This window comes from Desulfofundulus sp. JL263-se, assembly GCF_056316025.1.
Window position 1 is genome coordinate 746024 of sequence record NZ_CM149993.1, and the last position, 115343, is coordinate 861366.

Annotated in this window: 111 protein-coding genes, 1 pseudogene and 1 riboswitch (2 of these 113 running past the window's edge); of the genes and pseudogenes, 94 read left to right on the forward strand and 18 right to left on the reverse strand. The window is 49.0% G+C overall.

Annotated features, from left to right (window positions below):
• Positions 1-826, reverse strand: partial view of an ATP-dependent DNA ligase gene (locus tag ACX4JR_RS03840; protein ID WP_476059730.1) — the 5' portion only. The gene continues 101 nt to the left of window position 1, outside the view; only the first 826 of its 927 coding nucleotides appear in the window; the start codon lies at positions 824-826; the stop codon falls past the left edge of the window.
• A 122-nt stretch (positions 827-948) separates the two neighbouring features.
• On the opposite strand from ACX4JR_RS03840, the gene ACX4JR_RS03845 reads away from it, so the two are divergent.
• Positions 949-1218 carry a hypothetical protein gene (locus ACX4JR_RS03845; RefSeq protein WP_476059731.1) on the forward strand — a complete coding sequence of 90 codons (270 nt, stop codon included), beginning with the start codon at positions 949-951 and terminating at the stop codon, positions 1216-1218.
• 741 nt (positions 1219-1959) lie between these two features.
• Here ACX4JR_RS03845 and ACX4JR_RS03850 read toward each other — a convergent pair.
• Positions 1960-2481 (reverse strand): hypothetical protein, encoded by a 522-nt coding sequence (locus tag ACX4JR_RS03850; protein ID WP_476059732.1) that lies wholly within the window; start codon positions 2479-2481, stop codon positions 1960-1962.
• Between the two features lie 355 nt (positions 2482-2836).
• On the opposite strand from ACX4JR_RS03850, the gene ACX4JR_RS03855 reads away from it, so the two are divergent.
• From ACX4JR_RS03855 to ACX4JR_RS03940, 18 genes are all read left to right on the forward strand, one after another.
• Positions 2837-3385: a tyrosine-type recombinase/integrase gene (locus tag ACX4JR_RS03855; protein ID WP_476059733.1), complete on the forward strand. Its 549-nt coding sequence runs from the start codon at positions 2837-2839 to the stop codon at positions 3383-3385.
• A 388-nt stretch (positions 3386-3773) separates the two neighbouring features.
• On the forward strand, positions 3774-4217 hold the full coding sequence (locus ACX4JR_RS03860; protein WP_476059734.1) for a pilin: 444 nt from the start codon (positions 3774-3776) through the stop codon (positions 4215-4217).
• 19 nt (positions 4218-4236) lie between these two features.
• Positions 4237-4617 carry a hypothetical protein gene (locus ACX4JR_RS03865; RefSeq protein WP_476059735.1) on the forward strand — a complete coding sequence of 127 codons (381 nt, stop codon included), beginning with the start codon at positions 4237-4239 and terminating at the stop codon, positions 4615-4617.
• A 1-nt stretch (position 4618) separates the two neighbouring features.
• Entirely contained in the window at positions 4619-4933 is a 315-nt protein-coding gene (locus ACX4JR_RS03870; protein WP_476059736.1) for a PrgI family mobile element protein, read from the forward strand.
• A 93-nt stretch (positions 4934-5026) separates the two neighbouring features.
• Entirely contained in the window at positions 5027-5773 is a 747-nt protein-coding gene (locus ACX4JR_RS03875) for a hypothetical protein (RefSeq protein ID WP_476059737.1), read from the forward strand.
• Positions 5748-7574, forward strand: a complete 1827-nt coding sequence (locus ACX4JR_RS03880; protein ID WP_476059738.1) for a VirB4 family type IV secretion system protein — start codon at positions 5748-5750, stop codon at positions 7572-7574. The genes ACX4JR_RS03875 and ACX4JR_RS03880 overlap by 26 nt, the downstream gene beginning before the upstream one ends.
• The gene (locus tag ACX4JR_RS03885; RefSeq protein ID WP_476059739.1) at positions 7571-9460 is read left to right on the forward strand and encodes a hypothetical protein; all 1890 of its coding nucleotides are present in this window, start codon (positions 7571-7573) and stop codon (positions 9458-9460) included. Before ACX4JR_RS03880 ends, ACX4JR_RS03885 begins: the two co-directional genes overlap by 4 nt.
• A 54-nt stretch (positions 9461-9514) precedes the next feature.
• Positions 9515-11230: a peptidoglycan DD-metalloendopeptidase family protein gene (locus ACX4JR_RS03890; protein WP_476059740.1), complete on the forward strand. Its 1716-nt coding sequence runs from the start codon at positions 9515-9517 to the stop codon at positions 11228-11230.
• A gap of 19 nt (positions 11231-11249) precedes the next feature.
• The gene (locus ACX4JR_RS03895; RefSeq protein ID WP_476059741.1) at positions 11250-12419 is read left to right on the forward strand and encodes a CpaE/TadZ family protein; all 1170 of its coding nucleotides are present in this window, start codon (positions 11250-11252) and stop codon (positions 12417-12419) included.
• 14 nt (positions 12420-12433) lie between these two features.
• Positions 12434-13684 (forward strand): CpaE/TadZ family protein, encoded by a 1251-nt coding sequence (locus ACX4JR_RS03900; protein ID WP_476059742.1) that lies wholly within the window; start codon positions 12434-12436, stop codon positions 13682-13684.
• Positions 13685-13701: 17 nt separating this feature from the next.
• A complete protein-coding gene (locus ACX4JR_RS03905; RefSeq protein ID WP_476059743.1) occupies positions 13702-14382 on the forward strand; it encodes a hypothetical protein in 681 nt (226 codons plus the stop codon).
• Positions 14383-14423: 41 nt separating this feature from the next.
• Complete coding sequence (locus tag ACX4JR_RS03910; protein WP_476059744.1) at positions 14424-14882, forward strand: hypothetical protein; 459 nt, start codon at positions 14424-14426, stop codon at positions 14880-14882.
• Complete coding sequence (locus ACX4JR_RS03915) at positions 14873-15178, forward strand: hypothetical protein (protein ID WP_476059745.1); 306 nt, start codon at positions 14873-14875, stop codon at positions 15176-15178. The genes ACX4JR_RS03910 and ACX4JR_RS03915 overlap by 10 nt, the downstream gene beginning before the upstream one ends.
• Before the next feature lie 186 nt (positions 15179-15364).
• On the forward strand, positions 15365-15589 hold the full coding sequence (locus tag ACX4JR_RS03920) for a hypothetical protein (protein ID WP_476059746.1): 225 nt from the start codon (positions 15365-15367) through the stop codon (positions 15587-15589).
• A gap of 71 nt (positions 15590-15660) precedes the next feature.
• Positions 15661-20268, forward strand: coding sequence for an RCC1 domain-containing protein (locus ACX4JR_RS03925; protein WP_476059747.1), 4608 nt, complete (start codon positions 15661-15663; stop codon positions 20266-20268).
• A 55-nt stretch (positions 20269-20323) separates the two neighbouring features.
• Positions 20324-21190, forward strand: a complete 867-nt coding sequence (locus ACX4JR_RS03930; RefSeq protein ID WP_476059748.1) for a type II secretion system F family protein — start codon at positions 20324-20326, stop codon at positions 21188-21190.
• A gap of 85 nt (positions 21191-21275) precedes the next feature.
• Positions 21276-21602, forward strand: coding sequence for a hypothetical protein (locus ACX4JR_RS03935; protein WP_476059749.1), 327 nt, complete (start codon positions 21276-21278; stop codon positions 21600-21602).
• A complete protein-coding gene (locus ACX4JR_RS03940; protein WP_476059750.1) occupies positions 21592-22092 on the forward strand; it encodes a hypothetical protein in 501 nt (166 codons plus the stop codon). Before ACX4JR_RS03935 ends, ACX4JR_RS03940 begins: the two co-directional genes overlap by 11 nt.
• A gap of 20 nt (positions 22093-22112) precedes the next feature.
• On the opposite strand, the gene ACX4JR_RS03945 is transcribed toward ACX4JR_RS03940, so the two are convergent.
• Both ACX4JR_RS03945 and ACX4JR_RS03950 read right to left on the reverse strand, forming a co-directional pair.
• Positions 22113-22259 carry a hypothetical protein gene (locus ACX4JR_RS03945; protein ID WP_476059751.1) on the reverse strand — a complete coding sequence of 49 codons (147 nt, stop codon included), beginning with the start codon at positions 22257-22259 and terminating at the stop codon, positions 22113-22115.
• Positions 22260-22278: 19 nt separating this feature from the next.
• Entirely contained in the window at positions 22279-23394 is a 1116-nt protein-coding gene (locus ACX4JR_RS03950) for an RNA-guided endonuclease InsQ/TnpB family protein (protein ID WP_476059752.1), read from the reverse strand.
• Positions 23395-23514: 120 nt separating this feature from the next.
• On the opposite strand from ACX4JR_RS03950, the gene ACX4JR_RS03955 reads away from it, so the two are divergent.
• The 9 genes from ACX4JR_RS03955 to ACX4JR_RS03995 all read left to right on the forward strand — a co-directional run bounded on the left by ACX4JR_RS03955 (position 23515) and on the right by ACX4JR_RS03995 (position 31378).
• Complete coding sequence (locus ACX4JR_RS03955; protein WP_476059753.1) at positions 23515-24135, forward strand: VanW family protein; 621 nt, start codon at positions 23515-23517, stop codon at positions 24133-24135.
• Entirely contained in the window at positions 24132-24404 is a 273-nt protein-coding gene (locus ACX4JR_RS03960; RefSeq protein ID WP_476059754.1) for a hypothetical protein, read from the forward strand. Before ACX4JR_RS03955 ends, ACX4JR_RS03960 begins: the two co-directional genes overlap by 4 nt.
• Positions 24405-24504: 100 nt before the next feature.
• Positions 24505-24870 carry a hypothetical protein gene (locus ACX4JR_RS03965; RefSeq protein WP_476059755.1) on the forward strand — a complete coding sequence of 122 codons (366 nt, stop codon included), beginning with the start codon at positions 24505-24507 and terminating at the stop codon, positions 24868-24870.
• Positions 24870-25544, forward strand: coding sequence for a hypothetical protein (locus tag ACX4JR_RS03970; RefSeq protein ID WP_476059756.1), 675 nt, complete (start codon positions 24870-24872; stop codon positions 25542-25544). Before ACX4JR_RS03965 ends, ACX4JR_RS03970 begins: the two co-directional genes overlap by 1 nt.
• A gap of 273 nt (positions 25545-25817) precedes the next feature.
• Positions 25818-25922, forward strand: a complete 105-nt coding sequence (locus ACX4JR_RS03975) for an RRXRR domain-containing protein (protein ID WP_476060465.1) — start codon at positions 25818-25820, stop codon at positions 25920-25922.
• Between the two features lie 387 nt (positions 25923-26309).
• The gene (locus ACX4JR_RS03980; RefSeq protein ID WP_476059757.1) at positions 26310-26639 is read left to right on the forward strand and encodes a hypothetical protein; all 330 of its coding nucleotides are present in this window, start codon (positions 26310-26312) and stop codon (positions 26637-26639) included.
• Between the two features lie 38 nt (positions 26640-26677).
• A complete protein-coding gene (locus ACX4JR_RS03985; RefSeq protein WP_476059758.1) occupies positions 26678-27721 on the forward strand; it encodes a copper amine oxidase N-terminal domain-containing protein in 1044 nt (347 codons plus the stop codon).
• 68 nt (positions 27722-27789) lie between these two features.
• Positions 27790-31116, forward strand: coding sequence for an outer membrane protein assembly factor BamB family protein (locus ACX4JR_RS03990; RefSeq protein WP_476059759.1), 3327 nt, complete (start codon positions 27790-27792; stop codon positions 31114-31116).
• A 70-nt stretch (positions 31117-31186) separates the two neighbouring features.
• Positions 31187-31378, forward strand: coding sequence for a hypothetical protein (locus ACX4JR_RS03995; protein ID WP_476059760.1), 192 nt, complete (start codon positions 31187-31189; stop codon positions 31376-31378).
• A 317-nt stretch (positions 31379-31695) separates the two neighbouring features.
• On the opposite strand, the gene ACX4JR_RS04000 is transcribed toward ACX4JR_RS03995, so the two are convergent.
• The gene (locus ACX4JR_RS04000) at positions 31696-32304 is read right to left on the reverse strand and encodes a CPBP family intramembrane glutamic endopeptidase (RefSeq protein ID WP_476059761.1); all 609 of its coding nucleotides are present in this window, start codon (positions 32302-32304) and stop codon (positions 31696-31698) included.
• Between ACX4JR_RS04000 and ACX4JR_RS04005 the strand changes: the two genes are divergently transcribed.
• Positions 32282-32563 (forward strand): hypothetical protein, encoded by a 282-nt coding sequence (locus ACX4JR_RS04005; RefSeq protein ID WP_476059762.1) that lies wholly within the window; start codon positions 32282-32284, stop codon positions 32561-32563. The genes ACX4JR_RS04000 and ACX4JR_RS04005 overlap by 23 nt on opposite strands.
• 720 nt (positions 32564-33283) lie before the next feature.
• Here ACX4JR_RS04005 and ACX4JR_RS04010 read toward each other — a convergent pair.
• On the reverse strand, positions 33284-33895 hold the full coding sequence (locus ACX4JR_RS04010) for a site-2 protease family protein (RefSeq protein ID WP_476059763.1): 612 nt from the start codon (positions 33893-33895) through the stop codon (positions 33284-33286).
• On the opposite strand from ACX4JR_RS04010, the gene ACX4JR_RS04015 reads away from it, so the two are divergent.
• The 18 genes from ACX4JR_RS04015 (at position 33896) to ACX4JR_RS04100 (ending at position 49530) form a co-directional block, all read left to right on the forward strand.
• A complete protein-coding gene (locus ACX4JR_RS04015) occupies positions 33896-34180 on the forward strand; it encodes a hypothetical protein (RefSeq protein WP_476059764.1) in 285 nt (94 codons plus the stop codon).
• A gap of 383 nt (positions 34181-34563) precedes the next feature.
• Positions 34564-34992, forward strand: coding sequence for a hypothetical protein (locus ACX4JR_RS04020; RefSeq protein WP_476059765.1), 429 nt, complete (start codon positions 34564-34566; stop codon positions 34990-34992).
• Positions 34993-35013: 21 nt separating this feature from the next.
• Entirely contained in the window at positions 35014-35799 is a 786-nt protein-coding gene (locus ACX4JR_RS04025) for an RcpC/CpaB family pilus assembly protein (RefSeq protein ID WP_476059766.1), read from the forward strand.
• A gap of 21 nt (positions 35800-35820) precedes the next feature.
• Entirely contained in the window at positions 35821-37281 is a 1461-nt protein-coding gene (locus ACX4JR_RS04030; RefSeq protein ID WP_476059767.1) for an AAA family ATPase, read from the forward strand.
• Complete coding sequence (locus tag ACX4JR_RS04035; RefSeq protein ID WP_476059768.1) at positions 37245-38615, forward strand: CpaF family protein; 1371 nt, start codon at positions 37245-37247, stop codon at positions 38613-38615. The genes ACX4JR_RS04030 and ACX4JR_RS04035 overlap by 37 nt, the downstream gene beginning before the upstream one ends.
• Before the next feature lie 5 nt (positions 38616-38620).
• Positions 38621-39535, forward strand: a complete 915-nt coding sequence (locus ACX4JR_RS04040; protein ID WP_476059769.1) for a type II secretion system F family protein — start codon at positions 38621-38623, stop codon at positions 39533-39535.
• 110 nt (positions 39536-39645) lie between these two features.
• A complete protein-coding gene (locus tag ACX4JR_RS04045) occupies positions 39646-39828 on the forward strand; it encodes a hypothetical protein (RefSeq protein ID WP_476059770.1) in 183 nt (60 codons plus the stop codon).
• 18 nt (positions 39829-39846) lie between these two features.
• Entirely contained in the window at positions 39847-40644 is a 798-nt protein-coding gene (locus ACX4JR_RS04050; RefSeq protein WP_476059771.1) for an EAL domain-containing protein, read from the forward strand.
• Positions 40616-41569: a ParM/StbA family protein gene (locus ACX4JR_RS04055; protein WP_476059772.1), complete on the forward strand. Its 954-nt coding sequence runs from the start codon at positions 40616-40618 to the stop codon at positions 41567-41569. Before ACX4JR_RS04050 ends, ACX4JR_RS04055 begins: the two co-directional genes overlap by 29 nt.
• Before the next feature lie 284 nt (positions 41570-41853).
• The gene (locus ACX4JR_RS04060; protein ID WP_476059773.1) at positions 41854-42111 is read left to right on the forward strand and encodes a hypothetical protein; all 258 of its coding nucleotides are present in this window, start codon (positions 41854-41856) and stop codon (positions 42109-42111) included.
• A gap of 97 nt (positions 42112-42208) precedes the next feature.
• A complete protein-coding gene (locus ACX4JR_RS04065; protein WP_476059774.1) occupies positions 42209-42688 on the forward strand; it encodes a metal-dependent hydrolase in 480 nt (159 codons plus the stop codon).
• Entirely contained in the window at positions 42666-43070 is a 405-nt protein-coding gene (locus ACX4JR_RS04070) for an ASCH domain-containing protein (protein WP_476059775.1), read from the forward strand. Before ACX4JR_RS04065 ends, ACX4JR_RS04070 begins: the two co-directional genes overlap by 23 nt.
• A 321-nt stretch (positions 43071-43391) precedes the next feature.
• The gene (locus tag ACX4JR_RS04075) at positions 43392-43688 is read left to right on the forward strand and encodes a hypothetical protein (protein WP_476059776.1); all 297 of its coding nucleotides are present in this window, start codon (positions 43392-43394) and stop codon (positions 43686-43688) included.
• Between the two features lie 23 nt (positions 43689-43711).
• Positions 43712-44773, forward strand: coding sequence for a hypothetical protein (locus ACX4JR_RS04080; protein ID WP_476059777.1), 1062 nt, complete (start codon positions 43712-43714; stop codon positions 44771-44773).
• Positions 44774-44780: 7 nt separating this feature from the next.
• The gene (locus ACX4JR_RS04085) at positions 44781-45878 is read left to right on the forward strand and encodes a DNA topoisomerase (RefSeq protein WP_476059778.1); all 1098 of its coding nucleotides are present in this window, start codon (positions 44781-44783) and stop codon (positions 45876-45878) included.
• Entirely contained in the window at positions 45862-47121 is a 1260-nt protein-coding gene (locus ACX4JR_RS04090) for a DNA topoisomerase (RefSeq protein WP_476059779.1), read from the forward strand. The genes ACX4JR_RS04085 and ACX4JR_RS04090 overlap by 17 nt, the downstream gene beginning before the upstream one ends.
• A gap of 14 nt (positions 47122-47135) precedes the next feature.
• On the forward strand, positions 47136-47504 hold the full coding sequence (locus ACX4JR_RS04095; protein ID WP_476060466.1) for a hypothetical protein: 369 nt from the start codon (positions 47136-47138) through the stop codon (positions 47502-47504).
• The gene (locus ACX4JR_RS04100) at positions 47482-49530 is read left to right on the forward strand and encodes a VirD4-like conjugal transfer protein, CD1115 family (RefSeq protein ID WP_476059780.1); all 2049 of its coding nucleotides are present in this window, start codon (positions 47482-47484) and stop codon (positions 49528-49530) included. Before ACX4JR_RS04095 ends, ACX4JR_RS04100 begins: the two co-directional genes overlap by 23 nt.
• Before the next feature lie 152 nt (positions 49531-49682).
• Here the strand turns inward: ACX4JR_RS04100 and ACX4JR_RS04105 are convergent, their stop codons facing one another.
• Entirely contained in the window at positions 49683-50891 is a 1209-nt protein-coding gene (locus tag ACX4JR_RS04105; protein WP_476058235.1) for an IS110 family RNA-guided transposase, read from the reverse strand.
• Positions 50892-51348: 457 nt separating this feature from the next.
• On the opposite strand from ACX4JR_RS04105, the gene ACX4JR_RS04110 reads away from it, so the two are divergent.
• The 16 genes from ACX4JR_RS04110 to ACX4JR_RS04185 all read left to right on the forward strand — a co-directional run bounded on the left by ACX4JR_RS04110 (position 51349) and on the right by ACX4JR_RS04185 (position 64574).
• Positions 51349-52197: an RNA-binding protein gene (locus ACX4JR_RS04110; RefSeq protein WP_476059781.1), complete on the forward strand. Its 849-nt coding sequence runs from the start codon at positions 51349-51351 to the stop codon at positions 52195-52197.
• Positions 52154-52813, forward strand: a complete 660-nt coding sequence (locus ACX4JR_RS04115; protein ID WP_476059782.1) for a hypothetical protein — start codon at positions 52154-52156, stop codon at positions 52811-52813. Before ACX4JR_RS04110 ends, ACX4JR_RS04115 begins: the two co-directional genes overlap by 44 nt.
• A 51-nt stretch (positions 52814-52864) precedes the next feature.
• A complete protein-coding gene (locus ACX4JR_RS04120) occupies positions 52865-53551 on the forward strand; it encodes a hypothetical protein (RefSeq protein WP_476059783.1) in 687 nt (228 codons plus the stop codon).
• 454 nt (positions 53552-54005) lie between these two features.
• Positions 54006-54152: a hypothetical protein gene (locus ACX4JR_RS04125; RefSeq protein WP_476059784.1), complete on the forward strand. Its 147-nt coding sequence runs from the start codon at positions 54006-54008 to the stop codon at positions 54150-54152.
• Positions 54153-54318: 166 nt separating this feature from the next.
• Positions 54319-54771 (forward strand): hypothetical protein, encoded by a 453-nt coding sequence (locus ACX4JR_RS04130; RefSeq protein ID WP_476059785.1) that lies wholly within the window; start codon positions 54319-54321, stop codon positions 54769-54771.
• A 128-nt stretch (positions 54772-54899) separates the two neighbouring features.
• Complete coding sequence (locus ACX4JR_RS04135) at positions 54900-55907, forward strand: toprim domain-containing protein (RefSeq protein WP_476059786.1); 1008 nt, start codon at positions 54900-54902, stop codon at positions 55905-55907.
• Between the two features lie 30 nt (positions 55908-55937).
• Positions 55938-56648 carry a hypothetical protein gene (locus tag ACX4JR_RS04140; RefSeq protein WP_476059787.1) on the forward strand — a complete coding sequence of 237 codons (711 nt, stop codon included), beginning with the start codon at positions 55938-55940 and terminating at the stop codon, positions 56646-56648.
• A gap of 206 nt (positions 56649-56854) precedes the next feature.
• Positions 56855-57649 carry an ArdC-like ssDNA-binding domain-containing protein gene (locus tag ACX4JR_RS04145; RefSeq protein WP_476060467.1) on the forward strand — a complete coding sequence of 265 codons (795 nt, stop codon included), beginning with the start codon at positions 56855-56857 and terminating at the stop codon, positions 57647-57649.
• A gap of 68 nt (positions 57650-57717) precedes the next feature.
• On the forward strand, positions 57718-58158 hold the full coding sequence (locus ACX4JR_RS04150) for a hypothetical protein (protein WP_476059788.1): 441 nt from the start codon (positions 57718-57720) through the stop codon (positions 58156-58158).
• Between the two features lie 466 nt (positions 58159-58624).
• On the forward strand, positions 58625-59338 hold the full coding sequence (gene radC, locus ACX4JR_RS04155) for a RadC family protein (protein WP_476059789.1): 714 nt from the start codon (positions 58625-58627) through the stop codon (positions 59336-59338).
• Positions 59339-59975: 637 nt separating this feature from the next.
• On the forward strand, positions 59976-60359 hold the full coding sequence (locus tag ACX4JR_RS04160; RefSeq protein ID WP_476059790.1) for a site-specific integrase: 384 nt from the start codon (positions 59976-59978) through the stop codon (positions 60357-60359).
• Entirely contained in the window at positions 60334-61296 is a 963-nt protein-coding gene (locus tag ACX4JR_RS04165; RefSeq protein ID WP_476059791.1) for a tyrosine-type recombinase/integrase, read from the forward strand. The genes ACX4JR_RS04160 and ACX4JR_RS04165 overlap by 26 nt, the downstream gene beginning before the upstream one ends.
• Before the next feature lie 106 nt (positions 61297-61402).
• Positions 61403-61750, forward strand: coding sequence for a helix-turn-helix domain-containing protein (locus ACX4JR_RS04170; RefSeq protein WP_476059792.1), 348 nt, complete (start codon positions 61403-61405; stop codon positions 61748-61750).
• Positions 61751-62482: an ImmA/IrrE family metallo-endopeptidase gene (locus tag ACX4JR_RS04175; protein WP_476059793.1), complete on the forward strand. Its 732-nt coding sequence runs from the start codon at positions 61751-61753 to the stop codon at positions 62480-62482.
• A complete protein-coding gene (locus tag ACX4JR_RS04180; RefSeq protein ID WP_476059794.1) occupies positions 62475-63038 on the forward strand; it encodes a PIN domain-containing protein in 564 nt (187 codons plus the stop codon). The genes ACX4JR_RS04175 and ACX4JR_RS04180 overlap by 8 nt, the downstream gene beginning before the upstream one ends.
• Positions 63039-63086: 48 nt before the next feature.
• Positions 63087-64574: a pPIWI-associating nuclease domain-containing protein gene (locus ACX4JR_RS04185; RefSeq protein ID WP_476059795.1), complete on the forward strand. Its 1488-nt coding sequence runs from the start codon at positions 63087-63089 to the stop codon at positions 64572-64574.
• Between the two features lie 635 nt (positions 64575-65209).
• On the opposite strand, the gene cas2 is transcribed toward ACX4JR_RS04185, so the two are convergent.
• A complete protein-coding gene (gene cas2 / locus ACX4JR_RS04190) occupies positions 65210-65650 on the reverse strand; it encodes a CRISPR-associated endonuclease Cas2 (protein WP_476059796.1) in 441 nt (146 codons plus the stop codon).
• A gap of 420 nt (positions 65651-66070) precedes the next feature.
• Between cas2 and ACX4JR_RS04195 the strand changes: the two genes are divergently transcribed.
• The 7 genes and pseudogenes from ACX4JR_RS04195 (at position 66071) to ACX4JR_RS04225 (ending at position 74355) form a co-directional block, all read left to right on the forward strand.
• Entirely contained in the window at positions 66071-66604 is a 534-nt protein-coding gene (locus tag ACX4JR_RS04195; RefSeq protein WP_476059797.1) for a MerR family DNA-binding transcriptional regulator, read from the forward strand.
• A gap of 12 nt (positions 66605-66616) precedes the next feature.
• Positions 66617-67093 (forward strand): annotated as a pseudogene (locus ACX4JR_RS04200) (thermonuclease family protein); the annotation flags it as partial.
• Positions 67094-67315: 222 nt separating this feature from the next.
• The gene (locus tag ACX4JR_RS04205; RefSeq protein ID WP_476059798.1) at positions 67316-69601 is read left to right on the forward strand and encodes a site-specific DNA-methyltransferase; all 2286 of its coding nucleotides are present in this window, start codon (positions 67316-67318) and stop codon (positions 69599-69601) included.
• Positions 69602-69603: 2 nt separating this feature from the next.
• A complete protein-coding gene (locus ACX4JR_RS04210) occupies positions 69604-72117 on the forward strand; it encodes a DEAD/DEAH box helicase (protein WP_476059799.1) in 2514 nt (837 codons plus the stop codon).
• Positions 72118-72144: 27 nt separating this feature from the next.
• Positions 72145-72408, forward strand: coding sequence for a hypothetical protein (locus ACX4JR_RS04215; protein WP_476059800.1), 264 nt, complete (start codon positions 72145-72147; stop codon positions 72406-72408).
• 320 nt (positions 72409-72728) lie between these two features.
• The gene (locus ACX4JR_RS04220) at positions 72729-74144 is read left to right on the forward strand and encodes an MBL fold metallo-hydrolase (protein WP_476059801.1); all 1416 of its coding nucleotides are present in this window, start codon (positions 72729-72731) and stop codon (positions 74142-74144) included.
• A 13-nt stretch (positions 74145-74157) separates the two neighbouring features.
• Positions 74158-74355, forward strand: a complete 198-nt coding sequence (locus ACX4JR_RS04225; RefSeq protein WP_476059802.1) for a DUF3006 domain-containing protein — start codon at positions 74158-74160, stop codon at positions 74353-74355.
• A 72-nt stretch (positions 74356-74427) separates the two neighbouring features.
• Here ACX4JR_RS04225 and ACX4JR_RS04230 read toward each other — a convergent pair whose 3' ends face one another.
• Both ACX4JR_RS04230 and ACX4JR_RS04235 read right to left on the reverse strand, forming a co-directional pair.
• A complete protein-coding gene (locus ACX4JR_RS04230) occupies positions 74428-75861 on the reverse strand; it encodes an IS1182 family transposase (RefSeq protein WP_476058086.1) in 1434 nt (477 codons plus the stop codon).
• A 360-nt stretch (positions 75862-76221) separates the two neighbouring features.
• A complete protein-coding gene (locus tag ACX4JR_RS04235) occupies positions 76222-76677 on the reverse strand; it encodes a helix-turn-helix domain-containing protein (protein ID WP_476059803.1) in 456 nt (151 codons plus the stop codon).
• A 44-nt stretch (positions 76678-76721) separates the two neighbouring features.
• Between ACX4JR_RS04235 and ACX4JR_RS04240 the strand changes: the two genes are divergently transcribed.
• Positions 76722-78386, forward strand: coding sequence for a DNA internalization-related competence protein ComEC/Rec2 (locus tag ACX4JR_RS04240; protein WP_476059804.1), 1665 nt, complete (start codon positions 76722-76724; stop codon positions 78384-78386).
• A gap of 82 nt (positions 78387-78468) precedes the next feature.
• Here ACX4JR_RS04240 and ACX4JR_RS04245 read toward each other — a convergent pair whose 3' ends face one another.
• The 4 genes from ACX4JR_RS04245 to ACX4JR_RS04260 form a co-directional block, all read right to left on the reverse strand.
• On the reverse strand, positions 78469-79902 hold the full coding sequence (locus ACX4JR_RS04245; protein WP_476058086.1) for an IS1182 family transposase: 1434 nt from the start codon (positions 79900-79902) through the stop codon (positions 78469-78471).
• A 124-nt stretch (positions 79903-80026) separates the two neighbouring features.
• Positions 80027-82057: an NAD(P)-binding protein gene (locus ACX4JR_RS04250; protein WP_476059805.1), complete on the reverse strand. Its 2031-nt coding sequence runs from the start codon at positions 82055-82057 to the stop codon at positions 80027-80029.
• A 139-nt stretch (positions 82058-82196) separates the two neighbouring features.
• Positions 82197-82706 carry a 4Fe-4S dicluster domain-containing protein gene (locus tag ACX4JR_RS04255; RefSeq protein WP_476059806.1) on the reverse strand — a complete coding sequence of 170 codons (510 nt, stop codon included), beginning with the start codon at positions 82704-82706 and terminating at the stop codon, positions 82197-82199.
• Positions 82707-82747: 41 nt separating this feature from the next.
• Positions 82748-84832 (reverse strand): molybdopterin-dependent oxidoreductase, encoded by a 2085-nt coding sequence (locus ACX4JR_RS04260; RefSeq protein ID WP_476059807.1) that lies wholly within the window; start codon positions 84830-84832, stop codon positions 82748-82750.
• A 378-nt stretch (positions 84833-85210) separates the two neighbouring features.
• On the opposite strand from ACX4JR_RS04260, the gene ACX4JR_RS04265 reads away from it, so the two are divergent.
• From ACX4JR_RS04265 to ldhH, 6 genes are all read left to right on the forward strand, one after another.
• The gene (locus tag ACX4JR_RS04265; protein ID WP_476059808.1) at positions 85211-86224 is read left to right on the forward strand and encodes an alpha-hydroxy-acid oxidizing protein; all 1014 of its coding nucleotides are present in this window, start codon (positions 85211-85213) and stop codon (positions 86222-86224) included.
• Between the two features lie 151 nt (positions 86225-86375).
• A complete protein-coding gene (locus tag ACX4JR_RS04270; protein ID WP_476059809.1) occupies positions 86376-88058 on the forward strand; it encodes an L-lactate permease in 1683 nt (560 codons plus the stop codon).
• Positions 88059-88116: 58 nt separating this feature from the next.
• Entirely contained in the window at positions 88117-89520 is a 1404-nt protein-coding gene (locus ACX4JR_RS04275) for an FAD-binding oxidoreductase (protein WP_476059810.1), read from the forward strand.
• On the forward strand, positions 89513-90802 hold the full coding sequence (locus ACX4JR_RS04280; protein WP_476059811.1) for a (Fe-S)-binding protein: 1290 nt from the start codon (positions 89513-89515) through the stop codon (positions 90800-90802). Before ACX4JR_RS04275 ends, ACX4JR_RS04280 begins: the two co-directional genes overlap by 8 nt.
• Entirely contained in the window at positions 90792-91367 is a 576-nt protein-coding gene (locus ACX4JR_RS04285) for a LutC/YkgG family protein (protein WP_476059812.1), read from the forward strand. The genes ACX4JR_RS04280 and ACX4JR_RS04285 overlap by 11 nt, the downstream gene beginning before the upstream one ends.
• Positions 91357-93513, forward strand: a complete 2157-nt coding sequence (gene ldhH / locus ACX4JR_RS04290; RefSeq protein WP_476059813.1) for an L-lactate dehydrogenase (quinone) large subunit LdhH — start codon at positions 91357-91359, stop codon at positions 93511-93513. Before ACX4JR_RS04285 ends, ldhH begins: the two co-directional genes overlap by 11 nt.
• Before the next feature lie 68 nt (positions 93514-93581).
• Here ldhH and ACX4JR_RS04295 read toward each other — a convergent pair whose 3' ends face one another.
• Positions 93582-93776 carry a DUF6485 family protein gene (locus ACX4JR_RS04295; RefSeq protein WP_476059814.1) on the reverse strand — a complete coding sequence of 65 codons (195 nt, stop codon included), beginning with the start codon at positions 93774-93776 and terminating at the stop codon, positions 93582-93584.
• A gap of 239 nt (positions 93777-94015) precedes the next feature.
• On the opposite strand from ACX4JR_RS04295, the gene ACX4JR_RS04300 reads away from it, so the two are divergent.
• A complete protein-coding gene (locus ACX4JR_RS04300; RefSeq protein ID WP_476059815.1) occupies positions 94016-94732 on the forward strand; it encodes a FadR/GntR family transcriptional regulator in 717 nt (238 codons plus the stop codon).
• A 59-nt stretch (positions 94733-94791) separates the two neighbouring features.
• On the opposite strand, the gene ACX4JR_RS04305 is transcribed toward ACX4JR_RS04300, so the two are convergent.
• On the reverse strand, positions 94792-95469 hold the full coding sequence (locus ACX4JR_RS04305) for a superoxide dismutase (RefSeq protein WP_476059816.1): 678 nt from the start codon (positions 95467-95469) through the stop codon (positions 94792-94794).
• Between the two features lie 177 nt (positions 95470-95646).
• Positions 95647-95838, forward strand: a riboswitch (cobalamin riboswitch).
• Between the two features lie 111 nt (positions 95839-95949).
• Between ACX4JR_RS04305 and thiC the strand changes: the two genes are divergently transcribed.
• The 13 genes from thiC (at position 95950) to ACX4JR_RS04370 (ending at position 109323) form a co-directional block, all read left to right on the forward strand.
• Positions 95950-97248 carry a phosphomethylpyrimidine synthase ThiC gene (gene thiC, locus ACX4JR_RS04310; RefSeq protein ID WP_476059817.1) on the forward strand — a complete coding sequence of 433 codons (1299 nt, stop codon included), beginning with the start codon at positions 95950-95952 and terminating at the stop codon, positions 97246-97248.
• Between the two features lie 17 nt (positions 97249-97265).
• Positions 97266-98561, forward strand: coding sequence for a B12 lower ligand biosynthesis ThiC-like protein BzaB (gene bzaB / locus ACX4JR_RS04315; RefSeq protein WP_476059818.1), 1296 nt, complete (start codon positions 97266-97268; stop codon positions 98559-98561).
• Complete coding sequence (gene cobT / locus ACX4JR_RS04320) at positions 98558-99646, forward strand: nicotinate-nucleotide--dimethylbenzimidazole phosphoribosyltransferase (RefSeq protein WP_476059819.1); 1089 nt, start codon at positions 98558-98560, stop codon at positions 99644-99646. The genes bzaB and cobT overlap by 4 nt, the downstream gene beginning before the upstream one ends.
• Positions 99643-101199: a DUF2284 domain-containing protein gene (locus ACX4JR_RS04325; protein WP_476059820.1), complete on the forward strand. Its 1557-nt coding sequence runs from the start codon at positions 99643-99645 to the stop codon at positions 101197-101199. Before cobT ends, ACX4JR_RS04325 begins: the two co-directional genes overlap by 4 nt.
• 528 nt (positions 101200-101727) lie before the next feature.
• Positions 101728-102168: a 4Fe-4S dicluster domain-containing protein gene (locus tag ACX4JR_RS04330; RefSeq protein ID WP_476059821.1), complete on the forward strand. Its 441-nt coding sequence runs from the start codon at positions 101728-101730 to the stop codon at positions 102166-102168.
• A gap of 70 nt (positions 102169-102238) precedes the next feature.
• Positions 102239-103531, forward strand: a complete 1293-nt coding sequence (locus ACX4JR_RS04335) for an NAD(P)/FAD-dependent oxidoreductase (protein WP_476059822.1) — start codon at positions 102239-102241, stop codon at positions 103529-103531.
• Entirely contained in the window at positions 103532-104677 is a 1146-nt protein-coding gene (locus tag ACX4JR_RS04340; RefSeq protein WP_476059823.1) for a class II glutamine amidotransferase, read from the forward strand.
• Between the two features lie 10 nt (positions 104678-104687).
• A complete protein-coding gene (locus ACX4JR_RS04345) occupies positions 104688-106202 on the forward strand; it encodes a glutamate synthase-related protein (protein ID WP_476059824.1) in 1515 nt (504 codons plus the stop codon).
• 2 nt (positions 106203-106204) lie between these two features.
• A complete protein-coding gene (locus ACX4JR_RS04350) occupies positions 106205-107056 on the forward strand; it encodes a GltB/FmdC/FwdC-like GXGXG domain-containing protein (protein WP_476059825.1) in 852 nt (283 codons plus the stop codon).
• 162 nt (positions 107057-107218) lie between these two features.
• Positions 107219-107506 (forward strand): hypothetical protein, encoded by a 288-nt coding sequence (locus ACX4JR_RS04355; RefSeq protein WP_476059826.1) that lies wholly within the window; start codon positions 107219-107221, stop codon positions 107504-107506.
• 506 nt (positions 107507-108012) lie between these two features.
• A complete protein-coding gene (locus tag ACX4JR_RS04360; RefSeq protein WP_476059827.1) occupies positions 108013-108729 on the forward strand; it encodes a hypothetical protein in 717 nt (238 codons plus the stop codon).
• Positions 108615-108980, forward strand: a complete 366-nt coding sequence (locus ACX4JR_RS04365) for an amidase domain-containing protein (protein ID WP_476059828.1) — start codon at positions 108615-108617, stop codon at positions 108978-108980. Before ACX4JR_RS04360 ends, ACX4JR_RS04365 begins: the two co-directional genes overlap by 115 nt.
• A 181-nt stretch (positions 108981-109161) precedes the next feature.
• Positions 109162-109323 carry a hypothetical protein gene (locus tag ACX4JR_RS04370; protein ID WP_476059829.1) on the forward strand — a complete coding sequence of 54 codons (162 nt, stop codon included), beginning with the start codon at positions 109162-109164 and terminating at the stop codon, positions 109321-109323.
• A gap of 648 nt (positions 109324-109971) precedes the next feature.
• On the opposite strand, the gene ACX4JR_RS04375 is transcribed toward ACX4JR_RS04370, so the two are convergent.
• Together ACX4JR_RS04375 and asnB are read right to left on the reverse strand one after the other, a co-directional pair.
• Positions 109972-110190, reverse strand: coding sequence for an AbrB/MazE/SpoVT family DNA-binding domain-containing protein (locus tag ACX4JR_RS04375; RefSeq protein WP_476059830.1), 219 nt, complete (start codon positions 110188-110190; stop codon positions 109972-109974).
• Between the two features lie 302 nt (positions 110191-110492).
• A complete protein-coding gene (gene asnB, locus ACX4JR_RS04380) occupies positions 110493-112337 on the reverse strand; it encodes an asparagine synthase (glutamine-hydrolyzing) (protein ID WP_476059831.1) in 1845 nt (614 codons plus the stop codon).
• A 564-nt stretch (positions 112338-112901) separates the two neighbouring features.
• On the opposite strand from asnB, the gene ACX4JR_RS04385 reads away from it, so the two are divergent.
• The 3 genes from ACX4JR_RS04385 to ACX4JR_RS04395 form a co-directional block, all read left to right on the forward strand.
• Positions 112902-114308: an ammonium transporter gene (locus ACX4JR_RS04385; protein WP_476059832.1), complete on the forward strand. Its 1407-nt coding sequence runs from the start codon at positions 112902-112904 to the stop codon at positions 114306-114308.
• Positions 114309-114408: 100 nt separating this feature from the next.
• Positions 114409-114747, forward strand: coding sequence for a P-II family nitrogen regulator (locus tag ACX4JR_RS04390; protein WP_476059833.1), 339 nt, complete (start codon positions 114409-114411; stop codon positions 114745-114747).
• Positions 114748-114958: 211 nt separating this feature from the next.
• Positions 114959-115343: the 5' end (the start) of an IS1182 family transposase gene (locus tag ACX4JR_RS04395; protein ID WP_476059200.1), read on the forward strand. The gene runs 1049 nt beyond the window's last position; 385 of the gene's 1434 nt are visible here — the first part of the coding sequence; it begins with the start codon at positions 114959-114961; its stop codon lies off the right edge, out of view.

Below are 115343 nucleotides of genomic sequence, written 5' to 3' on the forward strand. Positions count from 1 at the left end.
CGTTCCCTTTTTCAGTGCCGTACTTATCCAGCAACCCTAATAACGCTTCCCTCTCTGCAGGCCCCATCCCGATGGCATGGCCCTGTACCCTATCACCGGTGCCCACTAAAACAGCCCCGTCCTTTTTTGAGTACCCGAACACGTTTACAATGGCCTCTTGGTAGTTTTTTACCTTTATCCAAGCAGCTGACCTTTTGCCCAGCAAATACCGGCTGTCTTTCTTTTTTGCCACGATTCCCTCCAGATCATGGGCCTTAACTGCATTCCAGAGGGCCAGCCCCTGATCGTCCACCCAATCAATCTTGTGTACCACGTCGTTATCCTCCAGGGCCTGAACCAGCAGCTGTTTTCGCTTCATCAGAGGCAAGCCCGTTATCTGACCCCCGTTTAGCCAGAGGATATCCCACACCACGTACACTGCTGGCTTTCTGGCTACAAGCGCGGCGACCTTCTTCGGCCCGGCCAGGTACCGTTTCATTGTTGCCTCAAAGTCCGGTTTTCCCTTGGTGAGAACCGTAATTTCACCGTCCAGAATCGCTTCCCCTGCGGTTACCGGCGGTGCCCAAAGTTCCGGAAACTGCCGGGTGCAGTCCTTCCCGGTACGGCTCTGGAGGCGCACCTTGCCGTGGTCGTAAAACATAATGCACCGGATGCCGTCAACTTTCCACTCGAAGATGTGGTCGGGAGAGCTAAAAGGCTCTTTTGCGCTTTGGAGGAGCATTGGCTTGATGGGGAAGGGAAGCACTGGGTTCACCTCAAAAATACTCAACCCCCGGTAGGCAAAAGCCATAACCAGGGGTTGAGCTTGCAGCTGCGTTGGCGCCATATTTATTATGTGCAGGATTTTTCTTTTTATGCAAAATAAGCTGACATAAGGATTCCGGCTGATACTGACAGGCCGGACCCGCTGCCGGTGATAATATCGACGACGGGACGTGGTACAGGACTTTGACTACTTATGAACTGGCCATATTACAGGAACGGCCATCGCACATGCCCGACGGACGCCCGCTTACGCTGGCGGGCAGGGCGGATTCCAGGTGGAGGGAACGTATTGGTAACGCCGTTCCGCCGCTTTCTGCAAGAGCGGTGGGGGAGGTTATCCTGCGGGCGTTGCTGTTGAGTAGATTGGATGCGTGGGAATTGAGCGCGACGGAGATATGGGTGGTGCCTGAGATATATACCAATTACTTAAAGATAGGGAAATTTTGTTTATAACCCGCTCTTGCAAAAGGTAAAGTCTATCGGCGAGGTCATCGGCCCTTTGCCCATGCCCGATGACACCGCGGACGGACCCATGCACAAGCTTCTCAGGCTTGTGTGAAAAACTTGGCTATGACTTGCCCTTACCTCTGCCGGTGGAGATTGGAGGGATTTGGAGAAAATCAACGGAAAAAAGAGTGGGTATAGCAATGCTTACCGGGTCAATTCCCTGAGAATGTCCGTCTAGCATGGCAACCGGAGGTGGTTTTCCATCACAAAGGTGTACAACGGTTGCCGGTACGTGGCCTGTACACCAATTGCGGAAAGGAATTTTGGGGTTAACATTCAACTAGTTTTGCAAGTGTAAACTTTTTTGATTATTTCATTAAATATCCATGTCCTTTGACATTTAAACTCGTATGGTTCGAAGATAATTTTTCATCCCACTTATATATTTCTGATTCAATTATGTAATATTCAATCACATCTTTACTTATAACTAAATACTGACCTGACTTAATATAAGTGGGTTCACTGCCAAGAAATATATGTTTATCATCATGGTTATAAAGATATAAGTTATTAAAAATTTCTCCTTCTTTAGTTTTTATGGTTAAAATTTTATACATGCATTTTTTATATATTTTTGACTGGTGTAAATAAAGTTGATAAAAAGCATAGAATAAAATATATAAGAAAAAGTTAACAACTACACATTGTAATATTTTTTCTGGTAATGCATTGTTTTTTATTAAGTTAAATATATAGAGAGAACCATAAACAGGAACAGAAATAAACCAAGATAACAAAGTTAATGAGTTTAATAAAAGGGTAACATTTCTGAAAAACATGTTTAATGGCTGCATGATATTGAAGAAGCTTCATATATTTAATATATTTGCCATATGTTGCCAAATTATTTATTAACACCTTAAATGAAGTGTAGAATGTGCCTAAGAGCCAAGTTAATAAAGGCAAACAAATATTGATAATGACTGAAAAAAATATTAAGTAGTAGTTATTTATAAAGTTATAAAACCAGTTTGTTGTATTAAAAATAAATAAATAATATACAGTTAAAAAAAACATAAAAACAGATTGAATTATAAATTCATTTATATTTGCAAAAAACCGTTTTTCTTTTGATGATAAAAATTTTTGAACATCGAGCATACCTGCAGTATTGAAAAGATTGCCGATAAATTTCAATGGTAAAGGTGCCAAAAATGAACTTAAAGCTAAAATTAATCTAGAATTAAAATCTATTTTATCTAACATAACAAAACCTCCTTTTTAAAGAGGTGATTTAATGGGTGCAGATGACTTGTTTAATGTTCTTACTCTTTTTATTGAGGAGTATGAGTCATTTGTTGTTTTTTTGTGCATTTTGCTAGGTTTGTTCTTAATACTTAAAATGTATAATGACAGTTGATCAGCGTTTCTACACTTTACAATTCTAGCATATAGTTGTCACATTAAATGTCGAATTGTGTTGCCCAAAGAAATGATGCGCATAAGAGCCCTTATGCGTCGTTAAAGTTCCTTTAACGGCGTATTTTTTATAAAAAAATGGGTCGTAAGTGGTAAAATTAACGACGCATAAGGAAATTTCCAAAGTTGGAGTGGGAATTCGGTGTTCGAGCGCTTTAAAGAACATCTTAAATCCCGGGGCCTGGCAGCCAATACAATCATGTCTTACCTCGGTGCAGTTAAACGTTTCGCCTGTTGGGCTGAGAATACTTACGGTACTTTTGACCCGGCGGCTATAACACAATTGGACATAGCCGATTACCGGCGATACCTTCTAAATCAAGGTAAAAAGCCCAGTACGGTTAACCACGCGCTTGATGTTTTAGGCGCGTTTTTTTCTTGGGCAAGGTCCGAAAATATTGTTCAATCAGACCCGACGGATGGGGTAAGGCATGTTCCGGAACAAAAAAAGGCCCCTCGCTGGCTGGATAGGAAAGAACTTGGCTCTTTCATCAGGACAGTTCAAAAGTACGGTTCATTCAGGGACCGTGCTCTAGTTTTGCTGCTTTTGCATACCGGATTGCGAATATCAGAGGCTTGCGGCCTGAAAGTTTCTGATGTGGTTATAAGGGAGCGGTCCGGTTTTGTTCGGGTGGTTCGCGGCAAAGGAGAAAGCGTGCTCGCCCTCCTAGTTCGCTGCCCAAAGATGTGAAGTTGGTGCTGGTATATACAGGATTCGTTAATCATAGCCTGATGCGGAGAGTAAGGGAATTGGCGCGAAAGCGAGGGGTGAAAGTATTTTTTGTGTCCAGGGGACTATCTGAACTTTTCGCTACGCGGGAAGTACAATAAAGTTCTGGCCTAACTTTATATGTGAAAAGCCGGGAGTTGAAAGGGGATTTTTACCATGTTACGCCTATTTATCGCAATCATTCTACTGGCCCTGGCCGTTATCTGGATACCGTGGCTGGGGCCGAACTAAACGGAGTGGTGATAATTTTCTTTTTAGAAGGGAGTGGTTACCGGCGCCAGGTACACTTGTTTAAATTTCACACCAAAACCGGGGGGTGTCCTCTATACAGAGAGCCAGTTTTATTTTTTTGCTCATCTTGCTTTGTTTGCTTTTTAGCCCGGCAGTTTTTGCCGAGACGCAGCTGGAGCAGCCCTCTACCCAAGTCGAGGCTGACCTGCCCCAGCAATCTGACCAGGCCAGTGAAACAAAACAAGATGCACGGCAAATCAGCCAGTCTCGGGAAACAAAACAGGATGTGAGTGTTTCGTCCTCCGAGCCTTATTTTGCCGGGGTTCCTGAAGTGACCACCGAACAGCTAGTGAGTAAAATACAGCGCATTACTGGCAGTGTTTACGAGGCTGCAACATCTATCGGTCCAATGGTGATTGTAGCTATATTGGTTTGTCTGGGGCTTTTAATGGCATTTATCAAGGCCGCCAGGGTCATGATTTTTTGGGCAATAGTTGGTTTGGTGCTGATCTTTGGAGCACCCTGGATAATCGGGTATTTAATCAACTTGCTCAAATCTTAGAGAGAGGGGGTACTTAAGTTTGTCGCGCACTCTAAAGAAACTCTTCACCGGTCTTTGTGCGGGGTTTATCCTTTTGCTTAGTACGGTCTCCGGGGCGCTTGCCGAACCGACTTCCGAAGTCAAACCCGTTGACATCCTGGCGGGCCTCAATGCGGTTGACAAAGCGGCTCTGGGACAGAAGCTAATCAACATTGCTGTTGGGCTGGGCAGTATAGGCGGGGCGGTTGTGGTCCTGATCATGGTCATTATCGGCTTCCGGCTTTCGGCGGCACCCAATGAGCAGTCCCGAGCCGACGCAATGCGCCATTTTATGTTCGCCCTAATCGGTTTGGGAATTATCGCCCTGGCCACAATGGTCGTCGGTTTCATCGGCTGGCTGTTGAAGGGAGCTGCGGCCTGATATGCGCGAATACCGCGTACCTTTTGCAGAAGGGGAAGAGAAATGGTTTTTTGGGTTGTCCGGGCGGCAGTTGCTGTGGATAGCTGCCGGTGGGCTACTGACATTTATAGTTGTCCTGGCCATTTCAGCTATAACACGCACTCCGTTTCCGCAGCTGCTTATCTTCCTGCCCTTCGGGTCCCCGTTTGCGGCTGTGGGACTGCTGATGGCGTTCAGGAAGGTTAGGGAAGGCGAGCGAAAAGAATACCTGGACAGGTACCTGTGGAAGAAGTTGCTGTACCGGGTACGGTGCAGGTATTACCTGCTCTTCCGGTAGGATGGCATAGGCGATGCTACAAACCAGCGTCGCCTTTTTCTTTAAGAGAAAGGGGGTTGAATTGGAATTCTATACGTCCTGATATTTTTAGGTGTGGCCCTTGTAGGCGGGGCAGGGGCTATGGTAATGCTCAGCCGCAACACCGGCCTGCGGTCCAAACCCAGCCGGGAACATGATACTTCCCGGGAGAAGACACAGAAGACAGATATGCCCGGTAAAGTATGTCACGTCCGGGACGTCGTACCCATTCAGGAAATCGGGGAAGGCGTTTACCGTACCGGTGGTACCTGGTGCGCCATTGCCAGGATTGAGGGTGCCAATTTCTACGTAATGACGGACGCCGAGCAGAACGCCCGGGAAGCGGTGCTGATTGATATTCTGAACCGGGTGGATTACCCGGTTCAGTTCATCACCACTACTGTCGTAACGGACACCGGGAGTGCGGCGAAGGCCGTTGCTTCCCGCGCCGCTTCCATGCCCGAATCGCCCCTGAAAACCTACTCCGCGCTTTATGCTGCGGCGCTGGACTCAATGCGGGCTGAAAAGAAAGTTTTGAGCCAGCACTCATACCTGGTGGTTACGGACAACGGGTCTGAGGGAGACCCCGTGAAGCGGGTGCGCGAAAAAATGGGCCACATTGCGTCGGCCCTGCAGGAAAAGGCCCGCGTTTCGGTCATTTTCCTAACAACCAAGGACGAGATCATGGACGTGTTCGGGTTGCTTTTGAACCCGGAAAAGATAACTGCCCCTTCCGAAATGCTCCGGGCAGGGGTTACGGAAGAGATCCACAGCTCCACGCGGGAGGTGATGCGCCTTGCTCAGGCAGCGAAGAAAGATTGAACCCGAAAAAGCACCCGCTCCGACCCCGCACTCCCTCTATTTGCCGGAGCGAATTCAGGAGCTGGAGGACTGTCTGAGAATCAACGACCTGTGGTGCCAGGTTCTGGTAGTAGATGCGTTGCCGGAGCTGGTGCACTTCGGCTGGTTCAACCGGATCACCGTCCTGCCCGGGGTAACGGTATCCGTCCTGCTGCACCCGTATACCAGGGAGGAGGCCTCCAGGAAGATGGGCGACAAGCAAGTTAAAATCGGCTCGCAGCTGATTGAAGCCGAGAGGCGGGGGCGCACCAGAGAGGTGGGTGCTTTACAGGTCAAGTACCAGCATTATTCCAACTTGCTTACGGAGATAAACCTGGGCCGGAACAATTTGGTGGCCGCTACCGTAGCGATAATGGTATCCGGGAGGACGCAGGAAGAAATGGAGCGCAGGGTAGAGAAAGTCAAGGACGTGCTGGGTACGACCCGCGCCGTAACGCTTCACCTGCGCCAGCTCCCGGGTCTTCAGGCGGTACTGCCACTGGTAAGGACGGCTGTCCTGGATGAATTTCACGACGTAACGGTGGCCAATGCCGCGTGTCTGGCCCCGCTGATTTCCACCGATTTCTCCCACCCGTCCGGGATTTTCTTCGGCCAGAACGAGAGCGGGTCGCCGGTTTTTCTGGATTCCTTCATCGGCCAGCCCAGGCTTTACGGGCCGCACATGTTTATCACTGGTATGACTCGTTCGGGGAAGAGCTTTACGGTGAAAGGAGTTGTCGCCCGGTCTACAGCCCACGGGATGGTAGTAGTCATCCTGGACCCGGAAGGGGAATACCGCCGCCTGGCGGAGGCCCTGGGCGGGATAGTGATTAAGTTTCACCCCAATATGGAGTGCATGTTCAACCCGTTCGACATCGAACCGGAATACGACATGGAGCGCAAGCAGTGGTACATCGACCTGGCGGCCAAACAGGACGACATAGTGTCTCTGATTGCGGCCATGCTGGAAATGCAGACCGGCGAGAAGCTGACGGCTGAGGAAAGAGCCCTGGCGGGCAAGGCCGTCCTGGAAGAGTACCTTTCCCGGGGGATCACCGAGGACCCGGAGTCCATATACCGCCCCGGCGGCGTAGAAGAAGGCGGGCATGCCCGGGCCGGGAAGTCCCACAAGGAAATGCCCACCATTTCCTCCTACGCTCGGCGGCTTCGGGGAATCGGTGCCGGTGCCGAACGGCTGGCCAACATCCTGATCCCCTTCCAGCGGGGAGGCCCGCAGGGATACTTCGACGGCCAGTCTATAGGCCGGTTCTACGACAAGCCCCTGGTGGTCTTTGACCTGTCCGGCCTGACCACGGAGTTTTCCCGCACCTATGCCATGTACGTAATGCTGGCATGGATCTGGGAGAAATTTGTCAAGAAGGACCGCAGCATACGCAAGCGGGTGGTGGTGGATGAAGCCTGGCTTTTCATGCAGCACAAGGACACCGCCCAGTTTCTCTCCCAAATGGCAAGACGCGGGGCCAAGCACAACACTTCCCTGATTGTGGCCTCCCAGTCCTTCCGGGAGTTCACCACGCAGGAAGGAATGGTTATGATGGCCCAGTGCGATGTCAAGTTCTTCCTGCGGATGCAGTCCACCGACGCGGAAAAGCTCGGTAAAATATACGGGTTCCCGAAGCATATCGTGGAGCGGATATCCGGGTTTTCTCAGGGCCAGGGCCTCCTCTGGGCGGGCAACGAGCGCGCCGTAGTGCGCTTTATCGGGCTCCCCTTCGAGGAACACTTCCTGCGCTCCGACCCTGAAGCGGTGGTAGCTCGATGAGAAGGAAATTCTTATGTATTGCGGTACTAATCTGTCTGCTCATGCCGGTTCTGCCCGCTTTAGCTGATTCCGGCGGCAGCAACCAGGGTGCATTTACGGTAGCGACAGCGGATTCTCCAGGCGGCCCTTCTGATTCTGAAAGTATCGGGGCAAGACCGCTGGAAGAGTACCGCATATTTACCCGTGAGCGCTGGGACATGTGCATGTACTGGTACTGGATACTGGCCAGTGTCTCCGGCGGGCTCATGGTGATAATGTTTGTCAGGTCGGGGTACAAGTACATGGGTTCGGCACTTAACCCGGGCATAAGAGTCTCATTCATGAGTGACGTACAGAGGGCTATTGGTGCCGTAGTACTGATTGCCCTGGCCCCATTCCTGGTAAGCCTGATCGTGGCCGTGAACGACGCCTTTGTGGCCCTGTTTGCCAATATAACCGGCAGGGCTGTGGCCGGTGTCCAGATGGCAGACCCCGCTCAGCTGGACCCGGCAGGGATGTTTGAGAAAATCGTTGCGGCGCCGTTTAACGTCATCATTGAAGTAATCAACACCATTTTCGGTTTGAAGCCGCTGGACCAGCTGGTATTCAACGGTGAAATACGCGTATTGAGCGGCTGGAACCAGGTAAGCACGGGCAACATCTTCGCCGATGTGTTACTTAAATTAGCCCTGGTAGGATTTGATGTTTATTTCAATGCTATCTACACGATCCGGGGCTGGGTGGTAACCGCAGCCCTGGTGTCCACCCCGCTGGTTGCCTGGATCTGGGCCATCACCGAAGAAAGGCAGGTCCTGGAAATATGGGCGGCAGAAATATTCCAGACCGTCTTCATCCAGTCGGCACATGCTCTTGCCCTCGGCATATTTCTTTCAATCCTGTGCGGCGCAAAAGGGTCTTCGGTAGATGCCGGGTGGCTGGGCAGGGGGCTGGCAGACCTGGCGGTATGGTTTGCGGGCCTTGGCGGGGCCATGTGCGTCCTGGTCCTGGTCTTCGTAGGGTACCGGTTTATTTTGGCCCGGGACGTTCAGGACTTCTCCAGGGCCAAAGAAAGTTTTGGCAGGGCAGTAGGTGGCCTGCTTATTCTAGGGCTGTGCCTCATGCTGGCCGGTATGCTGGCCGGTGTGTTGAGCGGCAGTTGGGGGATTAACTACTCGGCCCTGGCTCCGGAGATTGCCGGGCAGGGACAGCGCAGGATCACTGTCTGGGAAACCTTCTTCATGCTGCTCACTGTGATTCCGGTATCCAAGATGCTCTCGTCCATCTTTATGAAGTTAATTGCCCGTGTGGGCACCGTGGACGAAGAAAAGTGGGCGGCGATAGGTCTGGGCGGCCTGGCAATGCTGGGGAAGATGGTTTTGGATAAGCGGCCCCGACCGCTGCCCCAATTACCCGGGCCGCCCAAACCTCCCGGCGATGGGGGTCCTGCAGACGGGGGCTCCGGCGAGGCCGGGGGCATTATGTCCGGCATAATCGGATACGGGCAGAGCGCCGGCTCTACCGCCGGCAGGGTCGGAATGGGCCTCGGGGGCCTGGCCGGGGCAGCCGTCCCGAAAGTGGCCCCGGCAATGGTCGGTATTTTCGGTGCAACGGCGCGTTTAGTAACCGCCCCGGCAGCCACGGCACTTTTAGCCGGGCGGGCCGTGTACCGGGAAGTGAAAGAAGGAAACACCCTCGGGCAGGCAGCTATGAACATCACCGGCGCTTCCAGCTCGTCGGAGGCTACTGCGAGACTGATCGGTTCCGTCCTGGGGTCTCCGCTGGGATACACCGGCGCCAGTATAGGCGGGTCCGTACTCGGTGGCGCTGCAAGGGCCGCCGGCACAATATGGGAGCGGTTGGGAACGGAATCGGGCGGGACGACGCCGTCCCGGGAAGCCGAAGAATAACCCCCGGAGCCTTTCCCCGGCCCGGGGGTTTTTTTCGTCGGGGGGTGTTTTTTTTTGGGCGCAGGTAACGAATCCGAACGTAGCGCGGAGCGGTTGCTATTCGAGATTGCCAAACGCGGCGGCCGATTTCTGGGCAGGGCGCTGCTGAAGCTGATTGCCCCTTATCTGCCGGTAATTATTATAGTATTACTGCTGTTTTCCTTTCTGCTCTGGCTGATAGCCGCCGTGTACTCCGCCTTTCCTGTCAAGGGGACCCTGGTGGGGCTGCATCACGGCCCGGAGGATAAAAAAGCCAGAGCCGCATACGAACAGTTATGTGATACGTGGAATGCAGCCGACACCTGGCTGGTTTCCGAAGAAGTCTCCAGGCCGGAGCGCGCGGTTGGCGAGCCTGACAGTGCGCATCCGTTTTACCCCGGAAAGGGGACAAGCAATATCGGCACAATGGCGGACCGGTACCGCAACGACTTCAAGCTCCGGCTGAAATGGGGCCAGGTACACGCGGCGGCCCTCTACAGGGCCTACTCGCTGAACCTCCCCCGGATAACGGGTGCTGATATGGAAAAAGTCACTAAGGACTTACACCCGTATTTTTACTACAAGAAGTCGGCAGTCATAACCTGCGGCGAGGATGGGTGTGAAGAAAGCATTGTCTACTTGCTGGTCGAGGCTTACACGATCCAGGGGCACTACCAGTACCGCTACCGCTGGAAGACGGATCACTTCGAGGGCGGCTCCGTGACCTACGAGGAACTGGCCTCAATCCAGCAAATCCAGCCCAATAAATGGCAGCGGCTTGAGGACTGGGCCAAAAACGAATACAAATTGGGTGAGAAGGAACTGGCCCTGACCCGGACAGCCATCTGGGAGGCCGGGCAGGGGTTCAACGAGCAGAAGGAGTGGCTGGAATGGTTGATGCAGAGGTACACCGGGGCATTTAGTTTTATCTCTTCAGCGGCCATGATCCCTCCGGAGCTGGTGCCGCTTTTCAAGGAGGCCGAAAAAAAGTACGGCATACCCTGGTGGTTCCTGGCTGCGGTGTCGTTCGTGGAGAGCTCCTACAACCCCCGGGCGGAAAACCCGTCCACGCGCTGCTACGGCCTGATGCAGGTTTCCCCCTCCAACTGGGAGCACTACGCGCCCCTGCTGGGGTTTGACCCGGTGGCGGACAAGGAAAACCCTGGGGCGCAAATCATGGTCGGGGCGTATCTGCTCAAGAGTTACCTCGGTGACGTGGACTGGGAGGGGGATTGGAAGGAGGAAACCCTTGCAGGGCTGGCATTCTACGGCGGATTCCGGGGGAGCGACGCCCTGGAGCGGTGCCGGGAGGAATATGCGGGTAAGATATGGCAGCTGGCCGAGGGATTCCTGGAACGTAAAGCCTACTGGCCGGTGCCGGGGTATGCGTATATGTCCTCTCCTTTCGGATGGCGCTACCACCCCATAGATAAAGTGACGAAGTTTCATACAGGTATCGACATTCCGGCCCCGGTAGGAGCGCCGGTGGTGTCAGTTTCCTCCGGTGTGGTTACTTTTGCCGGGTGGAATGGAGGTTACGGCATGTGCATGACGGTCCGTGACGGCCAGCACCTTTACCAGTATGCCCACCTGAGCGAAATATACGTAACTGCCGGCCGGATGGTACAGCCGGGACAGCGGATAGGAGCGGTAGGCAGCACCGGGAAGTCTACCGGGCCGCACCTGCATTTCGGCGTGAAGGACCTGGCAGGGAACTGCTGGATCGATCCGGTGCTGGTAGTGCGGCCATAGGATTTGAGGAGGTGTAATTTTGCGGGTTCTCCTGGTAACCGGCTTTTCATCACTGGAAAAGCAGCTGGAAAATGTTCTGACCTCACGCGGAGACCAGTGCTGGAGATGTTACCACCGTCGGGCGGTCATTCCTGCCGTTGAGGAATACTCCCCGGACGTGGTGGTGCTTGGCCCCGCTCTCCAGGGCGATGAAGACCTTGCCAGTGAGGTTGTTTATCCCTTGCGGCAAAAAGGGATACGTGTGGTTTTTCTCCCGGGCGCTCTCGACATGCCGGATACCCGGGAGTGGCTTGAGAAACTCATCCCGCTGGGGGTGTATTGCTATGTGTTCGACCCCCTGGAGCCGGGCAAGATAGTTGAGCGGCTGGACCGGCCCGGCACGCTGGAGGAGCTGAGGCGGGAGATAGTTGACTCTGCACTCAGCAGTGAGTATGCGGAGAAAGTATTCCGCCCGGTGGCCGACGCCATGATTGAAATGGCTACCAAGGATGCCGAACGGAAATATAAAAATGATTCAGATAAAGTGGTAATACCAGAAGACGAACAGGAAGAAAAAAGTAAACACCGGATTTTAACAACTGTAAAAGGATTATTAAAACAGAGCACAAAACAGAATAACAAGATAGTCAATATCCATTCGAAAAGACCCTCAAAGATCATTGGTATACTGTCGCCGAGGTCCTGCGGAGTGACGTTTACGGCTGTAAACCTGGCCACAGTTTTAGCTGAACTCGGCCAGGAAGTCGCTTTAGTAGATTTTAAGGGTGACTGCAAAACGTACTTTTTTCCACCAAAGGTAACTGTTTACAGCTCTTTAGATGAAGCAGAGTATAAAGATTACGTAATTATTGACGCCGGAAATAAAAGGCTTAAATTTGACAGGGCAGTAATCGTCTACAGCCCGGAACTTTATTACATTAACCCGGTGAAGGAACTGGACAAAACCATACAGTGCCCGTGTATAAGAGTGCTGAACAAGGCCATATCCTTACCCGGGTCCTACGAAAAATTACTGGGAATAATCCCGGATGTGGTTGTACCTTATACCGAAAACCTGCTCCAAATACTGACGGGACGCCCGGCGGTACTGGATCACCCGCACATAAAACAATCTTTTATAAAAATCGCTAATTTAGTAAGGCAGCAGAATGCCATTTTGTATGATGAAGAAAAACCCGTGGTTAATTGATGAGGGTGGTGAAAATGATATTAGCTCACCAAATTCCTGAACAGACAGTTAATAAAATAAAACAGGCGGGCTATGACGTTCAAACAGGGCACCTGGATTCTGAAAATACACCGAAATTAGTAATATCATCAGACGAAGAAGTTCTACGCGCGGCCAAAAAAAGGGGGATACCAACACTGGCGGTAATTGAAAGCAGTGACCTGGAAAAGATACGGCAATTCGGTCAAATATCCAGGGTTACATCCCCCCAGGAAGTGGTGAAAGTATTAAGCCAGATGGTTGAGCCTGATGTAAAAAAATCTCACCGGGAAGACACATACGATAAAAGCCTGCCCAATAAAATTTACGATATCCGGGTACCGGACACGCCGGAATGGGCCGTTCCAAAAACTGTAAACTACGGGCTGAATTTCGGTGTTGCAGGAAAGAGAGAAATTATAGCCGTTACCGGCAGCAAAGGGGGGACCGGGAAAACTACCGTCGCTGCTTGCCTGGGTATAGTTTACGCCAGGGAACGTTTAAAAGTTGTAGTAGTGGATTTCGACCTGCGCGCGCCGTCTCTGGGGATGGTCCTGCAAACAGAGAGCACCAAGGGGCTCCCGGACTTTCTCGCAACCCCGGACGTGAACCTGGGGGAAGGAACCGTGTACAACATGCTGGCGCCGCACCACTCGTCGGATGTCCAGTTGCTTCTCTCTCCGATGGGTATGAAAGAAAAGGTTAACGAGAACGACGTGGAAAAAGTTATAAGAAATTTGAGCCGGTATTTCGACGTTGTAATACTGGACCTGGGCTGTCTTTCGGATATACCTTTACCCGTGATGACCTGCTTTGGCTGGGCAACAAGAGTTTTGATGGTAACTCAGATGTCAGCTTCATCTCTAAAACTGGCACAAAACTGGTTTCGTGAACACCGCATAAGGGATTTAACCAAATTCGGGATAGTCGCCAACCGGGTAAATAAAGCGTCAGCCTTTCCTCCGTCTGCGGCCTGCCGTGTGTTGGGGCTGGAACTTTTGGCTGCACTGCCCGACAATCCCGCAGTGCTTAAAGGAGAAGCGAAAGGTAATCCCTTACCTTCAAGGGGACCTTTTCTTAAGGAGTTGGAAAAATTGGCCGATATTATCTGGCCGAACTTCAAAATTAAGAGAAAGTTCAGGTTCAGAAAAGAGAATGAGAATATTGAATTAAGAGGCGGTTTAATTGACGCGAATTCAGCTTCAAAAGAACCCTGGATAATGAAACTGTTGGGCCGTAACCGTTGATTTTAGGAGGGTTGCTGATGATAAAAATAGGCTGCCCGAGCCTGCCGTTTTTTCATAAACTTGAAACACCCAAAATAATATGTGCCACGACAGGAATAGTTTTACTGTGGGCAGGCGGCATTTATTTACTAATTGGTTTAATACTTTTAACTTCGGCGTTTACTGCAAGTATTGCGCAGTGGCTGTGGTTTAAAAAAGGCTGGCGTCTTTCTCGCTCGTTGGGATTAAAGGAATACTTGCTCCTGCCTTCCAATTTAAAAATTGTGGGCTTACCGCCGGGAAAAGTCTTTGAAAACCACCTGCAGGCAAGCTACCTTGATGTAATTAAATATTTAACAGGTATCAAAAAACGCCCTGATTTTAAACAAAGGACTGCCGAAATGCGGCAGTCCTATTTTGATGATTACCGTAAAATAGCGGAGTTTTGCAGGTCAGGGCGCTGGGGCGAAAGGATTTATATTGTCGGGACAACCCACCCGAACATGATGAAATGGTGGGTGAGGGCGTTCGAGGAAGCCGGCTTCAGGGCAATATACACGGGTTACAACATTGACCCCGGAGCGAAACTGGGCAAGCTGGGGTGGTGGATGGCCCAGGTGGCCGCCACGGGCCGTGCCCGGTCGAAGCAACCGCCCGAACACTGGACAACGTGCATAGCGGTCTGGGAAAACCGTCCGGCAAAAGACCAGGTGCGCTGACGCGTGACAATAGAAAGGCTGGTGTTAAAATGCTGCTTGTAATGTTTCCTTTTTTAGCATACCTGGCCATTCACTCGTACACTGACATAAAAGAACAGAGGACGAGCAACAAAGTAAACCTAATAGCCCTGATTGTTTTGATTGTTTTGTCGTGCCCGGAAAACATCAAACCAGTAATTACTGCACTTCTGTGGTGCCTGGTTACAGGTCTTATCTTGGAAAAGCTCGGCGTCTGGATGCCCGGCGACACCCGCATGTTCTCTATATGCGGCGGCTATACCGCCCTGTTGGGAGTCCCGGTCGCATTGTATGCAGCCGTTATGCTTTTGGGTTATGCAGTAGTTGGGATATTTCTGCTGGGAGTAAACAAGCAGCTCGGCATACCGAATTTGCTTGCGGTAATTTATCCCGTGCTGCGGGATAAAGGGGTGCGTTTCCCCGGCGCCCCGCTGCTGGCCGCATCTGCTTTGCTGTCCCTGGGGGTGATAATATGGAAGTGATAGAATTGGTTCGTTTTATCAAATCTAACAACATAGAGATAAACGATTTAAAAGTAAACTACATGCACGGCAGGCCCCACGACTTAATGCTGACGATCCAGAGAATCGTAAAAGGGACATTTTTGGAAGCAGTGGTTACAGCGGAAAACATGGCCTCTTTCTGGCCTTTTTGCAGTTATAACGTTGTTCCTGTCGAAAGCGGGTACCAGGTAATAGTAACATATAAAGTAAAGACAGCGAATATTTTTGCTTTTCGGGAAAATTTTACTTTACAATTAAAGGAAAGTATGCTATGATTACTAATAGCCGGTCCCGTACCGGTAACAAGTAAATAACGTCCGACAGCGGAAAGTCCGCATCGGGAGTCTGAAGGCTTACCGGTGCGGACTTTTGCATTTTTGCGGGCCGAATTTTGCCGGGAAGGGAGGGAAGTTTGCAGAAGGCAGCGGCTCAACGGCAGATTTAAAAAGGGGGAATTTTGAATGCCGAAGTTTATTGAAGACGTGAAGAAGTGGCTGAAGGACGAGCGCAGTTCTGTATTGTCCGAGAAGTCTCTGATTACCGCGGTAGGGATTTTAGGCGGTATTGGTTTGGGCGCTATAGCTTTGCCCAAACTTAAGACTTACGCGGATACTGTTTTCATGAACTTTGAGACTTCTACCACCACCACTGACTTTGAGACCAATTCCGACTGGACCGGTTCCTAATATTAATACAAGGGAGGGAGGCGGCGGTCGGGAAAGGCCGCCGCGCATTTCCCGGCCGCCGCGAAAGTTTTATGAAGAAATCTTTTAACAAGGTACTGGCGGTTTTAGTTGTGGTAGCCCTGTTAATCGGGGTAATGCCGGTAGTGCCGGTATACGCTAATACATCTCCGTTTTTAATGATAGTGTCAGGTTGTGAACACTCTCTCGCGTTAAAAAATGGCGGCACGGTTTGGGCGTGGGGGCATAACGGTAGCGGCCAGCTGGGTGACGGTACTACTATTAGTAAATATACACCCGTACAGGTACAAAATTTATCTGATGTTGTGGCAATAGCTGCAGGTGGTTGGCACTCACTTGCATTGAAGTCTGACGGCACAGTATGGGCGTGGGGTTATAACGGTAGCGGCCAGCTTGGTGACGGTACTACTACCGACAGGCTCACACCCGTACAGGTACAAAATTTATCTGATGTTGTGGCAATAGCTGCAGATGGTTGGCACTCACTTGCATTGAAGTCTGACGGCACAGTGTGGGCGTGGGGTGATAATTATTGCGGCCAGCTTGGTGACGGTACTACTACTGACAGGCACACACCCGTACAGGTACAGAACCTGTCTGACGTCGTAGCAATAGCTGCAGGTATTTATTGTTCACTTGCACTAAAGTCCGACGGCACGGTTTGGGCGTGGGGTGATAATAGTGACGGTCGGCTGGGTGACGGTACTACTACCGACAGGCACACACCTGTCCAGGTACAGAATTTATCCGGTGTCATAGCGATAGCTATAAGTAGTGAACACTCACTTGCACTAAAGTCTGACGGTACAGTCTGGGCATGGGGTTGGAATTATTACGGCCAGCTGGGTGACGGTACTACTACTAGTAAATATACACCCGTACAGGTACAAAATTTATCTGATGTTGTGGCAATAGCTGCAGGTAGTTGTTGTTCTCTCGCGCTGAAGTCTGACGGTACAGTCTGGGCGTGGGGTTATAACGGTAGCGGCCAGCTTGGTGACGGTACTAGAACTAACCGGTACACGCCTGTCCAGGTACAGAATTTATCCGGTGTCATAGCGATAGCTGCGAGTAGTGAACAACACTCACTTGCACTAAAGTCTGACGGTACAGTCTGGGCATGGGGTCTGAATAATTACGGCCAGCTGGGTGACGGTACCACTGCCAATAGATATACGCCCGTACAGGTAATATTCCCAATGCCTATATCTGCTCCAACCGGGTTAGAAGCAATAGCAAGCAACAGAAACATAATCCTGCAGTTTGACCCTGTCAACGGTGCCAATGGTTATAAGATAGAACGCAGTACCGACGGCATTAATTTCACCAAGGTAGTCGATATAGGCACTGCAACTAACGAAAATGGCAAGGTTGAATATACCGAAACGGTTCCTTCATGGGACGCCACGTATTACTATAGGGTTAAAGCTTACAACGACAATACAACTTCAGACCCGTCCGAGGTAGTATCTGTTACTATTGAAAATCTTCCTGCACCTACCGGCTTAGAGATAACCGCAGTAGATAAAGAAGTAACTCTCAAATTTAACCCGGTTGACTATGCAGCGGGTTATAAAATTCAGCGCAGCACCGACGGGAACAACTGGACAGTTGTAAGTGAAATAACCGACCCGGTACTCGAAAATGGCAAAGTCGAATACGTGGAGACAGTACCGCAGCCCGGCATGACATACTACTATCGGGTAACAGCCTATGACAGCAACAGTTACGAATCAGATGCCTCCGAGCCGGTTTTTGTAACAATCGAAGCCATTCCGGTTCCCACACTGGTAAGCGTTAAAGCTATTGGCAAAGATGCAGAGCTCAAAATTAAACACCTGCCCGACGTTGACGGTTACTCCGTAGAGCGCCGCGTACCGGGTGGGATTTTCACCGAAGTTAAGTATGTGGAGAACACCGACCCTGACGCCTACGGATACGTAACTATAATAGACGATACCACGGAAAGAGAAACTGAATACGAATACAGGGTTAAGTCAAAAGCCGGCACTGATTACAGCGACCCGTCGGCCATAAAGTCGGTGATCACGGGTTACGGCAAGCCTGACAAGCCCACCGGAGTACAGGCCGAGTGGACAGAAAACGGAGTAAGGATAACCTGGGATACCGCTGACGACCGGTTTACGTACAAGATCCAGATGAAGGGGTCGGGAGATTACTTTACCTACGTTGCCCATGACGTAACTGGAAACGAATACATTCACCAGACAAGGGACCAGCACACCTACAGGGTAATTGCCGTATATAACCACATAGAGTCCGACCCGTCGGACGAAGTAGTGCCGGTTGGAGATCCGCCGCTTGACGCGCCGAGGTACGTAACGGCAGATGCAACTCACAATACCGTAACTTTAACCTGGACACCGGTGACACCGGTGGACGGCGCGGTATCGTATATCGTAGAGAAAATGACGGGCGTTGGCAGTTTTGAGGAAGTAGCAACCACCAGCAACAACAGCGTAATAATCGAAGGTTTGACACCGGAGACCACTTACGGCTTCCGGGTTAAAGCGGCAGGTAACCCGCTGAACAAGCCCAGCCAGGTAAGGACTGTAACGACTTCACCGGCACCGCCCGAGGCGGTGACCAATCTTCAGGCAGAGGTAAACGGCACTAAGGTAACTCTAATCTGGAACGAAAGCGCCAACGCGCGGAGGTACCTGGTTGAAAGGTATAAAGGCGGGGAATACGAAAGAAAGACATGGGCTTTAAAGAACAGCTTCACCGACAGCTACCTTGAATACAGCACAACTTACACTTACAAGGTTTATGCCTACGGGTACGGCTTATCCGACCCGGCGGAGATTACAGTAACGACCGGCGAAAAACTCAAGCCGGCACCTGCCAACTTCAGGGTAATTAAAGTAACTGACACCAGCGTGACATTAGCCTGGGACGCTGTTGACGGCGCGGCAAATTACACGGTAAAGAGAACGGTTGACATGAACAACTTCACCGAACTGAGCCCTGCAACAGAGACCGAATTTACCGATACAGGATTGGAGCCTCAGACCACTTATTACTACAAAGTGAAGGCCGATAACAGCAAAGAAAGCCGGTACGTAAAAGTTACCACCGCTGCTGCACCGCCGGAGGGTGTGACAAACCTGCAGGCTGAAGTAACGGGTAACCGGGTAACTTTAACCTGGGACGAAGTTGAAGGCGTCACGTACTACAAGGTAAAGCGTTTCCTTAACGGAGAACTCGACAAAGAACGGTGGGTCAGAGGGAACGCATTCGAAGATAAGTACCTGGAGTACGAGACGGAATATACTTACAAAGTTTACGCCAGAAAAGACGGGGCACTTTCCGAACCGCAGGAAATTACGGTAACGACCGAAGCCGAACCCAAGCCGGCCCCTGAAAACTTCCGGGTAACGGGAGTAACTGACACTACAGTTTCTCTGGCCTGGGACGCCGTTAAAGGTGCAGTAAGCTATACAGTAATCAGGACATCCAACGACTTGCAGAACCAGACCAAGTTCAGCAACGTGACCGGAACTGAATTCACCGATACAGGGCTGGAACCGCGGACGACGTACTACTACAAAGTGAAGGCCGACAACAGCGGGGAAAGCAAATATATAAGGGCAACCACCACAAGCACACCACCTGATCCGACAGCCAACCTCCAGGCTGATATAGTAGGCAATAAAGTAACCCTGACCTGGAATGAAGTTGACGGGGCAAGATACTACAAAGTTGAGCGTTACCGTAACGGCGAGCTTGAAATGAGCCGCTGGACCAGAAACACTTCGTTTGTCGATAAGTACCTGGAATATAACACAGAGTACACTTACAAAGTTTACGCCAGGAATGGCGGAACACTTTCCAGCCCGCAGGAAATCACGGTAACGACCGAAAGCAAGCCCAAGCCGGCACCCGCCAACTTCAAAGTAACGAATGTAACCGACACCAGCGCAACCTTAATCTGGGATGCCGTTGAGGGTGCAGAAAGCTACACTGTAACGAGGACGGTTGACAGGAGGGAATTCGTCCAACTTGGCCCTGTAACCGGCACGGAATTTACCGACACGGGGTTACAGCCGGAGACCACATATTACTACAAAGTCAGGGCCAACAACAGCGAGGACAGCTGGTATGTCAGGGTAATTACCACCGGAGTCCCGCCGGGTACAGTAACTAACTTACGAGCTGACGTAAAAGGGAACACAGTAATCCTGACCTGGGACACTGTAGATGGAGTAAAATATTACAAAGTTGAGCGGTACCTTAACGGAGAACTTAATTACCAGCGTTATGTAAGCGGCACTACCTACACGGACAAGTATCTGGAATACGCGACGGGCTACACGTACAAAGTATACTCGAAAGGCCGGACAGCCTTATCAACTCCGCAGGAAATCCAGATAACAACCGGTCCTGCGACACCACAATTCAGCTATGAGGTAGACAACGGCCAGGTCAAATTAACGATAACTTGCGAGACGGAGAACGTGACCTTCAAGATAGAACGCGGTCCGAGCCTTGATAACATGACAGTTATTGCAACAGATGTTGCTGATACCTATACGGACACCGGTGTGGAAGCTCGTACAAGGTACTATTACAGGGTGACGGCCGTGGATGAAACCGGCAGGGAGTCGGCACCTGCAAGGAGGGGAGTCTACGTCCGCTAAGAAAGGCCCATATTTTATGGGCCTTTCTTTTTTGTAGAAGGGAGGCGTGATACGATTGTCGTTAGCGTCAACAGTAATAATATTCGTCACGGTCTGGTGGGCGCTGTCTGTAGTTTTTGAAAGGAAGCAAGACCGGGACTATCCTGCGTTTAAGTACATAATGGGTGTTTCCAGGAAAGGAGAAACCGGTCTTAAAAGGATATTAAAGCCTGTGTTAATAGTTGCCGGAGCTTTTGTGGGAGAATCCAGGAAACAAACGATAAAGGAACAACTGAAAATGGCTGACATCGACAGCACGCCCGAAGAATTTCTGGCAGCCCAGGTTATACTCGGTCTGGGCGGCGCTCTTACAATGTTGACGGCCTATGGAGTAACGCAAAAAAGCGTTTTTTTGTTGTTAGCTCCAATAGCTGGAGTTATCATGTTTCTCCAACCCAATAAGGCAGTTAAAAACAAGATAAACGACAAGAAAAAAGCAATTAAGAGCGAACTTCCCGATTTTATTGATACTTTATTGCTTTTAACTGAAGCGGGATATACGCCTTACCAGGCTATTAAACAGGTCACGTCGTATACCGGCGGGGTTCTTGGGCGTGAAGTTAAAGAGATGGCCGTGGAAATGGAGGCCACGGCAGATGAAATCAAAGCTATGAAGAATTTTGCTGAAAGAATGCAAATACCTGAACTCAGTAATTTTGTGGCAGCAATGATTCAGGCCAGCACTACTGACACCAAAGCCAAAGAAATATACGCGCAGCAGTCCTTTTTTATGAGGGAGATGCGGATATCCAACCTGCGGCGCCTTATTAAGGAATTACCGGCCCGGGTTAAGGGTTACAACTTTCTGCTTTTCATAATAAGCATAGCGATCCCTCTTATTCCTCTGGCAGTGATGTTCCTCAATATGAAAATGCCTCAGTGAATAAAGAAAGGAGTGCTTAGAAATTAATCAAAGGGGTTCGGTAACAACGGAAACGCTTTTGATTTCATTATTTTTACTGTTTTTCATGGTACTGGGTCCCGACCTGATGATGCTGGGCGGCAATTACTTCAGGGCTTACCAGGTTGCAAACGACCTGGTGGAACAGGGAACGATTCGGGGAGAGATAACCCAAAAAATGGCCGATAACGCTAAAACTTTTTTGTCCAAAACAACACCGGGAATAAACGACTGGAGCATAACCTACTCATCGGGCCTAACCGGATTGGGTATGACCATTGAGTGCACGGTATCAGGGTATTACACCTTAAAAGCTTTCCGGCTGATTGGCGTAAATTTAAACGTTCCCATCGGCGTTAAAAAGACGGGAGTGAGCCAGGTCTATGTCCGGTAAAAAAATAACCAGCAGGCAGAAACTTCTAGCAGTTCTGTCCCTGGCCGGAGCGGCTGCTATGGCATTTAAAGCCGGGGGGTACCTTTCCTGGGCAGGAATAGCGTGTTACGTTGTTTGTATAGCAGGGATAATAAAAAATCACCCGAAGACTCCTGCAATCCTCTGGGCTGCCGTCGGGGTACACGTATTGTTAACCGGATATTCCCAGGTGCAAAATCTACCTTTCTGCCCTTACTGCCTGGCAGCGGCAGGCTTTACGTTGTTAGCGGCAACTTCTCTTTGGAAATTGCCGGCCGCCGTTGTGACTGCACTGCTGATGGCCTGCGTATGGTATGCCTGGCCGTGGTACTTCAGTCCGAAAGAATACCAGTTTACTTATCCACGAACCAGATATGATCTGGTCCAGCCGCCCGAGCCCCAGGCGGTAAAAAATACGGAACCTGAACCGGCTGAAAATGCTGTTAGGGAATTAACAACCGGATACGGGTGAAAAAGGTGTGATTAAAACCTCTAGGTAAGGGGTGACATCCTCTCCCCAATGAATTGGGGAGCATCCCGGCGCGGGACGGCCCGGCACTCAATAAATTGAATGCTGGACAGGTCAGCCAGCATTCCCCGGACAACCCGGATCATCACCTTGGCCTTAAGGGGTGCCACACTCCCCTTTCTCCCAGGGTCATGCCCCGGGAGCATCGAGCGCTCTGGCGGCGATGTTCAAAGCTCCAACCCTGTCCGCATCGGACTGGTAGCCGCATTTGGTGCATTGGAACCAGCCCTGTGTTTTACGGTTATAGCGGGAAGCATTTCCGCACTTCGGACAGGTTTTGGAAGTTTCCTTGGGGTCAACATAGATAACGGGTACACCAGCAAGCGCGGCTTTGTATTCGATGAACGAGGCCAGCTCCCGGAAGTTCCAGCCGGACATCATCCGGTTGAATTTCTTTGAGCCCTTGGCTCGCTCACGGATGCCAAGGAGGTTTTCAAGTGCGATGGCTTTGCCTTCGGCTTTGGCAATTTCAACAATGCGCTTCGATATGCGGTGGTTGATATACTGCATCCATCTACGTTCGTGGCCTGCCTCCTTTTTGACGCGGGAGAGCCTGCCCGCCTGCTGGAGTGCTTTCCGCCGTTCTGCCCATCGTTCCTTACGCCACCTTACCCGGCGACCGTCAAAAAACACGTTATTGGACAGGACGGCCAGTTTGACGATACCGAAGTCAACCCCGATTACGCCGCCTGGCTCGTTAAGATGTGTTTCGTAGACGAGGGATATTGCCACATACCACTCGCCTCTTTTCCGCCATATCTCCATGGACCCCTGGCGGCAGGAACCTCCTGCCAGGTCATGGAGCCTCCTGGTGTGGTATGCGGAAGCGGCAAGGGGTACGGCTATCTGGCTTCTGCCGGAGGATACGGGAAACTTAACAATCCATGTCCCGGAGAGAAGCTGGTGGAGGGAGTAGCAGTCCTGCCGCACCATTACCGGAACTATCCTCTCAAATTTGGGCAGGCTGGCCTTTTTGCCCCTGTGTATGCGGGAAAGATAGGAGCGCCTGGCGGACAGCGCTTTAAGCATGGCGCACTGGAGCGTGCCCCGGTTGAGGTCGAACAACCCGCATGCTTGCCGGTAGGTTTCACGGTTCAGGTGTGCCCGGTTGGTGGTGTTTAATGTTTCGGCCTGTCCCAGAAACCAGGAGCACGCCTGGCGGTAGGTCTCCACCATGCGGGCCATTTTCTCCAGCTTGCCTTTGTTGGGAGGCAGGAGCTTTATTTTGAGAGTCACCGTCTGCATTCAGCATCTCCTCCGGTTTGCTTAAATTATAACAAAACTGGAGGAGAAAGTTAAGCCGCCATTCATCCCCTGATTGAAATCAGGGGCATTCTGGCGGATTATTGTAAGGGGTAAAACAAAATGCTTCGCAGGATTACAGTAATTGGATTAAGCATGCAGGTAATGTTTGTAGCATGTTTTTTATATTTTTACGACAGCAAATCAAAGGTTATCCAGCGGGCTTCAGCTGATCAAACGGAAATACTGATGCAGGACGCTCTCGAAACGGTAACCGTACAGGCTGCAGTAATTCTCTCCAGGGCAAAAATAAGCTATAAAAGCGATAAAGGAGCTGTAAACGCTTCCATAGCGGCAGAAGCGATAAACGGTACCAAAATAGAACCGGGCGAAATTTTTTCCTTTAATTCAGTTGTAGGCCCGAGAACAGAGGCCAGGGGTTACGTCGAGGGTACTTCCATAATGCGGACGGAAAACGGGGTAGAACCTGTCCCGGATATAGGCGGCGGGGTGTGCAGGACGGCCACGGCGCTGCATAAAGCGGTAAGACTTGCCGGGCTTAAGATAATTGAACACCATCACCACAGCCTTCCGGTGGAATACGCACTGGACGGCCAGGACGCGGCTGTAGCATGGCCAAATCTGGATTATAAATTTCAGAACAACAGAAATAAGGAAATAGTAATTAAAGCCACTGCCGGAGAAGATTACTGCGAAATTGAAATCTGGGAGCTGTTCTTATGATGTTTTTCGATGATTTAACAGAATTCTTATATTTAGGCGAGGACGTTTTGCTGATAATTGATGAGCTGGAATTAATATCTGATAGTGTAATTTATTATATTGACAAGTTGCCGGTTTTGCTGTCCATTGTTTTCTGGATTATAGTTGGGAACATAATTTTGAGAAATATGCCATACTGGTTAAGGTTGATGGGTTTTATGATATCAACATGGTTTGGATCGCAATACCTTGGAAAGTATAACTGTATCCAAAAAGATACCTGGGCGTAAAATCGTCAGGCCCAGGTTATTTGTTTTTTTAAAGGGGGTTAAGATTGTTCGTGTTGTACAAATTATGGTTCAGGTTTGCAGAAAAGGGGAGTGATTTTTCGTGAAATTAGATCGTGACGAAATTATGATTTTAAGCGATGCCACTGGCACGGGAATTTTAGCTTTAATTTTTTATCTGTACATGTCTGCAGTGACAGGGGGCATTTCTTATGAAGACATTTGTTATTCACTGTCGCTGGGTGCACTGGTTTGGTACTTCTGTTTAACGAGAGAGATGGGTATTTTTACTGTATTTTTTGCTGTATTGAGATTCATACTGAGGAAACTTTTCGTTCTCGGGAAAAATTTACAAGGAAAACTGTTTTCTTACCCAAGTTCAAAGTCTGTATTTTGCAGGAAACTATCCTTTAAAGAGAGAAACGGGGGGTATCTGGATTTCGTCAATTTTGAGGAGGATGACGTGTGATGGAAGTTTTTCGTCTGGTTCAGACTGGCTTCGGTACGCTGTTTCTTCCCGGGCTACTTTTCTTGGTAGCCAGGCGGGGGTTAAGGGGGATAAAGCTCTGGGAAATTATGGTGTATTCTTTTATTGGCAGCATTGTGGCTCACGGAATCTTTTTGTTTGTTTTTGGCATTTTGTTTAAAGTAGTGGACTGGGTCGGAGTGCTGGTAGGCTACATCGAAATGGCCAGGGAGAGCTTGAAGACTGTTCTGGGCAGGCCTTACGGGCCGGACGCGCTGGCTTCCCTTATTACGGTTTCTGTGGTAAGTTGGGTAATCGGGTGTTTTCACCGCTGGCTGTCCGCTCGGAGGGACGGTAAGTTTTTTAAAAAGCCTTTTTCTATCGAACCCAGATCCGCTCTTGATGTTGAAATGATGAGGTTAAGAGATGAGAAGTTGTGTCCCACTGTCGTGGTTTGTCTTACCTCTGGAGAAGAGATAAGGGGAAAGTGTCGCGTATATACTTTCACAGAACCCAGGGAGATAATTTTGGAAGTTGAAAGTGATGCTTCTGTTAAGGTTCTGCGTTGGGTTGTGTTAAGCGAGTCCGTATCTGAAGTTAGGTTGGAAGTACCTGGAAAAGATATGGAAGGGCCGAGTGGGAAGGTTTTCTTTTTGCAAAAACTTAGAAATGTTTAAGCTACGAATACGCCCGGCAGGTAGCCGAAAAAATACTGGAAGCCACCAGGGATAGTTAACCATTCCTTCTTTTGAGTGTCTGGGATATTTATTAGTTCTTATGTTTGCATGGATTTTGCTACATTAGGGGCAGGCTGTAGAATGTCGCGTAATGCTGTATAGTACAGGCCGGAAAAAACGAGGCCTTTTTGGGAGGAAATGTGGTGTTTCTAAGTGTTATTAAGAATCTCTGGTATTCTTCCGTTTCGCGCAAGCGGTACGTTGTACATGTTAATGCCTTGTCATCCTGCAAAAGCAAGAATATTACTTAAACAGAAAAAAGCAAAAGTAGTTCAGCGAACTCCTTTCACTATCCAATTATTGTACGATTTCTTATAGAAAGGAGGGAAAGGCGGCTCCTCCCCTCCCTTACGGAAGGAGTCTCCGCCGCCAGTTTTTAGATGAATTGGTTGGGATGTTGGCTGGTATGAAAGAAGTAGCGGTGGGGAGGATTTTCGGGAGCTGAGCCGCCGGCATCGGTATAGTAAGTTGCTTGTTTGCCCTGGCTACCATTATCCTAAGAACGACTGTGTCTGTTTCAAAGAGAGCCAGGCACTTTTCCCCGGAGCGCCTGGTTTGTTCAGCCGCCTGAGCTTCCCAAGAAGCCAGGGTACGAGCTGCCGAAGCTACAAATCCGTAATGCCAGTATTATTAGAACTGCTTTGCCTGCCCGGGCAAAGCTTTTTGTTTTGATTATAAGGCATCTAACAAAGGGGGGATAAATTTATGGTCAAGAAAATATTCTTATCTACTTCACCAAATTTCTACCTGTTCATTAACGTATTAATTGCATTACTGGCGGTCTTAATGTTTATGAATGCAGGAGTTGTTTACGCGGCCGACTGGACGGACTTCGGCGGGAACGACAAAAGGCAGCACCGGTCAACCGATCCGTTGAGCCCGCCCGTAGTGCCGAAATGGTCGGTACAGCTGGGCAGGAGTTCAAGCCAGCCGTTGATTGTGGGCGACAAAATCTGTGTGTCAGCTGGTGATTCTCTCTGGTACTTGAACGGAAACGCGCCGGTGGGTTGGAAATTGTTTGCAAAAATATATTAAAATATTAAGTAAAAATAAGGAAAGGGTGATACTTTCAAATGTTTAGGTTCAGATTAATCGGTCTACTCTTTCTGGCAGTTATGATAACAGTTTCGGCTGTGCCCGCCTGGGCATTTAAAGTAATTAAGCACGACCCAAACTACACTTCTCCGGGCTGGCATGAAGAATTTGTGGGTGATGATACCAAGGATGGATACATGGCCGATATGCTTAGAGAAAAAGAAGAACTAGGTATGACCTGGGAAGAATACTATGAATACTCCGACAAGCAGAACCAAAAGGAAATGCAGAAATTAAAAGAATTTGCTGAGAAGTACGGCTACACCGTGGATGTGTGCGTCAACGTCTGGGGCAGGTACCAGATGAACTCCAACTATGAGCCTGAAATCTGGTACAAACTTCCTGATGCCTTTGTGGACTTTCCCGACCTTAAACCATTTGTTAGCAACAAGACTGGTCGCACCATGATACCGATAAGATTTGTTGCTGAAAAGCTGGGCGCAGAAGTGGATTACGAGATGGAAGGTAAGACTGTCCACGCCTGGATCGTTAAAGGTGATACCCGGATAGACATGCGTTCCGGCGAAAACAAGGCCCTGGTAAACGGCAAAGAAGTGTACCTGGATGCCCCGATACAGCTTATAAATGGCAGGACGGTTGTCCCGCTGAGGTTTGTCTCTGAAGCCCTCGGGTGCAATGTATATTGGATGGACGTACTGCCTAACGGAGCACCCAGTAAAGGCATTGCACCTTTTTATAAGAGAAAAGAAACCGTAATCATAGACGACCCGGACGGCGGCCTGGAAAAAGCTATTCAGGCAACCAGGGAAAGCCGGATATTAGGAGAGAGATCGAAGCAGATACTATTAGAAATTCTCGAAAAAGCCAAGCGTGGAGAAAAAGTTTACCCTGTAGAGCCGGCTTCACATTATTTTTCCTCAAAAAAGGAACAACCCCCCGCTGAGACGGGGGGTTTGCAATTGGTGAAATTTATTAAAGAAAAGCCTGTGATATCAGGAACAGTAGTATTGATACTGGCAGCACTTGGAGTGCTGATTTGGAAAAGATACAAGTATTATTAGAATTGCTTTGCCTGCCCGGGCAAAGCTTTTTTATTTTTAAGACGTCTAACAAAGGAGGGATCAAGTTTGTGATCAAAAAAATATTCTTATCTACTTCACCAAATTTTTATCTGTTTATTAACGTATTAATTGCATTACTGGCGGTCCTAATGTTTATGAATGCAGGAGTTGTTTACGCAGCAGACTGGACGGACTTCGGCGGGGACGACAAGAGGCAGCACCGGTCAACCGACCCGTTGAGCCCGCCCGTAATGCCGAAGTGGTCGGTACAGCTGGGCAGGAGCTCGAGCCAGCCGTTGATTGTGGGCGACAAAATATACGTGCTGGCCGGTGATTCCCTTTGGTGCCTGAACGGAAACGCGCCGGAGGGCCTGGAAGTGACGTGGGACGACATTATCAACCAGACCGAAGAAGCGAACCAACTGATAATCTGGCAGTATGCTGGGGTAAACGAGGGTAAGGTCAGCAAATCTCACCCGGTCTACCACAACGGCATTATCTATTTAGGCACCGGAGGCGGTCGGGTGGCAGCAGTTAACGCGGAAACCGGGCAGTTATTAGGACAGACCGGTGTACTGGCACCGGAAGTGGTAACTGCTCCGCTGGTGTTTGACAGTGGTGAAGTGGTTGTGGGAACTTCTGACGGGTATGTTCGTATAATACGTGGCCTACAAAATGGTAATCCTACATCAAAAAAATATTATCTCGGTGGCCGTGTAACTTCATCGCCGATTAAACTAAACTCTGGAAACGGATTTATAATTGCCGATGATGGCGGCCAGGGAGTTGTTAAAGCATTCTATATTAACGACGGAGTACACCAAGACTTCGATCCTGTCTGGCCGAAACCCATCAAGGCAGGTTCCGTCCCGGCTTCTTTTGCAAAAGATTTAGGAGATAGTAACGATACGTTTTATTTTTCGACTAAAAACGGAAAATTCTTTCAGGCGTCTATAAGTACCGGGGGTTATCTTGTAAATACGAAATATTACAATTCAGTAATCCGAATAAACAACTCGCCTGCGGTGGGAAGCAGTTACGTATATTTCACCATCCGCAGGTCATATTCCGGCAATGGAGAACTGGTTGCCGTTGATAAAAGCGACTGGTTTCACTGCCCCTGGAGCCGGGAGTTGGAAAATGACGGCAACACCGCGCCGCTGGTGTGGCAGTCCATCGGTGGCGTGCTGGTGGGTGACACCGGGGCAAAGCTCTATGCCTTCAACAGCTCCGCAGGGGGTGAGTCCCTGCCCTTTGCGCCGAACCCTGACGACCCCGACGGCGAGTTACAGCCCGTGCTTGATCTCGGGCGGGTTTCGCAAAAAGACCCTGACTGGTGGCGGCAGACCACAGGCGTTGCAACGGAATTAACCCTGGCGTCCGGAAGCATGTCAAAGGGCTTATTGCTCTTTGGCGCTAACTATTCTCTTAAACTGAACGACGGGTGGCTGTTCGCCTACTCTACGGGCCAGCTTAAAAACTTGCTTCTTAAAGCGCCGGACCCTGATGACCCGTCCAGCGCGGTAATAAGCCTGGAAGGACCGATAATGCCAGAGACTGATGAAATAACATTAAACATTGAGGCAGAATACCAGGTAATATCCCTGGGCGAAAAAGAGCCGCAGGATACCTATGCGGCGTGGAAATTCGACATTGACGATAACTGGAGAGGGTTTATAGAAAACCTACACTTCGAGCCGGAGAGCCCTAATAATTATCAAATATTAGAAATCAATACTACCGTACCGATAGGCGCAACGAAGGTCATTGTTAACATTAACCCTGACAGGAACATGCCGCAGAACGAAATGAATTGGGAAGATAACGTACTGGAAATACCTTTAGACGTAATCCTACCGAATTTAAAGATAGAAAATATGCAGTTATCGCCTCTTAAACCCGAAGAAGGCGGCACGGTAAACCTATCAGTGGATGTTATTAACGACAACTCACAGGGATTCAACAGGGACCTGGTAACTGACCTGTCCTGGTGGGTAGACGGTGAACTGCAGGGTACCAGAACTAACATCCTGGTGCCTGCCGGCGGCAAAGTTAAACTGGAAGGGTTCAGTTTTACCGGTACTGAATCAAAGCATACCGTCAAGTTTTTCGTCAACCCAAACAAAACCAAACCAATAGCTGAAGAAATTTATCCTGCCGATAATATCATAACAAGAAATATATACTTTACCAACGACCTTGACCTTTACGTTACCAACTGCCAGGGCGGCCAGTTTAAGGCCGGGGAAACGGTAACCCTGACCGCCGTGGCCGGGTCTACCAGGGAAAGCGTCAAGACAGTTACTGAAACTGTAGAGTTTATTATCGACGGTAAGGTAGAAGCCCAATACGAAGTCATACTTGCTCCGGGCGAAGAAGTGACCTTAAACCACCAGTGGACGGCGCCCAATAAAAATTGGGACGGAGAGCTCAGGGTAGTTATCAACCGCGACATAAATCCCGGTGAAATAACATACGCAAATAATGTCTGCATTTCGAGTCTCCGGGTCAGGGAACAGGCAACGTCCATTTCATGCCTGCCGGGCTGGATAGATCCCAGTGACCCATATTGCATAGACGGGGACTGCTGGAGCTGGTCTTGTAATTGTGATGATGAAGGTGATTGTGACTGCTGCTGCTCCTGTGATACTGATATTCACAATGAAAGGATAAGTCTTTCAATACACGACCTGACGCCAGATACGGTGAAAGCCGGGATGGGCTTTACTTTTACTGTGGAGACTAACTACGAATGTGATGACTGCAGTGAGGACAGCGCCTGCGGCGGCGACTGCGAAGCGGGAGAAGATAAAGACTGCCCGGAAGACCCCGAGGGCGGTGTTACCGAAGTAGTGGCTTTCTTCCCGGAAGGTTTTGTGGGAATAGACTATAAAGGTGATACGTCTTACACGGTAGGCGGTTATACCGGCGTCAGGTTAATTCCCGACAAGCCCAGGGGGTCGCACAGCAACACCTGGAGGCTGCCCAGGGTGGTAATCGAGCCTTCGGACGTAAAAACGGCCGACCGCGGAGAGGACATAAAATACGTTGACGAGTATTACGTCCTGGAACCCGGCGAATTTGAAGGCGGGCACAAGCACTACACTCCTTTTCCCACTCCGGACGGTCCTTACTCGTTTGTGGTAGTGGCCTGGGGTGGGAGTGAAGGGGACAATTTAGTAGACTGCAAGCAGGCTACGGTAACGATAAAAGGTTCGCCTTATGACGATTTTGTAGTTCGCCGGGTAGACCCGTACAACCCGTTCCCGGCCGGCACGGGCTGGAACTGGAAGGATAGGGTCAGTGAATTTTTCACGGAAGAATTGAAAGAATTTTGGGATTCTTTCGGGAACAGCTATGCAGATTACGAGTGCCGGTGGACATTTGGGCTTTAGGGCCGCATTGGTTGCGGCCTTTATTTTTTAGGAGGGCAGGCCGTAAAATTTTTTAAGGAGGTTTTTACGAATGGATGTTGATGGTTACAAAAAATTGCGTGAAGAAATAACTGGAAAGTTAGATGACTTACTTGATGAATCGATTAAGTATCTCAAAACGAAAATGGAAAGTTATATGAATGGTGAAAGCCTTGCCGACGAAATTAACGCTGTTGGTGACCTGGCGTTGAAAGTGTTGCAGGCTAAAAAAATGTCTGTTTAAATTTTACTTGAGACGATATTGAAAATGACAGAGTACATTTCAGCTACTGTTTTTGCTGCATCTTTGGCTGTTAATCTGCCTTGAAGCTCTTGAATGTTTTCTTTTATCTAACAATTTCAAGGTTAGTGTCAGTGCAACTTCGCTTTTTCCGATGCTTTTAAATTTCTTTTTCTTCTTCAAACATTCGACCATTCCTTTCTTGGCCTGCCCCTGTTAAATAACACTTTACATTCTAATTATTACCTTCAGGCCGCTATAACAAAGCGGCCTTTATTTTTAAAGGTGTTGATAACTTTTGCTGGGGGTTTTGGAATCAGTTACGGGTGAGGTCGTGACCTTCTATAGTAAGTACCAAACAGGAGGTCAAGCACAAAATGAGCTGTTATAGGAGCAATAATTGATTTCATTCCTAAAGCTATGATGGCAAATGAAATACCTGTTAAAAATACTATGACTGTATGACAGATTGATTTTCTGAATGCTATTAAGGTTAGTTTACTCTTAGATTTGTCATACTTGTTCAAGATATGGAGAAATGTCCAAAAGGTATTGATTAAAAAAGCCGTTATAACAATATAAATATCACAGTTTTCATTGGATAACTGAAAGATAGAAATTAGAATTCCTCTGGTATATATTTCTTCGAATATTCCTGCGCGTAATGAAATTTTTAGAAGGGTCAGGTAACTTTCTCTAGAGAGTTCATTTCCTACCACATATATTAAACTATTTCTCCAGGTGTTAGAAGTTTGGTAAAGTATAATGCCGAACATTGCAAGCAATGTTCCTGTAAATATGCCTACAATCGTGGCCGGTATGATGTTATTTGTAACGTACTGTTTATTGTAAAGCAGGATTAGAACGCTCGATAAAGTTAGGAGTAATTTTGGAGGTGTACTTTTTATGACCAGGTATTTTCGTTTCATGGCCGGTTTTTCTCCTGTGATAAGACGTAAGGCGATTACATTTGCGATAGCACTTATTTGCTCATGGGTTTTCTGTTTTATTGTCAGCGCTCACGTCAGGGAAGTATTGAGTTTCTTAAGCGGCAAAACTTTGGAAGAAGTAACGAGAGTGCTTCCTCCTCCGTCGGTACCAGTTAGGGCTGTTGCTTCACTAATTACCGTTTTGATGTGTTCATCGGATATATACCGTGATGTATGTCGTATTTTTGATGAGGATTAAGGGAAATCCTTTCAAGTTATTTTTGTTTTGCAGGCCGCTATAACAAAGCGGCCTTTATAATAAGGCTCCTGACATCCTCCCACGGCTAAAGCCGTGGGGTTCCTAAAACCCCTGGCTTACCCGTGGTTGGTTTTATACTCCGCGGCTGCCCAGAACAGACTTAGGCGGCCTGCCTGAACGTCCCCTGTTCACGGCCTTTGGGTGTGGTTTTTCTCCACACGAACAGGTTGACCGCAGGGCGTGCCAGTGCGCCCACTACTCCCGACCGTTCCGGCAGGGCCGAACCGGTCTCACGGAGATACCTTCAACTACCTCCCGTCAGGAAGCTTGCAGACAGTGCGCCCCCGCCCGCAAGCCCCTTCCGTCAGGAAGGGGTAGTTGACTTTTTTGGGGTGGTATCAAATGATTTTGTATAAATTATGGTTTCGGTTTGCAAAAAAACGGATTCTGGAAACACGAAGGGACTATTTTTACGTTCATGACTTGTGTTCCGCTTTAGGATTGCGTACATCTATTTTTGTTGTAATTTGGTTTCTCGGTTACGGTTTTTTAAGGTTTTATTTCTTAGAGAGAGCACTTAGCAGCTTTGAAGCTATACCGTTTATAATCGTCTTTATTTTAGTGAGTGAAGGGTTAACTTATGCTGCGGGGTTGGCGCTTCAAAAAACAGTGTATATTTTAGAACTTCCCTGGTATTTGCAAGGAAGAAGTGTTTTTATTTCAGGGCACAATTCCGGGGTAGAGGAGGCAACAAAACAAGACGAACGTCAAAAGAGCGTGGAGGATCTTAAAGAAACAAAAGAAAATTTTGCTTTTGGAGTTGTACGTAGGTTTATAAAGCATGCGCTCAAATTCGCAGTATTGAAGTTTTTTAGCAAAGCAGTAAAAAGAAATGGTGGCTTGTCTGATGTCCGTAAAGGGGGAGAGCGGAAGCATATTGGCTACCAACAGGTCAAGGTTAGCAAAGGAGAACCCAAGCAGAGCAGCTTTTCCGACACCTGCAAGTTGAGTGGCAAGGAAAAAAGTGAGGAGGAAGGTCAAAGCATTGATGGCAGGGCCGGAAGCGGTAACGGCCAGCAACTGAATGCATTTGGGGGAAGGAGTATAGGGTTCTTTAAATATTGTGCACCTTCCGCCATCGGGAATAATGCAAAAGGTGATTCTGGATTTCCCAAGCCTGACGGAGAAGATTGGCTTGCTCCTTCCAATGATGATTTGCCCGATAGGAATTCCTGCAAGAGTGAAAGCCGCAGCGTGGCCGATTTCGTGGAAGAAAATGGCGATGTAACGTGTAACTGCGAAAGAAACTATGAATGCCAGCATTGCTGTCATTTGGTAAAACAGCTCCCAGTAAGCAAGCTTAGTACTGTAATGAAGTTTCTGATATTAGTAAGTTCTCCTTTGTGGCTGGTGCACCTGCTTTTTGATGGGGGAAATATCAAGGTTGTAAGCCTTGTGGAATACAACAAAGTGGACGATGAATACAGCGGGTTGGTTATAGATGGTGGTGGATGTTCCTGGGAAGCGGAAAAGGATGCAATAGTTAATGCAGTTGCATGTGGTGTTTGGGGCGTGTTTGCTGGAAGCATGGTTCTCGTCCTGCTGCAAGGAGGTTAGTTTTTCATTACACCGTCGGAGCAGATTGACTGCCCGGCTTTTTTTGTGAGGTTTCCGCATAAGATTGGCGCACTAGGTGACCCCGTTTAGCCGGAGTGCGGACAAACCGGTAGGCCGTATCTAACAGATCGCGGGAGGCGATATTTTCGCGAAATAGTCAACACTGATGAAGGCGCAGGCCGGAAGTGCCTGTTTCGCGCAGTTCTCCCGTCCGGGTGGGATTCCCGGGGCCGAGGTCTCCCCGTTGCGGTATCTACTCCCAGGGGTAGATAAATTCAATCCGGAAAGGAGTGAAATTCTGGTCATGGGGAAGTTGCCTAACTGGAATTAAAAACGGTTAGGTTTTTTGAACCAGAATATCACGATGGAGGGAGTGTTTTAAGTTGGGACATGCTAAGTGGTTACTTATAATTTTTATATTAATTGCCGCGATACTCTTTATTTACGACGGAACGAAAATGCTTGTACTTAAAAGAGACATGCAGACCGCAGTCAATAACGCAGCTACAGGGAGCATAATATCCGCACTTGACCCGGCGCCTCTGAGAGTGGGAGAAGCGCCAAGGATAAATACAGACTTACTCAAAGATCACCTGCAGGACATTTTTGTTAAAAATTTTGGGACGAATTATGCGAGACGGGTGAATGTAAAAGTTTTTGATATCCAGGCGGAGCCCCCGGCCGTTGCAGTAGCCGGTGAGGCACCTGTCCGGACGTCGTTACTGGACTTTCTTTCAGGTTCCAGGGGAAGTGAAAAAGTCATCCGGAGTCGTGTGGTAGTCATTTACGAAGCCAAGCAAGTAGATAGGTGAAAAAAGGGGGCGACGAGTTTTATGGTCAGGAAGATAGTTGTAGTAATTCTTGCAACCCTGGTTACGTGCGGCTTTTATTTTGGCAGCCAGCTGGCAGTGAAACAAAAGTTAAGAAGAGTGCCGGTAGCCATTGCCACAAAAGACATACCGGCGCGTACAGAAATTACGGAAGATATGGTTAAAGAAATAATGCTTCCCGTTTCCGGTATACCGCCGAAAATTATAAGGAGAAAAGAGGACGTAGTCGGCAAGTACACCATGAGCAACTTTGGAATTCCTCAAAACGGGTTCTTCTTCTCTGCCGTGGTCAAAGAGAAGGAAGAGCTCCCTGCCGGCGGGATAATGGCCCTCAAACCGGGTGAGGAACTTATAACTATGGAAGTTGACCTGGAAAAATATCTCGGGGGTAATGCCGTTCCCGGAACTCTGATTAACCTGTGGTTTGTAACAGGGCCAATGGGACGAGAACGGGTGCCGGTGGTGGGGAAAATTTATGAGAACATTCGTGTGCTTGGGGCCAGAGACAGGAGGGCAATGGAAGTCTCAATTGACAGCCCGAGCGAAGCGGCTGAGAAAAAGAAAAGTTCAAGTTCAGTGGCTAAAGTTCTGCTTCTGGCCGTGCCTAAAGAAGATGTAAAATATTATTTCATGGCAAAATCAATAGGCAAGGTATATCCTACCGGCGTCAAGGAAATAACCGACCCCGGCGAAGAAGCTGTTATGACCGAAAGTATAGAAGAGTCAAGGAAATGGCTTGAAGAAAATGTAAAGATTTTAACAGTAACACAAAATGACACGGGTAATTAAAGAAAAAAGAGGTGAATAATTTTGAAAATATTAGCTTGTACAGGTGTAACAGATTTGGAGAACGAGTTGGCGAAACATTATGAAGTATTGAGCATTAAAGTTTTAGATGACGTGCTGGATAATTTCCTGATTAACCAGTCATTTCAGGCAGCGGTAATCTCGGCTTACTTGCCGTCATTTCAAGCTGACTTTTTGACGGTTTGCAGTGAGCTAAAACTAAGGGGTTTAAGGGTTATAGCGCTGTGTGGTGACAACAAGCACCTGATGCGAGCCCTGTTTAATAACGGCATATATGACTTTATACCCGGCAACAAAGTATCAATTCGAAAAATCATTGAAAGAATAAATAATCCCATGGACCCTGAAGAAGCCATAACTTTTATTGACAAAACGGTGCCTCTTTCACAGCACCGGTCATTTATTGGAACACCTGGTTCAGAGGCGGAAAGTTATAAACAGGAAAGTTGCAAACAGAAAAGTTACAGGTTAAATCAAAAAGAGTCCGGCGATGGATATAACCTCGAATCAGTTAAAGCTGGTTCTAAGATTACTGCAAGCCCGGCTGGTCCGGAAGAAGCCTTTGTAGTTATAAAACAGGAAAAAGAAGAAGAACAGGAACAGGAAGATGACAGGGGTCCTTCCGTCCTTGGGTTTTGGAGTGCTAAACCGGGCTCGGGCACCGGCAGCATAGCCCGCGCGGTAGCAATAACGGCTTCTCACTTTTTAAAGGTTTTACTGGTTGAAACCGACTTCCGGTATCCTTCGGCTATGTTCAGCCTTAAAATGATAGACGACGAAAGGTGCATTGAAAAAGCCATACAGGCGGTTCAGGAAAACTCCGGAAGTGTTATGCAGTCCATATTAAATAAGCGGAATTACGAAGGGAAAACGGATGTCCCTGAAGGACTGCACCTTCTGGCACCAAGTATAGAGCGGGGGCTTGAACTGTTTCCGAGAGTAGAAAGTGAAGAAGTTATGGCAAAAATACATGAATCAGTCAAGGAAGATTTTGACTTGATTATTTACGATTTACCTTCCGAGCTGGATTCTTTCCTTACCGTTGGAGCAATGAAACAGTGCACCCACCTGATTATTATCATCGACGGCAGACCGGCTGTCCTTTCGATTTTAGAGAAGAGGATAAACCTTCTTAGAAGGCTGAAAATAAAGGCCATAGAAAACTGCGTGGCCGTTACAAACAAACTACCGGAAGAAGTTGGAGTGCAGAAAATTCAGCAGATATGCGGCCTTAGAGTAATCCAGAATATTCCTTATGACCGTGAAATGAATGAGGCCGTCATGCACATGCTTCCGGGTGGCAAGGTGTTTATGAAGTCAATAGAAGACTTATGTTCTCGCATAGGTGTAGGTGAAAAGAGACAGATGAAGGATAGGCCTGTTTCAAAGAGTTCAATATGGACACGGTTGAAAGGGGGTACAAATAAATGGACGCCAGGTCAATTATTCCTGACCACTCGGTAGATATGGGGGATTTGCTGTATAAACAGCATTCCACACCAGCTAAGAAAAAACACGGTATTTTAGACGAAAGAGTTGTAGCAGACGTGAGAACATACCTTATTGAAAACTACTCCGAACTGTTTTCACGCTCCGTGCTCGACCCTTCTATCCGGCCCTTTATCAAAGACAGAATAGATGAGTACGTTCGCCTGAACGAAGTTTCAGCGGGCGGAATGTCTTTAGAAGATTTGGTGGAAAAACTGGTTCAGGAAATATGCGGCCTGGGGATATTAGACCCTCTGCTTGAAGATAATGCGATTACGGATATATTGATATACGGCCCCAGTGAGATTTATATAATCCGGAACGGCAGGACGATAAAAACAGACCTTAAATTTCGGGATAACGACCACGTGCTCCAGATAATAAGGAAAATCTTAAACGCCAGCGGTGAGTCTGTGACTATAGCGAAGCCGGTGGTGGACGCCCGGCTGCCGGACTGCCGGGTAAATGTAGCTATAATGCCTGTAGCCAGAGGCGGCAATTCACTCATTATCCGGAAGTTTCCCCCGACTAATTTAAACGAGGAACGGCTTGTAAGCAGCGGCTTAATGAGTGAAGAAATGTTGAAATTACTCAAGATGGTTATGAAGGGATCCATAAACGGAATAATTTGCGGTCCTACGGGTTCCGGCAAGACCACGACGTTAAAAGAGCTCATAAGGTATGTTCCCGATGATGAAAGGATATTAACAATCGAGGATACAGAGGAAATGCGGCTTAAACAGTTATATCCGCAGAAGATAATTGATTCGCTGGAATGCCGGTTTACTGACAAAGAAGAAACTACTGTAGACATGGCAACGCTGCTGAAGGCGTCACTGCGGAGAACTCCAAAGAGAATTATCCCCGGCGAGGTCAGGGGGCCCGAAGCCGCGATTATGATTGAGATTTTAAACACGGGCCACTACGGGTTTACCACGCTCCATGCCAACAGTGCCCGTGACGCTATAGTGCGGCTCGTTCTTATGATACTTCGAACCGGGATGAAGCTGGACGAGGACGCCATAGGAAAAATGGTGGCAAACACAATAGACCTGGTAATTTTCCAGAGAAGGTTAAGAGACAGGCGTTTCAGGATACTCGAAATTGCGGAAGTTATCGGCTATGAAAACAAAACTCCTGTAATGCAGACGTTATTCAAATTTCATGTTACGAATTCCAGTTCTGAAAGTATAGACGGTGAATTTAGAAGGATGGGCAACATATCTGAGGGGCTGGCTGAGCGATTATTACTTGATGGAATACCGAGGGAAGAAATCCAAGAATTTGCCAGGGAAGTGAGGTATCAATAGAGATTATGATACCCGCTGAAATAATTTTTATAATTGCAGGAATCAGCCTGGCAGGACTAATTTTCCTGGTAAGCAAGGAAAAGTTTCTGGTGAAAAAATACCCTGCCGTGGAATTTTTATTGAAGAAGAAATCGAAGACAAAAAAGAAAAAGAATAAAATAACCGGCAAAGGTTCTATTTTAAGCAATTATATCCAGGAAGCTTACGATGCGGGCTGGAATGTTCAGCCGTATGAAGTAATAGGTATAGCAATTTTGGGTATGATTATAGGGGCCGGTTTCGGTCTTTTTATTGGTAACGAAATCCTGGCCGTTGCCGGCCTTTCGCTGGGTTATTTACTGCCGCGGTATATTCTTTCGGTAATGGTTGAAAGGAGAAGAAATGCAATTTCTATGCAGCTTGAGAGCGCCATGAATACAATCGCGTCATCTTTTGATGTTCACGGGAACGTGCTGGAAGCATTCAAAGCAAGCATACCGGTAATGGAATCTCCGATAAAAGATGAATTCCAGAGGGTTGTTCAGGAAGTAGAAAGTGGAGTTCCACTGGAGAAAGCATTGCTGGACATGGAAAAAAGGGTTGGCAGGAAGGAACTTGTCATGTTTAACCGGGTAGCAGTTGTGGCTGAAAATGCCGGCGGCAGAGCAGGGGATATACTTCAGAAATGCGCAAGGGTAGTGGCAGAGAACCGGTTGCTCAAGTCAGACCTGGAAACGGAAGTAACACAGGTAAAGCAGGATACAAGGATAATGTTTTCTTTAACGCTGGTATCGCTTATTTTCTTTAGAATAACAAACAGTGAGCTGTTTGACTTTTATCAAAAAATTGAAGGGAAAATTATAATGCTGATATTGCTCGGTCTTGCTGTAATTGTGACAATAGCTGCAAACAAAACTGCTAGCCCGAAAGAACTTGAATGATTTACGTATTGCCTGCGGACTGAAGGCAGAATTAATACAAATGCCTGGCACAAAGCCAGGCATTTTTTTTAGAAAGCAGTTCAGAGTAGTTCAAGGAGGTTTTAAGTACAATGATTAAACACAAGATTGAAAAAACAATTAGGGATTCGAAAGAATTACTGGAATATTACCACACTCACCAAGACGAAATTGATTCTGTTATTTCCAAAATGGGAATTGAAAGTGAAAACGAGATAAGAGAAATAATTGAAATTCATAAAGTCATTGATTCAATGGATTTTATCGAAACTTAAACAGAAAGGAGCTTCTTGATGACTGAAATAGAACGAATTATTAAATACGGGTTGATAAGTACCTTATTCCAGCCAATTCATGATTTGCGGAATAACAAAGTAATAGGTTACGAAGTATTGAGCCGGGGGCCGGAAGGGCGCTACCACGCCCCGCAAAATCTTTTTGCGGCGGCCCTTAAAGAACGGCGCCTGGTGGAAATGGAAATGGCTTGCTTTAAGCGAGCTTTGCAAGAACAGCCCCTTAACGGCAAATTATTCTTCAATTTTAGCGCCACTACCATTGTTCACCGGCAGAATGAAATCGGAGAAAATCTTGGCCGCCTGGCAAACCCGGTTGTCGAGCTGTCGGAGATCGGAACACATTTCGATAAGCGGGATGAATTGTTAAACGCACTCGAATCCCTTCGGGAAAAAGGAATCCAGGTAGCACTGGATGACGTAGGAGGAGGGACCAAGGACTTCCCGCATGTCTGTGAAATCCCCTTTGATTATTTGAAAATCGACCGCAGCCTGGTCCGGGGGATAACCCGTTATAAAAACGGAAGTGCGGTTTGTTATAAGAAATTTTTACTTTTCATTACCGAACTAGCAAAACAACTTGACGCTGAAGTAATTGCCGAAGGCATTGAAACCGAGATGCAGCTTGCCGGCATCAAACGGGCCGGCATTAATCTTGTCCAGGGTTTTTATTTTTTGGAGCCTGCACCCGTAGAAACTATTAAAAAAGTAATTAAACACTATAATAATGTCGATTTTGTTAGATTTAATCGAAAGGAAGGTGTTATCTATGCAAATCGCCATAGATGTGGGATATAGCCACGTAAAAGCTGTTACGCCTACAAATCGGGTAATAATTCCTTCAGTTATCGCCCCATATCGTGACCTTGCTCTTGCTGATCTATCAAGAAACAGTACCGGTTACATAGTAGATATTCGTAAAGTAAATAACTCGACAACCAGGTATTTCGTAGGTGAAATGGCCCTCCGGGAAGGTCACGCAGCCAGTTTTTCGATAGACAGAGAAAAACATCGACATCCAAATCACGATGTACTGGCACTAACCGCAGCAAGAATTTTAGATACCGGTCCAGGCGCAACCCTGGTTGCAGGGCTACCTGTAGCATATTACAGAACACAAAAAGAAGAACTGCAAAAACATTTCGAGGGTTTACATGCGGAAGTTGCTGTTAACGGCGGTCAGCTTAAAAGAGTTAGCTTCGGAAAGGTTATAATTTACCCCCAGGGAGCCGGGGCATTATTGACGGCTCCAGGGTTGCCAGACGCCGGCATAGTTTTGCTCATTGACATCGGGTACAAAACCACTGACTATGTTACCGCTGAAATAGGAGGCGGGCCGGTAGATAGTATGTGCGGGTCTTTAGAAATAGGAGTGCATACTGTCTATGAAGCTTTCGCCCGTGAATTTCAATCACGCACAGGAATGCCGTTACAAACAATAAGGATTCCCAAAATAATTGCCTCAAACGGTAAATTAACTTACTACGGCAGAGAAATGGATTTTTCTGAAGTCCTTGCAAATGCGCGTGAACATATAGCTCTAACTATTGCTGATCAGGTAAAATCCGCCCTGGGCGACAGGTTTGCCGAAATAAGGAAGGTTTATCTTGCCGGAGGTGGAGTCAAGGTATTGCCTTCACTTACATCGTTATTTCACTGCACTGAAATCTTACCTAAACCACAGTGGGCAAATGCGCTTGGATTCCTAAAAGTACTCGGATAACCGAATGTGTCTGACAATTGATGTGTCATTAAATCCAGTAAATGTCGGGCATAGGAGATTTTAAGCGCAAATTTTATACGGAACCCGTAAACTAATCGATATAAATTTTGTCCGACAAATCTAAAATACTTGAACCCTTGTTAATTCTGATATTCTGGCATATAAGAATTAAATAATATCCGGAATCCGGAAGTGTTTTCTATAAAAAATAATACTCTTGTCCGACAAAACTCCTTAAAAATAAGCTGCAGCCCTCTAAAAAACTGGAAAGGAAGTTCCGGTATATGTCGAAAACGAAACGTTTAGACGTTCGCCTACCTGCGGATCACTGGATATGGCAGTACCCGCGTGGTCAGCGCGGCCAGAAAGTAAGAGAAGCCCTGGATACCATAGGCGCAATAGAAAAAATGTTCGGCATTTTAGATGAACGATTAGCGCGAATTGAAAGAGCCTTATCATCCGGGGTAATATCCGAACAAAAAGGTAAAGAACAGGAGAGTCAAGATGTTAACTTTGACATAGGTGCCTTTATGAATATTTAACGGCAGTGTTCCACTATGATGAGCCGTGGAACCGCTTATGTGCAAGAATTATAAGATGCATGATAAATAAACTTCATCCGGCAAAGGAGAGTGCCTGATGCTCTGGCGCACACACCTGGCAATGGGCCTGGCCGCCGGGTACATGATTGCCGGGCCCGATCCGGTATTTCTTACAGCAGCAGGCATAGCGGCGCTTTTGCCAGACCTGGACCATCCCGGGAGCTATGCCGGGCGCCGGGCCCCCGTGCTATCAACGATGGTGCGGGTAAGTTTCGGGCACCGCGGGGCTCTGCATAGCCTGGTTGCGGCTGCGGCAGCGGTCCTGGCCGTGGGCCTGGCAGGGGGGCCCGCCCTGGCCCTGGCGGCGGGCGCCGGGTACCTGGCGCACCTTCTTGGGGACCTGCTAACTAGAATGACTTATAATGTTGCAATGGCAAGAAGGCTTACTAGGGGGAGATTAATAGATAAAGTTGGCCTAGATGAACAGGCATATTGGGGTTTTATGAGAATAACAGATAACGAATTCAAACATATTATAGAATTGGGTGGCGTTAATGAGAGTCTTATTATCGATTAAACCAGAGTATGTTGAAAAAATATTCAATGGTGAGAAAAAATACGAGTATAGAAGACAAATATTTAAAAGGAATGTTGATAAAGTAATAGTTTATGCGACACAACCAGAAGGAAAAATTGTGGGGGAATTTAGCATTGAAGCTATATTGCATGATGGTTTGGATAAAATATGGCATTTAACAAGTAAATATTCCGGAATAAGTTATTCATTTTTTAAGAGCTATTTTCAAGGAAAAGAAGAAGGTTACGCAATCAAAATTGGTAAAGTAACGTTATACAATCAACCGATTGACCCCAAAGAAATTGATGAGAATTTTAAACCTCCCCAATCTTTTTGCTATGTAGAAAAAGATATTTTACTTAAATCAAAACTGAGTCTATGATTAGAGCCTACCAGGCTCTTTTTCTTTTGATACAATATTTAAAGTTCCTCATTAAACATTTTTCTTATACACATTATAAAAAATTGCAAATTGTTTATTATTATGTTTACTTGAAAATTAAAAGTGTGACCGGGAAAACGCAGATTTTATAAGGGTGGATACTCACTTTTCGGATAAAACGTCACACCGTTTTAAGAGGTCTTTAATTCACGGTGTGACGTTTCTTTATTAAAAATCGGTTCCAGCCTTAGAGGCCGTTGGGTTTTCCCGGTCACACCCTTTTTATAAACACGGTGTGACGCAAAGGGTGATAAAAAACCTATGAAGCAAGGCAGAAGTAAGGCCAAGAGTGGTCGCACCAGATCCCTGCACATAAAACTTCCCGCGGATCACCCTATATTTTCACTCCCCGAGGGTGAACGAAGCCGGGTAGCCCGGGAGTGGATGGAGCAGGGGCGACAGGTGTCAGTGGTCATGGAAGAGATCAGGCGGGATATAGCGGACATAAAAAGAAATTTGAACAGGAGAGAGCAGTGTGAATGTAAGGACTCTGATGGTAATGAAATGCAGAATGAAGCGATTAATCCCATTAACCCGGCGGTATTTCTGAATTTATAATTTTTGTCATTGGAGGAAGTGTTATGATTAAACATAACGCGAGTGACAATCAGGTCATTCAAAAGCTAAAAAGAGTGGTCATAAAAGAAGAGTTCGTGGCCCTTACGGGCGACATCATAAAGGCGATTATTTTGAACCAGTTTATCTATTGGAGTGAAAGAGTCCAGGATTTCGATAAATTTATCATCGAGGAAAAAGCCAGGGCTAAGATGAACGGCGAAGAAGTCAATATCAAGCTTAATAACGGCTGGATATATAAAAGTGCTGAAGAACTCTCCGAAGAAACAATGCTTAACCTCGCCCATAATACAATTCGCCGGCATATAAGGTTTCTCGTTGATAAGGGGTGGTTGGATGAAAGAACCAATCCGGACCGGAAATGGGACAGGACTACGCAGTATCGCGTGAACCTTGTTAAAATTAACGCTGACCTGATGAAACTTGGATATATTTTACAAGACTATAAAGTAGAACTCCCTTTTTCTGAAATGGAAAATGCATCGTCCGAAATTGACAATGGAATGTCCAAAATGGACAATGCATTGTCCAAAATGGACAATGGAAACTCCAAAATGGACAATGCAATCTCCAATTTGGACAATCGAACCTCACAAAATGTACGAGCAATACCAGAGATTACTACAGAGACTACTACAGAGATTACTACAGAAATATATCCCTCCATCCATCCATCTACTTATAAAGATAATATTACCTTGGAGACCCACTCCGGTGACGGGCTGACGGATGGAGGGATGGATGGATTTCCAAATATTTTTCAAAAAACGGCCGTAAATCGAGCTGTGGGACGTACTGAAGAATACGAACGTCAAGACTTTCTCGAAGTGAATCTGATAATCAGGCAGATATGCGAAAGTACGGGTGCAACTCCGGAACAAGTGCAAAAAGCCATAAGAAGGGCTAACCAAATCGAAAAAGAGGGTAAGTTAAAGAGTAATTACCTGAAACTTGTTGAGGCAATAGCCAAAACAATAGTTAAAGAGGACCTGTTAAAGAACAGCGACTATGGCTATGACGGCAACAAAAAGAAAAAAGAGTTCATAAAAAGTCTTTATATGGGGTGAAATCATAATGAAAAGCCTAATCCTAGCCGAAAAACCCTCGGTGGCCCGGGATATTGCTACAGTCCTGGGCCGTTTTGAGAAGAAAGATGGTTACCTGGAGATGGAAAATCAGGATTATCTGGTTTCATGGGCTTTCGGCCACCTGGTAGAACTGGCAGAACCGCATGAGTACGATGAGAACCTGGCGAAGTGGAACCTGGAACAACTGCCGATTATACCGGAAAACTTTCGGTTAAAACCTACTAAAGAAGGCAGAAAACAGTTACAGGTATTAAGAAACCTGCTTAATTTACCGGAAGTTAAGGAAGTTATAAATGCCTGCGACGCCGGCCGGGAGGGAGAACTGATTTTCCGGCGTATTTACCGGTACTGCGGCTGCCGTAAACCGGTGAGAAGGTTGTGGTTGTCGGAGGCAACACCGTCAGCTATCCGGGAGGCTTTTCAACGGCTGCTGGCAGGGAAGGAATTGGACAACCTGGCTGCGGCGGCCGAAGTAAGGGCGGAGGCTGACTGGTTAGTGGGAATCAACGCTACACGGGCCTTTTCAGTCAGGCACAATTCCGTTCTGTCTGTCGGGCGGGTACAAACGCCTACGCTTGCCCTGGTAGTGACCAGAGAGAGGGAGATACGGGATTTTAAGCCGGTAAAATACTGGGAAATATGGGCTTTATTCAGGAAGGAAACAGGTGAAACGTACCCGGGAAAGTGGGCGGGAAGAAATGACGGCCGGTTGTTTACCCGGGAAGAACTGGACGCGGTACTGAAAAAAATCAGGGGCACCGGCACGGGTACTATAACCGGGGTGGAGCAAAAAGAAATAACAGAACAGCCGCCTATGTTGTTTAATTTGAACGACTTACAGCGGGAGGTTAACCGCCGGTATGGAATAACCGCGCAGCAGACGCTGAACGTAGCCCAGGCGCTCTATGAGAAACATAAACTAATCACATACCCGCGTACTGACAGTCGGTATATTACGCAAGCAATGGTAAGTACGCTTCCGGGCAGGTTAAATGCCCTTAGTGAAGTGCCGGAGTATAATGGCTTAATTCCAAAAACACAGCGTCAACTCGGAAAACGGTACGTAAATGACGAAAAAACCTGATATATCAGCTTTGGGTAAGAACGAACAGCTTGTGTATGACCTGGTTGCGCGCCGTTTTCTGGCCATATTCTACCCGGACGCAAGGTATGCGGTAACAAGAGTGACTACCTCCGTCAACGGTGAGAGTTTTACATCTAAAGGCAAAGTGGAGCTTGACTGGGGCTGGAAGGTGGTATACCGGAACGAACCGGCGCAGGAGAAAGAGAATGACGACCGGGAAGAACAGGCCCTCCCGCACCTGGCCGAGAACGAAACGGTAACCGTTCAAAAGGTCGAAACCCCGGAGAAACAAACCAAACCGCCCAAAAGGTACACCGAGGCCACACTGCTGGCGGCAATGGAAAACGCCGGGAGGTTGGTTGAGGATAAAGAAATGGCCGATGCATTGAAGGCTGCGGGCGGTATCGGCACGCCGGCTACCAGGGCGGCGATCATTGAAAGGTTGATCAAAGTGGGGTATATACAACGGCAGAAGAAAACGCTGGTGCCTACCCAAAAAGGAGAAACGCTTATTGAGCTGGTACCGGAGCAGGTGAAATCCGTTCAGATGACAGCAGAGTGGGAAGAAGGCCTGCGGCAAATTGAAGAAGGACAAAATAACGCCGGTACATGGCTGGAAGGCATAAAAAATTTTACACGGGAGGTGGTACAAATAGCAAAAGAACAGGAAGCCAGCAATGCTGTCGGGCAGGACAAGGAAATATTAGGCAAATGTCCCTTGTGCGGGCGCGATGTAATCGAGGGTAAGAAGGGCTTTGGCTGCAGCGGCTACAAGGAAGGCTGCAAGTTTGTCATTTGGAAAGAAATTGCCGGGAAAAAAATTACCCGGGCCCAGGCCAGGGCGCTGTTGGAAAAAGGGAAAACCGGCGTCATCAAAGGATTTACCTCCAGGAACGGTAAAAAATTCGATGCCGCGTTGAAGTTGGAAAACGGCAAAGTGGAGTTTCAGTTTATTGAAAATAGTAATGGCAAACAAATTCAGGGAAAATGTCCCCTGTGTGGCATGGACATAACCGAGACGGCAAAGGGATTTAGCTGCAGCGGCTATAAAGAAGGCTGCAAATTTGTGATTTGGAAAGAGATCGCCGGAAAAAAGATCACGGCTAAACAGGCACGGGACCTGTTGCAAAAAGGTAAGACCGGCTTGATTAAAGGGTTTAAATCCAGGTCCGGAAAAAAATTTGATGCGGTTCTGGTACTGGATCAAAGCGGAAAAATCAGTTTTGAATTCAAGAGGGGGTAAACACTGTGGCAGTAATGGAATTTATTATGCGCTTGAGAAAGACTACCAAATGCAAAGCGTGTTTCAAGGAGAATATGGACCGTATAGGCAGGATATACCTGCCCCTGCCGATGATGGAACGAATGAATATTGGGGACGAAATCATAGTTCAGCTGGCCCCGGATAAAAGCTTCTTTAATCCGGGTGGGTATGCCACCCGGCTGGTCAGGGACAAGGAAACGATAAAAAAGATACGTTTTGCCGAAGATATCGGGGAAAAAGGGGAGCTGGGCATTATATATATCGGCAAGAATATTCTGGAAAGCCTGGGCGTTGAAGATAAAATAGCTGTGCGGATTATACCGACTGGGGGGACTGAGGATGCTTCTGCCGCCGAAGGATAGGATTAAAATTCGGATTGACAAACATGATCTGCTGGAGTGGGTACGGGAACACAAAAAAGCAGTGCTGATACTGGGGAGCGCACCGGTTACGGTGCCGCTTTTATATTTTGCCGATATCTGGACGGTGGGCAGCCTGGCGGCTGCCGTCCATGACACCGTGCATGGTTTACAGCACCAGCTGTCTGCTCTGTCTGCGTTTTCCACCCCGGAACAGAAGGCCGCTGCTGAGCACGGAAAAATGTTGCCTTATATTTTCCGCCACCCTTTCAGTGTTGGCTGGGCCTGGCTGACCAGGCCGGCAGAAACGCTGACACACCCCGATGTAAAGCGCATCTGGCAGGGCCTGAACGTGCTGCTCGGAGCAGGGGCAGCCGGCGGGTATCTCTGGTGGTGGCAGAACCGGGTGAAGAACAGCCCGGATCGAGTGCACGGATTAAAAGTTACCGACAACGCCGCGCTCGGCACAGCCCACTGGGCCGCCCTGCGGGACGTAAGGCCTTTATGCGAATTCGGCCCGCCTAAAGTCAGGGACGAGGGCAAAGGTTCCGGCGGCATAGTCCTGGGAAAACTGAACGGAAGAATAGTCAGGGTAATACCCGGGAAGGCCCCGAAGGGCAAGCCGGGCCTGGCCGGACACGCCGCCGTATTCGGCGGTACCGGTTCCGGTAAGTCGTTCTCGTTCGTGCTGGGCAACATCATCGCGGCCGTGGCGGACGGGCAGTCGTTCATCTGCACTGATCCCAAAGGAGAGCTGGCCGCCACCACTGCCAACTGGCTCAGGGAAAAGGGGTATAACGTTAAAATCTTCAATCTAGCGAACCCCGCCACCAGTCACCGGTGGAACGCCATAACCGAATGCAGCGATGACGCAGAAATAGCGGAGATGGCGGCCTGCCTGATCCGCAATACCGGGAAGGACGACAACGCGTACTTCCTGGCGAAAGAAATTCAGCTGCTTGAGGCCCTGGCGGGCCTTCTGAAGGGCGATTTCCCGCCGCAACAGCAGCACCTGCGCGCGGCCATGAGCCTGACCGCGTGGACGAAGGAAGAGCTGGACGAGAGGTTCAGGACCGCATACCAGGCGGGAAAGATCAGCGCCACCATCTACGAGCGGTGGCGCGGGGTGGCTTCGGCAAACTTCGACCACGCCGTGTCGGGACTGTCTGCGAAGCTGAAGATTCTGACCACGGAGCCGCTGGCCGCCCTGCTATCCCAGCATGAGATCAAGCTGGGTGAACTGGGCGACAAGAAAACGGCCCTGTTCTGCGTTATCCCGATCAGCGGCGAAAACAAGGTGCTGAGACCGATACTGTCCGTCTTCTACTTGTTTCTATTCAAGCGCCTGTACAGGCTGGCCGACCGGCACAATGGGAAGCTGCCCGTGCCGGTGCGTTTTCTTTTGGACGAGTTCGCCAATATCGGGCAGATACCCGGGTTCTCGGAAATCATCTCCACCGCCCGCAGCCTCGGCATTCACATCCAGTTCATCCTGCAGGGGCGCAGCCAGCTGGACGACGTGTACGGGCACAATGAGGCCAAGAACATACTGGCAAATTGTCCGACAATTCTGCTGCTGGGAGTGGCCCCCGGCGACCGGGAGACAGCAGAGATGTTCTCCCGGTTACTGGGTAAAGCCGCGGTTAAGGGCATGTTCGAGAAGGAAGACCTCACCGTGCCGGTGGTCCACCGCTTTAGACTTCGGGAGAGGACACTGAGTACGGTCGGACGTTTTCTAATGGAACCTGACGAAATATCCCGCATGAAGCCCCTGGACTGCATAGCCCTGATCCAATGGTGCCCCCCGCTGTACATGCGGAAGGTGGGGTGGATTAAGCTGCCGCAGGCCCGGGAGATCTACAATGCCGGCAGCCTGGCGGTCAGCGAGCTGGTACCACCGCGAAGTTTTGATGTAGAGTTGCCGGAAATAATGATTACTGACGATGATTCAACCGTAGATGATTCAACCGCAAATCAACCAGTACTTCTCTTGCTGCAGAGGCAGAAGGAAGACCTTCTATGTCAATAGTGTAATCTAAAAATTTTTCATGGTCGAGCAGTACAAATGTTCGTGGCCTTTTAAAAGGACGGGCTTTACCCGTTCCGCCTAGCTATGGGCCGGATCAAAATCCCGCCCTCCTTGCTGGCGGCTTAAGAACTTTGAAAACCGAATATTTAACATTATGCTGCCCGATTATAATGCTTGGCGCGGGCTGCTATAAACGTGGCTTCGTCGTAACAAGTACGGTTTTTCCACATGGCAAAGATGAGCCGCACCCAGATATTTGCCAAAGCCCGTAAAGCTTCATGATGGGTTTTGCCCTGGCTTCTCTTGGTATCGTAATATTCCCGTGCCCAGGAAACCTGCCTGATACTCTGGAAGGCGAACAGGTGCATAGCTCGTCGGAAAGGTTTCACACAGGATTTGCGCTGCCTGGCAAAGCGGTACTTACCGCTTTGAAAAAGAACCGGCGAGGTACCTGCTAAAGCCTGGACCACGGCTGCATTTTCGTAACGTTCCCGGTCGTCCCCCCACTCCGCCAGCAGTCTTGGCGCGAGCCGCCCGGCCGCCCCTGGCAGGCTAGCGAAGATCCTGCTGTCGGAGTGCTGCTGAAAAAGGCGGTTGATCTCCTTGTCGTAAGCAGCGATTTGCTCCCGGACCACTTCCAGCTGACTCACCAGGGCGAGCATTAAGCGGCCTTTTGCCCGTACGGTGGGAGCACTGGCCCGAAGCTGCGGCTCCTGCGCCTTCTGCCAGATGGAGACAGCCGTTTGATTGGGCCGGGGATGTTTATGACTCTTAAGAAAGGCGGCTATCTCTGGAACGGTAGCTTCCCTTACCAGATCCGGGGTAGGATAGCGCTTGTAAAACTCCAGGGCTACCGGTAGGGTTGGCTTCGAAAAGAAACCTAAAGCTACCGGGTAATATTCCTTCAAGCAAGCAATGAGCTTGTTGGTCAGCCGGGTGGATTCCTGGATAAGGCCGTCCTGGTCTCGGGTGAACATTTTTAGTTCCGCGATCAGTTCCGCATCTGGCTTAAGCCTCTTTAGCTGCGCCAGGTCGGAGCGGCCGATGTTGGCCAGCAGCCTGGCATCGATTGGGTCACTCTTCGCCCCGGAGGGCTTTCGCCGGTAGTCTACAACCTTCGGGTTGAGCGGGTAAACCGGAAAGCCGGCTTCCAACAGAAACTGCACCAGAAGACCGTTTTTGGTTTCGATCAGGCAGGCGAAGTTTTCCGGTTCGGGATCGATGCTCAAGAGCCTTTTCTTTAATAACTCCATGCCTTCCCTGTTGTGAGGGATGGTGAAATACTTAAGTTCTTGACCCTTTTCATCGAGCACGGCTACGTCATGATGTAAGTCAGACCAGTCAATCCCTACAAAGTACATGTTAAGAACCTCCGCAAAAGAAATTTGCTGCAGACTGGCAGTGGGCCTTATCTAACGCGGTGCTCGAAGCACAACCCTTCTATGAACCGCAGTCTGCAAATTTGATCCGGGAAAGGTGGCTCTTCCGACAGCAGTCGAACTGCCAGGAGGTGGAATCCTTTTCCCGGAAACCTTTGGCTATATTTTTGGCCAACTTAGGCTAGCTTTCCTGCTACCTAATTTGAGTTTAACAGATAAGGGGGTGATGAACAAAGCAAAGACGGTGATGATAATAACCAGTCACAAAACGAACAGGATACCGGAGATACCGGAAGAAACGAAAGCGAAAATGCACGGATAACGGAGCAGGCGGAAGAGCAAGAGACGGCGCCGGCGAAAGAAACCGCCGCCGGCAGAGACGTAGCCGTTAGAATTTCGGAAACGCCCTGGGGATGAAAGGAAAGGAGCGGATAATTTTATGTTTAAGATCGCGCCGGAAGGGTTTGGTAGTTTAGTTGATCCGTGGGCGGAGCTGTACGAGGCCAGAGAAAGAGGCACACTTGTTGAAGCACTCGTCGTGCGTGTCAGGAGGATAGATGGCCAAGGGGAGACCTGGGAGCTGGAATTTCCGGGCAGACCGGGAATCACCGGCCTGGTGCCGGTCAGTGAAAGCGGCCTGCCGGACGGGGCGCCGATGAATGAGTTCGTAGGGCAAAAGGTGACCGTTAAGGTGATGAGCATTGATAGAAGCAACGATCTAGTGGCATGCAGCAGGAAAGAGGCAGTGGATATCTCCTTAATCCGTTTAGTTAGTCAGCTGGAAAAAAACGAGGTTATCCCCGCCGTGGTGCGTGCCGTCGGGACCCGGCGCGTGTATTTAGACATCGGCGGCGGGGTGATTGTAAGAGTGAATCAGGAAAAGGCCCGGCTTTCCCACGGCGTGCCGCTGGATGTGCAGTACGAGAAGGGAAGTATAGTTAAGGTCAGGGTTACGGCTCTGGACAGGGATGAAAGGAGTATAGAGGTAGAACCCGTGGATCCCTGGGAGGCATGGGAATTTAATCGCGGGGAAGTCGTTTTGGGCAGGGTGGTATCCGTGAGGGACAGCCTTGCCTTCATCAGCGTTAAGCCGGGTATAATCGGGCTTGCGCCGACGGCTGCTAACGGCAGCTATAAAGTAGGGGAATATGTGGAGTTCCAGGTGACCAGCTATGACCGGGCCCGGAGACGTCTCCACCTGCGAAGGTGGGACGCCAGAAGGACGGCTGAGAGGAGGCGGGAACGTGGGAGACGTCGTAACAAGAGAAAAGCAAGTAAAAGCGCCTAAGGACAGCATCTTCGCTTTCGGAAGCGGGATGCGGGTGTCGCGGCTGAACGAGATCGAGTCGCGGGATTTCAACGGGCGGGCATTTGAGGTTCTGCAGTATTTAGGGGAAGCGGAGGCGCTGACGGTCTCCGCTGTCGCCCGCCTGCTTGAAACCAGCAAATTTGTAGCAAGTAAATCTCTCACGTGCCTGTGGTATGCCGGGCTGGCAAGGTGGATCACGGTGGCCGGGAACAACGCGGTATTTAAGCTGTGGCTAGCCGCAGATACCCGGCTACTCGGAAGTGCCCAGGAAGCCTGCCGGATGGCGGTCTTGGGCCTGTACTATGCCCACGCTCGGAAGGAAGTGCCCGGGTTTGAGTGGAAAGTTATAAGAAACAGCAAGAAACCGGTTTACGCGGAAATGCTGTACCTGCCCAAAGGCAAAAGTGAGAAGGCGAAAATGGTTATCGATGCGCCGAGGCGCAGAGAAAAGCCAAACCCGGATGCCGGTCTGTGCATTTTTCCTACAGTCGATGAGGCCAAAGCCGTGATGATGAAGGGGAAACGGTTCACTACAGACCTGCATCTAATGCAATATGACGGGTCACTGAGTCAGAAAATTTTTGAAGTGTCATAACGGGGAGGAGAGAGGGTGGAGGAAATGCCGGTTTCCTCCACCCGCTGTTTTATGGAGTTAGTGCAAAACTACGAAACTATGTTTATCTGCAGTCGAATAAGCGAGGTTGTGGGCAGGAGGTACAACATCCTGCCCGTAGAGATGGAGCCGGAAGTCAGGGGCGTGTATACCCGGGAGACGGTGGCCGGTTTTTTCAGGGCGTGGAAGCTGAACGAGCTTCACTTCGGCGTCCTGGACATAGTCAATTCCCTGCAGGTGGCGGATACAGGGCAAATTATCAAAGTATCCGGCATGGGTGAAGAAGAGTGCAGGGAGATCATAGAAAGATGCGTAATCCTGGGGCTGCTTTGCGAAAACAGGGTAGTGTTCAGGGACGGCGGCAGCGTGACGCTGTATCTTGTGGACACCGGCGGCATATTTGCCCTGGAAGAAGCAGGAGTGCCGTACAAAAAACTTAAATACACGGCGGGCATTGACGGAAGGATTAACATTTACAGGAAGAATATATTTTTAACCGATAAGGGATTATTGGAAACGAAAACAGCAGACAAAGTTTTCTTTTTTGAACAAATCATCGGCAAGCCGGTTACCGCCGCTTGCCGGGATGCCGTGCTTCTTTATGATAGTGTCATCGCTGAGAAGCTCGGCGTAAAGGACGTAGTAGCGGGTGAGATCAGGAAATACGAGAAGATGTTAAACGCAAGGCCTTATGATATAAGCAAGAAAATTTGGTGTTGACGAGAAACTTGTAATGATTTATGATAACTTTAGGCTAGTATAAAATATCAAACTCAACCCAACAACCTTTCCGCTGGACGATCCCAGTCCGACGCGGGTGGAAGCCCCGGAGTATCGGCCAAAAGGCGATGAGCTGGCCGGTACTGGAAGGTTGTCCCCAGGGAAAGTCCCATGGCGATGAGCGGGTGTACCCTGGGGGAACGCGCCGAGGCGATGAGCAAGGCGCGGATTTCCACCGGAGCGATGAGCAAGGTGGACGTAGACCCACACGATAGCATGGGCAACACGGTTCCGCTGAGGCGATGAGCAAAGCGGGACCTGGCAGGGACCGGCTAGAATCGGTCTCGCAGCCGAAACCCTGATTTACAGGGTGACACGGGTGAGGTAGGCTCTCACGGGGAACGTGTTCAAGGCGGCTGCGTAACCAGGATGCCTTAAGCGCCACACAAAACAGGTGCCGGCCACCTGGTGGCTGCGAAGCGGAAGAGCCGGCAGCGGCAAAGCCGCGGCAATCAGCGGCACCGGTTACGGGTGCCCAGGAAGCCGCAAGAAAAGCGGCAAAGAGGTAAAAACAAGATATTTGAGTTATACAGGATTTTGAGAGACACTTTGGCAGAATAAGGCAAGCTTAAAATTTTCGGCTTGTTCTGTTAAGGTGTCTTTTTGCGTTTTTGCCCCCCGCGGGCGTTAAATAGCGCCCGTGGGGAGAAACCCGGGCGCTTGATCATATTGAGAAAGGAGCGTGCCGGGAATGAGAGGAGATTTCCATGACGAAAGAAGAAGTAGCAAGGATAATAGAGAAAATGCCAAAAGAAGACCAGATATGGCTGATGAACCTCATCATACGAAGGTTCTGGCCGGAGTTCGAAGGAAAGCCGGTGGCGTTTTATGACCCATCGGAGTTCTGGGACGACTGGGAAGACCGGGAAGTCGATGAGTACAACAAAAAGCAAGAACTTCTCGAGGTCAAAGACAAGGAAGACAGCAAAAAGCAAGAACTTCTCGAGGCCAAAATCAAGGTCCTGGAGGCCAGAGAGACGAAGCCCGGCACTGTAAGGGCATGGTGCTGGTTTGCGGAGAAGGGCAAAACAGAGGCCGTCTTCGCCAAGAATGGCGCGGGCAGGGTTTTGCTGGAGTCAGTGGACAAAAAGGTGAATGTCAAATACCGCCGCATGAATGACGGTAAAGCGTTTGCGGTGTTCGTAAAGGCGGAATCTTGAGTTTAATCAGGGCCATTTTGTTGGCCGGGAATTTGAGGAGAACGTGTTTCAGGGAAATGTTACGTTTCCCTGGGCGTTCTCCTTTTGTGTTTTTGTGAGGAAATTAAAAAGCCAAGGAGGGGCCGGGAATGCAAAATAAACGTTACAGGTACCCTTATGAAGAATTTATAAAAGCAAAGCCGCAACATCCCTGCCCCATTTGCGGCAAGGGCGACTGGTGTGGTTTTAACAGTTACCTGGCAAGTTGCATGAGGATTAAAGAAGGGTCGTTCAAGCAGGTGTTTCTTAGCAACGGGCAGGTTGCTTATTTGCACTGGCTTGAACCTGGAAGCGCAGCCGTGCCGACAATTCAGGAAGATAGGGCATTTCCGGCCGCGTATACTGCACCGGTGGAAGTTCGCGACCGGGTATACCGGGATTTCTTGAGAATATTGCACCTGCTTCCGCGCCACAGGGATGACCTTACCCGGCGGGGGCTGAGTGAAAGACAAATAAGGGAAAACGAATATAAATCCGTACCGGAAAGGGAGATGCCCTGGAAGATTTGCCGGCTCCTTATGGATAGAGGCCACGACCTGGCCGGAATTCCCGGGTTTTACAAGGCCCGGGGACCGCGCGGGGGGTCGTACTGGACGTTTGACCGGCAACCGGGGTACTTCATACCGGTGCGGGATGTTCAGGGGCGCATACAGGCACTGCAGAGGAGGATGGACGATCCCGGACGCGGCGGGAAATACAAGTTGTTCAGCGGCTACAAAAGCCGGGGAGGTTGCTCATGCGGAACCCCGGCCCACGTGGCCAGGCCGGGTGAAATTAGAGATTCCCGGGTCTGGATTACCGAGGGGCCGCTGAAGGCTGATATCGCCGCGGAGTATCTGGGGGCGGTAGTTGTTGGGGCCTTGAGCGCCGGCACCTGGAAGCCGGCGGCAGAGGCGGCGTTGAGGTTGGGCGCCAAAGAAGCAGTTTTAGCTCTTGATATGGATACGTTTACTAATTTGAATGTATCCCGGGCCGAAAGAATGTTGAAATCCGAGCTCAGAAAGTTCGGGATAAAAGTAACCCGGGCGGTTTGGAGAAAGGAAAAGGGCATTGACGACGCGTTGGTTTCCGGTGTCGATGTGAGGATTGTCAGCTAAAATTATAAAAATTTGTAAGGAGGACGAACAATGAAGATAATTCTTGAGAGCGAGCTGGAAAAGCAGGTCTGGGAAATTATGATGGAGGCCCACGAAAAGTGGGAGAAAAGCCACGGCCACACCTTGCAAGACATGATGGAACGGTATTTTAACGAGGTGTATAAGGACGAAATAGAAGCCTTGGCAAAACGCGAAGTCAAGCGCCGGCTGGTGGAGCTGTGGGGCGAGGAAGAGTATAACATGGTCAATCTCTCGGAGGATGAATATGTTGCCCGGGCACTGGAGAATACCAATAGCCTTAGCGAGGACGAGATAAAAGAGCTAGAGAATAAACTGCGGGATGACTACAGAGCAATCCGGGAGGACCTGGAGGGATACCGGGAAAGCGTAAAATGTGATGTTGAAAAAGAGTTGCATGGTATATACTACAGTTTCTTTAACGCTCCGGAGAAACTGACCGTTATTTATAACGGCGAAGTCATTCAAGGAGAAAAAGCTGGTAAGGGTCCGGAAAACAGCGAAAAGGAATTTCTGAGAAAAATCGAGCTGCAGGCAGAACTCAACCGGCTGCGGTACGGGGGAAACAGCCGACCTGTTTCCGAGTGGGCAATGATCGTGTCAGCGCACATCGGGCACCTCATGGAGTCAATAATGGCTGCTGACAGTGCGGAAATCGAAAAAGAAATCTTCCATGCAGCCGCACCGATGCTGGAATTGTATAAGGAACTGAAGGCAGTATAAAGCTGTTGCCGTAGCGGGAGGAAGTTGCTCCGGTACTCCGGTACACGTAGCGGGTGACGGAGGGCGACGAGTAAGGTAGTTCGGGCAGAGGCCCGTGAACACATTTCCGGAAGGGAAGTGTGGCACGGGCTTCGTGCCCGTGCCTTAAAATGGCGAAAGTTAAAAAGAATGAGCGTATCAAGGAGATTTTGCATCGTCTACTGGAAATGTTCGAAAGCGGTGATCTGCCGCAGGCCGTCGCGCGAACGATGATCCGGGCTAAGGCGGGAAGACCGTGTGACAGATGGAGCTTGGGCAACCGGCTGTTGATGCTGCTACATGGGACGGAAGATGCCAGGGGCCTGAAGCAATGGAATCAGGTAGGACGAAAAGTAAAGAAAGGGGCTAAGGCTTTCTATATCCTGGCCCCTTGTACAAAGCGGATTGTTAAAAAGATACGAGACGAAGAAACCGGGGAAGAGCGGGAGGACGTGCTGGTGGTCGTGGCTGGCTTCCGGTGCGTACCGGTCTTCAGGTACGAGGATACCGAGGGGGAGCCGCTTCCGCAGCCGGACTACTCGCCGCTCGAGCCACCGCCGCTTTTCGACGTGGCACGGAAGTTTGGTATCAAGGTGGAGTACGGTCCCGGAGACGGAAGCTGTTACGGTGCCTATTTTCCGGGGTCTAACCGGATCAAGCTTTTCACGCATGACGTCAAGACGTTCTTTCACGAGCTGGCCCATGCGGTCCACAACACCATCAGGCCGCTCAAGGGAGGACAGCACGCGGACCAGGAGATTATTGCCGAGACAGTCGCATGTGTTTTGTGTGAGATGTACAACTACCCGGGCTATCTATGGCATGGGTGGGAATACATCAAGGGGTATGCGACAGGCCGAGAACCCCGTGCTGCACTGCGGTCCGTAATGCGAGTGCTGACAGATGTGGAAGAGGTGCTGAAACGTATCTTGGAAGCCGCGGAACCCCAAGGTGACCAGGGTGAAGGGGGGTGCGCGGCGTGATGGGTAAAAGAACTAACGAGTTTTTCTGAGAAGGGAGGGAAAGGGGCGGCGCCGGTGGCCGTCCCGAAATGATGAGAGTTTATGCAAGGTACATTGTTTTAAACGAAGATGATCAGGTAAGGCCTATTGAGATTGAGAAGTGGGTTCCGAATCCGGAGAGACCCGGTTATCTGAAATACGCCGGCAACCGGACTATGGGAGAAGTTTTCACCGAACTTAAGAAAAGACTTGAGAATGACGGTCTCCTGCCGGATGAATATTTTTGCATATTCGGAGATTACAGGGGTGACAGGGATAAGCCCTTTCCTGAAGGGTACAGGTGGATCGCCTGTTATCCCGTGACCGGCTCAAATGAAGGACATTATATTCACATAGACGCTTTAGTGCCACGTGAAAAGGATGGAGAGCACTACCTGGAAAGCGTTCTTGTCTTCCTGGGTAAGACCTTTCAGGGCTTCGACTTCGCGGCGAAAGTGGCCGCCGCCTGCGCGAAGCACTTAGGAGCGTAAGAGCAAATTGCAGTTTTCCAACAATGACCTGGCTTTGCCAGGTCACCCCTTCAAGGGGTGAGGATTATGGTTGATTCTTTAGGCAACAAAAGTTATCTTTTTGACTCATGATCACCGAGTGATTAGTCGTGCGCGTTGTTCCTAGAACAAAAAGGTAATTAACAAGATACAACAATTCAGAGAAAAGTTAGGTAAGACAGTAACAGTAGCTTGATGGAACGCCGTGTGCAGTGACCACGGTGTGAAGGGAGGGAAAAGGAGACCGTAACAGGTAATGCTGACGATTATCCTTACCTATCCCTATCGAAAATGGATACAGAGAAACTTATAAAGCTAGGTAACGATATTCAGAAAGTAGACGCGGAATTAATCCGTCGGGTTGAGGAAGTACAAAAGAAAAGCGAAGTTGCGTAATTAAAACCGGGCCGTGCAGCCCGTAGACCAATCATCCGAAAGGAGGGATTGGATGCGGGCTGCGGCCCGTATCCGCAATATGAGAAATATTGAGTGTTCAAATCAATATACCGGGCAAACCCCAAAAACCCTGGCTTCGATAGCCAGGGAAGAAGCAGCCCGGTATGGAGTGGAATCAACGGAGCTTCCTGGTGTGCTTGCTTCAATTTTGGGGGATGTGCCTGATGAAACCATGCTGTATTTGTTGCAGCAGGGACTGCGGGGATTAATGGAAATGTCTATCAATGAATTAATGGAACTAAAGGGTATGGATAAGGAAAAGGCTATGCGGCTTGCCGCCGCTTTCGAGCTCAGCCGGCGTATAGCTAGGCAAATGCCCGAAAAAAGACCTTGCATCAGGTGTCCCCAGGATGCTGCGGCGCTGGTAATGGAAGATATGCGTTACCTGGATCGGGAGCATTTCGTAGCCTTGTTGTTAAATTTAAAAAACGAGATCATAGCTCGGAAGACAATTTCCATTGGTTCGATAAACTCTTTAATACTTGACCCCCGGGATGTATTCAAGGCAGCCATCAAGCGAGACGCAGCCAGTGTGGTACTGGTACACAATCATCCCAGCGGGGATCCCGAACCAAGTAAGGAAGATATAGGGGTAACTAATAGATTTGTTGAAGCCGGCAATATTATTGGAATCCATATCCTGGACCACCTGATTATAGGTGATAAACGGTTTGTGAGTTTGAAAGAAAAAGGTATAATTCAATAGCCTTTGAAAAACGTACAAAATTTGATAAAAATCATGGATATCCTAAGAGTTGCAGTAATTGTTAAAAGGTCCGGTTTATTCGGATCGTCTTGTCCGGGAGTTGTGAAATGTTTTTCCCGGTCCTTGTTTAGGACCGGGAAAAACCGCATGGATTCCCGGAGAAAAGTAAGGTTGGATAATATTTTATCCAGCTAAACAGGCTATGTCCGATTTTCGGACGCCCGCAGTGCGGGTTCAGCCTGTAGCCACCGGCCTGCCGGTGTGCAGGCTGCCTTCCAGTGGAAGGTTGCGTGGCTTAGGGTGCTTAACGCGAAGCGTTCCTTGACAACCCCTTGCATTTTCCCGGAAAATAACCTTTTCAGGTTACTTTCCGGGAAGGTGCAAGGACCGTCGAAGACGGTAATGTTTTTCGCCGTCGGGCGTTTGGGAATACGGGGCTTGCCCCGTCACAACATGCCTGGGCAAGGCAGGTTGTGACGGGGTCGGGTTGTGACCCCGTCGGGGTAGTTTTTTCGCGGGTTTCATTTTAGGCCTTGGTAATAAAAAATGGTGTGATTATACTCAAGGCTAGCTTTCTTATTGCCAAAATACTGGTATTCCAGCGAGGTTTTAATCAGGGAGAAAGGGGGTAATTTATTTGGGTTTTCCAGTTAAGGCCGGGACAAGGTATACGGGTGATAAACAAATTGACCGATTGCTTAGGCAGTTGGATGATCTATATCGTTCCAGTCATGCGGGATGGAGCAAGACCAGAAAATTTAGGTTTCATCAGTTTAAGTTGTTTTTAAAATTTGCTGCAAAGGTTGGACTATCTGACATTAGATATATTAAGCCATCCCATGTAAAAGCTTTCGTAGAATGGCGAAGGAAAAATAAAATCAGTGAGGGGACTATTTTATCAGATTTATCAACAATAAGATTCTGGCATGAGCAAATTCCACTACGGAAATATAACATGCCGCCAAACAATGTGCTTTTGGGAAAGGGTGAGCTCCGTGACCGCTCGTGGAAGAGGCGCTGAAAAACTTAATCAGGGAGACCGGGAGAATGAACCGGTTCCATCGGCTTTTAAGCCTCTGTGGCAGCAGTTTGAAAAAATATTTAAAAATGCGGTAAAGGATTATTACGGAGCAAAAGATACACTTTTTAAAAATCGCAGCAGGATGAGACAATTTGTCATCTTCTGCGCCAGAGAATTTAAAATGAGGAATTTGCGAAACATTAGCGACAAGCATATTGGAGCGTATATAGAGTGGCGCCGGCAGCAGGGGAGGACGGAGAAGGTTATAAAGAACGACCTTTCCGCCATCAGGATGTTCCATAAGTTTATTCCCAATGCGCGGCACCGCATATCGGGAAACGAAAAATTCAACCTGCAGTCCACCCCGGATGGCAGGAAGGACAGGGCGTGGGAGGAACATGAGTACCGGGCGATGATTGACCATGCCAGAAGGCTGGGCCGGCGCGATGTGGAGATGGTTATGAGGCTTGCCAGGAACAGCGGCCTGCGGATTCATGAATGTTTGCGTATCAACAAAAAGATGGCGGAGAAATTCATTAATACGGGGGTAATCACTATAAAGGGGAAGGGTGGCAGAGTCAGGGACGTGCCGCTCAGGGATGAGGCCCGCCAGGTGTTGAAAGCGGCCGCGGAGATGGTCGAGAATGACAATGATAAACTATTTGTTCCCAGAGGCAAGCGGACGGACCTTGTTAAGGATTCAATAGAGAATTTTATCAGAGAGCACAGGGACAAGTGTCAGAAATCGGACATTAGGGAAGAGAACATCAATATAACCTTTCACGGGCTTAGGCATACTTATGCCCGGGAAGAGTATCTTAAGAGGTTGAACAACGGGGTGAGAAAGAAAAAGGCTCAGAGGGAGGTGGCGCTGCTGCTGGGGCACGGAAGGCCTGAAGTGGTGAAAATATATCTTGGGTCTTTGGGGAGGGAATAGAATTTAATTAAATAAAATTGTTGAATTGCTGTAACAATATTGTTACAATAAGCATAAATATATGTGTATCATGTAACAATATAACATGAGGAAGGGGGTATTATATTTGACTGATAATATCTATAACTTAATTGGTAAACGTTTGAAAGAGGCCAGAGAAGCACTAGGTCTATCTCAGGAGTACGTGGCAAAGTACCTTGGAATAAATAGGGTTCAATTATCCTATTATGAAACTGGAAAAAGGGAAATTGATATGGGAACTTTAATTAAGCTTGCAGATCTGTATGGATATTCAAGATCTTATTTTATTGAAGGTGATGATTCAGAATTTCCAGCAACAGTTTCCTTTCGGGCTCAAGGGATTGCTGAAGAAGATTTAGAAACAATTGCATTTGTTCAGCGATTTGCTAAGAATTTAAACTTTTTAAATCTGCTCTTAGGAGGCAAGGACTAAGTGGTAATTATAGAAAAAGCCAAGACCTGGGCTAATGAAACTCGAAATTCATTAGGTATTGGGTCCTTAGATTCAATTAATATTTTTTCTATTTTTCGTATATTGGGTATCTCTTGCATAATTCGTCCACTTCAAACGGATATATCCGGCTTATTTATACGAAATGGGACTGCTGAAGTGATTTTGATTAATTCGGCTCGAACTTTAGGACATCAATATTTTACTGCTGCTCATGAACTTTGCCACTTGTTATATCATAAGAGCCTTGCTGGGCAAATTTGTAATGTAGGCCTTTTTAGTCAACATTCCTCTTTGGAAAAAGAAGCTGATAATTATGCTGGATATTTCTTGGCTCCCGATGAGGCAATAAAATATCGTTTATATAAACGTGTTGGAACATCTCGCCCCATAACTTTATCCGATTGTATCTTTCTCGAACAATATTTTCAAATTAGTCATCATGAAATGTTGATTCGTTTGCGTCAAATGGGAATAATTACTAAACAGCAACTTGAAGAGTGGCGTCCAGGAATTATTAGGAATGCTCGAGAATTGGGATATGATACTAAATTGTATAAGCCGACAAATGTTAATGTAATAATATCAGATTATGCTGAAAAAACTAAAGAAGCTCTTAATAAAGAGTTAATATCTCGAGGTAAATATGAAGAATTGCTACTCGAAGCAGGCTTAGCTGAAATTCTGTTTAACGAGGAGGGGGAGGATGAGTAGTATCCCCTTCCCTTTAGTATTTGATAATGATTGTTTGGCATCTTTTCTTTGGGTTAAACGTACAGATATTCTAAGAGATCTTTATGATTCTCAAATGCTTGTACCGGATTTAGTTGTTAGCGAATTGGATTATCTTCGTCAAACAAAATATTCGTTTGTTTGCGATGAGCTCGACAAGTTGTTTGATGATGGTTATTTAAAAATTGAAAGATTACCTATAACAGGTCCGTTAGCTAGTCAATTTATTAAATTAGAAAATGGTATTTTAACCGGTATTTCTATGGGTCAAGGTGAAGCTGCCGCAATAGTATTTGCTCAGCATTTTGGAGGAACTTTAGCCAGTAATAATTTAAAGGATATAAGACAATTTTGTGAGCAGCATCATATTCCTTACATATGTACTCATAATATTTTATATGAAGCTTATTCCAATGGGTTAATAACTTTAGATGAAGGACAAGCAATCTGGCAAGAAATGAAAAGGCGAAAACGTCTACTTCCTTCTTACGACTTTTACGAGTGTGTAAAGCGCTTCAGGAATGGAATTGTGCGTTAGTAGTGGTAAAATCAAACTTTGTTATTAAGGAAAGGAAGTAGATAAATTATGGGTGAAAAATTAAAGTCAGATAATGGAGAAATTAATAGCAAACCAAATATTGATAAACTTATAAAAAATATAGAGAAAGAGGAAATAAAGATTAAACTTCCTTCCGGTAAAGAAATAAAAATTTTAGGCTACATAAATGTGAAAAGCCTCGAAAGATTTGGTCAGGCAATAAGGCAGAACAAATCACCCCGTAATGCTTTTCTTAAAATGATTTTTACCTTGATAAGATCTGATAATGATGTAGAGATTGAAGAATTAGTAGCTTTGCCTAATGAAGAGCTTATTTGTTTAGGGAATAGATTATTATCTAAAGATGACTATTTAAAAGAGGTTTTTGATTCAATAACTGATGAAATAGATTTTTTTGAAAAGTTTAAGAGAATTTGGGAAAAGTGTTGGGAAAAACAAAAAGAGAGACTTGGAAAATTATTTACAAACAATTTGGGTTTAACAAAAAAATTATATGTTGCTCCGGTTGCAAATCAGTTTTTGGAAATTAATAGTTATAAAATGAATGGGATTCGTGTAGGTATGCTAGATGCATTAAGTAAAATAAAACCAATTATAGATATTTCAGATAGTTTAAAACCAATAATAGATATGACTAAAGAAGCTAGAACACTGATGATGAGTAAGGAAATAACTAATAAAATAACTACAAGTCCTTATATTGAGAACTTGACAGGTTTGGGTAATATAGTAAAATTAACAGTTCTTTCTGAAAACATATTAACAAAAAATAGAGGGCTGGATTGGACAAAATTAAATCCCGGCACATTACATAGTGCGGGATTATATTATGACAATATAAATAAAGCCTTTAGGGAATTATCCAGGTCATATCAAAGTCTTTTTAATTCTGATAGATTGTTTAGCGTGTATAATAGATACCCTGAAATATCAGAACTTTCTTCTGTTGAATATTACAATGAAGTAAATTTGGTAGACATTATTTTGAATAGGGAATATAAAGATAAGGATAGTTATGGTAATGATATAGAAGCAAAACACAGGGAAGCAAGAAATAAAATACATTCAAATACAGAAGAAGTGCTGCCTTCTCTTTTGTCAGTGGTGGATCCAAGTCTTACTAAAATGTGGGAGGGCGCATTATATGCCTTAGACTCAGATAACCCTGACCGCATTAGACATTTTGCCGTATCTTCGCGCGAATTACTAACCCGTATTTTTCATATTTTAGCTCCAGATGATGAGGTTAAGAAATGGACCACATTGCCAGAACACTACTCAAATGGCCGTCCTACTAGGAGAGCACGTTTGGAATATATTTGTCGAAATATTAAAAGCAATTCTTTGAAAGATTTTGTTAAAAAAGATATAGATTCACTTTTAGCTTTTTATGACCTTCTTCAATCGGGAACTCACAAAATTGATAACAATTATAGCGAAGAAGAGCTTGAAATATTAAGATTAAGAATGGAGCATTTTTTGCGTTATATCTTGGAAATTTGGCAAATTAATTAATAAGATTGGTTTTTAAAAAATTATCAATTCATTTTTAAATATGAATTGGTTGTTTTCTTAAAGATATGTTGAGCCATGAGTTTAATGGCTTAATGAGCTTTTTAATTCTTCTATTGCCACTTTCTTCAGGTATTTGAAAGCCAGTCAAATATAAGAGTTCTTTGAGTTTTTTCTGTGTGGCCAATGGTTCTGAAGCGTCAAAGTATGTGTTTAACCATAACTGTCTTCCTGTAATGTCTTGAATTATAATAAATTTCCTTTTCGTAGGCCGGGTATGGCATATCCATACTCTTTAGACGGCGACAATCGTCCCGTCCTATCAGACCTCCGCGAATCAGGGCGTTTCAATTTCCCGAAGGGAATTATCTTTTTTTAGACGCGGACCCCTGGAGCCCTTGTGTTTCAAGGCCTCCGGGACTAGTTTGCGAAAACACGCAGATTTTTACCATAAATAACCAATTTCACTGCCCTTATCAATGACCCCAGAAACATTTTCCAACCCTACACTTCGCTATTGACGCGGCTTTTCCTGCTTTATCCGTAAAAAATTTTGTTTTGCGAGCACCTCCGGGGTTTTTTGCACACCGGAGGTGCTCGATATCTGAAAATTAAATCATTTCCTATTCATTTGAACTTTAAACTATATATATCCCATCTCCAAATGGATCCATACCGGTACCCACCCGTTCAACCTTTCCGGAACAATGTTTACACAGCCGGTAAAAGATAATACTATCTTCGTTTTTTCTTATTAATTTCTCCAGTTTATACCGCAATATTAAGTAATCTTCCCTGTGCAGGCTGCATTCAAACACGCTGTATTGCGCCCGGGCCCCATAATCTTTCAGCGTTTTATAGACCCGTTTTTTCCGGCGGTCATCGCTTATGTCATATGTGAAAGCACTAAATCCATAAAAGTTAGGTGTCCCACGTGGAAGGTACACTCCATGCGGGGCGTCTTTTTTCCAAATGAAGCCTGTACCGTTAAGATGCGGGCCTTTTCTTTTTTTCGGGGAAAGCGGGTCTCGGAAATGCCCCCCGCCCAGGTGGGAAAAGTCGGCAAGCGACAGGGTCATGGCCCAAACATACCGGGAAAGGGCCGGGCTAAAGTCTGCCCGGCGTAAAGGTTCGGTTCAAGCTTCGTCAAGGGCGGGGAACCGACCAGAAGTGATGAGCCCGGAAGAAAAAAGGCGGTTTATTCAGAGCTTGTATTACAACTAAGAAAGGCATTTTGATTCGGCTTCGTCTGGCGTGGGGAACTGGCCTGGGATACAGCTCCTTCAGAGTTTGTACCCTTGATGCGGTATGTACGCAGAAGGGCGATACTGGAAGGGGACTTTCGGCAGGGCTTTTATCTTATGCGGGCGGGAAGACCCCTCCCGTTCAGGGGAAGGGATGAGAGCGGCGGCTCGTTCTTTTTGCCCGCGATAATTTTTGCCTGCGGACAGGAAAAACCGGAAATGTATAGAAAAAAACACACCGGGAGGTAGCACACTATGTCATCTGTTTCCGGAGATTTGCTGCCGCCCCGCGAAGTGGCTGCCCTGCTCCGGGTCACCACCCGGACCCTGCTCAACTGGGAGCGGAAGGGTATTCTTATGCCCGTGCGCCTGCCCTCAGACCACCGGCAGTACAGGAAGGCTGAGGTGGAGGAGTTAGTAAATCGCGGGTGTCCGGGCGAAGTCTACGGACTGAGGAGAGGTAGAGATGAGGCCGGGGCGAATTCTCTGCCTTACCGTTGTTCTGCTGGTCCTGCTCTTCTTGCTTACGGGCTGTGGCAGGAGGGCCTCCACATCCAGGGTGGCTTCCCTGGTTGCGGATACGCCCGCCGGGGAGCGGGCAGAGACTGTCCAGAAGTAACCCCCGGCCGCCGGGGAGCAGGCACAGGTCCGCGTGCTCCCCGCCTGGTTACCTCCGTCTCCGATGGCGACACGGTGCATGTAAACCTGAACGGTAAAAATGAGCGGGTCCAGCTTATCGGCGTCAACTGCCCGGAGATAGCGCACCCGGACCTGGGGATAAAGGAGTAGCCCTACGGCCAAGAAGCGAAGGCATACACCGAAAGGCATCTCTCTGGGAAAAAGGTCTGGCTGGAGTTCGGCGTACAGGAAAGAGATAAATACAGCCGCCTGTTGGCTTACGTCTGGCCGGAACAGTCCTCTTCGGGCTCCGGAGAGGAAGTGCAGGCCAAAATGTTCAATGCCCGGCTTCTGCTGGATGGCTACGCCCAGGTGATGACAGTCCCGCCCAACGTGAAGTATGCGGATCTATTTGTTAAATTCCAGCGTGAGGCCAGGAACCAGGGGAAAGGGTTGTGGGGTGCTGCTGTCATAACTCCGGCTCCGATCGGTAAGACTGGCGGCGGGGCGAAGTACATTGGTAACTCGAACTCCAAGAAGTTTCATTGCCCGGACTGCTGGTGGGCGGCCGAAATAGCTCCACAAAACCGGGTGGATTTCCGGAGCAGGGAAGAGACGGTTAAGGCAGGGTACATGCCGTGTAAGGTATGCAGGCTGTGAGGGAGTATTATAGAACCGCTGCGGGAAGACCTGCCTCCCTTCAGGGGGCGGGATGAAAGCGGCGGCTGAGAAGTATCGCCGAGGGCCATACAGGCATTTGGCGTAGTTGTGACGGTTGCCTTCGGGGGAATTTTGGAGTTGCCCCGGTGTAACTGCCAAATAGGTTCCATCAGCCTGAGAGACAGGAAGCTCTACTCCTTCAGAGGTGGGAAGGAAGTCACTATGGCTGCAATAGATAACCTTATTGAACAAATCGAGGACAAGGTACTCCGTACCCGGTTGCAGAGCGAGGTTAACCGGCTGATCAAGGAGAAGAAATTTGGGCTAGTATTCGAGGAACATCTGCCGGAACTAACGCCGATCTACAGTGCCGAGGTACGCAAAGGCTGCCTGGTGGCCTTGCGGGGCCGGACTCTCACCGACACCTGGCGCGTATTGTCGGTCAGCGACGGGAAGGCTCATTGTATAAACCGTTCAAACGGAGAAGAACAGGAGATCCCAATAGAAGATCTGGTAGTGGTGCGACAGTTTGGTGAGCCTATCTTTCCCTCCCTCATTCCTATGGATCGAGTGCAGAATGGCCCCGAAGACGCTCCTTGGCACATCCTCATTGAAGCAGATAACTACCACGCCCTCCAACTTCTTGAATATTGCTACTCCGGGCAGGTAGACTGCATTTACATCGACCCGCCCTATAACACTGGCGCGCGAGATTGGAAGTACAACAACGACTATGTGGATGCCAACGACCGTTGGCGGCATAGTAAGTGGTTGGCGATGATGAAGCGGAGACTGGTGTTGGCCAAGCGGCTACTCAAGTCTAATGGAGTACTAATTATCGCCATTGATGACAACGAGTTGGCACACCTGATCTGTCTACTGGAAGAACTCATGCCTGAGTATGAGCGAACCTTGGTGACTGTTGTTCATAATCCGCGTGGCAACATATATAAGAATTTTGCTCAAACTCACGAGTACGCGATCTATTTGATACCAAAAGATAAATCTGTAGTGTCCCGTATTACCATCAAAAACACTTCTCCAAGAAAGTTAAGGCGATGGGGACATAACTCTACGCGGCAGGCTCGGCCCACTATGTTTTACCCGATTTATGTTAAGAACGGACGAGTATCTCGTGTTGGTGACGTGCCGCCTGATGATTTTCATCCCCCGGGGAGAAATGTCTATTTGGGCGATGAAATAGAAGTCTGGCCGATTGACCAGCACGGGATTGAGCGGCGATGGAATTTTGGGTTGGATACAATTAACGACAACCTTGACCGGATTGTTGCTTTGCCGGTAGGCGATGGTATTGATTTGTTTTTGTCAGAAGAGATTTCCCCTCCAAAAACAGTCTGGGTTGCACCGGAACTCGATGCTGGAAGCTATGGTAGTTCCTTGGTTGAAAAAATCGTTGGTGATAAGTTCCCTTACCCCAAATCGCTTTATACAGTACTACGAGCAATTGAAGCCGTTGTAAAAGATCGGCCTAACGCCCTTGTGGTGGACTTCTTCGCCGGCTCTGGTACCACGCTGCATGCTGTTAATCTACTCAACGCCACTGATGGAGGACAACGGCGCTGCATTCTGGTAACTAATAACGAAGTCTCCGAAGAGGAATCCCGGCGTCTTGTCGCCCGGGGTTACCGGCCGGGTGAACCGGAATGGGAAAAACACGGTATCTGCCGGTCAGTAACCTGGCCACGATCTAAATACACCATTCTTGGCCGCCGTGACGACGGCTCGGAGCTGGAAGGCGAATATCTGACCGGTAAGACCATTGTCAAAGAAAAACCGCGCAGCTTTAAGCAGATCGGATTTGCTGAACCATCCGCCCTTAAAACCGCCGCCAAGAAGAAGCAGCTTGTGGCCCTGATTGAGGGTATTCCTCAGTCTGCGGTCACTAAAGATTCCCCCTTCATTGTTTCGGATCGATATCCAGCCTCGATCCTGTTTGACGAGACACACGCAGAAGCGTGGCTGGCCGCATTGGAAGGTCAGGAGCATATTACCGACTTTTACATAGTCACTTCCAGTAGCAAGGTCTTTAAGGATCTCAAGGCACGCATCACAAATTTGCTTGGCCCTATCACAGTCACTGAGGAAGAGAAACGCCCTATGCGGGAGGGTTTCCCCGCCAACCTGGAATACTTTAAGCTCGACTTCCTGGAGAAGGATCAAGTGGCACTAGGACGTCAGTTCCGGGAGATTCTACCGATTCTGTGGCTACGGGCGGGTGCCTTCGGGCAACGGCCAGAGCTGCCCGAGAATGAACCGATCCCGGACATGCTAATTCCGGAGCATAACCACTTTGCAGTCTTGATCGATGAAACCCGTTTTTCGGCCTTTCTGGATGCCTTGGCAGGGCGGCTTGATATCACCCATGTATTCATCGTCACCGATTCTGAAGAGGCTTTTCAGGAAATGGCGGCACGGATAAATGCCCCTCACGTAATCCAACTTTATCGGGACTATCTCGAGAATTTCTTAATCAATAAAGGTGATTGAGTATGAAGGTCAGTTTGTTTGATTTCCAGAAAGATGCCCTGAGCGATCTAAGGAACAAGTTGAGAGCAGCCCGTCAACTGGCGTCTATCGATAATCCGCAGGTAATTTCTTTTTCCGCGCCAACCGGTTCCGGCAAAACTATTATCATGGCAGCACTGTTCGAAAACATTCTATTTGGTGAGGCAGACTTTGAGGCGCAGCCTGACGCCGTGATCCTCTGGATCTCGGATATGCCCGAGTTGAACGAGCAGACACGGCTAAAAATTGAAGGCAAGTCCGATCGCATCCGGGTGCACCAACTGGTTACCATCGGCTCAACCTTCGACGCCGAGAGGCTGGACGGCGGCCATATCTATTTTGTGAACACACAAAAGCTAGGAAGCGACAAATTACTTACGCGCCACGGCGACAATCGCCAGTACACCATTTGGGAGACGTTTACCAACACGGCCAAAGCCCTGCCCGATCGCTTCTATGTGGTGATAGACGAAGCTCATCGGGGAATGCGGACTAATGGTGATACCCGAAAGGCACAGACCATCCTGCAACGGTTCCTATTGGGGAGCGATGAGGATGGTCTGTGTCGGATGCCTTTGGTCATCGGAGTTTCAGCCACACCAGAACGCTTTGAGAATTTGCTGCGGGATAGTACGTCCCATACCATTTACAGGTGTAAAGTACCGACGGAGGAGGTTCGTAAATCTGGACTGCTCAAAGACCGTATCCTGATTCATTATCCAGATACGGCTACACAGGCAGAAATGGCACTGCTCGCAGAGGCCACCAAGCGTTGGCAACAGATGGGAGAGCGCTGGCGGAAATACTGCCAACGCGAAGGGGAATGTATAGTTCACCCGATTTTAGTTGTCCAGGTGGAAGACGGTACCGATAATGCCCTGACTAGGACAGACCTGGGCACAGTCATATCTACCATTGAGAACACCATTGGCAGGCAATTGCGGGAGGGTGAGGTGGCGCATACCTTTAACGAGTGTGGCGATCTTAATATCAATGGCCACCGGGTACGCCGGATTGAGGCATCAAGAATTGAAGAAGACCGCAATATTGGAGTAGTCCTGTTCAAGATGAGCCTCTCTACCGGCTGGGACTGCCCTCGTGCCGAGGTTCTGATGTCCTTCCGCCGGGCGCAGGACCACACCTACATTGCCCAACTAGTTGGGCGCATGGTTCGCACGCCCCTTGCCCGACGTGTAGAATCGGATGCCGCCCTCAATGACGTACACATGTTTCTGCCCCATTACGATCAGGCCGCTGTGGAAGCAGTTATCGAGGATTTGAAAAACGTCGAAGAGGTACCACCATCAGAAACTGGAACCAGCCGCGAGTTGGTGACACTCCAGCGTCGTCCCGGGGCAGAAGCGATCTTCGAGTCTATTGCTGAGCAGCTCACAACCTACCGTGTCAATGCGGTCCGGAAGCAGAGCGCGCTAAGGCGGCTAATGGGCCTTGGTCGAGGGCTTACCCAAGACCTCATTGACAAACATGCCCAAAACAGGGTAAAAGAAATGATTGTCGAGTGGATGGGGCATGAAGTAAAGCGGTTGCGGCAATCAGGAACATTCGACAAAAAAGTTAGGCAGATCATTGGCATCGACTTAAAGACGGTCGCGGTCGAGCATGGAACCGGCCTTGTTAAGGATGAAGGGAAGTATAGTATAGAAGCCGCTTCAGCGGATATCGACCGTCTTTTCGAGCAAGCCGGACGTCTCCTTGGCAATGGACTCCACATGGAATACTGGAAGGCACAGGGCGAACGTGAGGCCGATACCGTTAAAGTGGAGGTCATTGTTCTTTCGCAAGATTACGATAGTATGCGTAACCTAGAGACTCAAGCGGAAATGGAATTCAACCGGCTGTACAAGCAGCATAAAAACGACATTGCCCGCTTGAAGGAACAAAGGCGTAATCACTACGAAAAACTGCGCTTGGCTGCTGGTGAGCCGCAGGACATTTCTTGGCAATTGCCTGAAATCATAGGATTCAAACGCAGCGTAGAGGCTCCGTCATTCGATAAACATCTTTATGTGGAAGAAGATGGATATTTCAGAGCCGATCTTGGACCATGGGAGCGAGAGGTTCTTGAGGAAGAGTTGCAAGATGAGTCCGTAGTTGCATGGTTGCGCAACCTGGATCGTAAACCATGGTCGCTTGAGATTCCTTATCGGGACGGTAGTGGAACGCCTCGTCCTATGTTTCCCGATATACTGATCGTTCGCAAAGATAAGGAGCGATTTCTATTTGATATCTTAGAGCCCCACGACCCCAGCCGTGATGACAATTATCTAAAGGCAATCGGGCTGGCCGAGTTTGCCGAGAGACACTGGGATCAGTTTGACCGGATTCAGTTGATTCGTAAAAAGAGTGGACCTAGATATCAGCAACGGTATTATAGATTGGATATGGGTGATCCAGCAGTTCGTAGGAAGGTGCTGGCAGTTACCAGCAATCAGCAGCTAGACCAATTATTTGATCAGGAAGCAACAGTGAGAAGCTGATTAACTTGATGAGCATAGCATTAGCAGATGCTAATCGATCACCAGCGGGCGCAAAACTGGATAGATTTCTTCGGTTTCAGGCTCTACGGTGCACTGGGAAGGGACAGGGAGAAGTCGGGTTTCCACGCCAGCGGGCACATACACGGCCTGGGAATAAAGGAGATGGTGGAAACGGTGCGTTCAGAGATATTGGTCCTGGTGCACACGGAGGACCAGGACTTCTTCCGGCGGTTCGAGGGGGCGTGCAGGGTGGTGTTCCCGCAGAAGGGGGAGAGGGTGACGATAGGGTGAGGGGAACTTTTCTCCGGCTTGCTTTTTGGGGAGGAATTGCTTCCACCGCCGTAGGTTATCTGGGTGCTTTGCTTGAAGTTATAAGCAAACAAGGCGTTATGGTACGTGGGTGTTGTATGCCCGGAAATTGTTGATTTTTCCGGGGTTTTTCAGGATCGGGGTGTCAAACTTGAAATAAACTTGAACTTAAGGGTTTAAGGCGAATCCAATAATTTACACCTTTTTCAGCCCAGCTATTGAGAAATAAGTGGCTATTTTTGAGAAATTTTAAATGGCCATTGATAGACAAATACCGTTGCTAGCATAGGAGGTGAACACACATGACTGATATACTTGCCCGCTGGGTAAAGAAAACCGGCCCAGCTAAAAGGTTTGCCCTTTTTGCTCTAGCGGCATTTATATTTATGGCAATTGCTACGGGTTGTGCAAGTTCCAGTTCAAACAGTTCTCCAGCAGACAATACGGCTGTTGAACAGAGCGCTTCGGTTCAACAGGAAGAAAAGCAGGTCTCAGAGCCGTTCGCTTCTCAGGAAGAACAGCGAGCGGAAACGGCTCTGAATAAACAGGAGATTAGCGGAGAAAAACCCGCCGTCAGCGGCACTCTTAAAGTCCACTTCATGGATGTCGACCAGGCTGACGCAATTCTTATCCAGCTCCCATCCGGCCAGAACATCCTGATTGACGGCGGTAATAACGATGACGGGAGCCTGGTAGTGAACTACCTCAAACAGCAGGGCGTTAAAAGCCTTGACCATGTCATCGGTACCCATCCCCACGAGGACCATATCGGCGGCCTGGATGTTGTCATCAAGAGCTTCGAGGTAGGGAAAGTCTACCTGCCGCGGGTATCCCACACTACCAAAACTTATGAAGACCTCCTGCTCGCAATCAAAAACAAAGGTCTCAGGGTTACCCAGGCCAAGGCCGGTGTTAAGCTGGACGTTGGCCCGGGCGTAGAAACATTACTGGTTGCTCCAAACAGCTCTGGCTATGAGGACCTCAACAACTACAGCGCAGTGTTGAAGCTTACATACGGAAGTACCGGTTTTCTGTTTACCGGCGACGCCGAGGCGGAGTCAGAAAGCGAAATGCTTCGGGCCGGCTATGACCTGAAGGCCGATGTGCTCAAGGTAGGCCACCATGGTAGCCACAGTTCCACCACACCGGCCTTTCTTAAGGCTGTATCGCCGAAGTACGCTGTCATTTCCGTTGGTAAGGGTAATGACTATGGCCATCCCCACTCTGAAACCCTGGCCAAACTTGCAGCGGCGGGCGTACAGGTCTTCCGCACCGACCTTCAGGGAACTATTATCGCTACCAGTGATGGGAAGAGCATAACCTTTAACAAGAAGGCTTCTCCGGTTAAAGAGCGCGCGCCTGGCGCATCTTCTTCAAACGGTAGCATTCCTGTTACGCCGCCCGCTTCTGCTTCTTCCGGTGGCGTAAAGATAGCGGGTATTGACCTGGGCGGTGAGGTGGTCACCATTAAGAACACCGGCAGTAAGGCAGTAGATATATCCGGCTGGAGGCTTGTTAGCGAAACGGGTAATCAGAGTTTTACCTTCCCGTCCGGGACAGTCATACCGGCAGGAGGCACGTTAAAGGTTGTGAGCGGCAGGAATGCGCAGGCCGATCCTGATACGCTGGTATGGACCAGGAAATACATTTGGAACAATGACGGCGACCCCGGAATCCTTTATGATGCTCAAGGCAACCCGGTTTCGCGGTATCAGTAATGGAGGTGTGTGAGTGCTTATAATTGACCGCTTTGAGGGCGAAATGGCGGTAATTGAATATAACGGCAGGACTTTTAACTTGCCGCGCAGCCTGTTACCGGCGGAGGCAAAAGAAGGAGATGTGCTTAGAGTATCGATAACTGTCGATAAAGAGCAGACGACAAAACGCAAGAAGAAAATTAAAAGTCTTATGGATGAGCTTTTTGAATAAGTTTTAATCCATTCCCTCTCTTACGAGAGGGCGAGATTGCTGACAAACCCGGGTTTTGCCCCGGGTTTAACTTTACATTGCATATTTCAAGCTAAATTGCTTTTGCGAAAACTTTTGTATTATCCGAACCAGCAGTGGTAAAAAAGGAGGGTTACCCCTCTTCCAGAGATAATTTGCCATCTTTTTCATATTCTGACAGGCAGCTGTCAATAAGCACTGCTCCATAACTTTTGCTCTACCCCTATAACGGGCATAGCGTAACCCGTGGAGTTCTTTGGCATCAGCAAAACTCCGCTCAACAGTTTCTTTTCTTCTTTTGTATAAGGCTTTCCCCCGCTCACTGAGGCGGTTCTGTCTTACCCAGTCTTTGCTATCTTCCCAAACGTGTCGAGTAATTACTTTAGTATAGCTTTTGGAATGGGTGCATTTAGATAAATATTTGCAGATTTTGCATATCCGGGGGTCTGAAACATATTCCCGGAACCCCTGGCGGTTGGTGGTACGGTAGGTAAGTTTCTGTTTGGCAGGACATATATAGCAGTCATTTTCCTTATCATATTTGAATTGCCATTTGTGAAATAAGCCTTTCTTAGGATGGTAACGTCGATGGGCTATAACAGCAAAAATATCTCTTTTTTGCAGTTCATGGCATATAGGCATGGTTAAATACCCGGCATCCAGGGCTACTGCTTCCACTTCAAAGCCAAAGCGCTTTATCTGACGGTCCAAACGGCCTATGTAAGGTGCAGAATCATGCACATTTCCGGGGGTAACATATACGTCGGTAATCAAGCTTAGCTTTCCATCAACCGTTACGTGGTTAAGGTAATAAAAACCCTGGGGTTTGCCGTCCCTAACCATGTAGCCACTTTCCGGGTCCGTGGTGCTCACCCGTATTTCTTTGTTTTTTTCAAGTTGTTCTTCTTTTGGTTTCAACGGCTTTTTTCCATGCTTTTTTCTATCATCCTCCACTGAATGCTCCAGTTCTTCCAAATAAGCTTGAGTTGAACGTTTCACTTTTTTGAGTGTGAATTTATTTTTGTTGGCATTGGCCTTTAAATGTGTAGAGTCCGTAAATAACTCTTTTCCATCTATTAGTCCTTTCTTAATTGCTTGCATAACTATTTCATCAAATATTTCCTGACAAATATTTGTGCCATTAAATCTACGCCGCCGGTTCTGGCTAATGGTGGAATGATGAGGAACTTTATCTGTTAGGGAAAGGCCCAAAAACCAACGGTAAGCTATGTTAACCTCTATTTCTTTAACCAGTTGCCGTTCAGATCTTATGCCAAAGAGGTAGCCAATAAAAAGCATTTTAAAAAGCATTACGGGATCTACACAAGGACGACCGTTATCCGGGCAATATAGGTGTTTGACCTTTTCTCTTATGAAGTTAAAGTCTATGAAGCGACTTATTTTCCTCAGCAAGTGATCTTCAGGTACCAGTTGTTCTAGGCAAACAAGTTCCAGTTGTCCTTGGCGGTACTCTGGTTTTTTTAACATGTTTGTTCGCTCCTAATTCTTATTTACTCAATTTTACCATAAAATAAAAGGCTGTTGACTTGTTTTTGTCAACAGCCTCTCCCTCTCTTACGAGAGGGCTTTTCTTTTTTGGAGCGGTGTTACCGCCAGGGTTGTCTCTTATGTAGTGCCTCGCACTTATTGTGGATTAGACATCGGTGAAAACCCGGACCGGATGGTAATTTTGGCGAGACTCAAGATGCAGTGGGTTTTCAAAGAGCTGCAAAGGCGTTCACGTGGAGGTTGCAGCAAATTTTAGTATTTTTTCGGCCCATTCATGGAAGGGGTTGATTAATTTGGGTTCGAATTATTACCGCAATTAACTTGTAGGGAGAAGGTGGGTTATAGCATAGATTCTAGCTGGGAAAACAAACATTCCAATAAATTATGACACTTCTCTGTTATACCTCGCTTTCCTAGTTCCCAATCTCTTACGGAAGATGGGTTAACTCCGAGCAAATGAGCAAATTCTTTTTGCTTTAACCCTAGCAATAGGCGTGCTGCACGGACTTTATCAGCTAGTACATCTTTTTCGAATGGTGCATTCGGAATTGTCAGTATGCCGGGTGAGATCCCAAGTACACGAGCAAGTTTTATTGCAGTAGGCAGTGTCAGATTATTTTTACCACGTTCGGTATTTCTAATCGTGACCTCTGAGACTCCAGCCTTATAAGCTAACTTCTTTATGGAAAGTCCCGCCATTTGTCGTAATTGGCGCAACCTTTTGCCCGGCGGCAGCGACATGTCGATGTCAGGGAATTGGTAAGAGGATAAAAGTTCCTTTATCTGTTGCTTCACTAACTCATAATCGTACCTTCCTTTTATTCCCGTATTAACACGAAATGTACTATTCCACCGCTGGTGTGACACATGTTTTATGCGTAAGCGGTCTGCATGTGGGCTTATTGCTCGGCGGGCTGCTGGTGCTGTTCAATTTGTTGGGTGTACCCGTATACCGTATACCCCTTGCAGCCACGCCGGTATTGTTCTTTTACGCGGCCATGACGGGATTTGGCCCGTCAGCCCTGCGGGCCACTGTAATGGCCTTATTGCTTTTATGGGCGCACCGCCTGGGCCGGGAAAGGGACTGGCCCACCTCCCTGGCAGTGGCGGCCCTGGTAATCTTGGCCGTAAATCCCCTGCAGGTATACGAAGTAGGCTTCCAGCTTTCTTTTGCAGCCACCTGGGGCATTTTGTATCTGGGCCCCTTTTTAAAGAAAAGAATGGAGCCGCTGCCGCTGCCTGCGTGGGTTAAACCGGTCATTCAAGTTACTGTTTCCGCCCAGCTGGGTACCCTGCCGATAATAATCTATTATTTTAACTTGGTATCCTTTGCCTCCGTTTTTACAAACCTGGCAGCCGTGCCCATGGCCGGAATTATTCTTTTTTTGGGTTTTGCCGCAGGTCTTGCGGGCCTGGTGGTACCCCTGGCGGCACAGGTAATAAATGCAGGAGCAGGTATTTTGTTGGGTCTGTTTGAGTGGCTGGTGTTATTTGTGGGAAAAATCCCCGGCGCTTCCTGTTACATGGCTGCCTGGCCCTGGTGGGGAATTTTTCTCTGGTACGCAGCACTTGTGGCAGTGGTGGAGTGGGAGAAGGTAAAGGGATTTATCCCTCCTGTTAACATCCGTAAATCCCGGGTAATTATTTTTATTTCCTGCCTGCTGGCTTTTTTAATTTGGACCGGTGTCAAAAGCGACAATTTGGAAGTTCATTTTATCGACGTGGGACATGGTGACAGCATACTGGTCCGGCTCCCGGGAGGAAAAGATATGCTGGTGGACGCCGGTGGATGGCGGGGCGATTTCGACGGCGAACCGGGAGCGGGGGATTACGTGGTGGTGCCTTATTTGCGGAGGTTGGGCATCAATAAACTGGATGCACTGGTCATTTCCCATTTTCACGAGGACCACGCCGGCGGTGTAAGGGCAGTCATGAGGTCCGTGGCCGTGGACAGGCTCATTGTTCCCCCGGCTGGAACGGGGACCGGCATAGACCCCAATGTCAAAGTAATTTTGGAAAAGGCGCGGCAGATGGAAATCCCTGTTCACTTTGCCACCGCCGGTGACCGGCTGTTTTTGGATGAACGGGTGGGAATATCCTTTTGGGGCCCGCGGGAGAAGTTATTTAAAGGCAGCAGGTCGGATGATAACAATAACTCCCTGGTACTTTTTCTGGATTATAAAGAAATTGAAATATTATTAACCGGAGACATAGAAGAAGAAATGCAGTCCTGGCTTGTACAGCAGGGAAACCTGGCTCCCGTGGAAGTGTTGAAGGTGCCCCATCATGGGAGCAGGTTTTTCTCCCCGGAATTTTTGCAGCGGGTTGATCCCGTGATTGCGGTGATTTCCGTGGGAGAAAGAAACACTTTCAATTTACCCAGCGGGGAAATCACCCGACAATTGCGCGATTTAGGTGCCAGGATCTACCGTACCGACCGGGACGGCGCCGTTATAATCAGCACCGACGGCAAGAAAGTAAAGATAAGGACCGGGCGGCACTGATGTTTGGCCATGATTAAAAACGCCCCTTTTACAAGGGGCGTTGAGATTGCTGACAAACCCGGGTTTTGCCCCGGGTTTAACTTTACATTGCATATTTCAAGCTAAATTGCTTTTGCGAAAACTTTTGTATTATCCGAACCAGCAGTGGTAAAAAAGGAGGGTTACCCCTCTTCCAGAGATAATTTGCCATCTTTTTCATATTCTGACAGGCAGCTGTCAATAAGCACTGCTCCATAACTTTTGCTCTACCCCTATAACGGGCATAGCGTAACCCGTGGAGTTCTTTGGCATCAGCAAAACTCCGCTCAACAGTTTCTTTTCTTCTTTTGTATAAGGCTTTCCCCCGCTCACTGAGGCGGTTCTGTCTTACCCAGTCTTTGCTATCTTCCCAAACGTGTCGAGTAATTACTTTAGTATAGCTTTTGGAATGGGTGCATTTAGATAAATATTTGCAGATTTTGCATATCCGGGGGTCTGAAACATATTCCCGGAACCCCTGGCGGTTGGTGGTACGGTAGGTAAGTTTCTGTTTGGCAGGACATATATAGCAGTCATTTTCCTTATCATATTTGAATTGCCATTTGTGAAATAAGCCTTTCTTAGGATGGTAACGTCGATGGGCTATAACAGCAAAAATATCTCTTTTTTGCAGTTCATGGCATATAGGCATGGTTAAATACCCGGCATCCAGGGCTACTGCTTCCACTTCAAAGCCAAAGCGCTTTATCTGACGGTCCAAACGGCCTATGTAAGGTGCAGAATCATGCACATTTCCGGGGGTAACATATACGTCGGTAATCAAGCTTAGCTTTCCATCAACCGTTACGTGGTTAAGGTAATAAAAACCCTGGGGTTTGCCGTCCCTAACCATGTAGCCACTTTCCGGGTCCGTGGTGCTCACCCGTATTTCTTTGTTTTTTTCAAGTTGTTCTTCTTTTGGTTTCAACGGCTTTTTTCCATGCTTTTTTCTATCATCCTCCACTGAATGCTCCAGTTCTTCCAAATAAGCTTGAGTTGAACGTTTCACTTTTTTGAGTGTGAATTTATTTTTGTTGGCATTGGCCTTTAAATGTGTAGAGTCCGTAAATAACTCTTTTCCATCTATTAGTCCTTTCTTAATTGCTTGCATAACTATTTCATCAAATATTTCCTGACAAATATTTGTGCCGTTAAATCTACGCCGCCGGTTCTGGCTAATGGTGGAATGATGAGGAACTTTATCTGTTAGGGAAAGGCCCAAAAACCAACGGTAAGCTATGTTAACCTCTATTTCTTTAACCAGTTGCCGTTCAGATCTTATGCCAAAGAGGTAGCCAATAAAAAGCATTTTAAAAAGCATTACGGGATCTACACAAGGACGACCGTTATCCGGGCAATATAGGTGTTTGACCTTTTCTCTTATGAAGTTAAAGTCTATGAAGCGACTTATTTTCCTCAGCAAGTGATCTTCAGGTACCAGTTGTTCCAGGCAAACAAGTTCCAGTTGTCCTTGGCGGTACTCTGGTTTTTTTAACATGTTTGTTCGCTCCTAATTCTTATTTACTCAATTTTACCATAAAATAAAAGGCTGTTGACTTGTTTTTGTCAACAGCCTCAACGCCCCTTTTACAAGGGGCGTTCCCCTTTTACAAGGGGCGTTTTTATACCGCAAAAATTTTTTGGGGCCATGCTTTCCGCGCGCAGTCAGGACACCTGTTTTTGTCATATGCCGGGTTAAGCTGGTAATTTACTTGTTTTCTAATAAAATCAAGATGCTTATTAGTGGTATAAGTATGCCCGCATACCTGGCATGAAACCAGCTCCAGCCGGCTCATTAAGGCACCGCACATGCGCATCTCCCTGAAGCCTTCGATATCTTTCTGGGTAATGGCCCCGGTGGGACAATTTGCGGAACAGGTGCCGCAGCCTATGCATTTATCTCCCGGGCGGAAAAAATTAGTTTCCGCTTCATCGCTGTCGTTAATGTAGCCTAGTTGTATGGCATCCGCTCCCACCTTGTGGCGGCAGTTATCAATACATTCACCGCAAGCAATACACAGGTCACAGCGCAGGCACCTTTTTGCCTCAGCTGCAGCATCGCCTTCGCTGATTCCCTGTATTATCTCTTCAAAAGTGCCCTGTTTTTCGGCCAGGTAAAGTTTATGCATGTCAATCCTGCCGGCATCGGCCTTATCTTCGGCATTGACCTCAAGGGGTGCAATGCTTTTTCTTTTTACGGGATATTTCAGGCCGGCCGGGGTTTCCTTGCCGCGCAGGTAGGCATCGATACTGGCGGCAGCCTGTTTTCCGGCGGCAATGGCCTTGATGGCGCTGGCGGGTCCGGTCACCGCGTCGCCCCCGGCGAAAACTCCCGGCAGCGGTGTTTCCATTGTATTGGGATTTACGGTGATCAGGCCTTTGGCAACCATATGCGGTTCTCCCTGAAGGTAAGAAAGTTCCGGTTTCTGGCCGGTGGCAAAAATAACCATATCGGCTTCAATCTTAAAGTTTGAATTATCCACCGGTACTGGCTTGCGGCGGCCGCTGGCATCAGGTTCGCTTAAAGTGTTGCGCAAGCATTCAATATGCGAAACCCGGCCAGACTCGCCGCAGACGCCCACAGGGGAGATGAGAAAATCAAAAATAATGCCTTCTTTTTCTGCATCCTCTATTTCTTCCGGCAGGGCCGGCATTTCTTCCCGCGTCCGCCGGTAAATAACCCGTACCTCCCTGGCCCCCAAACGCTTGGAAACCCGGGCGGCATCGACGGCGACGTTTCCGCCGCCAACCACAATTACTTTCTTTTCACTAAGATCTATTTTCTTGGATTCAATTTCTTTATTTAATTCTTCATTTACCGTTCTCAGGAAAGAAACGCCGTCAAACACATATTTAAATTTACCGGCATTGTCAACAGGTGTTGATCCCTTCCAGGCCCCGGTAGCCAAAAATATTGCCCTATAGCCTTCTTTTTTTAATTCCGTTATATTTCCGGTAACAGGGGTATTTACTTTAATTTCCACTCCCATGGCCTGTATATAAGCTATCTCGTCTCGGAGCACTTTCCGGGGCAGCCTGTACGGGGGTATTCCGTAAGCAAGCATCCCTCCCGGTTCGGGCATGGCTTCAAAGACGGTAACTCCATACCCCTTTCGGGCCAGGAAATAGGCAGCGGAAAGACCGGCCGGACCGGCCCCGATTACGGCAATTTTCTCATCATATTTTTTTTCCGGAGGTTTTGGCATCTTAATCCCGTTTTCATTGTACTTATCGTAAGCAAACCTTTTCAGGGCACATATGGAAATGGGCTTATCAACCCTGGCTCTTCTGCATGCCTTTTCACAGGGGTGCTCACAAATACGCCCCAGGGTGCCCGGCAGGGGAACATCTTCTCTTATTCGCTGGAGAGCTTCTTCATATTTGCCCATTCCAATCAGGGTGACATAACCGGGTATGTCGATACCCGCCGGACAAGCCGCCTGGCAGGGTGCAGGCACAAGTTTGGGACATGTGGAGAAAGAGCATACTTTATTTTTTATGTGAATCAGAAAGTCCTGCCGGTTTCCCTGTAAAAAGGCTTTTATTTCCCCGGCAACGTCCTTTCCCGCTCCACACCGGCAGAGATTTATAATTGTTGCCATCGACTCATTTAAGCTTTCCAGGTCATCGCGGGCAGCCGTCCCCTCCTGCATCCTGCAAAGAATATTTAAACTGGTGTTAAAATTATGTCGGCAAGTGCTGCAGTATTTCCCCGCTGCCAAAAAAGATTTTATAAGATCCGCAGTTTTTTTAACCTTACACCCGTTTCTCATCATAGTGACACTTCCTTGGCTAACCTGCTTTAATTGAATAAATTTTCCTGACATACTGGTCCCGCTTTGTGTTCGGTAAATTGCTGGTCAAGCCAAAGTTAAGACTGTTTGTGGGACAAGCAGCGACGCATGCAGGCTTTAATCCTGCATCGATACGGTCCTTGCAATAATCGCATTTTACTACTTTACCTTTTTGCGCATCCCATTGGGGAGCACCCCACGGGCAGGCCATAATGCAGCTTTTGCAGCCGGCACAGAGATCCTGGTTTATGAATACAATACCGTCTTGGGGACGCTTCTGCATGGCGCCGGTAGGACAGGCAGCCACACACCACGGGTCCTCGCAGTGGAAACAACACATGAAAACGTAATTTGCTTTTGGCAGGCCATTTATGTCAGCCGGCCCTACATCAATAACTTGGCTGGGCTTGGGCCCTACGCCCAGGCCTTTATTGATCTTGCATTGAACTTGACAGGCACGACAAGATATGCACTTTTTATTGTTCTGTTCCAAATAGTAGATGCTCATAATGACCCCCCTGGCGCTAACAATTTATTTACCATGCCGATTTATTCAATTGGCCGCACAGTCACATAAACGTGCTGCAATGCCGGGCTTCCCCCGACCTTGTCAGTTATATTTTCCTGCAGTACGGTATCACAGGCCCCCTTATTGTAGCATCTTGACATCTTGGGCACCTTACGGCCAAAACCGTGCAGCATGAAAACCGCTTCCGGGTGAATAAGGTTTGTTACGTAAGCGCGAATGGTTTCTTTACCGCAGCTGGATGAAACTTCCACCATTTGGCCGTCTTTGATTCCCAGCTCTGCAGCTTTGGCGGTGTTGATCCAGAGCCGGTTTTCGGGTACCAGTTCGTTCAAAAGCGGGTTATTTTGTGTGGAAACGTGAGTATGAGCAACGTTGCGACCGATAAGCAGGCGGAAGGTGCCTTCCGCGGGAGGCTTAACCGGCTTATAGGCGGGGAAAGAAGGTATTCCGTTTTCCTCCAGGAGACTGGAAACAAATTCAATCTTACCGGATGGTGTCTTAAATTTCATCCCGCTATTGCGATCCCAATAAATAGGCTTATCACTTAAGGTTACAAAACCTTTAGTTTCAAAATCCTTTAGGGTAATGCCGGTTCCTTCCAGCTGGTAAGACCATAAATCTTCCAGGGAATTATAGGGAAAGTATTTACCTATGCCGAGCCTGTCGGCAAGTTCCTTCATTATTTCCCAGCCCGGCTTGGTATCATGCCTGGGGGGTACCGCCGGGTTTCGAATAACCAGAGTTGGCTTCAAGCCATTTGCTTCCTGGATGGAATCTCCTCTTTCCAGGTAGATGGACTCCGGCAAAATGACGTCAGAATACCAGGCCGTTTCGCTGAACTGAATGTCGATGGTTACAATAAAATTTAATTTATTAAAGGCCCGTTTATTATACTCATAATCGGGAATGGAGAGCATGGGATTGTGACGCCATACTATTAAAGCCTTCACGGGATAAGGATCTTCTTCCAGAACAGCTTTCGGGAGCATTTGAACTACCCCGTGGTTGGGATCCGGTGTTGGAAACTTGGGCGTTCCCACACCGTCACATCTCTCTCCAGTGATTTTCGGCAGGTCCTGATCCGTCAGCTTTTTCAAAGGCTTTTTGCCGGCGTCTTGAGGTCCTTTTTTAAAAAAAATTCCTCCGGGAGTCTCTATGCTGCCCATGAGGGCATTCAATATAATAATGGATCTCCTGACATATATTTCATTAATGTAATGGGCAGAGCGATAGCCGTAATGGAAAATAACCGAAGGTTTGGCCTCGCTTGCCTCCCGGGCCAGGGAGATAATTTTATGGGCCGGAATACCGGTCTCTTTTTCCGCCCATTCCGGAGTGTAAGGCTCTATAAAGTTTTTCAGTTCCTTAAAGCCTTTAACCCACCGGTTGACAAATTCCTTGTCGTACAGCCCCTCATTTATTATGACGTGCATTAAAGCATAATTTAAGGCCAGATCGGTACCAGGCCTGATCATTAAATATTCAGTAGCCTTGGTGGCGGTAACGGTTATCCTGGGATCGATGTAAATAAGTTTTGCTCCTTTCTCCAAGGCATTGAGCAACTGTTTAATTGCCTTGAGTTCTATGGACTCAAAATAATTACGGCCGTACAAAATGATATATTTTGCATTTCCTATGTCCACGCCCACTTTCCCGTCGTCGTACCCGGTTAATGAGCGAAAAGCTGTATTAAGCGACCCTTTGCAGCAGGAATCGTGGGTGAAATAATTGGGCGACCCTATGGCTCTCATAAAGGTCTTGCTGATATGCGAGTTGAGGTGGTTTCGCTCCGTCAAGGCTATGCTGCGGCTGCCAAATTCATCTTTGATTTTTTTCAGGTTTTCGGCCACGTAATCCAGTGCTTCTTCCCAGCTGGCCTCGCGCCATTCCCCGGAGCCCCTAGGACCTGTCCTTATTAATGGCTTTTTGATCCTTTCCTTATCATTTAATAGGCTGACCCCTGCGGCCCCTTTGGGGCAGATACTTCCCTCAATACCTGCAGCGTAAGGGTTTCCTTCAATAAGTTTTACATCGTCATTTTCAACCGTAACCTTAATCGGGCATCTTACGGTACACATCAAACAAATGCTGTACACGTGCTCCATAACACGATTTGCCCTCCTTTTTATTGCCGGGTTCATTTAAACTTGTGCCTCCAGAAAGCTTTATTATAGTTAAGATAACTTAAAACTATAATTTTAAATGTCGTAGCGACGACAAAAAAATTGTCATGTTCTTGATAGCAGGCAGTCCGGTGCCTCATCGCGTTTCCTGTAACAGGTAATACATCCACGGTGGATACCCGGGTAAGGAGATTAAAAAGAAACCCGATATGTTTATAAAAATTTTTTATGTTTTTTTAATAAAAAAACAAGTTTTCAAAGAGGATTTTTGAAAGAATTTATCGAACTTTTAGTTGTCATGTTACATGCTGGTCATACCAGCAATGCTTAAGCTTTACATACAAAGAGGGGGGTAAAACATTGGATTTAAATACCGTCAGGGAAGAAGCCAGGAAAAAACTTAAAGGGTACTGCAGGGTTTGTCCTGTTTGTGACGGGCGGGCCTGTTCCGGGGAAGTGCCGGGCATGGGCGGCACCGGCACGGGAGCAGCTTTCCGCGCCAATTTAGAGGCACTTAATAAATATCGGCTGAATTTACGTACTTTACATGATGCCAAGAATCCCGATACCACTTGCCGCCTGTTTGGTTTATCCCTGAAAACCCCCGTACTGGCCGCTCCTCTGACCGGCAGCTCGTACAATATGGGAGGCGCCTTGTCCGAAAGGGAGTTTATTGGCATGATTATTTCCGGCAGCAAGGCTGCCGGCAGCCTGGGTTTTTCCGGTGACGGTGCCGATCCCGCCATGTACGATTCCGGTGTGGAAGCGGTGGCGGCCGAAAAGGGTTGGGGCATACCCATTATAAAACCCAGAGAGCAGGAGGAGGTGATAAAGAGGATTCGCCAGGCTGAAGCAGCAGGTGTTGTGGCCGTGGGGATGGATGTTGACGGTGCCGGCCTGGTAACCATGGCTTTAAAGGGACAGCCGGTAGGGCCCAAAAACCGCCGGGAATTGGAGGAAATCATTTCTTCTACCAAGCTCCCCTTTATTGTTAAGGGTATCATGACGGTTGACGAGGCAAAGATTGCAGTGGAAGCCGGGGCTGCGGCCATTGTAGTGTCCAACCACGGCGGGCGCATTCTCGACCATACTCCCGGCGCAGCCGAAGTGTTGCCTGAGATTGCCGCTGCGGTTAAAGGTAAGATTACCATTTTTGCTGACGGCGGAGTAAGGTTTGGTGTTGACGTGCTTAAATTGCTGGCCCTGGGCGCCGATGCCGTACTGGTAGGACGGCCCCTTGTGGTGGGCGCCTTCGGCGGAGGCACAGAAGGTGTTAAACAAGTAATTGAAAAATTAACCGGTGAATTGAAACAAGCCATGATCCTTACCGGCTGTGCTTCCCTGGGCGATATTTCTGATGGAATAATTTATTAAATTATTATCCACCCAGCAGGGCCTGGCTTTCAGGAGCCGGCCCTTGATTTAAATCGCTTATGGTCTGACCAGCAGTATAGCTTAACAACTGTTTTACTAATAACTATATCTAAATAATCAAAAATTTTAATGGTAATAGGAGGTACAATTAATGGACATTATTGGTCTGGCTCTAATTGCCTTTGTGCCGATATTATTTACCATTGTAATGATGACGGTATTTTCCTGGCCGGCAAAAAAGGTTATGCCCTTTGCCTGGCTCATAGCTGTTATCATAGCCTATTCAGTGTGGCGCATGGAAATGGTTCGCATACTGGCCTCCACCATTTACGGTTTTCTGTCGGCCTTTAATATTCTAATCATTATCTTTGGTGCTATCCTTATTTTAAATACCCTGAAAAAAAGTGGTGCCATGACTACCATTAACCGCGGCTTCTACGGTATTACCCCGGACCGCCGGATTCAAGCCATAATCATCGGCTGGATGTTTGGTTCCTTCATCGAAGGGGCGGCCGGCTTCGGTACCCCTGCTGCGCTGGCCGGACCGCTGATGGTGGGCCTGGGCTTTCCGCCCCTGGCGGCTGCCATGGTTGCCCTGATTTTTGACAGTAGTTCCGTTAGCTTCGGTGCCGTTGGCACACCGGTTATCGGCGGTGTAGGGTCAGTAATGAAATCTACCGTGGTGGAAAAATTGGGAGAAGGAGCTTACATTCCCTTTTTAAAGCAAGTAGGTATTTGGACGGCCATACCCCATGCCATCGTTGGTACTTTCCTTCCCCTTTTGGCCATATGCATGTTAACGGCTTTCTTTGGTCCTAAAGGAAAGCGTTCCATTAAATACGGCCTGGCGGCAGCACCTTTTGCTATTTTCGCTGGGTTGTGCTTTACCGTACCCTATATTTTAACCGCAACCCTGCTGGGGCCCGAATTTCCGTCCCTGGTGGGTGCCCTGATAGGATTACCTGTGGTGCTGGTGGCAGCGTCCAAGGGGTTCTTGGTGCCCAAGGACAGGTGGGAATTCCCGGCTAAAGAGCAGTGGGAGAACAACTGGAATGGTATGGTAGAAACGGGTTCCGATGAGGAAAGCAACATGCCCCTGTGGCTGGCCTGGACCCCGTACGTCTTAATTGCCCTGATCCTGGTTGTTACCAGAATTCCGGAATTTGGCTTAAAGGGACTTTTGGCCAGCCAGAAAATAACCTGGGAAAACATCCTGGGCACGGGCATTAATTATTCCCTGCCATATTTGTACCTGCCGGGCACCATCCCCTTTATCCTGGTGGCAGTTGTAACCATCTTCCTGCACAGGATGCCCTCCCGGAGCGCAAAGGAAGCCTGGGGTGCAACTTTTAAGCAAATTACCGGCCCGGCCATTGCCCTGTTCTTTGCCGTGGCCATGGTACAGGTAATGGTACAGTCCGGTGTAAACCTCAAGGAAATTGACGGTATGATGCTTACCATGTCCAAGGCTACTGCCATGGCGGTGGGGGGAGCCTGGCCCCTGGTATCGCCCTTTGTGGGTGTATTGGGTGCCTTCATGTCCGGCTCCAATACCGTTTCCAACATCCTGTTCTCCCAGTTCCAGTTCGGGGTGGCCGGACAATTGGGACATCCCGGTGTTATAACCCTGGCCTTGCAAAATATCGGCGGTGCCGTGGGCAACATGATTTGCGTGCATAACGTGGTGGCCGCCTGTGCCACGGTGGGACTTACCGGAGTGGAAGGAGTTATTATTCGCAGGAATCTTATTCCTACGTTTGTTTACGGCCTGGCGGTGGGAGTCTTCGGCTTGATTGTAATATACGGCGGCTTTGCCGCGGGTGTCTTGCTCTAAAAGAGATTAAGTTGCATATGGCCCGGAGTTCGGGCTGGCCTGAGAGGAGGAACAGCTTGTGTCCCAAAAGGAATTTATCAACTTGTTGATTAAGGAACTGGGAAAAGATAATGTAATTACCGCCAAAGAAGATTTGATTTGTTATTCCTATGACGCCACTCCGGACATGCCCGGCTCCCTGCCCGATGTGGTGGTCACTCCGGTCAGTACGGAACAAGTGGTGCAGGTGGTAAAAATTGCCCGGCAATATAAAGTACCCGTCTACCCGCGGGGGTCAGGTACCAATTTAAGCGGCGGTACCGTCCCCCTGCGGGGGGGCATTGTCCTTTCCACGTTAAAGATGAATCGTATCCTTGAAGTAGATGCGGAAAATCTTACAGCCACCGTCCAGCCGGGCGTTATTATCCAGGATTTAAATAATGCAATCGCCCCTTACGGACTGCTCTATCCCCCGGACCCGGGCACCGTGGCCACCGCCACCATGGGCGGCAGCGTGGCCGAGTGCTCAGGGGGGCTCAGGGGCTTAAAATACGGGGTTACCAAGCATTACGTCATGGGGCTGGAAGTGGTGCTGGCCGACGGTCAGGTGGCCCGCTTCGGCGGAAAAACCGTCAAAAACGTTACCGCCTACGACATGGTCAAGCTTTTTACCGGTTCCGAGGGAACTCTGGGTATTATAACTGAAATTATCGTTCGCCTGATACCGGCCCCCGAAGCCAGAAAGACCATGCTGGCAACCTTTAATAAGTTGTCCGATGCTGGTAACGCTGTGACAGATATCGTTAAAAACAAAGTTATTCCCGCCACCCTGGAGATTATGGACCAGGTAACCATTAAAACTGTAGAAAACTTTTCCAAGATAGGGCTTCCCACTGACGCCAGGGCCGTATTGCTTATCGAGGTGGACGGCATACCGGAAGTGGTTGAGCGGGAAGCGGAAAAGGTTTTGGAAGTGATTAAGAAAAATAACGGCCGGGTTAAGCTGGCCCGGGACGATAAAGAGCGGGAAGACTTGTGGACGGCCCGCCGGGCAGCCCTCCCGGCCCTGGCCCAGGTCAAGCCCACCACCGTGCTGGAAGATGCCACGGTGCCCCGCAGTAAAATTACCGATATGTTAACGGCCCTGGAGGAGATTGCTAATAAGTATAATTTGACCATTGGTACTTTCGGCCATGCCGGGGACGGCAACCTGCACCCCACCATCCTTACCGATGAGCGGGATAAGGAAGAAATGGAGCGGGTGCACCGGGCCGTGAAGGAAATATTCCAGAAGGCATTGTCCCTGGGCGGGACCCTCAGCGGGGAACACGGCATAGGGCTGGCCAAAGCCGGCTTCCTGGAATGGGAGCTGAAAGAAAGCGGCCTGAATGTTTTGAAAAAAATTAAGCGGGCCCTTGATCCCGAAAATATTTTAAACCCCGGTAAGATGGGCTTTGACGGGGGGGCTGGACGGCATGAGTAAAGTGCTGGCAGAAATTGAAAACGAAATTTTAAAATGCATGAAATGCGGTAACTGCCAGGCGGTATGTCCCCTGTACAAGGAAACCCGGGCCGAGGCTGCGGTGGCCAGGGGCAAGGTCCGCCTGGCCGAGGCGGTCTTAAAAGGCCAAGTTGAATATACTTCCGGGCTGGCCCACCGTTTTGACTTATGCCTGACCTGTATGGCCTGTGTGGCCAATTGTCCCTGCGGGGTCAGGGTGGACGAAATCGTTCTGGCCGCCCGGGCTGCTTTGACGGAAAACCGCGGGCTGCCCTGGCCCAAGCGGGCGGCCGTAGCTGCTCTGGCCCGCCCGAAACTAATGGACATGGGGGTTAAGGCAGCAAGTATGGCCCGGGGCCTTTTATTCAGGCGCGTGGACAGGGGGATAAGCCCGCGGTTTCCCATAGGACTGGAACTCAGGCGGGTTCTGCCGCCCCCGGCCCCAAAACCCTTAAAAGTCCTGCTGGCGGAAAGGAATTCCGCTCCTAACCCGGTTATCCGGGTGGCCTTTTTTGCCGGCTGCGTCACCAATTACGTTTTCCCCGCAGTGGGCCTGGCCCTGCTGGAAGTATTACAAAAACACGGGGTTGAAGTTATGTTCCCCCATGCCCAGCACTGCTGCGGGACTCCCGTATTGATACACGGGGCAAGGGATACGGCGGAAGAAATGGCTGCCTCCCAGGTGGATATATTTGCCAAGGCCGGGGCGGATGCCATAGTAACTGTTTGCGGTACCTGCGGCGAGGCCTTCAGGCACCATTATCCCCGGCTGCTGGCCGGCCGGCCCGGTTATGCCCGCCGCGCCGCCGCGCTTGCTGAATGTACCTATGACATTGCGGAATTTTTAACCGGTGTGGTTCCCTTGAATAAAGATTTGCTAGGCCCGGTTGATGTAAGCTTTACCTATCACGAGCCCTGTCACATCGGACGAGGGCTGGGGGCGGCCGGAAAACCCGAGAAACTGCTGAAGGCCATTCCACAGGCAAAATATATTCCCTTAAAAGAGCCCGGCCGGTGCTGCGGCGGGGCCGGTTCTTTCAGTCTGCTGCATTACGAGTTATCATCCGGTGTTTTAAAGCACAAGCTGGCAGACATAGCTTCCACCGGTGCAGAAACTGTGGTAACCGGCTGCGGCTCATGCCGCATCCAGCTCAATGAGGGGCTTGCCCGGGAAGGAATGCCCCAGCGTGTGCTACATACGGTGGAAATGCTGGCTCATTCCATGCGTAACGCCCGGGAGAGGAGAGTTGGTTATGGCAATTAACGATCTGGAAAGGATGTACAGTAACTTTAAAGAGCAGGCGGAAGCTCTATCAGCAAGGGTGTACCGGGTTGCAAATCCCGCCGGTGCCGGCAGGCAGCTTTCGGAGATCTTAAAAGGCCTGAAAGTCAACAAAGTGGTAGCCGCTGCATCAGGTTTGGTTCAGGAATGCCTGAGTGCCACCGATATCGGCGGCATTATGGTGTATACCGGTAACTTGCGGCAGCATGCCGAAGATGCGGTTTTGGGCCTGTCCGAGATGGATCTGGCCATAGCCGAAACCGGTACTCTGGTCCAGGACAGCACTTCCCTGGACCAGCGGCTTGTTTCCACTTTGCCCCCGGTACACGTGGCACTGGTGCGCACGAGCCGGCTGGTGGAGCGTTTTGGCGATGCCATTGAATTTTTCAGCGAAAGGCGGGCCGATTTTCCTGGTTATATATCTTTCATTTCCGGGCCCAGCCGCACCGCTGACATTGAGCGGGTATTAACCATAGGGGTTCACGGCCCCGGAGAGCTGCACGTTATATTTGTCGATAAGGCGGGGGGTGAGCCGGGTGAGCGATAAAAGGGAAATTAAAAATAATATAGAGAAGGCCCTGGCCAACGAAAACCTGCGCGGCGCCCTGGGGCGCTTCGGAGATGCCTACATTGGGGCGCGGGAAAGGGCTTATGCCGGAAAAGACTTTGAAGAACTGCGCGGTCAAATTGCCGCCATCAAGCGGAGTGCCGCCGATAGAATGGAAGAGCTGGCGGAAAAGTTCGCTCAGTCCGCCCGGGCCCGCGGTGCCAAAGTTTACAGGGCCCGGAGCGCCCGGGAGGTGAAAGAATATATAATAAATCTGGCCAGGGAGAAGGGCGTGCGCAAAATTGTTAAATCCAAGTCCATGGCCAGTGAAGAAATTCACCTGAATGAATTTTTAAGGGAACACGGTTTTGATTCGGTGGAAACCGACCTGGGCGAATGGATCCTGCAATTGAGCGGGCAAAAGCCTTCCCACATGGTAATGCCGGCCATTCACATGACCAGGAATGAAGTGGCTGACATTTTCTCCAAGGAGACCATGCAGCAGCTTTCCGCCGAAATCCCCAGGCTGGTCAAGGTGGCCCGGCAGCAGCTGCGCAAAAAGTTTCTTGCGGCGGAAATGGGTATTACCGGGGCCAACATTGCCGTGGCGGAGACGGGCACCCTGGTTATTGTCACCAACGAAGGTAACGCCCGGCTTACCACTACATTACCTCCGGTGCATGTAGCCATTGTAGGCATGGAAAAACTGGTGCCTAATTTCAGCGACGTGAGGCCCATCCTGGAAGCCCTCCCCCGCAGCGCCACGGGTCAGAAAATTACCAGCTATGTAACCATGATTACCGGGCCCACGCCGGTGGCCTATCCTGACGGCACTGTTAAAGAAAAGGAGCTGCACATTATTCTAATGGATAACGGCCGCACGGAAATGCAGGCCGACCCGGTATTCCGGGAGGCCCTGCAGTGTATCCGCTGTGCGTCCTGCCTTAACGTATGCCCGGTATTTCAACTTCTGGGCGGCCATGTTTACGGTTACATTTATACCGGCGGCATAGGCACTATTTTAACTGCTTTCTTTAACGGCTTCCAAAATGCCAGTGATATTCAAAATCTATGCCTGGGGTGCGAGCGCTGCAAGCGCTTCTGCCCCGGAAAGATTGACATTCCGAAATTGGTCCGTGAGCTTCGCAGCAGGGTGGTGGAAAAGAAAGGCCTGCCGGGAAGCCAGAGGTTCGTACTGGAAAAGGTGCTGCCGAACCGCAAATTATTCCACAGGTTAATAAAGGTAGCGCGGGTAGCCCAAAAGCCCTTTCAAAAGGGAGGAATGGTGCGGCACCTGCCCATGTTCCTGGCCGGCTACACGGAAGGGCGCAGCCTGCCGGCCATTGCCGGTGAACCTTTCCGGGACAAATTTGTTAAACTTAAAGGACCGTCCGTATTTAAGAACAGGGTTGGCTTTTTCGCCGGGTGCCTCACCGATTTTGTCTACCCACAACTGGGTGAGGCGGCGCATAAGGTCCTGAAAAAAATGGGTATGGAAATGGTTTTTCCTGAAGAGCAAACCTGCTGCGGTGTACCTGCCGTGTACATGGGCTCCAGGAAGTCGGCCGCCCAGTTAGCCCGCCAGAACATTGCCGCCTTTGAGCGGGCCGGGGTGGACCACGTAATAACCTGCTGCCCTACCTGTGCCAAGGCCTTAAAGCAGCAGTATGTGGAGCTTTTGGAGGGCGACCCGGCATGGAGGGAGCGGGCCATGGACTTTGCCGGTAAAGTACAGCACTTCTCAGCTTTTGTAGCGGAAAAGTCCGATGGCGGCAGGAAATTGGAGCTCAAGCAAGGTAAGGCCAGGGTTACCTATCACGATTCGTGCCACATGAAAGGTTGCCTGGGAATAACGGAAGAGCCCAGGAAATTGCTGGGGGCCGCCGGCCTGGAACTGGTGGAAATGGAGGGTTCCGACCGGTGTTGCGGTTTTGGCGGCTCATATTCCTTCAAGTTCCCGGAAGTATCGCGGCACATTCTGGATAAAAAGCTGGGGGCCGTTGATAAAGCGGGTGCGGATATGCTGGTTTTGGACTGTCCCGGCTGCTTATTGCAAATCAAGGGTGGGATGGACAGCCGGGGCAGGAAAATACCTGTAAGGCATACGGCGGAAATTTTGGCCGATGCTCTGGGTGAGGAGCGCTGATAAACTGTAAAACAGGGCCGGCGTTTTTATGCCGGCCCTGCCTGTCTTTTTTGCAGTTTAATTTCCGGTTATTTTTGATAGCAGCTGGCCAACCTTTTAAGTGACCGGTCGTATGTTTTTTCGATTTCGGGCGGAAACAGGCAGCCCGGTGCCTCACCGCGTTTTCTGTGATAGGTAATACATTCACAGCATATGCCTTTTCTCGGGCACGGCTCATAAGTGCAAGTGCAGCCGGTTTTATTTTTTTCCTGTTTGCATTCCATGAAGTAACCCCCCTTTTGTGGTGGTATTTGTCCTTTCCAAGTATTTCTACGTTAATTCTTTGAATCCTGTCGAATTTCCCAACAGAGTTCGGTTAATGTCTTTAATCGGTTAATGCCTTTTAAAAAGAAGCTCTTACGACAAGAGCGCTGAAAGTGAAATAAGTCAAAAACGGTAGTCCGTACCAAAGAAAACATGATATAATAAATGCAGCTTATATAAGGAGAACGGGAGGACAACCGTGGATTTTAAACCTATAAAGACAAAGAAAATATATGAAGAAATAATTGACCAGGTTAAGGCCATGATTAATAACGGTACCCTCCGCCCCGGAGACAGGCTGATGTCGGAGAGGGAGCTGGCCGAGAAACTGCAAGTGGGGCGTTCCGCGGTGCGGGAGGCTTTTCGCGTTATGGAGGCCCTGGGAATTATTAAAATTAAGCCCGGAGAGGGCACGTTCATTAACGAAATTCCTGCGGAATCCCTGGTTAATGCCTTTTCGACGGTGTTGATGGCCAACGGGGAAACTGCCCGGGAACTAATGGAATTGCGTAAAATATTGGAAGTAGAGGCTGCGGGAATGGCTGCCCAGCGCTGTATGCCGGAACAGCTGGAGGTTATCAGCCGGGCCCTGCAGCAAATGGAACAAGATCTTAAGGAAGGTAACCTGGGTGAAGAAGCAGATATGAAATTTCATTTTGCGGTAGCCGAGGCTACTCAAAATTCTTTGTTGGTTAAGTTGATGAATACCATTGCCGATGCCATGACCCGGCTACTGGCTGCCGCTCGCCATCAAATGTACAAAGATCCCGCCAATCCCCCGCGTCTCTACCAGGAACACCGGTTAATTTACCGGGCTATAAAAAATGCTGACTCTTCAGCCGCCCGCCGTGCCATGCTTGAACACCTGGTGGGGGTGGAAGAATATATATTCGGGAAAAATTTAAGCAACCTTTGACACGTCACCTGTCAAAAATGATAGGTGGCTTTTATGATTTTTGCACGGGGTGGTATATTTCAGATAATCATATCCAGCGAACTGCTGAGGATTAGCGGTACCCGGGCCTGCATTGCCAGTTTGAGCCGCCTTTCCACTTCAGCCCAATTAACCAGTTGCCACCAGGCCTTCACGTAGTCCGCGCGCCGGTTTTGGTAATCCAGGTAATAGGCATGCTCCCAGACGTCCAGTACCAGGATGGGGATGCCGCCCCATTGGGTTAGGTCCTGGTGCTTTTCAGCGGTGAGAATTTCCAGCCGCTCCCAGGTAGGCTGCCATACCAGAACCGCCCATCCCGATGCTTCCACGTCTGTGGCTGCGGCAGCAAATTGTTCTTGGAAAGTGAAAAAACCACCAAAATAGTTGTTAATCTGCCGCCACGTTTCAGGGCCGGGCTGCCCGGTACCCCTCGGTGTCATTATGGTCCAAAAAACGCTGTGCAGTATGTGCCCCGAGCCGTAAAAGGCCAGTTCCCTTTCCCAGTGTTTAATCAGGGAAAAATCCCTTTTCCGCCTTGCTTCTGTCAGCTTCAGCTCTGCCTTGTTCAGGCCATCAACATAAGATTTATGGTGGCGGTCATGGTGGACGCGCAGGGCGGTCCCGCTTATTACCGGTTCCAGGGCATTATAGGGATAAGGTAAAGGAGGCAGCTGGTGGCCGCCGGGCGGTACGGATTGAACGGCCCACAAATCACGCATAGTTAAGATTCTCCTTTCAAATTGGAAACCTGTGGTAATTATATTATGGTTTTATCATGGAAAAGTTCCTGATAACTCCTAATAATTAAAGAATCAGGGGGGAATGGCAAGCCGGGGTTTGGATGGTTTTATCCTTGACAATGTTAAAATTAGTTAATAGAATGTGTATTGACAATTTAGTAGCACGCATTTCCAGGTGCCCGTAAGGGATAATAGGGAACCGGGTGAGAATCCCGGGCGGTCCCGCCACTGTAACCGGTAGTCCGCCTCATTACCACCTTCTGTCGTCCTTTAAGGCAAGGCAGTTGGGAAGGGAGGTCAGGGCGCTATTCCGGAAGCCAGGAGACCTGCCTGGAAGTGTTCTTGTGCTGCCACGGGGATATGGCGGCAAGGGAAAAAACGTGGGGATGATGGCAAAGTCCGCATCAATAAGGGTGCGGGCTTTTTATTTTAGAAAATTTTGGAAAAGGAGGGAATTAAATGACTCTATTGGAGAGCGCCAGAGAGGGGAAAATTACACCGGTCATGGAACGGGTGGCCGGGCAGGAGAAAGTTACCCCGGAATTTATAAGACAGGGAATTGCCGAAGGGAAAATAGTCATACCCCGTAACGCCCGGCGCAGCAGCAGTTTTCCTGTAGGTATAGGCGCGGGCCTGCGGACCAAGGTAAGTGCCAGTATAGGATTGTACGGCAAGGACGCCCGGATTGACGTCGAAGTCAAAAAAATTAAGGCCGCGGTAAAGGCGGGAACGGATTCTATCATGGACTTGAGCGTAAGCAGGGATATCGATGCCATGCGTAAAGAAGCGCTGGCGGCCACTCCCACACCCGTGGGGACTTTGCCCCTTTACCAGGCCATAGCCGAGGCCGGTGAAAAATACGGCTCCGCCGTTAAGATGACTGTTGACGAGCTTTTTGAGGTAATTGAGCGCCAGGCCGCCGACGGTGTGGATTTTCTGGCCCTTCACTGTGGTACCACCATGGAAATTGTAGAGCGCGCCAAGAGGGAAGGCCGGATAGATCCCCTGGTGAGTTACGGGGGCTCTCACCTTATAGGCTGGATGATTTATAACCAGAGGGAAAACCCCTTGTATGAGTACTATGACCGGGTGCTGGAGATTGCCCGCAAATATGATGTCACGGTCAGTCTTGCCGACGGCATGAGGCCGGGGTGTCTGTACGATTCCCTGGACGGCGCGCAAGTACACGAGCTGGTAATTTTGGGAGAATTGGTAAGACGTGCCCGGGAGGCCGGGGTCCAGGTAATGGTCAAGGGTCCGGGACATGTACCTTTAAACCAGCTTAAGGCAACCATTACCTTGCAGAAGAGTCTTTGCAAGGGCGCGCCGTATTTTGTCTTCGGCCCCGTGGTAACCGACATAGCGGCCGGTTACGACCACATCAGCGCCGCCATCGGCGGGGCCATAAGTGCCTGGGCGGGAGCTGAATTTATTTGCTATGTTACGGCAGCTGAACACATAGGTCTCCCCGACGCCCGGCAAGTGCACGAAGGGGTGGTGGCGGCCCGCATCGCCGCCCACGCCGCGGATCTGGCCAGGGGCCTTAAGGGGGCTGCAGAATGGGATTTAGAACTGTCCAGGGCCAGAAAAGAGCTCAATTGGGAAAAACAGCTCGCCCTGGCCATAGACCCCCACCGGGCGGGAGAAATAAGAAAGAATCGCAGCGAGGAATCTTCGCCGGCCTGTGCCATGTGCGGTAAATACTGTGCCATGAAAATAGTATCCGAGTACCTGGGGACATACAAGCACAGCTGTTAAAAAGAAGGGGTGAGAAAATGACTCAAGTACTGGCGGCCCGCGCGGGCAAAATTACTCCCGAAATGGAAGCGGTGGCCTACCGGGAAAACGTGGACCCCGAATTTATCCGGGAAGGTGTTGCCCTTGGCAAAATTGTTATTCCTAAAAACGTTAAGCGCAAGGAATTTAACTACTGCGGCATTGGAGATGGCTTGCGGGTCAAGGTAAATGTCCTTATCGGCACTTCCAGCGAGCGGGACCAGGTAGAAGTGGAGGCAAGGAAACTGGCCATTGCGGAGGAAGCAGGATGCGACAGCGTTATGGATTTAAGCACCGGGGGAGATATCGACGGTATGAGAAGGCAGACCCTGGCCAAAGCAAGGGTTCCCGTGGGCAGCGTGCCCGTTTACCAGTGTGCCGTTGAAGCCAGGGAAAAAAGAGGCAGCATTGTGGCCATGACGGCGGAGGATATGTTTGCAGCCATAGAAAAGCAGGCGTCAGAAGGTGTGGATTTCATGGCCATTCACTGTGCCCTGAATTTTGACGTTATAAAGCGTCTTAAGGCTACCGGGCGGGTTACCGATGTGGTCAGCCGGGGCGGTGCTTTTTTGATTGCCTGGATGCTGCATCATAACAGGGAAAACCCCTTATACGAGCAATTTGACCGCCTGCTGGCCATATTGAAAAAGTATGACGTAACTTTGAGCCTGGGGGACGCCATTCGCCCCGGTTCCACCGCCGACTCGCTGGACGGGGCCCAGCTGCAGGGCTTGATTGTTGCCGGTGAACTGGTGGCCAGGGCCAGGGAGGCAGGAGTGCAGGTCATGGTGGAGGGTCCGGGACACGTCCCCATGCATCACATAGAGGCTACTATACTGCTGCAAAAGCGCCTGTGCCACGGCGCGCCTTATTTTATACTGGGAACGCTGGCTACTGACGTGGCGCCCGGGTACGATCACATTACATCGGCTATCGGCGGCGCCATAGCCGGAGCGGCCGGAGCTGATTTCCTGTGCTACGTTACCCCGGCTGAACACCTGGGACTGCCCACGGAAGAGGATGTCCGCGAAGGGGTTATAGCTGCCCGCATAGCTGCCCATGCGGCGGACCTGGCCCGGGGACATAAAAAGGCCTGGGAAAGGGATCTGCAGATGGCCCGTGCCCGGGTAGACCTGGACCCGGACAGGCAAATCAGCCTGAGCGTGGACCCGGAGAAAGTGAAGGCGGTTCTGGGCCATGGGGAAGGCAATGATGAATGTACCGTATGCGGGAAGGATTGTGCGGCCCGGATTGCAGCCCGGTATTTCGGCATTGTCCAGGAGGGAGCAAAATGAAATCAACACTGAAGAGCGTAATCGACGGTATACAGCCGGCAAGTCAAGAATGGCGCAAGAAAGCCCGGGAAAGCTTGAATAACCTGGCCATACCCCGGGGAAGCCTGGGAGAGCTCCTAAACCTTGCCGAGCAGCTGGCTGCCATCAAGAGGACTTTAAAGCCTGCGGTATACAAAAAAACGGTGGTTACCATGGCCGGCGACCACGGGGTGGCCGCCGAGGGGGTAAGTGCCTTTTCCCAGGAAGTCACTGCGCAGATGGTGGCCAACTTTGTGGCCGGGGGCGCGGCTGTCAACGTGCTCGCCCGGGTGGCGGGTGCCTGCGTAATTGTGGTGGATATGGGGGTGGCCGCTGATTTGGACCCGGAGCTGGTTAAGGCGGGGAAAATTTTGTCTTATAAGGTAGGCCCCGGGACGGGCAACGTGCGCAGGGGCCCGGCCATGACCCGCAGCCAGGCCGAGCGGTGCCTGGAGGCCGGCATAGAAATAGCAGGGCAACTGGCCCGGGAAGGCGTGGAGCTGCTGGCCACCGGAGATATGGGGATCGGCAATACAACTCCGAGCAGTGCTGTCTTAGCCGCCGTTACCGGGCTTCCGGCCCGGGAAGTGACCGGCAGGGGAACTGGGATTGACGACCGGGCCCTGGAAAATAAAATCCGGGTTATTGAAGAGGCACTGGAAGTCAACAGGCCCGATCCCAGCGACCCCGTAGATATACTGGCCAAGGTAGGGGGATTTGAAATCGGTGGCATTACCGGGCTTATTTTAGGGGCTGCTTACCACAGGGTGCCGGTTGTGGTGGACGGGTTTATCTCTTCGGCAGGGGCCCTTCTGGCCAAGGGGCTGGCACCTGCCGCGGTGGATTATATGATTGCCGGGCACCGCTCAAAGGAAGCCGGGCACCGCTTCATGCTGGAAGAGCTGGGCCTTAAGCCCCTGCTGGACTTAAACCTGCGCTTGGGTGAGGGGACCGGGGCGGTCCTGGCCATGAATATCGTGGAATCTGCCGCCCGGGTGCTAAGTGAAATGTTGACCTTTGAAGATGCCGGGGTGTCCAGGAGCATATCCGGGGGGCAGGGCGAGTGAAACCCCTATCCTTTTTAAACCACGACCCGCAGCAGCCCGGCCCGCAGTACCTGGAAGACCTGGCCACGGCCTACTGGTTTTCGGAAACCCTTTTCAGTGCGGTGGAGCTGGATATTTTTGCTCTCCTGGAAGCCGGGGGGAAAACCGCGGAAGAGGTGGCAAAGGCGCTGGGGTTAGATTTGCGCGGGACGGAACGTTTTTTACATGCCCTGTGCTCCCTGGACCTGCTCGTCCGGGACGGCGAGTGCTATTATAATACCAGAATAGCCTCGGAATACCTGGTTAAGGGGAAAGAAAATTATCAAGGGCATTCCATCCTTTGGCGCAAATATCTTACCGCCTCCTGGCGGGACCTCCCGAAGTGCCTCCGGGCCGGGGGAAGGATCGATTTTCTTTCTCCCCGGGAGGAGCCTGAAGAATTCGCCCGCCGCATTTGCAAGTATATCCGGGCTATGGATAATGTGGCCAGGATCAAGGTCCGGGAGATGCTTCCCGTTTTCGGCAATCTTCCCCTCCAGGGGGAAATCCTTGATATAGGGGCCGGCTCTGGAGCTGTTGCGGCCGGCTTTCTGGAGCGCTTTGCCCGTATGAAAGCCACCTTGGTGGACCTGCCGCACATTCTGGATTATGCCCGCAAATTGCTGCAGCAGCGGGGACTCGGGGATAGAATTACTTTTTGCCCGGCCAATATACTGGATTCCTGGCCGGTGAGCAAAGGCCGGTTTGAGTTGGTCATTCTTTCCAATATAATTCATGCTTACGCCGAAAGGGAGGCGCGCCACATCCTGGCCTGTGCATCGCAGTGCCTAAAATCGGGAGGATTTTTGCTGGTACACGATTTCTTTATGGAACACTACCCGGAGAAGGCCTCTCTTTTTGATTTAAACATGTTCATCAATACCTGTAACGGAATGGTTTTTACCGGGCAGTGGATAGAGGAACAGCTTGTCCGGGAAGGCCTATATACCACTGGCCTGATACCCCTGGGGTCGGACACGGGTATAATCGTAGCTTCTCCAAAGGAAGAAAGCCTGGCGCGGTTAACCCCGGACCCCCTGTCCCGCCTGGTTGCCTCGATAAAAAAGCTGGGATTTCGCCATGTTCGCCCCGTTTCCACTGACATTATTCATATTCCCGAATGGGCGGACTTGCGCTGCCGTTTCGGGTGCAGCGGGTACGGAAAACCTTACTGCCCGCCCCATAGCCCCTCTCCCTCCAGGACCAGAGAGATGCTCAAAGATTATACCAGGGCCCTGCTGCTGGAGGGAGAGCCCCCCACCGGGGATTTTCAGCGCCGCGTCTTAAAGGCGGAAAAGGAGGCCTTTAAGGCAGGTTATTATAAGACCTTCGCCTTTTGGGCCGGCCCCTGCTCCCTCTGTGACCGTGGCTGCCCGCCGGGGGACCGCTGCCGCAACCCCCGGGATTCCCGGCCTTCCATGGAGGGAGCGGGAATAGACGTATTTAAAACCGCCGGGCGGGCGGGGTTTTCCTTGCGGACATTGAGTCACGGGGACGATTACGTTAAATATTTTGCATTATTGCTATTGGAGTGATTGCTTTGCGAGTTTTGCTGGTACAGGCCCTCTCCAGCTCAAAGGGATGTAATTACTGTATACCACTTTATGGTAAATGTGCCCGGTGAAAATGAAAAAATCATTAAAAAAGGAATTCGCCTTGTGGAGTAATGGTATATAAACCCATAAGACAAATTCCTTCTTTAAAGTATATTATATATTTGGAGGATTACCGGATAAATCCGGTAATATAAACTGGTTATTATATATATTGCAATAATGCACGTACTTCACGGGATAATTATACTGTACAGTTAGCAGTCCCAAAATTTTTCCTAAATTGTTACTTTTTATAAGTAAATGGTGAAATTTAAGTTTTAAAAGGGATTGTTTTTTTAATAGATTAGTTATATAATTAATTGCACCAATAGAATAACCACAGATACAACGGTGTATCTGAATTTTAAGGCAACGATGCCCTCTCCGGAATAATTTATTATCCGGAGGAGGGCATTTTTTGTTTACTTAAGGTCCTTTTAGGTAACTTTTGGGAAAGGAAGGAGCTTTATGGCAAAAATTTTGGTAAAACCGGAAGTTTGCATAGGGTGTCACCTGTGTGAAGTCTGGTGTACGGTGGCTCACTCGCAATCGAAGAACATAATCAAGGCTTTTCTTCACGAAAAACCCAAGCCATTGCCCAGGGTGGTAGTGGAAGAAAGGCTGCCGGTGACTTTTCCCTTGCAGTGCCGGCACTGTAATGAGCCCGACTGTGTTTCCGCCTGCATCAGCGGCGCTTTATACAAGGACCCGGAAAGTGGCAGGGTGATTCATGACAAAAATAAATGTGTGGGCTGTTACAGCTGTGTGCTCACTTGTCCTTACGGTAACATTTTCATTGATAACGAAAACCGGAAAGTTATCAAGTGCGATCTTTGTGACGGCTTGGATGCCCCGTACTGCGTCAGCCACTGTCCCAATGAGGCGCTGGTATATGTTTCGGATGCTTAAAGGCTTGTTATTGGCACCTATTATTTCAGGGTAATTGTACTAATGTTTGATGTTGGAGGAGAGATAGTTAATGAATAAGTTCGATTATTTGATTATCGGTAATTCAGCGGGTGCCGTGGGATGCATAGAAGGGCTCAGAACAGTTGATAAAGCCGGTACTATAGCCGTTATTTCCGATGAAACTCACCATGTTTACTCACGGGCCCTTATTCCTTATTACCTGGACGGAAAAATTGATAAAGAAAAAATGTATTACAGGCCCCTGAATTTCTACAAGCGTGCCGGAACCACTCTTTTTTCAGGTAAAAAGGCCATCAAGGTGGATTTTGAGCGAAAAGAAGTGGAGCTGGACAGCAGTGAGAGGGTCGGTTACGGCAAGCTTCTCCTGGCCACCGGCGGAAAGCCGATTATTCCACCTGTCCCGGGCTTGGATAAAGAAAATGTCTTTACCTTTGTCAGCTATGATGATGCATTGAACATTGAAAAGTCGTTGCCCGGGACGAAAGATGCCGTGGTACTGGGCGGCGGGGTAATCGGCTTAATGGCTGCCGAAGTGCTTAAAAGGAAGGGCTTAAATGTTTATGTATTGGAGCTGGCTGAAAGGGTATTGGCCCCGGTAATTGATGAAACAGCTTCCGCCATAGTAGAAAAAACTTTTAAAGAGGCGGGAGTGGAAATATTTACTGGAACCACCATTCAAGAGATTCACGGCTCGGATTATGTGGAGAAAGTAACTTTAACGGACGGTACGGTTCTTCCCTGCGACCTTTTAATTGTGGGGGTTGGTGTAGCTCCCCGGGTAGAATTGGTGGAAGGAACGGAGATTGAAATCGCGCGGGGAATTGTGGTTAATAAAAAAATGCAGACTTCCATACCGGATGTTTATGCGTGCGGTGACTGTGCCTCCATTTACGATTTCATAAAAGGTGAAATCCGGCCCCTCCCCCTGTGGCCCAATGCTTACGCCGGCGGAAGGGTAGCCGCCTTTAACATGGCCGGTATAGAAAGGGAATATACCTGGGGAACAAGCATGAACTCTATGCACTTTTTTGATGTAAATATCATTAATGCCGGCCTAAATGTGGCCGGGAGTGATAATTATGAGGGGAATATTATTAAAAAATTAAACGAAGAAAAGAAAACTTACCGAAAATTTATCCTTAACCAGGAAGGCCATATCCAGGGATTCATTTTAGTTGGTGAAGTGGCCAGGGCCGGAATTTTTCTCAATCTCATGCGTAAAAAGGTTGATATACGCGGCTTTCAGGAGGAACTTATGGATGAAAGCTTCGGGTACAAAAATATGCCGGGTGAAATAAGGTGGCAGCTATTAAAAGATGATGTAATATTGGGAGTGGTTTAAGTGCTGGTACAAAAATATTACAAAAGTGAAAGGCTCATGCCGGATAAAGATATAGATAACTGCGGCCTTTTCGGGGTAATGGATATCAGCGGCAAGAGGTTTGGCGGTGAAATGGCCATTAACGCCATTAAGAATATGAAAGTAAGGGGCAACGGCCTGGGCGGAGGTTTTGCAATTTATGGCCTCTACCCTGAATACAAGGATTATTATGCCTTGCACGTTATGTTTCAAAACAAGAACTTGGAGGCTAAAAGAAAGACTGAGGAATTCCTGACAGAACATTTTTATGTGGTTTTTGACGAGGAAATCCCTACAAATCCTGAAGTTAACGTGTTTTCTCCTCCCCTGGTATGGCGGTATTTCGTCAAGCCGCAGAAAAAGAACGGAGAGCTGAACGTGTCCGATGACGAATATGTGGTTTCCAAGGTAATGCATATGAATACCGGCATTGAAGATGTTTATGTCTTTTCTTCGGGGAAAAACATGGGTGTTTTTAAGGGAGTTGGCTTCCCGGAAGAAATAGCCGAATATTTTATGCTGGACAAATTATATGAGGGATACATTTGGACGGTACACAGCAGGTTTCCTACCAATACACCGGGCTGGTGGGGGGGCGCCCATCCCTTTAGTATGCTGGACTGGACCGTGGTGCATAACGGGGAGATTTCCTCTTACGGAACTAACAGAAGGTTTTTAGAGCTGCATAATTTTTATTGCACCCTTTATACAGATACCGAAGTAATGGCCTATGCAGTTGACTTGTTAATGAGAAGACAAGGGCTGCCCATTGAAGTGGTTGCTAAAATTTTTGCGCCGCCCATGTGGGATGCCATCGAGCACATGGATAAAGAGGAAAAGGAATTTTATACAACTTTACGCATGACTTATGCACCTTTGCTGATGAACGGGCCCTTTACCGTAATTATCGCCCACCACAACGAGATGATTGGCCTCACGGACAGAATCAGGCTCCGTCCCATAACGGCGGGGGCAAAGGGTAACTTGGTTTTCCTTTCCTCTGAGGAAATGGCCATCAGGGCCGTTTGCCCGGATCTGGAACTGGCCTGGACACCCGCCGGCGGGGAGCCGGTAGTGGCAAGGTTAAATACCCAGGATCACTTGAAGAGCTTAAATAAATCCATTTGAAGGTGATAGTATGTATTCATATCTTTTACCTGAATTCACCGTAATGAGGATGGAAGATAGATGTATTCGCTGCCGGGCATGTGAAAGACAGTGTCCCAATCAAGTTCATTCTTATGATAAAGAACTGGATAAAATGTTTTCCTCGGAAGAAACCTGCGTGGGGTGTCAGAGGTGCGTTGTCCTGTGCCCGACCAATGCCCTTTCTGTTCGGCCACATACATCGGAATACCGGCCCAACAGCAGCTGGACCAGGGATAAACTGCAAAATGTGAAGAAGCAGGCCGAAACCGGGGGAGTAATCCTGACCGGGAGCGGTAACGATAAACCCTATAGAATTTACTGGGACCACCTGGTGTTGAACGCCTCCCAGGTGACCAACCCTTCCATTGACCCGCTGCGGGAGCCCATGGAGTTAAAAACCTTTTTGGGAAGAAAACCGGATACCCTCAAAATTAATATGGAAGGCAAGGTACCCAGGATTGAATCGGAACTTCATCCCAACGTACCGCTGGAGACTCCCATAGTTTTTTCGGCCATGTCCTACGGGGCCATTAGTTTTCGGGCTTATAAGTCCCTGGCTATGGCGGCGAAGGAGTTCGGCACTCTGTTTAATACCGGTGAAGGCGGCCTGCCCGTGGAAATGCGCGAGGAATACGGCTCAAACGCCATTGTTCAATGTGCCAGCGGCAGGTTCGGTGTGGACCAGGATTATTTAAACAGCGCGGCAATTATAGAAATTAAAATCGGCCAGGGGGCTAAGCCTGGTATAGGAGGTCACTTGCCCGGCGAGAAAGTTGCCGAGCACATTGCCCTGACCAGAATGATTCCCCAGGGAACCGATGCGCTGTCGCCGGCCCCCCAGCATGACATTTATTCCATTGAAGACCTGTCCATGTTGATTTATGCCCTGAAGGAAGCTACCAATTATGAAAAGCCCGTATCGGTAAAAATTGCCGCCGTGCATAATGTGGCGGCCATAGCCTCCGGAATAGTGAGGGCCGGGGCGGATATCGTGGCCATTGACGGGCTAAGGGGCGGCACGGGAGCCGCTCCGCTGGCCACCAGGGATAATGTGGGTATACCCATAGAACTGGCCCTGGCTGCCGTGGATAAGAGGCTCAGGGAAGAAGGTATCAGGCACAAGTGTTCCATTTTGGCTGCCGGGGGATTCCGGTGTTCCGCCGATGTGCTGAAAGCAATTGCCCTGGGGGCCGATGCCGTGTACATTGGCTCGGCAGCCCTGGTGGCCATGGGGTGCACCCTTTGCCAGAAGTGTTACACGGGCAAGTGTGCCTGGGGTATCTGCACCCAGGATCCCTACCTGGTTAAGAGATTGAACCCGGAAATTGCCAGTCAAAGGCTGATCAATCTTTTACGGGGATGGAGCCACGAAATTAAAGAAATGCTGGGTGGTATGGGCATTAACGCCATTGAGAGCCTGCGCGGCAACAGGGAGCACCTGCGCGGGGTAGGACTCGAGGAATGGGAACTGAACGTACTGGGAGTTAAAGGAGCGGGTGAATAAAAATGACTGGACTGAATGTAAAGTTTGGGTGGCGCGATAACTTTTTGGACGATATCAGGCCGGTGGAAGAACTTGCCGGGCGCGCAATTGTTGACGGAGCAAGGGCTGAAATAGATGCCACGGGCTTAAAACATAAAGAATTGAATGATTTGTTACTTTTCGTGGTAAAAAAGGGAGCCAGGGATATAGCAATTAACAATGTTTTCGGGCAAAGGTACATCGGCTCCCGCTTGTATCTCCCCCGGCCCGGGGACAAGGTGAAAATAGATATATATAGATTTCCCGGGAATGATTTAGGTGCATTCTTAAGCGGCCACCGGATAATTGTCCACGGCAATGCCCAGGACGGGGTGGGTAATACCATGGACAGCGGAGAAATTGTGGTTCACGGCCGGGCCGGGGACGTGGTGGCCATGTCCATGCGCGGCGGTAAAATATTTATCCGGGATAACGTTGGTTACCGGACCGCCATTCATATGAAAGAATATAAAGATAAAGTACCCGTTCTGGTAATCGGGGGAACGGCCCAGGACTTTTTCGGCGAGTACATGGCCGGCGGTATTGTGATTTTGCTCGGCTTAAATTTAAAAGAAAATGAAATGCATAAGGCCCATTATATAGGAACCGGGATGCACGGCGGCGTCATCTACTTGCGCGGCAGTGTAGAAAAGCATCAATTGGGTAAGGAAGTGGGGGTTCGCCCGCTGGATGACCGCGACTGGAAAATACTCAGGCAGTATGTAGAGGAATTTAGCGGGCATTTCGGGTTTGATGCCGGTGAAATCTTAAAAGGTAAATTCCAAAAACTCCTTCCCGTTTCCAAGCGGCCTTACGGGAAAATATATGCTTATTAAATATTGAGAATAAAAATATGGGTCCAGGTTTCAAACGCTTGAAAACAATTCGGTTTTTGTTCGCCTTTCTTATCTTCCTGCTGGTTGTGGGAGCGGCTGGTTTAGCCGCCCCCTTTTTATTCGTGCGCGAAATCCCCCAGGGGCTCACTGGGGAAGAAAAAATTGCCGGTCGAGTATGCCAGGTTGCAAGTTCGGCACGCAATTGGTGGCTCTCTGGAACCGTTTATCGCTTTGCGCCTGGAAGTAAAATCCATAAAGAAGGTCCCCGGCAGTTCATTTATACATTTAGCTATACCGGGTAAAGGCGTTGAGCGGTACGCTTTCGATAAAACCTATTTGGTGGCGATAGACGCTGTTACCTTTTTCGGTATCAGGTACAGCCGTTTTCTCGTTCGTTGTGATGAAGCACCGCGCCGGGGAGGAGTAGAGAGGTTACATTCAATAATCTAAAGAGGCATGTCTGCAACAGGGGTCTGCCTGCGTCCGGGCAGGTAAAACGGGAAGCGACCGGTGCCGGCAAAGATAAAAGAACTAGAGGCCGAAATCAAGCGCTTGAAGGAAGAGCCGCAAGAGTTCCGGGGCAGGATATATGATCCTTCTGGCAGATAATTTTTTCTTACCACCAAAACCCCGGAAACCCTGGAAAACGGGCATTTGGCCAAATCCCGTCTCTTCAGGTGCCGGTGCGCCCCGGGCGGTCCCGTGTCCGGAGTATGGTTCCCTGACTGCCCGCCAGCCTGCCCGACAAAAAACTACAAAAAATACTCGTTGCGCTTTTTTTTGCTATATGTTACATTACAGCAGGAATTGACAGGTAACGGTAGAAATGGAAGGCAGGTGATGGTGCGGGTTAAGATGGAAGTAAAAGGAACGCGGGTTTGTTAAAGTAGTGCGAATGTGTCGGGAATAAAAAAGTATGGGAAAACGAAAATCCCAGAATGAGGAGGGAGACATTTATGGCAGGGAGACCCGGCACCCGGTGGCGGGCGGTGCTGGTGGCGGTGCTGGCAGTGGTGCTACTGGCTGGCGGGAGTGGGATTTACACTATCGGTGCAAGAGCCAATAGTAGCATGGCGGCCCAGGAGACGAAAAGAAGTGTTGTAGACGAGATGATAGACCAGCACATCATGGAAATGCAGAAGATTGAAAAAGGCCGGAAAGTATTTGAAGATCTTCTCCGCGCCGAGAGTGGCAAGGTACCCGCCTACGGCACGGAAGAATACGTCAAACGTCTTCTTGAGTATGCTGATCCGGCAGGCAAGCTGCGCCGCCAGGATCCGGAAAAGTGGGAACTGATAGATGCTTATGCCTACGATTATTATGCCCGCAATATTCTGCCGCCAGTAGAACCGCCGGAAAAGGAGCCGCAGCAAGAGCCATCTGATATTCGGGTGCAGAGCGGCTCTTACAACCGTTCGGGGGCTGTAAACTATGCCCATAAATATGTCGGCAACCGCGACGACAACCCTTTTTATAAGAACTACAATCCTGCCTATCGCCCATTTACTGCAGTACCAACTTTGTTTCCCAGTGCCTCAAAGAAGGCGGCGGGATACCGATGGTTGATGCCTGGTGGCGGCCCTGGTGGGACAAAGATGACTGGTACTACTACCGCCACGGTAGCGATGCCTTTGACAGCAATAATGATGACGATTGGTCCTGGAGTTGGGTAAAGGTGAAGACCCTTCACTGGCACATCAGGAGCCGCTTGGGAACCCTGGTATCTTCGCCGAGTCAGCTGCAGTTAGGCGATATTGTCCAGCTTAATCTCGATGACAGCGACCCTACCAATGACCATTCTATGATCGTAACCAAGATCGATAGCGCAGGTAACAGGTATGTGACATACCATACCTACAACACACAGGACCGAAAACTAAGTGACATTCCTGGTACCAAGTACTACCTCCACATCACGTATTAGGAACACCTTGCCCTGGGTATTTTAGCCGGGGCAAGGTTACTCGTTTTTAGGGAGGGAATAGAATCTTGAAGCAATTTGGAATTTTTCTGGTACCCTTATTTATGCTAGTTTTTGTATCCGGGTGTCAGAAATACGATCCTGTCGAGACTCTGAAAGCCATTGCGGAGGTCTTCCCGGGGCTGTGCCTCCGGGCAAAAGAGTTACCTTGGATCGGATCCAGTACCTGGTTGAAGGCAATCCTTCTGAAATCGAAAAACTTGTCTGCCAGAGCAAGGTGCGGATTGTTTGGGAAGAAGGCGGCAAAAAATGGGAGAAAATCGTCAATGTTACTCCGGAGAAATAATGGAAAGCTGCGAAGGGAGATGTTGCTAGGACCTGCATTGAGCAAAGAATGAGAAACTTTATTTTGGATCCTAACAAGAACCATATTCGAACCTCCGCCTGGTTATGACCTTTTATCTGTATTCGGGCCATAAGTATGCGTTCACGTTTGAAACCGAAACTAGTGCAAACGTTATCGTGGCTGCTATGATGAGCGATTTTTATTCTAAAGAATTTGGCGGAACACAGCGAGAAATTTATTTTTGGAGTATGAAGTTGTCAATTAGGGAGGGCAACTCATAGATATTAAGATTGTTCTAACATTAGTATTGTTGCTAGGTTTAATTTACTACTTTTGCCAAGCGCGTGCTTCACGAAAAAACAAAAATAGGATTATCGACTTTTGGTAATCGGTGTTGTTTTTTTAGCGTCCCCAAAATTGAGTGCTTACATTGAAACAAGCTTCCCCTCTCAGCCTGCCGGAATCAATGACCCTTTTGAAATTGCCGGAATATTGATCTTTGCTTGCGGATGGGTAATTTTGATTGTCGAGAAATTTTGGAAAGGCCTCAAGGGAAACGATCGCGAGCACACTCCGCCAAACTAACTACCAGTCTCGGGATGCCTATACTAACAGCAACACTGGCTCCAGTACATAGGTCTGGTTCGGTTACGATTCCTCCAGATGTTCTTCCAGTACCCGCTTTCCTCTTAGAGCGCCTCTCCAGCGGCGCCAGCCAGCTTCGGTTTCCTGATAAATAGGTTCAAGGATGATCTTTTTTCCCACCAGCTTTACTTTTAACTCCTCCCCAGGTTTCAGGGAAAGATGCTCTCTGATTTTTTTAGGGAGCACCAGTTGTCCTTTGGAGGATAAGCGGACAGTTTCCACAGGCAAAAGCCTCCTTTCTTACTCATATTGTAAGACATCATGAGTGGAGAAGCAACCTTTTTGCCAGCAAAGGAGACGCCGGATTCACTATTTCCCGCAATGCCTTTCTTGGGAGGACTCCAACAATTTTGTCTCCCAGTACCTTATTGAAGGAAGGTGGCGGAATACCAATTTGTGAACGGTCGTCGACCAGAGCACAAACATCCCGGTCACTGAGTCCGTACTGATGCTTGAGGGCGATCATTCGCAATATTGCTTATTTAAGACCCCGGGCAGGGAGTTATCTGTCCGGGGTCTTATTTTTAGCGGATGATGACTTTATACTCCCGCAGCCAGGTATCAACCTGGATCAGATAGGCAAAAAGCTGCGGCCCGGTCATTAGTTGGCCATACCACGGCCGGTCAAAGGTATCCCCTTCCAGCCGGGTGAACTGGCGAACAGCATTTATATCCAGCAGCGGCCGCAGGGGTGAAGTACGGTCTTCAAGGAGCTCCGTGAGTAACTCTCTTACTGCCGCCAGGTAGGAGGGGTTGTGCGTTTTGGGATACGGGCTTTTTCTCCGGTACAATACATCCTTGGGTAGTACATCCCTGAGGGCCCGGCGCAGAATGCCTTTTTCCACTTGATCGCACTGCTTCATCCACCAGGGAATATTCCATACGTATTCTACCAGCCGGTGGTCACAGAAGGGTACCCGTACCTCCAGGCCGGTGGCCATGCTCATGCGGTCTTTGCGGTCCAGCAGGGTGGCCATAAACCACACCATGCTCAGGTAGCATATTTCCCGTAAACGGGCTTCCCGGGGTGCCTCACCCGGGAGGCGGGGCACTTCGGCCAGGGTTTCCCGGTACCGTCGGGTCATGTATTCCTCCGGGCGGATATGCTGTATCAATTCAGGTGAAAACAGGCGCATGCGTTCTGTCAATGAACGTGACCAGGGGAATGTTTCGGCATTTACTGCCTCCGGGTTTTTAAACCAGGGATAGCCGCCGAATATTTCGTCGGTACATTCCCCCGAAAGGGCTACCGTAGCCTCCTTCTTGATTTCCCGGCAAAACAGGTAAAGGGAGGAGTCTATATCAGCCATACCGGGTAAATCCCGGGCCTTGACGGCAGTAACCAGGGCGTCTACCAGCTGCGACGTATCGATAATTACAGAGTGGTGGCGGGTGCCGAGTAACTCAGAGACACGTTTAACCCAGTGGACATCGGAATTGGGTTGAAACTCGTTCGGCTTGAAATAGCGGTGGTTATCCGCGTAGTCCACGGAAAAAGTACGGACCGGGCCCAGCCCGGACCGGTGGTAAGCCTTGGCAGCAAAAGCCGTGATGGTGCTGGAGTCCAAGCCCCCTGATAAAAGAGTACAGACGGGCACGTCGGATACCAGCTGTCTTTCCACTGCATCCTGTACCAGTTCCCGTATTTTGCCGGCGGTAGTTTCCAGGTCACATTCATGAGGTTTACTTTCGAGGGTCCAGTACCGGTGTATATGTAGCCCGCTGCGGTTGTATACCAGGTAATGTCCAGGCCTGAGTTCCGAAATGCCGCGGAATATTCCGTGTCCCGGGGTGCGCCCAGGGCCCAGGACAAATATTTCGGCCAGCCCTTCTCTATCCACTTCCGGCTCAACCGCCGGGTGTGCTAAAAGGGCTTTCAGTTCGGAGCCAAAGAGGAATGCGCTGCCCCGCCGGGCGTAAAAAAGGGGTTTCACACCCAGCCGGTCCCGGCAGAGGAACAGGTATTGCTCGGGCTCCTGCCAGATAGCGAAAGCGAAAATACCGTTGAGGTATTGGAGGCAATCTTCAGACCATTCTATAAACGCTACCAGGAGTACTTCCGTGTCGCAGTGGGTTTGGAAAGTATATCCCCGCACCTCCAATTCTCTTCGCAATTCCAGGGTATTATATAGTTCGCCGTTGTAGCTAATTACGTATGTTTTATCCCCGCGCTGCCGGACCATGGGTTGTTTTCCGCCCTCAGGGTCTATAACACTGAGGCGCCGGTGTCCCAGGGCGGCATGTTTTGACAGCCAGATGCCGCAGTCATCCGGACCGCGATTTATTAATGTTTCAGTCATGCGGTTAATAACGGGCTGCTGGTCAGTAAGGTCCTTTTCCCAGTCAATCCAGCCGGTGATGCCACACATAAGAATATCCTCCCTTTATGGTGATTAACAAAAAAGGCGCCATGAGCGGTTTTACCACTCATGGCGCCTTTGCCAGAGTAAATTGCTATCAACTTTGATACGTTATATCTATATGCTTGATAAACTTAAAATGCATGTGATTCAGGGTAATTAATATTTTCCATACAGAAAAAATTTTTTTTGTTTTTTGGAAATTCCCCCTTGCAAATTAAGGAGTGCAGGCATACAATATGCAAAAAGAATACTTGATACGATGATGTGTCATTAACAGGTCAAAGAAGTCCTGGTACCTTATAGGGTGTCGGGGCTTTTTACTAAAATCCCTTTTCCCACCGGAGGGAAGACGGGCAAGGGCGCTCCACTGGGTAATAACACCCATGGGGCGCCCTTTCGTTTTTGGGAGATTAAAACTAATTTGTGCCGGAAATACGGTGCTGTATAGCGGCGAGGCAAGGATGCTTTTGAGGGGTGAAACGGCTTTTTAAAAGCATCCTTTTTCCTATGTAGGGAGTAATTAGTCCGCGCGGGCGAAAAAAGCAAAACCAAGTTTAAGGAGGGGGAAACATGAATAGTAAAATTGCAAGGTTTCTACTGGTCTTGTTATGTATGGGCCTTCTGTTTCCGGGCACTGCCCTGGCAGGGGAAGGCCCAACAGCCCAATCCAACGCCATTGCAATAGATACTGTTTGGGTTCTAATCACTGCTTATTTAGTATTTCTGATGCACGCCGGTTTTACCATGGTGGAGGCAGGTTTTACCAGAGCCAAGAATATCGTAAACATTATGATGAAAAATATGCTGACTATTTCCCTTGGGGCACTGTTCTTTTTCGCCGTAGGTTTCGGCCTGGCCTTCGGCGGTGATGCCGGTGGTTTCATAGGCATTAAGGGTTTCTGGTTAAAAGGTATTGAAGATCTCGATTTTGGCATTCCAATGCACGCATTCTGGCTTTTCCAGGCGGTCTTTTGTGCTACGGCGGCCACCATTGTTTCCGGGGCCATGGCCGAGCGCACCAAGTTCATAGCTTACATTCTCTATACTACAACAATTACCGCCTTTACCTATCCCGTGGTGGTGCACTGGGTATGGGGAGGCGGCTGGCTGGCGCAGATGGGCTTTACCGACTTTGCCGGGTCCACTGTGGTGCACGGTGTCGGCGGCTGGTCGGCCCTGATTGGCGCCTGGCTGGTTGGTGCCAGGCTGGGTAAATACGGTAAAAACGGAGAAGTCAGGGCTATTCCTGGTCATAATATTGCCCTGGGCACCTTGGGCACCCTGCTTCTCTGGTTTGGCTGGTTTGGCTTTAACCCGGGCAGTTCACTGGCCGGTACCGATCCCAACATTGGCCTGATTGCCACCACTACTATGCTGGCGGCCTGCGCTGGCACATTGGGGGCCATGATTTATACCTGGGTGCGGCACGGCAAGCCGGATATGACCATGATCTTAAACGGCGCCTTAGGAGGTCTAGTGGGTATTACAGCGGGTTGTGCCTTGGTCACGCCAGCGGGTGCAATAATAATCGGTTTTATTTGCGGAATAATGCTTCCCATTTCGGTATCTTTCTTTGATAGAGTAGCTAAAGTAGATGACCCGGTGGGCGCCATTTCGGTGCACGGAGTATGCGGTGCCATTGGCACTCTGGCTGTAGGCTTTTTGGCCGTGGACGGCGGGTTGTTCTACGGCGGTGGCGGCGCCCTGTTAGCCGCTCAAGCCACAGGTATAGTGGCCGTACTGGCCTGGACGTTGGGGCTGGGCCTCCTGGCCTGCAAGGTAATTAATACAGTGGTAGGCCTGAGGGTATCCCGCGAAGAGGAGATGGAGGGCCTGGACATTGGGGAACACGGTATGGAGGCTTACGCTGACTTTATGTTGCGTCCCATGGATGCCTTAGGGCTGAGCCAGAGCACCGCTGCTTTAGCAGGAAGCCGGGTAAATGTCAAAGAACCCAACTATACCCATGCAAATTAGTTTTAAAGTCGTCCCCTTACCATATCGGCCTCCCCTTGTGGGGAGGCCTCCGGGGATATAATTAGTGTAATTAGATTGATACCAGAGGAGCGTGTTTTTTATGACAAAAATTGAATGCATTATCAGGCCGGGGCAGCTGGAAACCGTAAAGGATGCTTTGGGTAGATTTGGTATCCACGGAATGACTGTTTCCCAGGTTATGGGCTGTGGCCTGCAGAAAGGTAGGACTGAAGTATACCGGGGCACGGAGTACAGCATTAACCTTCTTCCTAAAGTAAAGGTGGAAATTGTAGTCAGTGACCGGTACGTTGACCAGGTGGTGAACATCGTTAGTAAGGCTGCCAGAACCGGCGAAATCGGCGATGGTAAAATATTTACCAGCCGGGTGGAAGATGTTTTACGCGTCCGTACCGGCGAGAAAGGAGAGGATGCCCTGTAGAAGAGACCGGCAAGGAAGATACGGATAAAAATTGCGATAGTTCAGATTTTTAAAGGAGGCTTATGACAAGCTGGCCGGTGATGAAGTGATCAGGATACTTAATAAATAAACTCTGGTTTATTTTATAAACTAGAGGCTGTTGACAAAAACAAGTCAACAGCCTTTTATTTTATGGTAAAATTGAGTAAATAAGAATTAGGAGCGAACAAACATGTTAAAAAAACCAGAGTACCGCCAAGGACAACTGGAACTTGTTTGCCTGGAACAACTGGTACCTGAAGATCACTTGCTGAGGAAAATAAGTCGCTTCATAGACTTTAACTTCATAAGAGAAAAGGTCAAACACCTATATTGCCCGGATAACGGTCGTCCTTGTGTAGATCCCGTAATGCTTTTTAAAATGCTTTTTATTGGCTACCTCTTTGGCATAAGATCTGAACGGCAACTGGTTAAAGAAATAGAGGTTAACATAGCTTACCGTTGGTTTTTGGGCCTTTCCCTAACAGATAAAGTTCCTCATCATTCCACCATTAGCCAGAACCGGCGGCGTAGATTTAACGGCACAAATATTTGTCAGGAAATATTTGATGAAATAG

Excerpts from the sequence above, each read along its gene's own strand:
- ACX4JR_RS03850 (WP_476059732.1), bottom strand. The coding sequence starts at position 2,481 with ATGTTAGATAAAATAGATTTTAATTCTAGATTAATTTTAGCTTTAAGT.
- ACX4JR_RS03870 (WP_476059736.1), top strand. The coding sequence starts at position 4,619 with ATGCGCGAATACCGCGTACCTTTTGCAGAAGGGGAAGAGAAATGGTTT.
- ACX4JR_RS03885 (WP_476059739.1), top strand. The coding sequence starts at position 7,571 with ATGAGAAGGAAATTCTTATGTATTGCGGTACTAATCTGTCTGCTCATG.
- ACX4JR_RS03900 (WP_476059742.1), top strand. The coding sequence starts at position 12,434 with ATGATATTAGCTCACCAAATTCCTGAACAGACAGTTAATAAAATAAAA.
- ACX4JR_RS03905 (WP_476059743.1), top strand. The coding sequence starts at position 13,702 with ATGATAAAAATAGGCTGCCCGAGCCTGCCGTTTTTTCATAAACTTGAA.
- ACX4JR_RS03910 (WP_476059744.1), top strand. The coding sequence starts at position 14,424 with ATGTTTCCTTTTTTAGCATACCTGGCCATTCACTCGTACACTGACATA.
- ACX4JR_RS03915 (WP_476059745.1), top strand. The coding sequence starts at position 14,873 with ATGGAAGTGATAGAATTGGTTCGTTTTATCAAATCTAACAACATAGAG.
- ACX4JR_RS03920 (WP_476059746.1), top strand. The coding sequence starts at position 15,365 with ATGCCGAAGTTTATTGAAGACGTGAAGAAGTGGCTGAAGGACGAGCGC.
- ACX4JR_RS03925 (WP_476059747.1), top strand. The coding sequence starts at position 15,661 with ATGAAGAAATCTTTTAACAAGGTACTGGCGGTTTTAGTTGTGGTAGCC.
- ACX4JR_RS03935 (WP_476059749.1), top strand. The coding sequence starts at position 21,276 with ATGGTACTGGGTCCCGACCTGATGATGCTGGGCGGCAATTACTTCAGG.
- ACX4JR_RS03940 (WP_476059750.1), top strand. The coding sequence starts at position 21,592 with ATGTCCGGTAAAAAAATAACCAGCAGGCAGAAACTTCTAGCAGTTCTG.
- ACX4JR_RS03950 (WP_476059752.1), bottom strand. The coding sequence starts at position 23,394 with ATGCAGACGGTGACTCTCAAAATAAAGCTCCTGCCTCCCAACAAAGGC.
- ACX4JR_RS03955 (WP_476059753.1), top strand. The coding sequence starts at position 23,515 with ATGCTTCGCAGGATTACAGTAATTGGATTAAGCATGCAGGTAATGTTT.
- ACX4JR_RS03960 (WP_476059754.1), top strand. The coding sequence starts at position 24,132 with ATGATGTTTTTCGATGATTTAACAGAATTCTTATATTTAGGCGAGGAC.
- ACX4JR_RS03970 (WP_476059756.1), top strand. The coding sequence starts at position 24,870 with ATGGAAGTTTTTCGTCTGGTTCAGACTGGCTTCGGTACGCTGTTTCTT.
- ACX4JR_RS03975 (WP_476060465.1), top strand. The coding sequence starts at position 25,818 with ATGCCTTGTCATCCTGCAAAAGCAAGAATATTACTTAAACAGAAAAAA.
- ACX4JR_RS03980 (WP_476059757.1), top strand. The coding sequence starts at position 26,310 with ATGGTCAAGAAAATATTCTTATCTACTTCACCAAATTTCTACCTGTTC.
- ACX4JR_RS03985 (WP_476059758.1), top strand. The coding sequence starts at position 26,678 with ATGTTTAGGTTCAGATTAATCGGTCTACTCTTTCTGGCAGTTATGATA.
- ACX4JR_RS03995 (WP_476059760.1), top strand. The coding sequence starts at position 31,187 with ATGGATGTTGATGGTTACAAAAAATTGCGTGAAGAAATAACTGGAAAG.
- ACX4JR_RS04005 (WP_476059762.1), top strand. The coding sequence starts at position 32,282 with ATGACCAGGTATTTTCGTTTCATGGCCGGTTTTTCTCCTGTGATAAGA.
- ACX4JR_RS04000 (WP_476059761.1), bottom strand. The coding sequence starts at position 32,304 with ATGAAACGAAAATACCTGGTCATAAAAAGTACACCTCCAAAATTACTC.
- ACX4JR_RS04010 (WP_476059763.1), bottom strand. The coding sequence starts at position 33,895 with ATGACAGCAATGCTGGCATTCATAGTTTCTTTCGCAGTTACACGTTAC.
- ACX4JR_RS04025 (WP_476059766.1), top strand. The coding sequence starts at position 35,014 with ATGGTCAGGAAGATAGTTGTAGTAATTCTTGCAACCCTGGTTACGTGC.
- ACX4JR_RS04035 (WP_476059768.1), top strand. The coding sequence starts at position 37,245 with ATGGACGCCAGGTCAATTATTCCTGACCACTCGGTAGATATGGGGGAT.
- ACX4JR_RS04040 (WP_476059769.1), top strand. The coding sequence starts at position 38,621 with ATGATACCCGCTGAAATAATTTTTATAATTGCAGGAATCAGCCTGGCA.
- ACX4JR_RS04045 (WP_476059770.1), top strand. The coding sequence starts at position 39,646 with ATGATTAAACACAAGATTGAAAAAACAATTAGGGATTCGAAAGAATTA.
- ACX4JR_RS04050 (WP_476059771.1), top strand. The coding sequence starts at position 39,847 with ATGACTGAAATAGAACGAATTATTAAATACGGGTTGATAAGTACCTTA.
- ACX4JR_RS04055 (WP_476059772.1), top strand. The coding sequence starts at position 40,616 with ATGCAAATCGCCATAGATGTGGGATATAGCCACGTAAAAGCTGTTACG.
- ACX4JR_RS04060 (WP_476059773.1), top strand. The coding sequence starts at position 41,854 with ATGTCGAAAACGAAACGTTTAGACGTTCGCCTACCTGCGGATCACTGG.
- ACX4JR_RS04065 (WP_476059774.1), top strand. The coding sequence starts at position 42,209 with ATGCTCTGGCGCACACACCTGGCAATGGGCCTGGCCGCCGGGTACATG.
- ACX4JR_RS04070 (WP_476059775.1), top strand. The coding sequence starts at position 42,666 with ATGAGAGTCTTATTATCGATTAAACCAGAGTATGTTGAAAAAATATTC.
- ACX4JR_RS04075 (WP_476059776.1), top strand. The coding sequence starts at position 43,392 with ATGAAGCAAGGCAGAAGTAAGGCCAAGAGTGGTCGCACCAGATCCCTG.
- ACX4JR_RS04080 (WP_476059777.1), top strand. The coding sequence starts at position 43,712 with ATGATTAAACATAACGCGAGTGACAATCAGGTCATTCAAAAGCTAAAA.
- ACX4JR_RS04085 (WP_476059778.1), top strand. The coding sequence starts at position 44,781 with ATGAAAAGCCTAATCCTAGCCGAAAAACCCTCGGTGGCCCGGGATATT.
- ACX4JR_RS04090 (WP_476059779.1), top strand. The coding sequence starts at position 45,862 with ATGACGAAAAAACCTGATATATCAGCTTTGGGTAAGAACGAACAGCTT.
- ACX4JR_RS04095 (WP_476060466.1), top strand. The coding sequence starts at position 47,136 with ATGGAATTTATTATGCGCTTGAGAAAGACTACCAAATGCAAAGCGTGT.
- ACX4JR_RS04100 (WP_476059780.1), top strand. The coding sequence starts at position 47,482 with ATGCTTCTGCCGCCGAAGGATAGGATTAAAATTCGGATTGACAAACAT.
- ACX4JR_RS04105 (WP_476058235.1), bottom strand. The coding sequence starts at position 50,891 with ATGTACTTTGTAGGGATTGACTGGTCTGACTTACATCATGACGTAGCC.
- ACX4JR_RS04110 (WP_476059781.1), top strand. The coding sequence starts at position 51,349 with ATGTTTAAGATCGCGCCGGAAGGGTTTGGTAGTTTAGTTGATCCGTGG.
- ACX4JR_RS04120 (WP_476059783.1), top strand. The coding sequence starts at position 52,865 with ATGGAGTTAGTGCAAAACTACGAAACTATGTTTATCTGCAGTCGAATA.
- ACX4JR_RS04130 (WP_476059785.1), top strand. The coding sequence starts at position 54,319 with ATGACGAAAGAAGAAGTAGCAAGGATAATAGAGAAAATGCCAAAAGAA.
- ACX4JR_RS04135 (WP_476059786.1), top strand. The coding sequence starts at position 54,900 with ATGCAAAATAAACGTTACAGGTACCCTTATGAAGAATTTATAAAAGCA.
- ACX4JR_RS04140 (WP_476059787.1), top strand. The coding sequence starts at position 55,938 with ATGAAGATAATTCTTGAGAGCGAGCTGGAAAAGCAGGTCTGGGAAATT.
- ACX4JR_RS04145 (WP_476060467.1), top strand. The coding sequence starts at position 56,855 with ATGTTCGAAAGCGGTGATCTGCCGCAGGCCGTCGCGCGAACGATGATC.
- ACX4JR_RS04150 (WP_476059788.1), top strand. The coding sequence starts at position 57,718 with ATGATGAGAGTTTATGCAAGGTACATTGTTTTAAACGAAGATGATCAG.
- radC (WP_476059789.1), top strand. The coding sequence starts at position 58,625 with ATGCGGGCTGCGGCCCGTATCCGCAATATGAGAAATATTGAGTGTTCA.
- ACX4JR_RS04180 (WP_476059794.1), top strand. The coding sequence starts at position 62,475 with ATGAGTAGTATCCCCTTCCCTTTAGTATTTGATAATGATTGTTTGGCA.
- ACX4JR_RS04185 (WP_476059795.1), top strand. The coding sequence starts at position 63,087 with ATGGGTGAAAAATTAAAGTCAGATAATGGAGAAATTAATAGCAAACCA.
- cas2 (WP_476059796.1), bottom strand. The coding sequence starts at position 65,650 with ATGACCCTGTCGCTTGCCGACTTTTCCCACCTGGGCGGGGGGCATTTC.
- ACX4JR_RS04195 (WP_476059797.1), top strand. The coding sequence starts at position 66,071 with ATGTCATCTGTTTCCGGAGATTTGCTGCCGCCCCGCGAAGTGGCTGCC.
- ACX4JR_RS04205 (WP_476059798.1), top strand. The coding sequence starts at position 67,316 with ATGGCTGCAATAGATAACCTTATTGAACAAATCGAGGACAAGGTACTC.
- ACX4JR_RS04210 (WP_476059799.1), top strand. The coding sequence starts at position 69,604 with ATGAAGGTCAGTTTGTTTGATTTCCAGAAAGATGCCCTGAGCGATCTA.
- ACX4JR_RS04215 (WP_476059800.1), top strand. The coding sequence starts at position 72,145 with ATGCTAATCGATCACCAGCGGGCGCAAAACTGGATAGATTTCTTCGGT.
- ACX4JR_RS04220 (WP_476059801.1), top strand. The coding sequence starts at position 72,729 with ATGACTGATATACTTGCCCGCTGGGTAAAGAAAACCGGCCCAGCTAAA.
- ACX4JR_RS04230 (WP_476058086.1), bottom strand. The coding sequence starts at position 75,861 with ATGTTAAAAAAACCAGAGTACCGCCAAGGACAACTGGAACTTGTTTGC.
- ACX4JR_RS04240 (WP_476059804.1), top strand. The coding sequence starts at position 76,722 with ATGTACTATTCCACCGCTGGTGTGACACATGTTTTATGCGTAAGCGGT.
- ACX4JR_RS04245 (WP_476058086.1), bottom strand. The coding sequence starts at position 79,902 with ATGTTAAAAAAACCAGAGTACCGCCAAGGACAACTGGAACTTGTTTGC.
- ACX4JR_RS04250 (WP_476059805.1), bottom strand. The coding sequence starts at position 82,057 with ATGCAGGAGGGGACGGCTGCCCGCGATGACCTGGAAAGCTTAAATGAG.
- ACX4JR_RS04255 (WP_476059806.1), bottom strand. The coding sequence starts at position 82,706 with ATGAGCATCTACTATTTGGAACAGAACAATAAAAAGTGCATATCTTGT.
- ACX4JR_RS04260 (WP_476059807.1), bottom strand. The coding sequence starts at position 84,832 with ATGGAGCACGTGTACAGCATTTGTTTGATGTGTACCGTAAGATGCCCG.
- ACX4JR_RS04270 (WP_476059809.1), top strand. The coding sequence starts at position 86,376 with ATGGACATTATTGGTCTGGCTCTAATTGCCTTTGTGCCGATATTATTT.
- ACX4JR_RS04280 (WP_476059811.1), top strand. The coding sequence starts at position 89,513 with ATGAGTAAAGTGCTGGCAGAAATTGAAAACGAAATTTTAAAATGCATG.
- ACX4JR_RS04285 (WP_476059812.1), top strand. The coding sequence starts at position 90,792 with ATGGCAATTAACGATCTGGAAAGGATGTACAGTAACTTTAAAGAGCAG.
- ACX4JR_RS04295 (WP_476059814.1), bottom strand. The coding sequence starts at position 93,776 with ATGGAATGCAAACAGGAAAAAAATAAAACCGGCTGCACTTGCACTTAT.
- ACX4JR_RS04305 (WP_476059816.1), bottom strand. The coding sequence starts at position 95,469 with ATGCGTGATTTGTGGGCCGTTCAATCCGTACCGCCCGGCGGCCACCAG.
- thiC (WP_476059817.1), top strand. The coding sequence starts at position 95,950 with ATGACTCTATTGGAGAGCGCCAGAGAGGGGAAAATTACACCGGTCATG.
- bzaB (WP_476059818.1), top strand. The coding sequence starts at position 97,266 with ATGACTCAAGTACTGGCGGCCCGCGCGGGCAAAATTACTCCCGAAATG.
- cobT (WP_476059819.1), top strand. The coding sequence starts at position 98,558 with ATGAAATCAACACTGAAGAGCGTAATCGACGGTATACAGCCGGCAAGT.
- ACX4JR_RS04330 (WP_476059821.1), top strand. The coding sequence starts at position 101,728 with ATGGCAAAAATTTTGGTAAAACCGGAAGTTTGCATAGGGTGTCACCTG.
- ACX4JR_RS04335 (WP_476059822.1), top strand. The coding sequence starts at position 102,239 with ATGAATAAGTTCGATTATTTGATTATCGGTAATTCAGCGGGTGCCGTG.
- ACX4JR_RS04345 (WP_476059824.1), top strand. The coding sequence starts at position 104,688 with ATGTATTCATATCTTTTACCTGAATTCACCGTAATGAGGATGGAAGAT.
- ACX4JR_RS04350 (WP_476059825.1), top strand. The coding sequence starts at position 106,205 with ATGACTGGACTGAATGTAAAGTTTGGGTGGCGCGATAACTTTTTGGAC.
- ACX4JR_RS04360 (WP_476059827.1), top strand. The coding sequence starts at position 108,013 with ATGGCAGGGAGACCCGGCACCCGGTGGCGGGCGGTGCTGGTGGCGGTG.
- ACX4JR_RS04365 (WP_476059828.1), top strand. The coding sequence starts at position 108,615 with ATGGTTGATGCCTGGTGGCGGCCCTGGTGGGACAAAGATGACTGGTAC.
- asnB (WP_476059831.1), bottom strand. The coding sequence starts at position 112,337 with ATGTGTGGCATCACCGGCTGGATTGACTGGGAAAAGGACCTTACTGAC.
- ACX4JR_RS04385 (WP_476059832.1), top strand. The coding sequence starts at position 112,902 with ATGAATAGTAAAATTGCAAGGTTTCTACTGGTCTTGTTATGTATGGGC.
- ACX4JR_RS04390 (WP_476059833.1), top strand. The coding sequence starts at position 114,409 with ATGACAAAAATTGAATGCATTATCAGGCCGGGGCAGCTGGAAACCGTA.